A 92,740-nucleotide genomic window follows, 5' to 3' on the forward strand; every position below is an offset into this window, starting at 1 on the left:
GACAAAGGCAGGCACAGCGAGGCGAGGCTGCAATCCTTGCAATGGGCCTGGGCGGTGCGCAGCTTGAGGGGCTCGGTCATGGCAGAGGGTCGCTTCTCTTCTGGTTCCAAAAGTCTAACTTTAGCAGTCGTGGCAGGCATGGGTCATATCACCCGGGAAAAGCGCTGGGGGTCGCCGTCCGGTCGGTAGCGGTCGAACAGCATGCACAGGGCGCGGATCAGCAGGCGTCCCGACGGCAGCACCTGGAGGCCACGTTCGTCGAGACGGATCAGGCCGTCGGCGGCCATGGCGCTGAGTTGCGGCCAGGCGTCGGCGAAGTACTGGCGGAAATCCAGCGCGCAGCTGCGCTCGATGGCGGCGAAATCCAGCTGGAAATGGCAGATCAGCTGGGCGATCACCGCGCCGCGGATGCGGTCGTCCCGCGAGCGGCGCAGGCCGCGGGCGGTGGCCAGTTCGCCGTGGGCCAGGCGCTCCTGGTAGTGGGCAAGGTCCGGGTTGTTCTGGCAAAGCACCTCGCCGACCTGGCTGATGGCGGAAACGCCCAGGCCGAGCAGGTCGCAGTGGCCGTGGGTGGTGTAGCCCTGGAAATTACGCTGCAAGGTACCGTCTTCCTGGGCGATGGCCAGGTCGTCGTCGGGCAGGGCGAAGTGGTCCATGCCAATGTAGCGATAGCCGGCCGCACGCAGTTGCTCCACGGTGCGCTGTAGCATTTCCAGCTTGGCCGCGGGTGTCGGTAGTTCGCTGGCCTCGATGCGCCGCTGCGGCGGGAAGCGCTGCGGCAGGTGGGCGTAGTTGAACACCGACAGTCGATGCGGCTGGAGCTCCAGTACCCGCGCCACGGTCTGGGCGAAGCCGGCCGGGGTCTGCCGCGGCAGGCCATAGATGAGATCCAGGTTGATGGAGCGATAGTCGAGGGCGCGGGCGGCCTCGACCAGGGTGCGGGTATCGTCGAAGGGTTGTAGGCGATTGACCGCCAGTTGCACTTGCAGATCGAGATCCTGGACGCCGAAGCTGACCCGGTTGAAGCCCAGCTCGCGGAGCAACCCCATGGTGCTCCAGTCGGCCTCGCGCGGATCGATCTCGATGGAGTAGTCGCCGCGGTCGTCGTCGGCCAGGGTGAAGTGGCGGCGCAGGTCGGCCATTAATTCGCGCAGTTGCAGCGGATTGAGAAAGGTTGGGGTGCCGCCACCCAGGTGCAGTTGTTCCACCCGCTGCCCACCATCCAGGTGCCGGCTGATGAGGGCCATTTCCTGGCGCAGGGCCGCAAGGTAGGCGACGCTGCGGCTGCGGTCCTTGGTGATGACCTTGTTGCAGGCGCAGTAGTAGCAGATGTTGGCGCAGAAGGGCACATGCAGGTAGAGCGACAGCGGGCGTCCGGCCTGACGGCTCAGGCGCAAGGCGCCGAGCAGGTCGAAGGGGCCGATGCCGTCGTGGAATTGCACGGCGGTGGGGTAGGAGGTGTAGCGGGGGCCGGCGCGATCGTAGCGGGCGATGAGGTCGGCGTCCCAGACGAGGGCGGCTGTCATGCCGGGCTCCAGTAGGGTCGAGGTGACCAGTGTGAGGGGCACGGTCCGAGCTTTATTGATCCAGATCAATGAACGCCGGGTTAAGCTCCGAGGTTTTGACGAGGAGTAGCCCATGGCAGACGAGTTGTACCTCGGGACCTTTCGCGAATGCCGGCCTGCGAGCGTGCCTCTGGCGACCCTGTTGCTGGCCCATGGCGCCGGGGCGGGAATGGACAGCCCCTTCCTGCAGCAGCTGGCCGAAGAACTGGCGCGGCGTGAGATCCGCACCCTGAGATTCGAATTCCCCTACATGGCCCGGGCCCGTGCCGAGGGCAAGCGGCGTCCGCCGAATCCGGCGTCGGTGCTGCTGGAGCATTGGCGGGCCGTGGTGGCCGCGTGGCGCGCGCTGGAAAGCGGGCCGCTGTGGCTGGCGGGCAAGTCCATGGGCGGGCGGATGGCGAGTCTGCTGGCTGACGAGTTGGGAGCGGCGGGGCTGATCTGCCTGGGCTATCCCTTCCATCCGGCCGGCAAGCCCGAGCGGCTGCGAACCGAGCACCTGGCGACCCTGGCCACGCCGACGCTGATCGTCCAGGGCGAGCGTGATGCCTTGGGCAGTCGCGAGGAGGTGGAGGCCTATAAGTTGGCGCCGACCATCGAGGTGCAATGGATCGCCACCGCGGACCATGATCTCAAGCCGCTCAAGAGCAGCGGCCTGAGCCAGACCCAGGTGCTGGCGGACACGGCGGCGCGGGTGGCCGCCTTCGTGCGCACGGCCGCGACGAGCTAGGGCATCGGAAGCTGCTGCGGACGGATAGGGCGTTGTGTTGGGCTTCGCTGCGCTCAGCGTCAACCTGCGGGTCGACCGGGCGCCCCTCGCCCTTGGGGAGAGGGTTGGGGGAGGGTGGATTCCCACCGATGCCCGACCTATCCATATAACTCCTCATTATTTCAAAAATGTACAACGCCCTGAGTAGGCTATAAGTCCAATGCTTGGATGCGCGCTACGATGTCTCTAGATCATCCCGTTACCTCTCGGCCCCTGCCGCCGGGGCTTGCCGCCAGCCTGCTCGCCGGGCTGGCGGTCGCAGCTACCGAGATCGATGGCCACCCCACCACCTACCGGGTTGTCCACGAGGCGTCGATCGAGGCCGGGCAGATCATTCAGTTCCCTTACCGCAGCGGTGCCAGCCGCCACCAGCCCAGCGCCTGGCAGGACTATTTCTTCGTCGACGCGCCCGGCCAGCAGGGCAGCTGATTCTTTCCCTACGGGTTCCACCGGACCACCGGACGAGCCCTCGACATCTCGAGGTCTCCCATGGCTATTCCTTCGATTCTCCAACGCCTCGGGCTGCTCCTGGCGAGCAGTGCCCTGGCGCTGTCGGCCCAGGCTGCCGACCCCCAGAAGATCCGTCTCGGTATCAACGACAGTCCGCAGAACGCGGCCCTGGAGCGCGCCGTCGAGGTGGCGCGGGAAAAGGGTGTGGAGGTGGAAATCGTCTCCTTCAGTGACTGGAACACGCCGAACCTGGCACTCGCCCACGGCGATATCGACGTCAACTACTTCCAGCACCAACCGTTCCTGGAGAACGCCAACGCCCAGAATGGCTATGGCCTGGTGCCCATCGCCTACGGCGTGGAGAACAAGGTCGGGCTCTATTCCAAGCGGGTGAAGAGCTTCGCCGAGGTGCCGGACGGTGCCACCGTGGCGGTGGCCGACGATCCGGTCAACCAGGGGCGCGGACTGCAGCTCTATGCCCGCGCCGGCTTGATCCAGCTCAAGCCCGATGCCGGGCCCAAGGCCAGCCTGCAGGACATCGTCGCCAATCCCAAACACCTCAAGTTCATCGAGTTGCCCGGTCCGCAGCTGGCCCGGGTACTGGACGACGTGACCCTGGCGCAGAGCTATCCCTCGCATATCCTCGCCGCCGGCACCGCAGATCCGGGCAGCGCCCTGCTGTTCAGCGACGACGAGGCCAACGGTCACCTCTATGCGCTGAGGTTCGTGACTCGCCCGGAAAAAGCCAAGGACCCGGCGATCCTGACCTTCATCCAGGTGTTCCAGAGCGATCCGCGGGTGCGTGAGGTCATCGCCAAGGCCTATGGCAATCCGCAGCTCTACAGCCTGGCCTGGTTGAACCGGCAGGAGGCCGCACGATGAGCAACGCCTTGCTGAAAACGTTGGAGCCGCAAACGCCGGCCGAACCCCAGGCCGTCGCAGCTCGCGAGCACCTGCGCCTGAGCGGGGTGCAGAAGGTCTATACCGGCGGCGCGGTGCCCGTCACCGCCCTGGCGGACATCGACCTGTCCATCGCCCGCGGCGAGATCTTCGGCATCATCGGTCGCAGCGGCGCCGGCAAGTCCAGCCTGATCCGCACCCTCAATCGCCTGGAGGACGTCAGCGCCGGCCAGGTGCTGGTGGATGGCGTCGACATCGGCACCCTGGGCGGCAGCCAGTTGGTGGCGTTGCGCCGCCGTATCGGCATGATCTTCCAGCACTTCAACCTGCTGGCCTCGCAAACCGTGCTGGAGAACCTCGCCCTGCCACTCAAGGCGGCCGGCTTCCGCCGTGACGAGATCGAGACGCGCGCCCGGGAATTGCTGGAGCTGGTGGGTCTGCAGGGCAAGGAGCAGGTCTATCCCTCGCGACTCTCTGGCGGTCAGAAGCAGCGGGTGGGTATCGCCCGCGCCCTGATGCTCAAACCCGAGATCCTGCTGTGCGACGAGGCCACCTCGGCGCTCGATCCTGAGACCACCCAATCGATCCTGGCGCTGTTGCAAGACATCAATCGTCGCCTGGGCCTGACCATCGTCCTCATCACCCACGAGATGGCGGTGATCCGCCAGATCTGCGACCGGGTGGTGGTGCTGGAGCACGGCCGCATCGTCGAGCAGGGGCCGGTGTGGCAGCTGTTCGGTGCGCCCCAGGCCGAAGCCACCCAGGCGCTGCTGGCCCCGCTGGCCGCCCAGTTGCCGGCGGATCTCGCCAGGCAGCTCACCGCCACCCGCCAGCCCGGCGCCCGTGCGGTGCTGGAGCTGGCCTACGACGGCCAGGGCGGGGAGCCCGACTTCCAGGCCCTGGGCCAGGCGCTCGGCGCACCGGTGGAGCTCCTGCATGGCGGCATCGACCGGATTCAAGGCCATGCCCTGGGCCGCTTGCTGGTAGCCACCCGTGCGCCCGACCGCCGTCTGGCCGCCTTCCTGGGGCAGGACGGGCTGTTCGCCCGGGCGGAGGTGCTGGGCTATGTCTGAGTTCATGCTCAAGGCGCTGTGGAAGGCCTTTCTCGATACCCTGACCATGGTCAGCATCTCCGCGGCCATCGTCTGGTTCGCCGGTATCGCCCTGGCGGTGATACTGGTCACCACCGGGCGCGGCGCCATCTTCGCCGCGCCCACGCTCAACCGGGTGCTGGGCACGGTGATCAATGCCTTTCGCGCCACGCCTTTCATCATCCTGCTGGTGGCCCTGATCCCGCTGACGCGGCTGATCACCGGCACCACCATCGGCGTCTGGGCAGCGGTGGTGCCCATTACCCTCAGCGCCACGCCGTTCTTCGCCCGCATCGCCGAGGTGAGCCTGCGCGAAGTCGGCGGCGGGGTGATAGAAGCAGCCCAGGCGCTGGGGTGCGAGCGGCGCCACATCGTCTTCAACGTGCTGCTGCCCGAGGCGCTGCCGGGGATCATCGGTGGCTTCACCGTGACCCTGGTGGCCATGATCGGCGCCTCGGCCATGGCTGGAGCCATAGGCGCCGGGGGCCTGGGCGACCTGGCGATCCGCTACGGTTACCAGCGCTACGACACCCAGGTGATGGCCGTGGTGATCGCCATCCTGGTGGTGCTGGTGTGCGGTATCCAGTTCATCGGCGACCGCTACGTGCGGCATCTGCGGGCGCGCTAGCGCCGATTCCCTAGCTCTCTCCCTGCGACGCCCGGAGCGGCCCTAGCCCTCCGGGCGTCGTCGTTTTCGCCCGCCGCCAGCGTATCCGTGAAAGACCCGGGCCAGCGCCTGGGAGGCACTGTTGCTGGGCAGACAGCGAGACAACAGCTGCCTGGGTCCGAACAGCTCTTAGCTACCGAAAATTTTTAACAAGCCATTGATAAATAAGGATTTATAGAGTTGGCCTGGTTCTTGATGATGTTCCGTTGACATCATCTCGACCGCCCCAGAGGCGGCGTCATCTGGAGGAAGCAACCTTGTCCCACGCACCCGTCAAATTCGCCTATTGGGTCCCCAACGTCAGCGGTGGCCTGGTCGTCAGCAACATCGAGCAGCGCACCCACTGGGGGATCGACTACAACCGTAAGCTGGCCCAGCTCGCCGAGCAGGCCGGTTTCGACTACGCCCTGACGCAGATCCGCTTCACCGCTGGCTACGGCGCCGAGTACCAGCATGAGTCTGTAGCCTTCAGCCATGCGCTGCTGGCGGCCACCGAGCGACTCAAGGTGATCGCCGCCATCCTGCCCGGCCCCTGGAATCCGGCGCTGGCCGCCAAGCAGCTGGCGACCATCGATCAGCTCACCAATGGCCGCATCGCCATCAACCTGGTGTCCGGCTGGTTCAAGGGCGAATTCCACGGCATCGGCGAGCCCTGGCTGGAGCACGACGAGCGCTATCGTCGTTCCGAGGAATTCATCCGCGCGCTCAAGGGCATCTGGACCCAGGACAACTTCACCTTCGCCGGCGACTTCTACCGCTTCCGCGACTACACCCTGAAGCCCAAGCCGCTGCAGCAGCCGCACCCGGAGATCTTCCAGGGCGGCAGTTCGCGGGCGGCGCGGGACATGGCGGCGCGGGTCTCGGACTGGTACTTCACCAACGGCGGCACCCGCGAGGACATCCGCGCCCAGGTGCAAGACCTGCGCGCCAAGGCAACGGCGGAGGGGCGCGAGGTGAAGATCGGCGTCAACGCCTTCATCATCGCCCGCGACACCGAGGCCGAGGCGCGCGAGGTGCTGCAGGACATCGTCGCCCAGGCCAACCCCGAGGCGGTCAAGGCCTTTGGCGATGCCGCGCGCCAGGCCGGCGCTTCCAGCCCGGAAGGCAAGGGCAACTGGGCCAATTCCAGTTTCGAGGACCTGGTGCAGTACAACGATGGCTTCAAACCCAACCTGATCGGCACCCCCGAGCAGATCGCCGAGCGCATCGTGACGCTCAAGGCGGAGGGCGTGGACCTGGTGCTGGCCGGCTTCCTGCACTTCCAGGAGGAGGTGGAGTACTTCGGCAAGCGGGTACTGCCGCTGGTGCGCGAGCTGGAAGCCCGGGCCGCGGCCCAGGCGGCGGCCTGACAGATGGGGGCGAGCCTGGCCAAGGCGACCTCGGCGGCGCCGGTATTGCTGGAGGTCAGCGACCTGACGCTGGCCTTCGGTGGGGTGACGGCCTTCACCGGGGTCAGCTTCCAGGTCCGCGAGGGCGAGATCTGCGCCCTCATCGGGCCCAATGGCGCCGGCAAGAGTTCGCTGCTCAACGTGATCAACGGACTCTACCGGCCGCAGCAGGGCAGGGTGCTGCTGGCCGGTAGTGCCAAGGCCTTGCGGCGGCCCCAGGCTGCCGCTCACGCCGGGGTCGCCCGCACCTTCCAGAACCTGGCACTGTTCAAGGGCATGAGCGTGCTGGACAACGTGCTCACCGGGCGCGGCCGCCATCGGCGGGCCTCCTGGCCGGAACAGGTCTTCGCCCTGGGCCGGGCGCCAGCGGAAGAGCGGGCGCAGCGGGCGGTGGCCGAATGGGCGCTGGACTTCCTGCACCTCGGCCCCTGGCGCGAAACCCCCGTGGGCAGCTTGCCCTATGGCCTGCAGAAGCGGGTGGAACTGGCCCGGGCGCTGGCCGCCGAGCCACGGCTGCTGCTGCTCGACGAGCCCATGGCCGGGATGAACGCCGGCGAGAAGCAGGAACTGAGCGGCTATATCCAGGCCATCAACCGCGAGCAGGGCGTCACCGTGGTGCTGATCGAGCACGACATCCAGGTGGTGATGCAGCTGGCGGATCACGTGGTGGTCCTGGACTACGGTCGCCTCATCGCCCACGGCCCACCCGCCGCGGTGCGCCAGGACCCGGCGGTGATAGCCGCCTACCTGGGCACTCGTCACTAGGGAATACCTACGCCACAGGGAGAAGACCATGGCGTTTTTCTTGGAAGTCTTGCTCGGCGGCCTGCTCGCCGGGGTGATGTATGCCCTGGTGGCGCTGGGCTTCGTGCTCATCTACCGGGCGTCAGGCGTGTTCAACTTCGCCCAGGGCGCCATGCTGCTGTTCGCCGCCCTGACCTACGTCAGCCTGGTGGAGCGCGGCCTGCCCGGTTGGTTGGCACTGCTGTTCACGCTGGGCGTCATGATCCTGCTGGCCGTGGCGGTGGAGCGCACGGTGCTGCGACCGCTGGTGAATCGCTCGCCGCTGGTGCTGTTCATGGCCACCCTGGGGCTGGCCTATTTCATCGAGGGCGCGGCCCAGGCGCTGTGGGGCGCCCAGGTGCATGGCCTGGACCTCGGCATCGAAGACAGTCCGTTGGAAGTGGGCGACCTGCTGCTGTCGTCCTTCGATCTCTTCGCCGCGGCGGTGGCGGCGCTGCTGGTGTTGGGCCTGTCGCTGCTGTTCGAACGGACGCGGCTGGGCATCTCGCTGCGTGCCGTGGCCGACGATCCCTTGGCGGCCCAGGCGGTGGGTATCCGCCTGCCGCGCATCTGGGCGCTGGTGTGGGCGGTGGCGGGCTGCGTCGGCCTGGTGGCCGGGCTGCTCTGGGGCGCGCGGCTGGGGGTGCAGTTCTCGCTGTCGCTGATCGTGCTCAAGGCGCTGCCGGTGCTGATCATCGGCGGCTTCTCCTCGATCACCGGCGCCATCGTCGGCGGCCTGCTGATCGGGGCCAGTGAAAAGCTCGCCGAGGTCTATCTCGGCCCCCTGATCGGCGGCGGCATCGAGAACTGGTTTCCCTATGCCTTCGCCCTGGTCTTCCTGCTGATTCGACCCGTCGGCCTGTTCGGCGAACCCACGGTCGAGCGCGTCTAGAGGATTCACTATGACTACCACCGTCGACGCGCTGGCTGCGCGTCCGCTGTCTGCCCGTGCGCTCGCGATTCGGCCGGCGCGCCTGGTATGGGTTGCCATTCTGGCCTTGGCCTTTGGCGTGCTGCCCTGGGTCGGCAACGACTACTTGTTCAACGCCCTACTGATTCCCTTCCTGGTGCTGGCCCTGGCCGGATTGGGGCTGAATCTGCTCACCGGCTATGCCGGGCAGTTGTCGCTGGGCTCGGCCGCCTTCATGGCGGTGGGCGCCTTCACCACCTACAACCTGCAGGTACGCCTGGGACTGCCGCTACCGCTGTGCCTGTTCGCCGGCGGCCTGCTGGCAGCCCTGGTCTCCCTGCTGTTCGGCCTGCCCAGCCTGAGGATTCGCGGCTTCTACCTGATCGTCTCCAGCCTGGCGGCGCAATTCTTCATTCTGTGGGCCTTGACCCGCTTCGACTGGTTCTCCCATGGCAACGCCTCGGGGGTGATCAGCGCACCGCCACTGCTGCTGTTGGGCCAGGATTTCGGCGGGCCGCTGGGTCGCTATCTGGCCACCTTGGTGGTGGTGCTGGGGTCGTTCGCCTCGGCCGCGCGCCTGGTGCACGGCGAATTGGGCCGTACCTGGATGGCGGTGCGCGATCGCGAGACGGCCGCGGCGGTGATGGGCCTGTCGGTGGTGCGGGCCAAGCTGCTGGCCTTCGCCTTCAGCGGCTTCTACCTGGGCATCGCCGGCGCGCTCTGGGCCTTCACCTACCTGGGCACCGTGGAGCCCAACGGCTTCGACCTGAGTCGCTCCTTCCAGATCCTCTTCATCGTCATCCTCGGCGGCCTGGGCAGCCTGGCCGGCAGCCTCTATGGCGCGGCCTTCATCGTGCTGTTTCCACTGCTGCTCTCCAACCTGGCCGGCTGGCTGCCGGGCGACCTCATCGCCGCGGGTCAGCTGGAGAACCTGCAGAAGATGGTCTTCGGCGCCCTGATCATCCTGGTGCTGATCAAGGAACCCGAGGGCCTGGCCCGCCTCGCCACGCGCGGCTGGCAACGCCTGCAGCGCCGCTGACTTCATTCCCTGCCGGCGGGAAGGCCCGTCGGCTTTAGCCCTACAAGGAAAGTCTCCCATGTGCAAACGTCATCTGCTCGGCAGTCTCGTCCTGGCCCTGGGCCTCAGCAGCTTCGGCCCGGCCCAGGCCGCGGGCGAGCAGTACTTCCCGCTGCAGAGCTATCGCGTCGGCCCCTATGCCGCCGGCGGCACCGGCTTCTTCGGCGGCTTCATCGACTACATGAAATACGTCAACGCCAACGGCGGCGTGAACGGCGTCAAGCTGGTGTGGAGCGAATGCGAAACCGAATACATTGTCGAGAAGGGCGTGGAATGCTACGAGCGTCTGAAGAACGGCCATGACGGCGCGCCCGCGGCGGCCACCAATCCGTTGTCGGTGGGCATCGCCTACGCCACCCTGGAGCGCTCCACCGCCGACCACCTGCCGCTGATCACCATCAACCACGGCCGTACCGATTCCACCGACGGCAGCGTCTTCCCCTATGTCTTCCCGCTGCAGCTCAATCCCTATTCGGAGGTGTCGGCCATCCTCAACTGGATAGGCCAGCAGGGCGGTGGGGTCGACAGCCTCAAGGGCAAGAAGATCGTCACCCTCTACCACGGCTCGCCCTACGGCAAGGAGACCAACGAGGTCTTGCAGAAGCTGGCGGATCGTTACGGCTTCCAGCTGACCCTGCTGGAGGTGCCGCACCCGGGTAACGAGCAGCAATCCCAGTGGCTCAACATCCGCCGCATCAAGCCCGACTGGGTGATCCTGCGTGGCTGGGGCGTGATGAACCCGGTGGCGATCAAGACCGCGCAGAAGGTCGGCTACCCGGTCGACCACATCATCGGCAACATCTGGAGCAACTCCGAGGAAGACGTCCGCCCGGCCGGCGCGGCGGCCAAGGGGTTCCTGGCCGTCACCACCCACCCCTCGGGCACCGACTTCCCGGTGCTCCAGGGCATCGAGCGCGAGGTGGTGGCCAAGGGGCAGAGCGACCTGGCCGATCCCCAGCGTTTCGGTACCGTCTACTACAACCTCGGGGTGGTCAACGGCATCCTCAACGTCGAGGCGCTGCGGGTAGCCCAGGCCAAGTACGGGGACAAACCCCTCACCGGCGAGCAGGTGCGCTGGGGCTTCGAGCACCTGAATCTGGACGACGTCCGCCTGCAAGCCCTGGGCGCCAAGGGCCTGGTGCAGCCGCTCAGGCTCTCCTGCGCCGACCACGAAGGCGGTGGTGCCATCCGCATGCAGCAATGGGATGGCGAAAAGTGGAAGTTGGTGAGCGGCTGGGTGCAGGCCGACCGCGCCTTCCTGCGGCCAATCATCGAGGCCTCGGCGCAGCAGTATGCCAAGGAAAAGGGCATCACGCCGCGTGACTGCAGCAAGGAGAGTTGAGCATGACCGCCACCCCCTTGCTGGCGGTCGACGCCATCGAAGTCCGCTACGACGGTGCCATCCTCGCCGTCAGCGGGGTCAGCCTCGAAGTCCGGCAGGGGCAATTGGTGGCCCTATTGGGCGCCAACGGCGCCGGCAAGAGCACCACGCTCAAGGCCATCTCCGGCCTGCTCGGCGCCGGGCGCGGCGAGTTGGTCCGCGGCGCCATCCGCTACGACGGCCAGGACCTGGCCGGCCAATCACCCGATGCTCGGGTGCGCGCCGGGTTGATCCAGGTGCTAGAGGGCCGCCATTGCTTCGGCCGGCTCAGCGTGGAGGAAAACCTGCTCAGCGGCGGCTTCGTCCGGCGCCTGGGGCGGGCCGCGCAGCGGGCCGAGCTGGAACGCATCTACGCCTGGTTTCCGCGGCTGGCGGCCAAGCGCAAGCAACTGGCGGGCCTTACCTCCGGTGGCGAGCAGCAGATGATCGCCCTCGGTCGCGCCCTCATGGCACGACCGCGGTTGCTGCTGCTGGACGAGCCCTCCATGGGCCTGGCACCGCTGGTGGTGGAGGAGATCTTCGCCAGCGTCGCCCGCTTGAATCGCGACGAGGGCCTGAGCGTGCTGATGGCCGAGCAGAACAGCGCCATTGCCCTGGACTATGCGCACCAGGCCTATGTGTTGGAGAACGGGCAGGTAGTACAGGCGGGCGTACCGGGCGAGAGTCTGTCGCGGGAGGCGGTGCAGGCGGCTTATCTAGGGGTGGGTTGAAGACGGGGCGGTCGCTTAGGCCCCGAGGATCGGCCTTGCGGTCGATAACCGCCCGGAATGCGCGGGCTTGAGCCCTTGCGAACTCAAGTTCGCTCTACTTGGGCCGAAACGCCATAGATAACCTTTAATCCGTCGCCGAGGGCCGCCATGAATCTGAACAACTACAGCATAGGAACACGAGCGGGGCTGAGCTTCGCGGTCATCGCCGCGCTGGTACTGGTCCTGGGGCTGTTCGGGATCTACAACGCCCAGTCGCTGCGTGGTGCGCTGGTCCACACCGAGTCGGTCTCCCTGGCGGGCAGTCGCGCCTTGGCGCAGATCAGGGACAACCAGCTGGGCATCCGGGTCATCACCTTGCGCATGATGCTCAACCGCGAGCCGGCGGTGCTTACCCCCACCGTGGCGCGGCTCGAGGTACTGATCGGCCTGCTGGACAAGGCCATGCAGGATTACCGCCAGGTGGTCACCGACGCGGGCCGCGCGAGTTTCGAACAACTGGACGCCACCATCGCCAACTACCGGACCCTGCTCGGCCAGTATCGCAAGCTGTCCGACCAGGGCGATGTGGAGGCCATGCGGACGCTGCTCAACACCGGTATCCAGGACGCCTCCAACAAGACCGGCGATCTGTTCAACGCCCTGCTCAAGGTCAACCTCGAAGAAAGCAACGCCTACACGGCGGAGGCGACTGCTCGTTACCAGACCATCTGGGTCGGCTCTCTGATGCTGCTCGGCGTAGCCTTGCTGCTGACGATCCTGCTGGCCTGGAGCCTGACCCGCAGCATCGTCCAGCCCCTGCGTTCCGCCATAGGCGCGGCGCGGGCGATGGCTGACGGCGATCTGCGCCAGACCCTACAGGCGCGCGGTCGCGACGAGCCCTCGCAGTTGCTCGAAGCCCTGGCCGGGATGCAAGCCAGCCTGCGCCAGGCGCTGGGCTTGATCAACGATACCGCCGATCAGCTCGGCGGTGCCTGTGGCGAGGTGAGTCGCATCACCCAGCGCAACCTGGGCGAGGTCGCCCAGCAGCACGATGAAATCCAGCAGGCGGCCACTGCGGTCAACGAGATGACCGCCGCCGTGGAAGAGGTGGCCGGTAATGCCGTCTCCACCTCGCAGGCGTCCGATCAATCCCAGTTGATGGTCCAGCGCGGTACCCAGCAGGTGCAGCACACCCTCTCCACCATTCGGGTACTGGGGCAGGGGATGGATCGGGCGTCGGCCGACGTCGGGCAACTGGCCGAAGAGTCGCAGAAGATCGGTACGGTGCTGGACGTGATCCGGGCCATCGCCGAGCAGACCAACCTGCTGGCGCTCAACGCCGCCATCGAGGCCGCGCGCGCCGGCGAGGCTGGCCGCGGCTTCGCCGTGGTCGCCGACGAGGTGCGCGCCCTGGCCGGCCGTACCCAGAGTTCCACCGCCGAGATCGAGCAGATGGTCTCGCGTATCCAGAGCGGCACGCGGCAAGCGGTGGAGGCCATGCAGAGCGGGACGCGGCAGGTGGGCGACAGCCTCACCAGCGCCGAGGCCAGCGGCCAGGTACTGGAAGAAATCAATCAGGCGATCCTTGGCATCCACGAGCGCAACCTGGTGATCGCCAGCGCCGCCGAGGAACAGGCCCAGGTCGCCCGGGAGATTGATCGCAACCTGGTCAACATCCGCGACCTGTCGGTGCGCAACTCCGAAGCCTCGTCCCAGGTGGGCAGCGCCATCGACCAACTGAGCGGTACCTCGGGCGAGTTGCAGCGGATGCTGCATCGCTTTCACTTCTGAGGGGTGACCGGCGTCGGGTCACTTTGAGGTGTGGGTCGCCGTTCCCTCCGCTGTCCTGGGCTAAGCTGCCGGGGCAGCAGCCAGGGAATTACCGTGAACAAGACCTCCTATAACGCCATCGCCGACCTCTTTCGCCAGGCCCGAGTGAGCCTTGGCGACAACGAGCGCCGCTATCTGGACGTGCTCCTGGAAAATGTCGAGCCCGGCGCCACCTTGCTCGACCTGGGCTGCGGCACCGGCACACCGGTCGCCGCCGCCATCCTCGCCCAGGGCTATCGTGTGCTCGGTGTCGATCAGGCGGCCGCCATGCTGGCCCATGCCCGGCGGGAGTTTCCCAAGCAGCGCTGGATCGAGGCGCGGCTAGAAAGCTATGCCTGCGCCGAGCCCTACCAGGGTGCGTTGCTCTGGGATTCGCTGTTTCATCTGGAGCGCCGCTGGCATGAGGTCATCCTGGCGCGAGTGATCGCCGGGCTGCCACGGGGCGGACGGCTGATGCTGACCTCGGGCGGTTCGGCAAACGAGGCTTTCGTCGACCGGATGTTCGACCAGCCGTTCTTCTATGACTCGCACCCGCCGGAGGTGCTGCGCGCCCTGCTGCGGGAGCAGGGCGTACGCATCCTCGTCGATGACGTCCTGGACCTGCCCGATGGCAGCGGGAACAGGGGGCGCTGCGCCTTCGTCGTCGAGAAAGTTTGATCCAACGGCATTCACCCGCGAGCGCTAGTCCTTCCACCCCGGCAAATACAACTTGCCGTAGCTCTTGTCCAAGGCAGCCTTCACCTGAGGCGAATGCTGGTAGATATCGATCACCTTGGCCAGGCGCGGATCGTCCTTGTTGTCCGGACGGGCGACGAACTGGATGACGTACTCGGGGTGGTCCAGGCCATCGAACAGCAGTGCCTTACTGGGATCGACGGTGTTGGCCAGGCGCAGGTAGTGCGGATAGCCCTGGGCGACGTCGACGTCGTCCAGCGTGCGCGCCAGGTTCACCGCCTCCACCTCGATGATCTGGATGTCCCGGGGGTTGCTGGTGATGTCGGCGACGGTGGCGTGATAGCCGACGCCCGGCTTGAGGGTGATGAAACCGGCCTTCTGCAGCAACAACAGACCGCGCCCGCCGTTGATGGCATCGTTGGCGATGGCCACCCGCGCGCCCTTGGGCACCTCGGCGAGGGTCTTGTACTTCTTCGAATAGAGCCCGACGTTGGTCAGGATACCCGGCGCCACGGGGACCAGGTCGTAGCCGGCGTTGCGCTTGGCGTTCTCCAGGAAGGGGATGTGCTGGTAGTAGTTGGCGTCGATGTCGTGGTTGGCGAGGCTGGTGTTGGGCGCGATCCAGTCGTTGAATTCGACGATCTCCACGTCCACCCCGGCGGCCTTGGCCTCCTGCACCGCGACTTCCAGCGGCGGGGCGAAGGCGGCGGTGGTGCCGATCTTGAGAGGCGCGGCCAGGGCTGCGGTGCTGAACAGGCCGAGGGCGAGGAGCAGGGGTTTGAGGCAGGTCATGGGGCGTCCTTGAGGGGTCAGTCCTGGCGGAAACGGGTGCCGAAGTGGCGGGTGTCGAGGTGGTCGCCACGGCCGAACAGCTTGTGTCTGAAGCTGCCCTCGGCGTAGGCGGTCTTGTAGCGACCCCGGCTCTGCAACTCCGGGATCACCAAGTCGATGAAGTCGCTGTAGCACTCGGGTGTGACGGTGCGGGCCAGGTTGAAGCCGTCCAGCCCGGTCTCGTCGATCCAGCCGAGCAGGGCATCGGCCACCTGCTGGGGATCGCCGACGATGGCGGTGTAGCGCCCACCCAGCGCGTGCTGCTCCAGCAGCTTGCGCCGAGTCCAGCCGGCGTCCTTGGCCACCAGGCGCTTGAGCGCCGATTCGATGGCCTCGGTCTTTTGCGGGCGAATGGGTTCATCCAGGCCGTAGGCAGCGAGATCTATGCCCACCGAGGCGGCGTGGTGGGCGACGCCAGCCTCGGGGCTGGCATAGCTCAGGTATTCGGCGTGCTTGTCGCGTGCCTCGGCGGCGGTGGGGGCGACGATCACCGTCAGGCCCATGAATAGCTTCACGTCGTCCGCGTCCCGCCCGGCGGCCACCGCCGCCCCGCGCACCCGCTCGACCTGGGCGCGGGTGGCGGCCTGGTCCTGCCCGGAGATGAACACGCACTCGGCATGGCGTCCGGCGAAGGCCAGGCCACGGTCCGAGGAGCCGGCCTGGAACAGCATCGGGGTACGCTGGCGCGAGGGTTCGCAGAGGTGGTAGCCCTCGACATCGAAGAATTCGCCGTGATGCGCGACCTTGCGTACCCGCTCGGGACGGGCATAGACGCGGCCCGCGCGGTCGTTGACCACGGCATCGTCGGCCCAACTGCCTTCGAGCAGTTTGTAGAGCACTTCCAGGTATTCGTCGGCCTGGTCGTAGCGGCGGTCGTGGGCGATCTGCCGGTCCAGGCCCATGGCCCGGGCGGCGCTGTCGAGATAACCGGTGACGATGTTCCAGCCGACGCGGCCCTCGCTCAGGTGGTCCAGGGTGGATAGGCGGCGGGCGAAGGGGTAGGGCGGCTCGTAGGTGAGGTTGGCGGTCAGGCCGAAACCGAGGTGCCGGGTGGCGCCGGCCATGGCCGAGACCAGCAGGAAGGGATCGTTGACCGGCAGCTGGATGGATTCGCGCAGGGTCAGGTCGACGTTACCGCCATAGACATCGTAGACGCCGAGGATATCGGCGATGAACAGGCCGTCGAACAGACCACGCTCCAGCAACTGGGCCAGTTCGGTCCAGTAACCCAGGGTGTGGTAGCTGCTGGAGGTGTCGCGCGGATGGGTCCAGAGGCCATGGTTGATATGGCCCACGGTGTTCATGTTGAAGGCGTTGAGCAACACCTGTTTGGCGGGCGCGTTCATGGGGCGGGCGCCCGCAGGGGGGTAAGCGTTCGGAGCACGGCCATGGAATCCTCAGGCAAAGGCGAAGGGAGAGGTCCGGTGGTCCGGTCGTTATACGTTAACCTCGATGTTTTTCCGTCCTTAAATAGCTTTTGGAAATAACGTTAGGACGGGACCCGCCCGGCCCGCAGCGAGCAGCGCTTGGACCTCTAGGCTCCTGCCACCCCGTGGTCCTGTGACCTGGCGCCGAAAGGGCCGAACAGAGGCGTGCGCAATTCCGCTGGAGAGGGCAGTATCAACTGGCTGCGGTGCGCCAAGGCCGCCCCTATCCCGTCGACAGTCCGAGGAGCTCCTATGACCCCATCCGCAGCGGTAATGGCCGAGCTGGCCCCCCAGGGCAGCCTGCGTGCGGCCATCAACTACGGCAATCCGGTCCTCGCCCAACGGGGCGCCGATGGCGAACCGACCGGCGTCTCGGTGGCGCTGGCCCGCGCCTTGGCGGAGCTACTTGGCGTACCCCTGCAACTCATCACCTACGATGCCGCCGGCAAGGTGTTCGCCGCTCTGGAGCAGGGCGCCTGGGACCTGGCGTTCCTCGCCATCGAGCCGGTGCGGGCCGCGCAGATCGACTTCAGCGAACCCTATGTCATCATCGAGGGCACCTATCTGCTGCGTGAGAACGATCCAGCCCGCCAAGTCGCCGAGTTGGATCAAGCCGGGCGTCGCATCGCCGTGGGGCAGGGCGCAGCCTACGATCTCTACCTCAGCCGTACCCTGACCCAGGCCGAGTTGGTGCGGGCGCCCACCTCGGTAGCGGCCATCGCTTGCTTCGTCGACCAGGGATTGGATGCCGCGGCGGGGGTCCGTCAGCCCTTGGAAGCCTATGCCGCGGCCCATTCGGGTTACCGGGTATTGGCCGACAGCTTCACCGAGATCCGCCAGGCCATGGCCGTGCCCAAGGGCCACGCGGCGGCAGCGGCCTTCGTGCAGGCCTTTCTCGACGAGCAGCTGCGCAATGGCTTCGTCGCCCGCGAGCTGGCCGCCAGTGGTCAGGGCGACGTCCGCATCGGCACCCCTGCGACCGCTACCTGAGACGAGGACACGGACGGCTGCCGAGGATAACCGTTAGGCTCGCGAAGGCCTCCAGATGAAATCATCTGGAGGCCACGCTGCCAAAGGTCTATCTCCCGTATCGCTTCGAGGCCGTCCTTGCTCGCTACCCTGACCGATCCCGCCTTTCTCACCGGCCTGCTGCAGGTCGTGCTCATCGATATCCTGCTGGGTGGCGATAATGCCGTGGTCATCGCCCTGGCCTGCCGCCGCCTACCCGAGGCGCAACGGCGCAAGGCCATCCTCGGTGGGGTGGCCGGTGCGGTGCTGCTGCGCATCCTGTTGCTGCTGATCGCCAGCTACGTCCTGGAATTGCCGCTGCTCAAGGTGGTGGGAGGCGTGCTGCTGGTATGGATCGGCATCAAGCTGCTGCTGCCGGAAGAGGAAGAGACCGACGTCAAGGCCGGCACCACCCTGGGCCAGGCCATCGGGATCATCGTAGTGGCCGATCTGGTCATGAGCCTGGACAACGTCATCGCCGTGGCCGGCGCCGCCCAGGGGCATCTGGGGCTGGCCATCACCGGGGTACTGATCAGCATTCCCATCATCATCTGGGGTAGCCAGATCGTCCTGCGGTTAATGGAGCGCTTCCGCTGGCTGGTCATGGCCGGCGCCGCCCTGCTGGGCTGGATCGCCGGCAAGCTGATCGCCAGCGATGCCTGGGTGCAGGCCTGGCTCGGCATCGGCGAAGTGCCTTGGGCGTCCTATGCGACCGGTGCCCTGGGGGCCCTACTGGTGTTGGGCATCGGCCAACTGCTGGCCCGGCGTGCCGTGACCGCTTGATATACGGAGGGGCGGTCCCAGGGGCGTACCCGAATTACGCCAGTTGCCAAGATCGATGGACTTGCCTCGCACTGCCGCGAGCGGGGAAAGGGTTCACACGGCTCTTCCGGGCTGACAGCAAAACGCCCGGCAGTCTGGCTACCGGGCGTTTGTCGAGCCTGCTTAGGCAGCCGGCTTGGCCAGGAACTCCCGCAGCACGTAGTGCAGGATGCCGCCGGCCTTGAAGTAGCTCACTTCATTGACCGTATCGATGCGGCAGAGCACCTCGACGCTTTCCAGGCTGCCGTCCTCGCGGGTGATCTCCAGGGTTAGGGGCATACGTGGGCGCAGCTCCACGCCATCGATGCCCAGCACGGCGATCTTCTCCTTGCCGGTAAGCCCCAGGGACTTGCGATCCACGCCGTCCTTGAACTGCAGCGGCAGCACGCCCATACCCACCAGGTTGGATCTGTGGATACGCTCGAAGCTCTCGGCCACCACGGCTTTCACGCCGAGCAGGTTGGTGCCCTTGGCAGCCCAGTCGCGGGAGGAGCCGGTGCCGTATTCCTTGCCGGCGATGATCACCAGCGGGGTGTTCTCCAGCTCGTACTTCATGGCCGCGTCATAGATCGACAGCTTCTCGCCGCTGGGGACATGGATCGTATTGCCACCTTCTTCGCCACCGAGCATCTCGTTCTTGATGCGGATGTTGGCGAAGGTGCCCCTCATCATCACCTCGTGGTTGCCGCGGCGCGAACCGTAGGAGTTGAAATCGGCATAGGCCACGCCATGCTCGGCCAGATAGCGGCCGGCGGGGCTGTCCTTCTTGATGTTGCCGGCGGGGGAGATGTGGTCGGTGGTCACCGAGTCGCCCAGCAGCGCCAGGATGCGCGCGTCGTGGATGTCGGCGATGCGCGGCGGATCGCCGGCGATGCCTTCGAAGAACGGCGGATTTTGGATATAGGTGGAGTCGGCGTCCCAGACATAGGTCTCGGCGTCCGGCACCTGGATGGCCTGCCACTTCTCGTCGCCGTCGAACACGGCGCCGTATTGCTTGTGGAACATGGCGGTGTCGAGCTTCTGTACGGCGTCGGCCACCTCCTGCTGGCTGGGCCAGACGTCCCTCAGATAGACCGGCTGGCCGTCGTTGCCGGTGCCCAGCGGCTCCTGGGTCAGGTCGACCTTCACGCTGCCGGCCAGGGCATAGGCCACCACCAGCGGCGGCGAGGCCAGCCAGTTGGTCTTGACCAGCGGATGCACGCGACCCTCGAAGTTGCGGTTGCCGGAGAGCACTGAGGCCACGGTGAGGTCGGCGTCCTGGATGGCCTTCTCGATGGGGTCGAGCAGTGGGCCGGAGTTACCGATGCAGGTGGTGCAGCCGTAGCCCACCAGGTCGAAGCCGAGGTCGTTGAGATAGGGGGTGAGGCCAGCCGCGTTGTAGTAGTCGGTCACCACCTTGGAGCCGGGCGCGAGGGACGACTTGACCCAGGGCTTGCGCATCAGTCCTTTCTCGGCGGCCTTCTTCGCCAGGAGGCCGGCGGCCATCATGACGCTGGGGTTGGAGGTGTTGGTGCAGGAGGTGATGGCGGCGATGACCACGGCGCCGTCCTCCAGCTGGAAGGTCTGGCCATCGAGCTGGACTTCGACGCCACTGCCCGCCTTGGGAGCTTCGGCCTTCTTCGGCGCCAGGGCGGTGAAGTCGCCAAAGGCCTTGGCCACCTCGCCTAGCAGCACGCGGTCCTGGGGCCGCTTGGGACCGGCCAGGCTGGACTGGACTTCGCCCATGTCCAGTTCCAGGACATCGGTGAACACCGGCTCGTCACCGGGGTTGCGCCACAGGCCCTGGGCTTGGGTGTAGGCCTCCACCAGTTGCACGGTCTCCTCGGGGCGACCGGACAGGCGCAGGTAGTCCAGGGTGATCTGGTCCACCGGGAAGAAGCCGCAGGTGGCGCCGTATTCCGGGGCCATGTTGCCGATGGTGGCGCGGTCGGCCAGGGGCAGGGTGGCCAGGCCGTCGCCGAAGAATTCGACGAACTTGCCCACCACCCCCTTCTTGCGCAGCATCTGGGTCACGGTCAGCACCAGGTCGGTGGCGGTGATGCCCTCGCGCAGCTTGCCGGTGAGCTTGAAGCCCACCACCTCGGGAATCAGCATGGACACCGGCTGGCCGAGCATGGCCGCCTCAGCCTCGATGCCGCCCACGCCCCAGCCCAGTACGCCCAGGCCGTTGATCATGGTGGTGTGGGAGTCGGTGCCCACCAGGGTGTCGGGGAAGGCGTAGGTCTTGCCGTCTTCTTCCTTGGTCCAGACACTGCGACCCAGGTATTCCAGGTTGACCTGGTGACAGATGCCGGTGCCCGGCGGTACCACGCGGAAGTTGTCGAAGGCGTTCTGGCCCCAGCGCAGGAAGGCGTAGCGTTCGCCGTTGCGCTCCATCTCGATCTCGACGTTCTCGTGGTAGGCGTTCTCGCTGGCGTAGCGGTCCACCATCACCGAGTGGTCGATCACCAGATCGACAGGGGAGAGCGGATTGATCCGTTGCGGATCGCCACCGGCCTTGGCCACGGCTTCGCGCATGGCGGCCAGGTCGACCACCGCCGGTACCCCGGTGAAGTCCTGCATCAGCACCCGCGCCGGGCGGTATTGGATCTCGCGATCGGCGGAGCGGGTCTTGGTCCAGTCGGCCAGGGCCTGGAGGTCCTCGCCGGTCACGGTCTCGTTGTCTTCCCAGCGCAGCAGATTTTCCAGCAGCACCTTGAGCGACTTGGGCAACTGGTCGAGATTGCCGAGGGTCTTGGCCGCGTCGGGCAGGCTGTAATAGTGGTAGGTACGGTCGCCTACTTGCAGGGTCTTGAGGCTGTTGAGGCTGTCCAGGGCTGGCATCAGGGGTCTCCTTGATCGACGGTTGCCCGCTGGCCGTTCGAGCCTCGAAAGGTGAAGGAGACCCGTGCCAGCGCTGGGCGTACTGATTTTTCTAGGTGTAGTACTGGACCGGTAAGCGCCGTCTACGTTCCCTGTCTGGCGCGCTGGGGTATAGTGCGCGCCCTGCGTGACCGCTCGAGGAAGCCCCGTCGTGAATACCCTGTTGCTGCTGTGCCGTACCGGTTTCGAAGGCGAGGTCTGCGCCGAGCTCGGTGAGCGGGCGGCGCTGCTCGGCGTGCCCGGCTATGCCCGCGGCAAGCCCGGCGAGGCCTATGCCGAATTCGTCTGCGGCGATGCGGCAGGTGCTGCCCGGTTGATGCAGAACCTGAGATTCGCTGAGCTAATCTTTCCGCGCCAGTGGTCGCGCGGCGCCTTTCTCGACCTGCCCGAGCAGGATCGCATCGGTCCGCTGCTGGAGTGCTTGGCCTACTACCCGGTTTGCGGCAGCCTGGCCCTGGAAATGCCGGACACCAATGACGGCAAGGCCCTCTCCACCTTTTGCAAGAAATTCGAACGACCCCTGACCCTCGCCCTGCGCAAGGCCGGTCGCCTGGTGGACGACCCCCGGGCGCCGCGCCTGCAACTGACCTTCCTCAGCGGTCGCCAGGTCTTCGCCGGCCTGGTCGAGCCGGGCAACGCCGCCCTTTGGCCCATGGGCATCCCACGGCTGAAGTTTCCCCGCGAGGCGCCCAGTCGCTCGACGCTCAAGCTGGAAGAGGCCTGGCACCAGTTCATCCCGCGCGCCGAGTGGGAGACTCGCCTGGCGCCGGAGATGCGTGCCGTGGACCTGGGCGCCGCGCCCGGTGGCTGGACCTGGCAGTTGGTGGCCCGCGAGATGCTGGTGACGGCGGTGGACAACGGCCCCATGAACGAGGCGCTGATGGACACCGGCCTGGTGGAGCATCTGCAGGTCGACGGCTACGCCTTCGCGCCCAAGCGGCCGGTGGACTGGATGGTCTGCGACATCGTCGAGAAGCCCGCACGCACCGCCGCGCTGATCGAACGCTGGATCGGCGAGGGCCATTGCCGCGAGGCGGTGGTCAATCTCAAGCTGCCGATGAAGCAGCGCTATCGCGAAGTGGCCGGTATCCTCGAACGCCTGCACGACCACTTCGAAGGTCGCGGCCAGCGTGTGACCATCGGCTGCAAGCAGCTCTACCACGACCGCGAGGAAGTGACCTGTCATCTACGCCGGCTGGACAAGAAACCCTAGGTCGCTGCCAAGTTCTGAATGCAGATCGCCGCAACCGTTTTACTCTTGGAGACCCCATGACCCTCGAAGCCGATGCCACCCTCGACGCCAGCGGGCTGAACTGCCCGGAGCCGGTGATGATGCTGCACAACAAGGTGCGCGACATCGCCCCCGGCGCCTTGCTCAAGGTCATCGCCACCGATCCCTCCACCCAGCGCGACATCCCCAAATTCTGCGTCTTCCTCGGCCACGAGCTGGTGGAGAAGAGCGAGGGGGAGGGGCGTTATCTGTATTGGATTCGCAAGAAGGTGGAGTGAGCGTCCGTCGCTGTAGGTTGGGTTGAGACGGCTTCATCGTCGAAGCCCAACGGTGCAATGCCGGGCTAGGTCTGTTGGGCTTCGCTGCGCTCAACCCAACCTACGTTGTGCGCATTCCGTAGCGTGGAAAACCGCGCAGCGTTTTCCACTGTATGCCCCGAACCCGTGGACAGGGCTGCGCCGTTGTCCACCCTACGCTCCACGATCAGGCAACACCCAGGCCTCTGACCACGCCCACCAGATGCTCGCCCAACAGCCGATGCTGGTCCGCCTCGAAATGCACGCCGTCCACCGGGCTCACGCGGATGACAGCGCCAGCGTCGACAAAGGTCGCGCCCTGGGCTTCGGCCACCTGGCGATAGCGCTCGGTCAATTGGCGTGACTTGGCGGCGCCGCCGACGAAGATCTCGCCGAGAAAGCCCACTTCCTCGATGGGCACGGGCGCCATCACGATGAGCTTGGGCTGCCCACCGTCCGGGCCGGCGTTGCAGCGCCTGATTTCTTCCAGCAGCACCGGCAGGGCGCTGGCGATATCCGCTGGCGTCAGCGAAAGGCGGGCCTTCAGATCGTTGGTGCCCAGCATCAGGATGAGCGCATCCACCGGTAGCTGGCTTTCCAGGCAAGGCCGCAGATAGCTCAGGCCGTTCTTGTGATGGCCGTCGATGGGATCGTCGTGCACCGTAGTGCGGGCCGGCAGGCCTTCCTCGATCACCCGCCAGCCGTCGCCCAGGCCGCGGGCCAGCACGCCGGTCCAGCGCTCATCCCAGCCGAAGCGTTCGAGTACGTCCGGCTGGGTCAGGGGGCGAGTACCGTGGGTGTTGGAATCGCCATAGCAGAGCAGGGTACGCAGCGGCATGTCGGGACCTCGTAGGGGGAAGGTGATCTCTACCCTAGAAGCTTTTCCGCCCTGCCGCGAGGACCGGCAGTCGCGCTGGCGACGCCCTAACCCTCGCTCGGCGCTTCCCCTCGCGGCATCTGGTCCGGCCGCGGGCCACCCGCCTCGTAGCGCACGTTCATGCGCGGCGAGGCCAGTTCGATGCCGGCGTCGTCCAGGTGCCGCTTGAGCCTGAGGTTGAAGGCCCGCGAGACCTCCCACTGTTTGATCGGCGCGGTCTTGAAGCGGAATCTCAGGATCGCCATGCCCGACTCGAAGCTCTCCACCCCCTGGAGTTCCAGCGGTGACCAGATGTCCCGGCCCATCAGCGGGTCCTGGCGCAGTGAACGCCCCACCTCCTGCACCAGCTCGATGGCCTGGTCCACCGACAGCGCCTGGGGGATCGGCAGGCGGAAGATGGCGTAGCCGAACTGCCGCGAGTAGTTCTGGATGCTCTTGATCTCGCTGAAGGGGATGGTGTGGACGATGCCGTCGATGTCCCGCAGCCGCACGGTACGGATGGTCAGGCCTTCGACGGTGCCCAGGTGGTTGCCCACATCGACGTAGTCGCCGATGGCCAGCGAGTCCTCGATGATGATGAACAGCCCGGTGATGAGGTCGGCCACCAGGCTCTGGGCACCGAAACCCACCGCCAGGCCGATGACGCCGGCACCGGCCAGCAGCGGGGTGACGTTCACGCCCATGTTGGCCAGGGCGACGATCAGGGCGATGACGAAGATGGTCAGGAACAACACGTTGCGGATCAGCGGCAACATGGTCTGGGCGCGGGCGTTGTTCGGGCTGACGCGATGCAGGTTGAGGCCGCGGTGGATGGCGGTATCGGCGAGGATCCACACCAGCCAGGCCAGCAGCAGGGTGCCGCCCAGGCCGAAGAACTTGCTGGCGATCTCGTGGCCGTCACCCTGGCTGAATCTCAGCAGCGAAACGTCCCAGGCGCGCAACGACAGCTCGATGGCGACCAGCCAGATGACGATCCCCAGGACCACCGCGAAGAAGGCGCGCAGGCGCTCGGCATAGGCTTCCTGCAGGCGACTACTGTGGCGCTGCCGCAGCAGCCGCGCCCGTACCAGGGCATTGAGCCCCAAGGCGGCGCCCATCAGCACGGCACAGAGCAGGGCCCGGCGCAGGGCGTCGCTGGTGTCGCCGGCGGAGACGAAGGTCGCCACCAGGGAGACCGCCACCAGGATCAGCACCGGCAGGTGCCAGAGCCGGGCGACCAGCTGGCGTACGCCCTGTAGCCCGCGCAGGGCCTGGCGTTTGGCCAGTGGCTGGTTGCGGATCAGGTGGGCGACGGGCCGGCGGAATCTCAGCACGAATTGGGCGGTGAGCAGCGCGGCGCAGATGTTGGCGGCGATGGCGATGATCGCCGCCAGGTGCGGACCCAGCTTCTCGGCCAGGTGTGGATCGCTGGTGGCACCGCCGAGCGCGGCCAGGCTGCCGATGATCCACAGCGGGCGGAAGGCGCGGCGGCGCAGGATCAATAGGGCGCGATTTCGGTGGGCACCGCTGGGTAGCGAGCAGATCACCACCACGGTGGCGGCGAACAGCGGGCCGGTCACCGCCGCATAGGCCAGGGTGACGGCGACGGTCTTGCCCAGGGAGTCCGGCAGCCACAGCGAGACCACCAGGGTGATGACGAAGGCCAGCAGCCAGGGCGCCAGCTTGCGCAGGGCGAAGCGCACCAGGTCCAGGGTCCGCGGCCGCAGGGGGAGTTCCTCGGACAGCCCAAAACTCACCCGCAGCCGATGACTGAGGTGCTTCAGGCCCAGGGCGCAGCCGGCCCAGAAGGCCAGGGTGATGACGAAACCGGAGAGCAGGTTGAGGCGCTGATCGGGCGCGGGCACCAGGGCCGCCAGTTCGTCGCCGGCCTGCTCCAACTGGGATTGCCAACGTTCGCGCAGGTTGTCGTGCTGCAACTGCTGCTCGACCGCCGTCAGGGTATCGGTGATCAGGCCGATCACCCCCTGGGAGGCACTCGGTTCGGCCTTGGCCTGGGCGGCCTGCAGCTGCTTGAGTTCCTTCAGCAGGCGATTGCGTTGCTGGTCGCTTTCCAGGGTCTTGATGACCTGATCCAGGGACTGGCCGAATTGGGGATCGACCTGGTCCTTCTGGGTACTCGTCAGGCTTGGCAGGCTGGGCAGGGCCGCTTGAACCGGGCCGCTGAGCAGGAAGCAGAGGCAGAATAGCTGTAGCAGGCGAAAGATCATCGCAGCCGCACTCTCGCGAAATGAGGGAAGCACCGTCGGTGGCGGCGCCAGGCGCCGTCCGACGAGGCGGGCATTGTAGTAAGGGGGCGCGCTAGGCGCTACGGATGCGCCGCCGCGCGCTGCGCACCAGGCGCACCGACAGCAGCAGGGCGGCACAGGTCAGGCCCAGCACCAGGCCTTGCCAGAGTCCGGCCGGTCCGCGCGGCGCGCCGAACCAATCGCTGAGCCCCAGTGCCCAGCCCACCGGCAGGCCCACGCCCCAGTAGGCCAGCAGGGTGATGACCATGGTCGCCCGGGTGTCCTGGTAGCCGCGCAGGGCGCCAGCGGCGGTGACCTGGATGGCGTCGGAAAACTGGAAGATACCGGCGAACACCAGCAGCGACGCGGCCAGCTGGATCACCGCCAGGTCCTGGGAATAGAGCCCGGCGATGAAGGTGCGCGTGGTCAGCATCAGGGTGCAGGAAACGCAGGCACAGAGCAGCCCGGCGGCCATGCCGACGCCAGCGGCGAAGCGCGCCTCCCGCGGCTCGCCACGGCCCAGGGCCTGGCCGACCCGTACCGTCACCGCCATGCCCAGCGCCAGGGGCACCATGAACACCAGCCCGGAGAAGTTGAGCGCCACCTGGTGCCCGGCCACCACGGTCGGGCCCAGCTCGCCGATCAACAGCGCCACCACGGAAAAGATGCTCGACTCGGCGAACACCGCGATGCCGATGGGCACACCGATGGCGAGCAGGGCGCGCAGCGTCGGGCCGTGCGGCCGCTCGAAGCGGGCGAAGATCGCGCAGGGGCGATAGCGCTCGGTGCGGATGATCGCCAGCATGGCCAGCAGCATCGCCCACATCACCGTGCCGGAGGCGAAGCCGCAGCCGGCGCCGCCCAAGGCCGGCAGGCCCAGGTGGCCGTAAATGAAGATCCAGTTCAGCGGCACGTTCAGCGCCAGGCCGGCGAGCCCTACCAGCATGGCCGGGCGGGTGCGCCCCAGGCCGTCGCTGAAGCAGCGCAGCACATAGTAGAAGGCGGTGGCGGGCAGGCCCAGGGCGATGCCCTTGAGATAGAGCAGGGTCGGGCCGATCAGTTGCGCATCGACGTGCATGACCACCAGCAGCGGTCGGGCATTGAGCAGCAGCAGGCTGGCGACGAGGCCGCACCCCAGGGCCAGCCACAGTGCCTGGCGTACCAGCGGGCCGATCTCGTCGCTGCGGCCGCCACCGTGACGCTCGGCAACCTTGGGCGTGGTCGCCAGCAGGATGCCGGTCATCAGCAGGAACACCGGAATCCATACCGAGTTGCCTAGGGCGACGGCGGCGAGATCCAGCGGTCCGACGCGCCCGGCCATCACGGCGTCGACGAAGCCCATGGCCGAATGGGAGAGTTGGGCGATGACGATGGGCGCGGCCAGGGAGAGCAGGGCGCCGAATTCACGTCTGATGCGGGGCAGGGAGGAGGTCACTTGATCGTTCGGTCAGCTTCGGGGCGAATAGTCTAGTCTTCATGGCGAGCCTGGCAAGCGTCGTGGCTCCCGTTGTCTGGCGTGAGCAGCCTGCTAAAGTGCCGTCCCCGATCCTACGAGTGCCCAGGCATGCACATTCTTGCCGACGAAAACATTCCGCTGCTGGACGCCTTCTTCGGTCCCCATGCGACCCTCGAACGCCTACCGGGTCGCGCCTTCGACCGCGCGGCGGTGAGCCGCGCCGATGCCTTGCTGGTGCGCTCCATCACCCGTGTCGACGAGGCGCTGCTGGCGGATGCGCGGGTCGGCTTCGTCGGCACCTGCACCATAGGCACCGATCATCTCGACCTCGGCCATTTCGCCCGGGCCGGCATCCGCTGGAGCAATGCGCCCGGCTGTAATGCCCGTGGCGTGGTGGACTGGGTACTCGGGGCCCTGCTGGCGCTGGCCGACGGTGCGGGTGCGGACCTCGCTCAGCGCACCTATGGCATCGTCGGCGCCGGCCAGGTCGGCGGTCGGCTGGCTGCGGTGCTGCAGGGGCTGGGTTGGCGGGTACTGGTCTGTGATCCGCCGCGCCAGGCCACGGAACAGGGCGACTTCCATACGCTCGATGAGTTGATCGAGCGCTGCGATGTGCTCTGTCTGCATACCCCGCTGATCCGCGAGGGCGAGCACCGTACCCTGCAGCTGTTCGACGCGGCGCGGCTGGCCCGGCTGCGCCCGGGCACCTGGCTGCTCAATGCCTGTCGCGGCGAGGTGATCGACAATAGCGCCCTGCGTACCCATCTCGCCGGCGGCGCCGAGCTGGCGGTGGCGCTGGATGTCTGGGAAGGCGAGCCGGCTATCGATGCCGAGCTGGCGCGACTGTGCCAGGTGGCGACGCCGCACATTGCTGGGCACAGCCTGGAAGGCAAATGGCGCGGCACGGCGCAGATCTACGAGGCCTTCTGTGCCTGGGCCGGCATTACCCCGCGGCTGACGCTGGCCGAGCTGTTGCCAGCGCAGCAACTGGAGCGGCTGGTGTTCGGTCGGGAAACGCCGGAAGCCCTGGCCTTCAAGCGCGCCTGTCGCGCGGTCTACGATCCACGCGACGATGACGCGGCGCTACGCGCGACCCTCGCTTTGCCGCCCCTGGCGCGGGCCCAGGCGTTCGACGCCCTGCGCAAGGGCTATCCCATGCGTCGGGAGATTCCGGGGCTGGTGCTCGAAGGGGCGGGCATGGCTCGGCTGGCGAGTGCCCTGGGGTGCGCTTGGCGACATGGCGACGGCTCTTGAAGGGCTGCGTCGCTTAGGACCGGAGGCTAGGTGAAGCGTTCAGGTCGGCTGGCCGACTCCCGCCAGGCGGCCAGCAGGCCGAACGGCGGGACGAGGATGGAGCCAGGCGGCTCCACCCGGACTCAGTGGTATTCGCAGAGGTAGGCGGTGTCTTCGGCTACCTGGAGTTGGAACTTGCTGTTGGCGGGCACGGTGAACTGGCTGCCCGCGGCGAAGGTTTCCCAGCTCTCGCTGCCGGGCAGTTTGACGGTCAGGGCGCCGGCCACCACGTGCATGACCTCCAATTGGCTGGTGCCGAATTCGTATTCGCCCGGTGCCATCACGCCCAGGGTGGCGGGCTTGGACTTGAGATTGAAGGCGATGGATTTGACGGTGCCGTCGAAATATTCGTTGACCTTGAACATGCGGATTTCCTTGTGCGAGAGCGGTTAGAACCGTCCGCGAGTATGCCCAAGGCCGTCCCCGGCTGTCACCGGTCAGCGGGCGAAAGCCGGCAGACTGGTCGGCAGCAGCTTGGCGGTATTGCGCGCATCGGTCTCGGCGCGGTGCAGCACGCCGGTGAAGGCCAGGCCCGCCGATTCCAGGGCAGCGGTGAGGCCCAGGGGGCGTGCCAGGCCGCGCGCCTTGGCGAAGGCTTGCTTGAGATTGCGGTGCGGGACGCGGGCCAGGTGGGTGTGCAGATCGTGCTCGCGCCAGGCGCGTTCGAGCAGGCGGCGGTCGAAGTCGCCCCAGCTGCACCAGCCGGCCAGGGTCGTCTCGTAGGCGCTCAACCAGGCTTCGAAGGCGGGCCAGGTTGCCTCCAGTGGCTCGGCAGCGTCGACATCGGCCTGGCTGATGTGGGTCAGGTCACGACAGAAGGGGGTCAGCAAGGGCAGGCGCAGCGGCTGGACGAACGTCTGGTAGCGATCCAGCTCCTGACCTTCGCCATCGACCATCACCGCGCCGATCTCGATGATCTCCATCAGTTCTATGGGCCAGCCGCCGTCGTCGGTGGTCGCCTCCAGGTCCAGCACCAGCCAATGCTTCATCGTCGCGCCCTCGGGCCAGCCGCCTCGATCTCGGAGATAAGACGGTGGAAAAGCGGTGGGGTTGCGTGGAGCCTTGCGAATGAATGTTACATTCATGACTCGATAGCAGCATCTGGTCACGATTCGCTTGTTGTGCCCCGGCGTTGCTCTTAAGCTTCAAGCGTCTTCCTCGCGAGTTTCACCCATGGAGTGCCGTCCGGGTTGTGGCGCCTGCTGTATCGCGCCGTCGATCTCCTCACCGCTGCCGCGCATGCCCCAGGGCAAGCCATCCGGCGTGCGCTGCGCCCACCTGGACAGCACCAACCGCTGCGATCTGTTCGGCTCGCCGCTGCGGCCCGCCGTGTGCGGTGGCTTCCAGGCCGAGCCGGCCTTCTGCGGCAGCAGCAGCGCCGAAGCCATGGCCATCCTGCTGCGGCTCGAGGGTGAAACCGCCGCCTGATACTTTCTACCCAAGGCTCCGACAACCACAACAACAAGGGACGTCCCATGCACAAGCCGCTTCGCTCCATCCTCGCCCTGACCCTGCTCGCAGCCACTGGCCTGGCCCAGGCCGATGACTGGCAACTCGCCAAGCAGGAAGATGGCATCCAGGTCTATACCCGCGCCGTGCCCGGTTCCAAGTACAAAGCCTACAAGGGCGTCGTCCAGATCAAGGCCGATCCGGCCGCCATAGCCAAATTGCAGGACGATCCGGTGGGCTCCTGCAAGTGGATCTACCGTTGCCAGTCGCTACAGGTGCTCAAGCGTGAGGGCAACCAGGCCTGGACCTACATGCGCATCGACATGCCCTGGCCGGTCACCGCCCGGGACGTGGTGCTCCACGTGACCGAGCAAAAGACCCCCGATGGCGGGTTCACCCGCATCCTGGAAGGCGTGCCGGACTACCGCCCTCCGGTCGATGGCTACGTGCGGGTGGCGAGCTTCCAGGGGCAGTGGCGCGTGGTGCCGAAGAACGGTGGCTCGGAAGTGACCTACGAGGCCCAGAGCGAGCCGGGTGGCAGCGTGCCGTCCTGGCTGGCCAACAGCTTCGTGGTGGATGCTCCGCTCAACACCCTGAAGGGCCTGCGCCAGGCCGCGCAACGCTGATCGAGGGGTATGGCTCCGGCGGTCGAACCCGCTGGAGCCTGAACGTTCGAGCAATACCACCCCTTTAGTTGACGGCGCCCCCGGTATGGCACACGCTCGCCACTGCCGTTGATTAATACCACCCCTATATGTAGGCGGTGGAAGGGTTGTCCTCCCTGCCTCGCCCGCCCGTGATCAACGGGTGGGGGCGGTCGCCGGCTGGCGGCGGCGCCGACGGCGCCAGCCGTCCACCAGGCGGAAGGTCAACAAGGCTGCGCCTATGACGGCATAGATCGTCCATTCCTCGATGTTCGAGCGCACGATCCAGAGGTAGTGCAGCAGTCCCAGGCCGAGCACCAGGTAGGCGAGCCGATGCAGCGCCTTCCAGCGTTTGCCCAGCTTGCGCATGGCCAGGCGATTCGAGGTCACGGCAAGGGCCAGCAGGATCAGCAGCGCGGCGAAACCGACGATGATGTAGGGCCGGCGCTGTAATTCCGTGCCCAATTGCGAGAGGTCGAAGCCCAGCACGAAGGTCAGGTAGCCGAGAAAGTGCAGCAGGGCGTAGGTGAAGGTCCAGAGGCCCAGCTGGCGGCGAATCACCGGCCAGAGCTTCCAGCGGGTCAGGCGCGACAGCGGCGTCAGGCTCAGCGTCAGCAGCAGCAACACCAGGGCGCCGGTGCCGAGGTTGTCCAGCAGCACCTTGCCCGGATCGGGGCCGAGCGCGAAGGTCCAGGCCTGGTACAGCCACCACAGCGGCGGGCAGAGCGCGGCGACGAATACGGCAAGGCGCCAGAGCAGCAACCCCATCAGTAGTTTCTCCGCAGATCCATGCCGGTATAGAGCGAGGCCACTTCCTCGCCATAGCCGTTGAACATCAGCGTCGGCCGGATATTCGGGCTGAACAGCCCGCTGGGCAGGCGGCGTTCGCGGGCCTGGCTCCAGCGCGGATGGTCCACTTCCGGATTGACGTTGGCATAGAAGCCGTATTCGTTGGGCGCCATGCTCTGCCAGGTGGTACGCGGCTGCTCTGCCACCAGGCTGATGCGGACGATGGACTTGATGCCCTTGAAGCCGTATTTCCAGGGCACGATCAGTCGTAGCGGGGCGCCGTTCTGGTTGGGCAGCACCCGGCCATACATGCCCACCGTCATCAGCGTCAGCGGATGCATGGCTTCATCCAAGCGCAGGCCTTCCACATAGGGCCAGTCCAGCAGGGCGAAGCTGGAGTTCATGCCGGGCATGTGCTTGGGGTCCTTGAGCGTTTCGAAGCGCACGTAGCGGGCCTTGCCGGTCGGTTCGACGCGCTTGAGCAGGCTGGCCAGCGGAAAGCCCAGCCAGGGGATGACCATCGACCAGGCCTCCACGCACCTCATGCGGTAGATGCGTTCTTCCAGGGTATCGGGGCCGAACAGGTCTTCCAGGCCGTAGGTGCCGGGCTTGCCCACCTCGCCGTCGACCACCACGCTCCAGGGCTGGGTCGGCAATTGACCGGCATGGGCGGCGGGGTCGCTCTTGTCCGGGCCGAATTCATAGTAGTTGTTGTAGTGGGTAGCGTCCTTGAAGGGGGTGATGGCCTCGTCCTTGACGGTCGCCGCCTGCCAGCGGGTGTCGGGCAGCTTGCGCTGGAACCAGTCCGGACCCTTCGCCGGGTCGACGTCGGCGTAGCTGGAGGGGTCCGCCAGGGCCCAGCGGGGCAGGGCGGCGCCCGCCACCAGGGCCGCACCGGCGCCGAGCAACTGGCGGCGGGACAGGTAGACGGCTTCGGGAGTGATCTCCGACGCACGACAGGCGGAGCGCGGAACGATCTTGATCGGCATGACGAACCTCGACGGGGAGCGCTCGAAAGAGAGCGGCTGGCAATCAGCATGAGACATCCCGGTCGTGAAAAACTTCCCAGCCCAGACGATAGCCTGCCGCCCCGGTCCGGCGGAAGGCCGCTGCGCTACAGTTTGCCTTTGGTTCAGGTAGGGCAGTGACCGGGCAGGGTCGAGACCCCGTGCCATACTCCAGCCACCCTCACCCTTGGGAGTGCCAAATGAAGAAGTTGATCAATAGCCCCACCGCAGTGGTTCGCGAATTGCTCGAAGGACTCGTGAGTCTCGATCCCAACCTGGCCTTGCTGGCTGACGAACAGGTCGTGCTACGCCAGCCGCTGGCGGATCGCCAGGCACGTCCCGTGGCAGTGATCTCCGGTGGCGGCAGCGGTCATGAACCGGCCCATGCCGGCTACGTGGGTGAGGGGATGCTGACCGCGGCCGTGGCCGGTGACGTCTTCACCTCGCCCAGCGTGGATGCGGTGCTGGCGGCCATCCGCGCGGCGGCGGGTCCGGCCGGCGCGCTGCTGGTGGTGAAGAACTACACCGGCGACCGCCTTAACTTCGGCCTCGCCGCCGAACTGGCTCGTAGCGAGGGCATCCCCGTCGAGACGGTGCTGGTGGCGGACGACGCCGCCCTGCGCCATACCGTGGCGCCGGAGAAGCGTCGGGGCATCGCCGGCACCGTGCTGATCCACAAGCTCGCCGGCGCGGCGGCCGCGGCCGGACGGCCGCTGGCCGAGGTGGCCAGCCTGGCCCGCGCGGCGGCTGCGGAATTGCGCAGCATGAGCGTTGCCCTGGGCGCCTGCACGGTACCGGCGGTGGGGCACCCGGGCTTCGAGCTGGCCGACGATGAGGTGGAATGGGGCCTGGGCATCCACGGCGAGCAGGGCGTCGAACGCGGCCCCTGGCTGGGCGCCGATGCCACCGTGGCGCGGCTGCTGGATACCCTGGTCGAAGACGGTGGCTATCCCGCCGGGACGCGCCTGGCGTTGCTGGTCAATGGGTTGGGCGCGACGCCGCCGCTGGAGCTCGCCCTGGTGGCGCGGGCCGCCCTGCTCGACCTGCGTCGGCGCGGCTTCGAGGTGGCGCGGGCCTGGACCGGCACCTTCCTCAGTGCGCTGGACATGCCGGGCTGTTCGCTGTCGCTGCTGCCGGTGGACGAGGCGCGCCTGGCCCTGCTGGATGCGCCAACGCAAGCCCGCGCCTGGGCCGGCGACGGTCGGGTGCCGTCGGCGCCCCAGCGAGTGTCCGCGCCCCCGGCTGCGGCCGCGGTTGTCGCCAGCACAGCCGGTCCCCTGGCCGAGCGCCTGCGCGCGGCGGCGGACGCCGTGATCGCCACCTTGCTCACCAACGAAGCCCGCCTCACCGAACTGGACAGCCGCGCCGGCGACGGCGACCTCGGCACCAGCCTCGCCCGCGGTGCCGAAGCCATGCGCGCGCTACCGGCCAGTGCCTGGTACAGCCCTGCCAGTGCGCTGGCCGCCACGGGGCAGGCGCTGCGCCGGGCCATCGGCGGCAGTTCCGGACCCTTCTATGCCTGCGCCCTGGTTCGCGCGGCCCAGGTGCTGGACGGCGTGGAGCGACCGACGTTGGCCCAGTGGGCCCAGGCCTTCGAGCAGGCGGTGCAGGCCCTGGCCGAATTGGGTGGTGCCCAGCCAGGGCAACGCACCATGCTCGATGCCTTGCGACCGGCGGCGGACGAGCTGCTGGCGGCTGCGCAAGCCGGAGCGAGTCCCGCGGAGGCCTTCAAGGCGGCGCTCGCCAAGGCCCGGGCCGGCGCCGATGCCACCGCCGAGATGGTGCCGGGCCAGGGGCGCGCCAGCTACCTGGGCTCGCGCACCCTGGGCATTCCCGATGGCGGCGCCGTGGCGGTGGTGTGCTGGTTGGAGGCGCTGGAGCCAGTGGTCGCGTCTTAATCCCGCTGCCAGGACCAGACCGCAGTACCCCTTAGCTCGACAGTGCCCGCGCCGGTCAGCAGCTTGACCGGCGCAGCCGCGGGGTCCGCCAGGCGTAAGCTCAGGCGCGGTGGTTCCCAACCGACCTGGAGCAGGCGACCTCGGTAGAGCAGTTGCAGGCGGGTAGCCGGCAAGGCCGCAGGCGGCGCCGGCTGCACCTGCAAGCCGTCGGGCGTCGGCCAGAGTCCCAGGTAGTGACGCTGCAGCACGTCCAAGGTCCCGGCCATGGCCGCCAGGTGGATGCCTTCCCGAGCGCCGCTGTCCGCGGCGGCGCCCAGGTCGGTATCCAGGCTGTCGCTGAAGAAGGTCCAGGAGGCTTGGCTATCGTAGGCGGCCAGGGCGCCGGCGCAGACGGCCTTCGACAGACTGGATTCATGACTCAGGCGGGCCAGGTGATAGTCCAGTGTCTTGCGTTCGCCAGCGTCGTCCCATCGATAGCCCAGGCGGCCGAGCAGGCGTTGCAGTTCCGCCTGCGGCAGCAGATGCAGGGCCATCAGGGTATCGGCCTGCTTGCTGAGCTGGTAGCGGTTGCAACTGTCGCCACGCGCTTCCAGCCACCAGTCCAGGCGCGGTCCCTCGTGGTCTGCCAGCCATTCCGGCGGTGCCGGCAGCAGGTCGCCGAAGCCGCTGAATTGATCGAGCACGCCGTCTTCCCGGAACGGCAGGTGGAGGGCGGCGGAGATGGCCGCCCAGTCTGCCGGTTCCCCTGGCTCCAGACCCAGCCGCTCGCACAGCGCCCGGTTCTGGGCTGCGGGTAACAGATCGAGCACCCGACCGGCGCACTCCAGGGTCCAGGCGGCCAGCAGGTTGGTGTAGGCGTTGTCGTCCAGCCCCGGCGCGGCGGCGTCCGGATAGGCGTCGTGGTATTCGTCCGGGCCGACGACGCCGCGGATGCGATAGCGCTGCAGGCGGTCGTCGAAGCTGGCCTGGCTGGCGCAGCAGCGAGCCACCTCCAGGATCAGCTCGCCACCCACGCCGCCGAGAAAGTCCAGATCGCCGGTGGCCAGATAGAACTGCCAGGCGTTGTGGGCCACCGCCAGGCCCAGGTGATACTGCAGAAACGTCTGGTCCCGCACCCAGTGGCCGGACAGCGGAAAGTACTGGTAGGGCGGGGTTTCTTCCGCGCCGTCCACCCCGCTGCGCCAGGGAAACAGCGCGCCACGCCAGCCCCGGCGGCGTGCCCGTTCGCGGGCCTGGTCCAGGCGGCGGTGGCGGTAGTCCAGCAGGCCGCGGGCCGCCTGGGGAAAGTGGCTGGCGAGCCAGGGCAGGGCGAAGATCTCGTCCCAGAAGATCTGGCCGAAGTAGCCCTCCTGCCAGCCTCGCGGTGGCAGCCCCTGGTCGCGGCTCCCCTGGTGATCCACGGTCTGCAGTAGGTGGAAGGCAGCGAAATTCAGCTTGCGCTGCAAGCTGGGCGCGGTTTCCAGTTGCAGCCCCGACCAGCGTTCGGCCCAGACGGCAGCGTGGCCGCGCTCCAGCTCGTCGAAGTGGGTTTCCGCCCCGGCAGCGAGCTGGTCCAGGGCGGCCTCGCAGGTCATGGCTTCTTCCTCGACCGCTACCACAATACGTTTTTCCAGGATCAGGCGCTGTCCGGACGCCAAGACGATGCGGCTGTCGTGCTGCAGTCTTGGTCCCTGTTCACTGGCCTCCCAGTCCAACGAGAGATTGCTCAGCAGCAGGGTCGCTATGCAGGCTTCACCGCGACCGGCCGGGGGGCGACCCGGACGGCGGCGCCCGTGGTGCGGGTCAGCTGTTGCCGAAGGATCAGGCGGCGACCCTCGTAAGCCGCATTGCGCTCGATCAGGGCATTTTCCACCCCGGCATCCAGGGTGGCGCGCTGGCGCAAGTCCGCGGCAGGTCCGAGATTGCACAGTGTCCAGCGCAGCACGATCAACCGAGGATCGGCCGCGCTGACGAAGCGTCTTTCGTTGACGGCAAGCGCCAGGCCGTCCAGCCTCACCTCGAAGTCACGGATCAGGCAGGCCGTCTGCAGGTCCAGCGCGTAGTGGTAGTTCAGCGGTGGTTGGCGTCGGGGATCGTACCAATGCTGAGCACTGCCCAGATTCAGTCCCAAGGGGTCCGGCAAGCGGATCAGGGCGGACAGCCGCGCCTCGGATAGCCGCACCTCGGATAGCCGCACCTCGGTATCGGCGACCTGGCGCGGGGAGCGATCGTACCAGCCAGCATGGTAGAGACCGGGGTAATTGGTGCCGTCAGGCGCCAGGGTCGACAGTTCCGGCAGCGCGCCGCGCAGGGAGAGCCTGCCGTTGGCCAGGGTGAAGAGCGCCTCGCGGCGGCGTTCGTCCCGGGGGTCGAAACGGTCGAAGCTCAGCTGGCCGGCAGGGCTCATTCGGGGATCTCCAGGGCCTGCCAGCGTTCGGCGAGGCGCTCGGCCAGGGCCAGCACCTCGGTGCGCCCGGCATAGGCTTCCTGGGAGCCGGCACCGGTCACCGCCAGGCTGGCCGCCGCGGTGGCCCAGGCGGCGGCTTCTCGCGGCGGGCGTCCTTCCAATAGGCCGATGGCGAACACCCCGGTGAAGGCATCGCCAGCACCGGTCGAATCCACGGGGTCCACCGGCTCGGGCGGCAGGTGCCAGAGTCGTTCGCCCTCGGCCAACACGCAGCCGCCGTCGGCCAGCTTGATGCAGACCAGCGGGGTACCTCTTTGCTGAAGGCAGCGGGCGGCGCGGCCCAGGCTGGGTAGATCGTCGAGTCGTTCGTCGAGCAGCCCGGCGGCTTCTTCTTCGTTGGGCGTCAGCGCCGTGATCCGGTCCGCCAGGTCCGCGGGCAGGCGACCGGGGAAGGAGGGATCGACCACCACGGCGAGTCCGCGGGCGGCGGCGGTTTCGATGGCCTGCCGGACGATCGCGCGGGGAATCTCGCAGTCCAGCACTAGCATGGCGTCGGCGGGTGCGGTCGTCAGTCGCTGCTGCAACGCCTGGCGCGAGGCGTCGTCCCAGCGGTCGTTGGCGTTGTTGGCGAGCACGATGCGTTTCTTGCCGCTGGGCGGCACCAGGATCATCGAGACGGCGGTGGCGGAACCGGCAGCGCGGGTCACCCCGGCCAGCGCCACCCCGGCGCGCCGCAGCGGCTCCAGGGCCTGCGCGGCCAGCTCATCGTCGCCCACCCGCCCCAGCAGCAGACTCCGATGGCCGAAGCGCGCGGCGAGATAGGCGGTGTTGGCCGCCTTGCCGCCGGGGCGACGCTGGAAGTCGTCGGCCAACAGGGTCTCGGCGCTATCCAGATTCCGGGTGGTGCGGACCTGGAAATCGGCATTGATGCTGCCTAGGGAAATCAGAAAAGCCACGCTGATGACCTCGCGTATAGCGGTATCCTTCGGCTTCGCCGCCGACGGTCGCGCGGACCGCCCGCGACGCCCGGTTAGCGACCTCGGGAGGCGTGCGGGCCCGACGCCGCACCGTGCCTGCCTGCCATCAGCGCCAGCAGCGCCCCCAAGGCGGCCAGCGCCATGTCCTTTTGCGCATCCCAGAAGTCGTCCTGCGCACCGACGATGTCGGCGCCGTGGAAATAGTCCCCGCCCACCCATTCCATGAGTTCGTAAGTGGCCGACGAGGCCAGGATGAATTCCAAGGCCAGGTAGGAGGCGCGCCAGCCGTGCAGGCCGGTCAGCGCGACGATTACCTCCCGCCAGGGCCGGGCGAGCAGCAGCCCATAGGCGAAGTGGACCAGGCGGTCGAATTGGTTGCGCTCGAAACCCAGCGTCAGGTCCAGGCTGCGACCGGTCAGGCGCCGCCAGCCCGCGTCGTAAGGGACCTGGGCGTAACCGTAGTGAGCGCCGATTTCGTGCAGCGTGAGAAAGGCGCAAAGCGCCACGGCGGCGCCCGCGGAGAGCCGGAATCGGCGGTAGCCGGCCAGCAAGGCGGCCAACAGCGCCGCCACCAACAGGTTTTCCATGATCCAGGCCGTGCGATCCAGCGGCTGCCAACCCAGTGCCAGGGTGATCAGCAGGAACAGCCCTAGTAGCGCAAAATGCAGAAGACCGTTGGGCTTGCCATGGCCGGTGGCGGAATACGACGGGGTATCTGGCGGCAAACGAAGCCCTCGGTTGGAAATGGCAGGGCCGCGGAGGCGCGCCCCGGCGTGCCTCCGGTTGACCGGGGGAGTCGTGTGGACGTTCGAGCGCAGCGGTCGTTGCTTTTTTCGCCGGCCGCCTCGACCGGCGCCGCCCCTGGTTTTCCAAGCGCGACGGAGGCACTGGCGCCGCTTGCCGCGGGTCCCAAGCCCAAGACCTCACCCAGGCTCTGGAGCACCCTTATGTCTTTCGTTCCTCGCTGTGGACCTCTCGATTCGAGCTTGGCGCTGCTGCGCGAAGGCTATGCCTTCATCAGTAATCGCTGCGACCGCCTGGATAGCGATGTCTTCGCCACGCGCCTGCTCTTGCAGTCCACCCTGTGCCTGCGCGGCCCGGCGGCGGTGGAACTCTTCTATCGTGAAGACCGCTTCACGCGGGCGGATGCCGCGCCGCGGCAATTGCGCAGGACGCTGTTCGGCGAGGGCGGCGTTCAGGGTCTGGACGGCGCGGCCCATCGCCAGCGCAAGGCGGTATTCGTCGAGATCACCCGGCCGGCGCGGGTGGAAGCGCTGGTGGGCCGCGTGGAGCAGGAGTGGCGCGCCAGGCTGCCCGCCTGGCAGACCCAAGGTGAGATCGTGCTGCTGGACGAATTGCACCGGCTCTACACGCGGGCGGTCTGCGACTGGGCCGGAGTCCTTCTGGCCGCGGAAGAAGAAGGACGACGTTGCGCCGAACTGGTCGCCCTGATCGAAGGGGCGGGCAGTGCCGGCCTGGCCAACCTGGAGGCGCGCCGGGCGCGGTGGCGACTGGAGCTATGGCTTGCGGATCAGATCGAGCAGGCCCGCACCCAGCCGGCACCGGCCGGCAGCGCCCTGGAGTTGATCGCGAGTCACCGGGATGCCGATGGCCGGCACTTGCCGCCCCGGGTGGCGGCGGTGGAATTGCTCAATGTGCTGCGGCCGACGGTCGCGGTGGCGCGCTTTTCCACCTTTGCCGCCCTGGCCCTGTACAAGCAGCCGGCCTGGCGTGAACGGCTGCGGGCCGACCCCGCTGCCCGAGTACCTTTCGCTCAGGAAGTACGGCGTTTCTATGCCTTCTTTCCCTTCACCGTGGCGCGGGTGCGCGAGACCTTCGTCTGGCACGGTATCCGTTTTCCCCAGGGCGCCCGGGTGCTGCTGGATCTCTATGGCACCAATCGCGATCCGCGCAGTTGGGAGCGTCCCGAGGTGTTCGACCCCATGCGCTTTCTGAGCGGCGCGTCCACGGCCGCAGCCTTCGTCCCCCAGGGTGGGGGCGACGTGGCCCAGCAGCACCGCTGTCCGGGCGAGGGCATCGCGTTGGAGCTCATGACCTCCGCCCTGCGCCTGCTGCTGCACGACATGACCTACCAGGTACCGACCCAGGACCTGCGCATCGACCTGGCACGGATACCGATGCGTCCGGCCAGCGGCCTGATCCTGAGCGAGGTCCAGGCCGTGCAGCGAACCCGCAGCTCGGTCAGCTAGCCACCGCGGCAGGCCGGGGCGAAGGGCGGCTCTTCGCGCAGTTCGATCAGCAGCGGCAGATCGTTCGGCGCCTCGGCGAGCAGCGCCTGTAGATGATCCAGGTCCCGGGCGCGCTCGGCCGCGCAACCGAAGGCCCGCGCCAGGGCGATGAAGTCCGGGGTGACCAGGTCGACGCCCAGCGGCGTGATGTCCCGGCGCTCCATGTAGCGGCGGATCTCGCCGTAGCCGTGGTTGTTCCACAGCAGGATGACGATGCCGATCCGCGCCTCCACGGCGCTGGCCAGTTCGCTGAGGGTGAATAGCAGACCGCCGTCGCCGACCAGGCAGACCACCGGGCGCGCGGGATCGGCCAGCCGGGCACCCAAGGCCGCCGGCAGGCCATAGCCCAGGGTGCCGTAGCCGGTGGAGGCATTGAACCAGCGGCGCGGGCCGTCCAGCTCCACCAGGTGATTGCCGGCGTAGACGGTCTGGGTGGAATCGCCGACGTAGCGGGCGTCCGGCATGGCCGCCTGCAGCCGCTCGAACAGGGCGCGGAAGTGCGCCCAGCCGGCGAATTCCTCTATGAGTGCCGCCTGGACTGCGGCGGTGCGCTGGGCGCCTGGCCCGCTCGGGTCCAGTTCCCGCGCCGGCAGGCGTGCGAGCAGGCCGCGCAGCGCTGCCTGGGCATCGCCCACCAGGCCCAGCCAGGGCTGGTGGTTGGCTACCAGCATCCGTGGGTCGAGGTCGATGCGGATCAGGTCGCCGGTCAGCCGGAAGCCGCCGTCGAAGACCACGTCGTAGTCGGTCTCGCCCAGCTCGGTGCCGACCGCGAGGATGACGTCCGCCGCCTGTGCCAGCTCGCGCACCGGCGGCAGCGCCTGGTTGCTGCCCAGGGCCAGGGGATGGCCAGGCGGAAGCAGGCCCTTGGCATTGATGGTGGTGGCGGTGGGGGCATCCAGCGCCGCGGCCAGGGCGCGGACCTCGGCGGCTGCGCCTTGGCAGCCACCGCCGATCAGCAGCAGCGGCCGCTGTGCTTCCCGCAAGCGGGCCGCCGCGCGGTCGAGCAGGGCGGCTGCCGGTTCCGGGCGCGCCAGGCTAGGCCGCGGCGCCAGGGCCAGGTGGTCGGCCGGCGCGGTGATGACATCCAGCGGCAATTCCAGATGGATCGGTCGGGGCCGCTCGCCTTCGAACACGGCGAAGGCCCGGGCCAGCACCGCCGGCAGGCCATCCACGTCGAGCAGGGTATGGCTGAAGGCGGTCACCCCGGCGGTCAGGCTGCGCTGGTTGGGCAACTCGTGCAGATAGCCGGCGCCATGGCCGAGACGGGCGCGTTCGTTGACGCTGGAGATCACCAGCATGGGCACCGAATCGGCATAGGCCTGGGCCATGGCGGTGAGGATGTTGGTGAGCCCCGGTCCGCTGATGACGAAGCACACGCCGGGCCGGCCGCTGGCGCGGGCATAGCCGTCGGCCATGAAGCCGGCGCCTTGCTCATGGCGCGGGGTGATGTGGCGGATGCCGCTGTCCGGCAGGCCGCGGTAGAGCTCCACGGTATGCACGCCGGGAATGCCGAACACGGTGTCCACGCCCCAGGCGGCCAGTTGGCGGACCAGGAATTCACCACAGGTGGTCATGCAGGTCTTCTCCTCGCAGGATGGTCAGGCAGCGGAGGCACGTTCCAGGGAGACGTCAGCCAGGCGCCGCGGCCGCCGTGCCCCGGCCGGACCATAGACGGCGGCGGGCTCGGGAAACAGTTGGAGCAGTGCCAGATAGAGCAGGGCGGCGCTGCCGAGACTGAGCGGCAGGCTTAGGTCGATGCCGCCGACCAGTTCACCCAGGGGCCCGACGAACTGGCCGGGCAGATTGACGAAGGCCAGGCCGAGCAGGGCGCTGGGAATCCAGGCGCCCATGCCACGCCAATTCCAGCCACGGTGGAACCAGTAGCGCCCACCGCGCTCGCCGCGGGTGAATACCTGCAGATCGTCCGGGCAATAGAAGCCGCGACGCACCAGCAAGCCGAGGATCATGATCACCATCCAGGGGCTGGTGCAGGTCACGATCAGCACGGCGAAGGTGGAGACGCTCTGCACCAGGTTGAAGCTGAAGCGTCCGATGAAGATGAAGGCGATGGCCGCCAGGCCGATCAGCAGGGTCGCCCGCACCCGGGTCAGCAGGCGCGGCAGCACGCTGGAGAGATCCAGCCCGGTGCCATAGAGCGCCGTGGTGCCGGTGGAGAGGCCACCGATCACCGCCAGCAGGCACACGGGCAGGAAGTACCAGGTCGGGGCGATGGCCAGCAGCCCACCGACGTAGTTGTTCTGGGCGATGTAGTCGGGGGCGCGTACCGCCACCAGTGAGGCGGTGGCCAGGCCGAACAGGAAGGGGATGAGGGTGGCGGCCTGGGCCGCGATCACCGCCAGCAGAATGCGTAGGCGGGGCGTCTGCCTGGGGATGTAGCGCGACCAGTCGCCCAGAAAGGCGCCGAAGGACACCGGATTGCTCATGGCCACCAGGGCGGCGCCGACGAAGGCCGCCCAGAAGCCCGGCTGGCCCAGTTGCAGGGTGCCGGCATAGCCCGCATCGAAGCTGCCCATGAAGGCCGGGATGCCCAGCAGGAACAGCAGGCTGGCGCTGACCACGGCGATCTTGTTGACCCAGAGCATGAAGCGGAAGCCATAGAGGCACACCGTCAGCACCAGCACGGCGAACAGGCCATAGGCCAGGCCCAGGCTCAGGGCGTTTTCCGGTAGGCCAATCAGGCGCTGGGCCCCGCCCACCAAGGCATCGCCGGAGCTCCACACGGAGAGCGAAAAGAAGGCGATGGCGGTGAGCAAGGAGAGAAAGGAGCCGACGATGCGGCCATGGACGCCGAAGTGAGCGCCGGAGGAAACGGCATTGTTGGTGCCGTTGAGGGCACCGAACAAGCCCATGGGCGCCAGGATCAGCGCACCGCAAAGGACCCCGGCGACGATGGCCAGCACCCCGGCCTGGAACGACAAGCCGAACAGGATCGGAAAGCTGCCCAGCACGGCGGTGGCGAAGGTGTTGGCGCCGCCGAAGATCAGCCGAAAGAGGTCGAAGGGGGTGGCATGGCGTTCGTGATCGGGAATCTGCTCGACCCCGAAGGTCTCGACCCGGGTGATGCCGTCTTGCTGGTCCATGGATGACGCCTCGACACGGTTATACGCAGGTCAGACCCGCGCTCTTGTTGTCGGCGGACCAGAGGGTCCGCCGGGGTGTTCGGCAGTGAAACGAGTAGCGGGTGGGCGGCCATCATGGCGGGTCGCCGCACCTCGGAGGAATAGGCTCCTTGGCCTCAGCGGTAAGCCACCCCCGGCAGCACGCAGAGCATCTCGTAGAGCAGGTTGGCACCGAGCAGGGCGGTGTTGCCGGTGGTGTCGTAGGGCGGCGAGACCTCCACCAGGTCGCAACCCACCAGGTCGAGGCCACGACAACCGCGGATGATTTCCAAGGCCTGGATGGTGGTCAGGCCACCGATCTCCGGGGTACCGGTCCCCGGGGCCCAGGCCGGGTCGATGCTATCGATATCGTAAGACAGATACACCGGCCCGCCGCCGACCCGCTCGCGAACCTCGGCCATTAGCGGCGCCAGCGACTTATGCCAGCATTCCTCAGCTTGCACCACGCGGAAGCCCTGCTGGCGGCACCAGTCGAAGTCGTCGGCGGCGTAGCCCTGGGCACGCAGGCCGAGCTGCACCACCCGGTCGCAGTCCAGCAGATCTTCCTCCACGGCCCGGCGGAAGGTGGTGCCATGGGCGATCTTCTCGCCGAACATGTGCTCGTTGACATCCGCGTGGGCATCCACGTGCACCAGTCCGACCTTGCCGTACTTTTTCTTCACGGCGCGCAGGATGGGTAGCGTAAGGGTATGGTCGCCGCCGAGGGTTAGGGGGATGACGTCGTGCTCCAGCACCCGGTCGTAGTGCTCCTCGATCAACCGCACCGTATCCAGCAGGTTGAAGGTATTGATGGCCACGTCGCCCAGGTCGGCCACGCTCAGCGAATCGAAGGGGGCCGCGCCGGTGGCCATGTTGTAGGGGCGGATCATCACCGACTCGCTGCGGATCTGCCGTGGACCGAAACGGGTGCCCGAGCGCAGCGAGGTGCCGATGTCCAGCGGAATGCCGATGAAGGCGGCGTCCAGGCCGGCGGCGGAGGCGAGGTGGGGCAGCCGCAGCATGCTGGCGATGCCACCGAAGCGCGGCATCTCGTTGCCGCCCAGCGGCTGGTGCAGGATCTTTTCCACGGGACATCCTCATCGTTCTGATGCCCCGATTGTGCAAAGCCCACCTTAGTCGAAGAATCGGCCTCGACAAAAAATCACTTCAGAGATTTCTGAACTAATGGCTAGACTGCCCGGCCGTCCTTTCGGGAATCCGTCATGGCCAATGCCCTCCACGATATCCGCTTGCTCAAGCTGTTCGCCTGCGTGGTGCGCCACCAGGGCTTCGCCGCCGCCCAGCAGGAGCTGAATCTTTCCACCTCGGCCATCAGCACCTACATGAGCCAGCTGGAAGGCCAGCTCGGCGTCACTCTCTGCCATCGCGGCCGTGGTGGCTTCGCCCTCACCAGCAAGGGCGAACTCTTTCACCAGGAGACCCTGCGCATCCTCGGCGAGATCGAAGGTTTCGAGCGCTACGCCACCACCCTGAAGGGCGAGCTCAGCGGCACCTTGAACCTGGGCGTGCTCGACTCGGTTTCCAGCGAGCCGGCGCTGCCGCTCGCCGACGTGATCGGCAGCTACAGCCACGACTACCCCGGTGTGCACCTGCACCTGGCCGTCACCAGTCCCTACGAATTGCAGCTCGGGGTATTGGAAGGGCGCCTGGACCTCGCCGTCGGCGCCTTCTCCGCACGCATGAACGGGATCGTCTACCAGCCGCTGTATCGCGAGCAGCACTGGCTCTACTGCAGCGATCGCCACCCGCTGTTCCAGGAGCGGCGCGTGCCCGCCGAGGTCATCACCCGCCAGCGCATGGTGCGGCGGGGCTACTGGAGTCAGGCCGAGCTTGCCCGGCATGGCTTCAAGGAAAGCGCCGCCACCGTGGAAAGCATGGAAGCCCAGCTCATGCTCATTCTCTCCGGCGCCTACATCGGCTATCTGCCGGAGCACTATGTCCACGCCTGGGTCGACCAGGGGCGGCTCAAGGCCCTGCAGCCGGCGACCTTCGGCTACCAGGCGCCGTTTTCGCTGATCACCCGTCGGGGACGCGGAAAGGAGCCGCTCATCCAGAGTTTTCAGCGAATTCTTAAAGCCCAGATGCAGGACGCCGATAGTTAGTCTGACGATAGCCAAAGGGCGAACGTCATCACCTATGCAGGCATTTAGCCGCCATTAAGCCGGCTGAATCTGCATTGAGTAGATAACCAGACAAATAAGGCACCCGCGATGCGCAAGAATTTGCCGGTCACTCAGCAAGGCCGTACCTTCAAGGAAGAAGAGCGACTCATCTCCACCACCGATCTGCAGGGGAATATCACCTACTGCAACGAGGCCTTCATCGCCATCAGTGGTTACACCCGAGAGGAGTTGATCGGCAGTCCGCACAACCTGGTGCGCCATCCCGACATGCCGCCACCGGTGTTCGGCCACATGTGGGCGACCCTCAAGGAGGGCAAGCCGTGGATGGGCATCGTCAAGAATCGCTGCAAGAACGGCGACTTCTACTGGGTCAGCGCCTATGTCACCCCCATCCTGGAACAGGGCCGGGTAATCGGCTACGAATCCGTCCGCTCGCTGCCCAGTGCCGCCGAGATCCGTCGCGCCACCGAACTCTATGCCCGCCTCAACGCCGGCAAGGCGCCCGTGGCCCTGGGGCGCCGGCTGAGCGGCGCCGTGACGGCCTGCTGGTCTTCGCTGCTGGCCGGTGGCGTGGTCCTGGGTGGGCATTTCTTGCTGGACGATTCCATCCAGGCGGTCCTCATCGTGGCCGCCCTGGTGGGCGTCAGCACGCACCAGTTGCTGCGCCAGCGCAGCCATATCGAACGTATCCTCAGCGACCATCCCAAGCTGTTCTCCAGCGCCATCGTCGCGCCCACCTACAGTGACCAGGTCGGCGCGCCGGCCCGCCTGGACCTGGCCCTGCACAGCGAATCGGCACGCCTGCAGACCGCCCTGACGCGCCTGGCCGATGCCGGCGAGAGCGTGCGCCAGAAGGCACGCGAATCCTCCCAACTGGCCAAGTCCGAAGCCGAGTTGCTGGAGCAGCAGCGCCACGAGACCGACCAGTCCGCCGCCGCCATCACCCAGATGACCTCCACCATCCAGGAGGTGTCGCAGAACGTCCAGGAGACCGCCCAGGCGGCGGCCAACGCCGAAAGCCTGGTGCACTCCGGACGCGACAAGGCCGAAGAAAGCCTGACCTCCATGCGCGAACTCGGCGCGGCGGTCAGCGATATCGGCCAGGCCGTGGGTGAACTGGCCAATTCGACGCAGAGCATCGGCAGCGTCGCCGACGTCATCACCGCCATCGCCGAGCAGACCAACCTGCTGGCGCTCAACGCCGCCATCGAAGCGGCGCGGGCCGGGGAAGCCGGTCGCGGCTTCGCCGTGGTGGCCGACGAAGTCCGCTCCCTGGCCTCGCGGACCCGCGAATCCACCGAGCAGATCCACCAGATCATCGCCAACCTGCAGGCCAATGCCGACCGCGCCGTGGCCACCGCCAGCCGTGGCGAAGAGACCTCGCGGCAGAGCGAGCGGCATTCGGCGGCCGTGCGGGAATCCCTGCAGGGCATCAGCGAATCGGTCAGCCTCATCACCGCCATGAGCCAGCAGATGGCTACCGCCGTGGAAGAGCAGAGCCACGTCTCCGAAGACATCAATCGGCAGATCAGCCGTATCGCGGAGCTGTCCGACCATAGTTCGGCCCAGGCCCTGCGCGGTTCGGAACTCAGCCGCGAACTGGAAGGCATGGCCGACTATCTGCACGATCTCACCGCTCGCTTCAATCGCTGATTCGCCGGCTACCCGGCGGCGATCCGGTATGATCGCCGCCGTCATCCGCCGCGGAAGTCCCGATGTCCCGTCCCGCCTGTGCCCGTTGCCAGCGCCCCCTGTCGCTGTGCCTGTGCGCCCTGATTCCTCGCCTGGATAGCCGTACCCGGGTGCTGTTGCTGCAGCATCCCAGCGAGCGGCGCCATCCGCTCAATACCGCGCGGCTGGCCGCCCTGGGACTGATCAATGCCCAGTTGGAGATCGGTGAGGAATTTCCGGATCTCCCGCTCTGGCTCGACGGCCATCAACCCTGGCTGCTGTTCCCCGGCCCTGAGGCGATCACCGTGGATCAACTGCCACCTGCGCCGACTGCCGAGGCGAAACGGCTACTGGTGATCCCCGACGGCACCTGGCGCAAGGCCCGCCTGCTGCTGCACGCCAACCCGGTGCTGGCGGCCTTGCCCAGGGTCACCCTGCCACCTGGGCCGCCGTCGCGTTATCGGGTGCGCAAGGCGCCGGCGCCGGAGGCCCTGTCCACGGTGGAGGCGGTGGTCGCCGCATTGAACGTCCTCGAAGCCCCGGCCCGCTTCGAGGCCCTGCTAGCGCCCTTCGAGGCGCTCATCGACGGCCAGATCGCCGCCATGGGCGCGGAAACCTTTGCACGCAATCATGGCGGAGCAGCGCCGCAGGAGCAGGGAATTACCCGGCTCGTAGATGACTCTATCTAGGGAGTCAGCAGAGGAGTCTCGCCATGCCCAGCTACCACGTCCGCCAGGACGACGAATTCGAAAGCCTCCAGGTCTTCGCCACGCCCCGCGCCGGTGGCGAACCCGACCAGCCCGATCCAGCGCCCATCCAGCCCGGTGAGCCAGGCGAACCCACCATCCCCGACCAGCCGCCACCCACCCCCATGGCGGAAGCCGCCTGAGGCGAACCACGCAGGCAATGAAAAGGGGCGATCATCACTGATCGCCCCTTTTCATTGCCTGCGAAATTAACGCCGCGTCTTCTGCTTGAGCAGATAGATGGTCACCGCGCCGCAACTGACGAAGGCAGCCACCCGCGCCCAGACGTAGGGCACCAGCCAGCAGGAAAAGCCCACGCTGATCCACATGGCGACGATGGCGTAGACCTTGCCCTTGAGTGGAATGCCGTCGCCTTCCAGATAGGGTTTCACCCAGGGGCCGAGCCATCTGTGGTTGATCAACCACAGATAGAAACGCTCCGAACTGCGCATGAAGCAGGCGGCGGCCAGCAGCAGGAAGGGCGTGGTGGGCAGCAACGGCAGGAAGGCGCCGATGATGCCCAGGGCCACGCTGAGCCAGCCGAGGCCCAGCAACAGGTAGCGGACCCAGCCCTTCTTCTGGCGGGGTCTGGGGGCGGCTCCGTCCATCGCTCAGTGACGCGGCTTGAGCAGCGCCGGCTTTTCTTCCGGGGAGTGGCAGAGCAGGAACAACTGGGTCAGCAGCTCCGGGATCTGCACCATCATGTCGGCGACCAGACGGCGGTCCTGGGCGATTTCGGCGAATTCGGGTTGCTCGTCGAACAGGCCCGAACCGACCATGATCGGCAGCAGCAGCTCGCTGACTTCGTCTTCCGCATCCTCGAACCACACGGACTCGCGCAGGAACACGCCTTCCATGAAGCCAATGCACCAGCCGCGCAACTCGGAGTCGTCCGGCTCGGGGCCGAGGTCCAGCTCGCAGGGCAGGTCCAGCTCTTCATCGCTACCGAGGATGCGCAGGATATGGGCCTTGAGCTGCACCAGGGAGCGCTCGATGTCTTCCTGCTGGGCGGCATCGCGATACTGCGGCGGCTCGGCGAAGAGGGCATCGATCCATTCGCGTTCGGGCACCTCTTCCGGGCAGATGGACAGGGCGGTCAGGTAGCCATGGGCGGCTACGTAGTCGAGCGCTTCTTCGTGCAGATCGTCTGCATCGAGAAAATCGCGCAGACGGGTCAATTGTTCGGCGAAGGACATCGGCTACTACCTCGGAAAGGATTCGAAAGGGTGGAACGGCCGGAATTGTAGACGAGCGCCGGGATCACGTCGAACGCGCCGGCAAGTGGCCGGCCGGCGGAAAAGCACCGCCGCAGCGAGCTCCGCATCCGTATAATGCGCCTTCCATTCGAGGAGGCTTCATGTCAGAACCCGCGCTGCGCATCCTAAAAGACGTCTTCGGCTACGATGCTTTCCGGGGCAATCAGGCCCGGATCATCGAGCGCGTGGCGAACGGTGGCGATGCGCTGGTGCTGATGCCCACGGGTGGTGGTAAGTCGCTCTGCTACCAAGTGCCGGCCCTGTTGCGCCCCGGCGTGGCCGTGGTGGTCTCGCCCTTGATCGCCCTGATGGACGACCAGGTCGCCACTCTCGAAGAGCTCGGCGTGGCAGCCACCGCCCTCAATTCGACCATGACCGGCGAGCAGCAGCGTTCCGTTGCGGCGCGCCTGGAGCGCGGCGAGATCAAGTTGCTGTATCTCGCGCCGGAGCGCTTGGTGCAGCCGCGCATGCTGGATTTCCTCAAGCGCCTGCCGATCGCCCTGTTCGCCATCGACGAAGCCCACTGCGTCTCCCAGTGGGGGCACGATTTCCGCCCGGAATACATGCAGCTCGGCCAGTTGGCCGAACACTTCCCCGGCGTGCCGCGTCTGGCGCTCACCGCCACCGCGGATTCCCGTACCCGCGAAGAGATGGCGACCCGGCTGCACCTGGAGCAGGCCGAGCGCTTCCTTTCCAGTTTCGACCGGCCCAACATCTTCTACCGCATCGTGCCCAAGGAGGCGCCACGCAAGCAGCTGCTGGCCTTTCTCGCCGAGCGTCGCGGCGACGCCGGCATCGTCTACTGCATGTCGCGCAAGAAGGTGGAAGAGGTCGCCGAACAGCTCAGTAACCAGGGGTTCCCGGCCTTGCCCTATCACGCCGGCCTGCCCAACGACGTCCGCGCCGCCAACCAGAAGCGCTTCCTCAACGAGGAAGGGCTGATCATGGTCGCCACCATCGCCTTCGGCATGGGCATCGACAAGCCCAACGTGCGCTTCGTCGCCCACCTCGACCTGCCCAAGAGCCTCGAGGCCTACTACCAGGAAACCGGTCGCGCCGGCCGCGACGGCCTGCCCGCCGATGCCTGGATGGCCTATGGCCTGCAGGACGTACTGCTGCTGCGCCAGATGATGCAGAGCTCCGAGGGCGACGAGCGCCACAAGCGCATCGAAAGACACAAGCTGGAAGCCATGCTGGCCCTGTGCGAGGAAACCCGCTGCCGGCGCCAGGTCCTGCTGGCCTATTTCGACGAACACCTGCCGCAGCCCTGCGGCCATTGCGACAACTGCATAGACACCGTCGAGACCTGGGACGCCACCGAGCCGGCGCGCCAGGCGCTGTCGGCCATCTACCGCAGTGGCCAGCGCTATGGGGTAGGGCACCTGGTCGACATCCTGCTCGGTCGTGAGACCGAGAAGATCGCGAGCCTCGGCCACCAGCGCCTGGCCGTCTTTGGCCTGGGCAAGGCGCGCGGTGAGGACGAGTGGCGCACCCTGTTCCGCCAACTGGTCGCCCGCGGCCTGGCCGAAGTGGACGTCGACGGGTACGGCGGCCTGCGGTTGACCGAAAGCTGCCGACCGCTGCTGCGCGGCGAAGTCAGCATCCAATTGCGCCGCGATCCCAAGCCCCAGCGCGGCCGGGGCACCAGCAGCGGCTCTTCCGGCAGCGCCGCCAGCCAACTGGTGCGCGCCGACGAGCGCGAGCTCTGGGAGGTCTTGCGCAGCCTGAGACGCAAGCTCGCCGAAGAGCATTCGGTACCGCCCTACGTCATCTTCCCCGATGCCACCCTGCTGGAGATGCTGCGCAGCCAGCCGCGTTCGCTGGACGAGATGAGCCGGGTCAGCGGCGTAGGTGCCCGCAAGCTGGAGCGCTATGGTCAGGCCTTTCTCGATGCCCTGACCGACGGCAGCGCGGCGCCAGCCCCGGCGGTCGATGTGCGGCACGAGGTGCTGACCCTGGTGCGAGCCGGCATGACGCCCGAGCAAGCCGCGCGTCAACTCAATTGCTCGGAAAAGAATGTCTATGCACTATTGGCCGAAGCCATCGCCCAGCAGCAGATCGCTCTGGAACAGGCCCTGGACCTGCCCGAAGAGCTGCTCGCGGAAATCCAGGATGCCTTCCTCGAAGACGAGGGCGAATTGCCGCCCGTAGCCCAGGTCGCCACCCGCTTCCAGGGACGGGTAGCGGTGGGGGCGCTCTACTGCGTGCGGGCTGCGCTGCAGGCGGAATTGGCCGACTAGCGAGGCGCGCCGGTTGCCCCGGCGTGCCTACAACCAGAATAATGAGAAAATCCAAGTACAAGGTTTAGCCTGAATGACTACCGATCCACACCTGTTCGGCCGCCAGATTTTTCATGTCTCCCGTGCTTGGCGGGCAGAGCTCGACCGTCGCCTGAGTCATCTGGGGCTGTCCCAGGCCCGTTGGCAGGTATTGCTGAACCTGGCCCGAATGAAGGGCGTGCAGCCAACCCAGCGTGAGCTGGCCCAGAGCATCAGCATCGAGGGGCCGACCCTGGCGCGCCTGCTGGACGGTCTGGAGAAGCAAGGGCTGGTAAAGCGGCTGGCGGTCACCGAAGATCGCCGCGCCAAGCGCATCATGCTGACCCAGGAAGCCGGTCCGCTGATCGAGAAGATCGAAACCATCGCCGAAGCCTTGCGCAAGGAGTTGTTGAGCGGGCTGGACGACGAGGAAATCGCCATCTGCCAACAGGTGCATCAGCGCGTGCTAGCAAACCTCGAACGAGGCTGAGTGCCGTTTGGCGGCTCGACTTCCTTCAGGTGGTCGGGCTGATCGCCCTGCGAAGCGAATCGAAGCGTCTGGCATCGAGCCCGGCGTCCAAGACTAGCCCAGAGCACCGTTTTTCGATGACGACCACCGGTTTGCCGTCTGTCGGTATCGATGCTACGTTCCAGCGTAGCGGGGGCGCTTTTTGTGCGCTACCACGCTAAAAGACTGGTTTCTTCGAATACCTGACGCAGCGGTATCCATGGTCGCGAAACGCCGTCCCCTTGCCTTTCTCCTGCTGTCGGCCGCAACGCTGACCACTACCCCTCAAGCGGCACTGGCGCTCGGCCTTGGTGGTATCACCCTGCAGTCTGCGCTCAACGAGCCGCTGCGCGCCCGCATCGAACTGGTCAACATCGGTGATGCCGAGGCCGGCGATTTCCGTATTTACCTGGCGTCGAACGAAGCCTTCGCCCGCGCTGGCGTCGATCGTACCCAATTCGTGAATGACCTGGTGTTCACGCCGCATCTGCGCACGGCCGCCGGCAGCTACATCGAGGTCACCTCCCGACGTTCGCTGATCGAGCCCTACCTGGACTTCATCGTCCAGCTGGAGCAGCCAGGTGGCAAACAGCTGCGGGAATTTACCTTGCTGGTCGATCCGCCTCGCAATGGCGGTACACCTGCCAGCCTGGCCAGTAGCGCACCGGCCAGCCCCGCGGTCGCCCCAGCGGCCAGGCCAGCCGCACCTGCTGCCAGGCCGGTGGAGCGGTCCAGCGCACCGGCGCCGCGGCCGCCCGAGCTCGCACCTTCCCCGGGCCTGACCGCCGGTACGGGAACCTACCAGACGCGGCCCAAGGACACCCTCTGGAACATCGCCAAGCGGCTGGGGCCGATGGCCAATCGGTCGGCGGAGCAGTTGATGGCCGATCTGTTCGCCCTCAATCCCGCATCTTTCGCCAACAACGATCCGCGTCGGCTCAAGGCCGGTCAGACGTTACGCCTGCCGGCGGGCGTCAATGAACCCGTCGCCAAGCAGCCGACGCCAACGAAACCTGCGCCTGCACCGGCTCCGGCACCCATACCGTCGATAGCCGCCACGCCCAGTACACCTGCACCGGCTCCCGCACCTACGCCTGCTGCGCCCACCAGGGCAGCTCCTGTCGCCGAATCGAATGCGCCAACGGCCGCCGCCTCGGCACCGCCAGCCGGCAACACCGAAGACACCAAGCCTTTGCTGGTAACCCAGGATCTGGGGCGGCAAGTCGGAGACCTGGAAGGCCAGCTCACCCAGCTGCAGGAGCGCTACGACTCCGTACTGGCCCAGCGTGAAGCCCAGATCACCGAACTGCAGCAGGAGCGAGATGCCCTGCAGCAGCAATTGAAGCAGGCGCGAGCAGTGGCCCTGACGACTCCGGCGCCTGCAGCCCCTTCCTCGACCGCTCCGGCTACCCAGGCGACGCCTGCTGCCCCAGGCTCGGCGTCCACTGAGGATGCCGATGCCGGACTGTTTTCCTTGCGCTCTCTGTCCCTTGCCGGCGCCGCTGCGCTGTTGGCGCTGGCCGGCCTGCTGTGGTGGCGGCGGCGTCGTGCCGCCGAAGCCTTGCCTGTCGCGGAGGAAGAGGAGGTTGACCAGGTGGAGCCGCTACCCGAGCCGGTACTGATGGCGACGCAGCCGGTGGCACCTCGGGCCAAGCCCGCTGCCGCGGCGGCCTCGGGGCCAGCCGACGATCATGCCGGGCGCGCGGAGATCTACCTCGCCTATGGTCGCTATGGCCAGGCGCGCGAGGTGCTGGAAAATGGTCTCGCCGAAGATGACAGGCGCCAGGATCTGCGTCTGCTGCTGCTTCGCGTGCTGGCGACCCTTGGTGAAGCCAAGGCCTTCAGTCAGCACGAGCAGCGCTTTCTCGCCTTGGGTGGCGCCGCCGCCAGCCTGGCCGTCTTGCACGCCCAGTTTCCCGGAATGTCTTCCGCACCGGTGGAGGAGATCGCGGAAGAAGAGCTGGATCTCGATCTCGACCTGCCGGACTTCGATGCGCCCGCCAGCGAATGGTCGGCGGAGCTGCAATTCCAGGAGCCGGCCGAACCGGCACCGGTGACCGAGGAGCACTACGATCTGGATCTGGCCGACCTGAGTCTCGACGAGGCCATCGCCCTGACCGAGGAGCTGGATGCGGATTCCGGTTGGAAAGCGGCCGGCGCCACCGAGGTCGTGCTGGAAGAAGAGGATTTCCCTGATGGTCTGGGCGAGCTACCCGCCGTGCACGAGCTGGACCTGAGCCTCGACGAACACTTCATGGCCGATGACATCGCCCAGCGCTTCGCCCAGGCCGAGGCCTATCTCGACCAGGGGGATGTCCGTCAGGCGACCTCGCTGCTGCAAGAGATCGTCAGCGAGGGGAGCGATAGCCAGAGAGAGCGGGCCGAGGTACTGCTGTCCCGGCTCGCTTGATCAGAAGCTGTTGCCCAGATTGATATAGAAGGCGTGCTCGCCCTGGTCGCTCAGGCCGTAGATGAATCTGAGCGGCCCTAGTGGCGTGTCCAGTCCGAGGAACAGGCTGGCGGCACTGATATCGCCGCTGTCGTAGTCGTCGTCCCGGTTCCAGATCCGCCCCTGTTCCAGGCTGCCGCCCAGGTAGACCGGGGTATCCAGCGGGAACAGCGATCTCTGGGTGAGCTGGTGATAGTAGATCAGCCGCGCCAGGCCGTAGTTCTGCCCGGACAGGGCATCCTGCCGATAGCCTGAAAGCTGCCAGGCGCCACCCAGCAGGAAGCTGCTGGTCACCACGTTGGTGTCACTGTCGGTGGACAGGGTGCGGCCCAGGCCGCCACCGATGATGAAGGTGTCGTAGCCGTAGCTGAACGCTCTATTCAGATGCAAATCGATCTGGCGATAGCGCGAGTCCGAACCCAGGCTCGGATCGAATTGCTTGACCGTGAGCGCCAGGTCGCGGCCCTCACGGGGGAAATTCACGTCGTCCAGATCGTCGAAGGAATACCGCAACTGGTAGAAGCCCTCGGTGAAGGTTTCTTCCGGTGTCTCCCGTGGCCCGATGTGAACCTTGGTGCTGCCCCAGTCGTGGCCGATGCCGAAGCGGATCTCGGCCTTGTTGCCGATCTGCCGGCCCAGATTCAAGCCGAAGCCGTAACGCTCGCGGCGGTATTCCGCGATGGGATGGTTGCCTTCCAGTTGCTCGATGTTGCGTGCCTCGCCACCGAGGTAGGGGGCGATGAAATAGCGCGAGCCCACATCGAGTGGCTGATAGAACTCGCTGTAGAGCTCCTGATGGTCGCCGATCTGCACCCGGCTCAGCCACTCGCCGCCTAGGCGATTGAGGCCGTTGATCCGATAGCTGGCACCGAAGTTGAAGGCGCTGTCCCCCCGTAGATCGTCCGACAGATTCAGGCCAAGCCGCAGGAAGTCCGTACCGCTACGCTTGCCGCGGGCATAGATCACCAGCACGTTGTCACCGGGGCCGTCACGTTGGATGCGGTACTCCACCTGATCGAAGTAGTCCAGGCCGTAAAGGGTGCTCATGTCGTCCTGCAGGCGGGCGACATTCAAGGGTTCATCCAGGCGCTGCCGGATGTAGTGGCGGATGACCTCGTCCTCCACCTTGGAGTCGTTCTCGATGCGAATGGCATTGATCACCGGCGTGCGACTCGAGGGTGCACGGGCGGCTGCCACCGCGGTGGATCTTTCGTTGCGCGAATCCTTGCGCAACACCGCCAGCTCGCTGGCCATCGCCATGGTCGCCCGGTAACCGGCGTCGATCAGCGCCTGGACCTCGGTGAAGTCGGCGCTGGTATAGCTGGCCAACGGCGGCTCGATGAGCAGGTCGTTCTTGCCCAGGGTCGCGAGTTGCGCCTGGGAGTTGTTGCGAGTCATTAGGGTGGTGGACTGGTTGAGGACATCCAGCACCGTCGTCAGGTCCTTGCGCTTGAGCAGGGGCGTCCCGATGTCGACCACCACCAGGCGCTGGGCACCCATCTTGCGGGCGACGTCGATGGGGATGTTGTCGACCATGCCGCCGTCTACCAGCAGGCGCCCATCGATCTCCACCGGGGCGAACACCGCCGGGATCGACATGCTGGCACGGATCGCCCGGGGCAGGTGGCCGTGATCGAAGACCACCTTCTCGCCGGTGGTGATATCCGTCGCCACGGCGCGGAAGGGAATGGCAAGGCGGTCGAAGTCGCGAATGTCGCTGGTATGGACGAACAGCTTTTCCAGCATCATGCCGAGGTTCTGGCCCTGGATCACGCCGATGGGCAGGCCCAGGGTGCCATCGTCACGAAAGCTCAGCTTCTGCTTCACCAGGAAATCCCGGTCATCCTGCTTGCGCCGGAAGGGGACGTCCTTGCGGGGTGGCTGATCGGACAGCACCTGGCCCCAGTCCATTTCCAGGGCGATGCGCTCCAGCTCTTCGGCGCTGTAGCCGGCCGCGTAGAGGCCACCAATCACCGCGCCCATGCTGGTGCCGGCGATGGCATCCACCTGGATACCTTGTTGCTCCAGCGCCTTCAGCACCCCGATATGCGCCAGGCCGCGCGCCGCCCCGCCCGACAGCACCAAGCCCACCTTGGGTGGCTCGGCAGCCCAGGACAGTGTGGGCAGAAGAAGGCAGGCTACCAATAGCAACAGGCGCATAGGTCGGACCGCATGGCGAAGGGGATCGAGGGCTGCGTATTATAGGGAGCCCAGGCTTTCGAGGTGCGCCGTGGCTGACTCCAAACCCATTATCACCATCCAATATTGCACTCAATGCCAATGGCTGCTGCGCTCCGGCTGGCTCGCCCAGGAGTTGCTCAGCACCTTCGGCACCGAGCTGGGCGGCGTCACGCTGCTACCGGGCACTGGTGGCGTGTTCGAGATTGGCTGTGGCGGTGAATTGCTCTGGGAGCGCAAGCGAGACGGCAGTTTCCCGGACGCGCGAACGCTGAAGAATCTGGTGAGAGACCGGCTGTTCCCGGAGCGGGACCTGGGACACAGCGAGGGAAAGCGGAGCGAAGCAGGGGATGGCGCCCCCGAAGGGGCGTGAGATCAGGCTTCCGTACTGATCGTTTCCCGTGCACCTGCAGTTTCTACGGCGGTAGTGGTCGGGGCAACGCTCGCCTCGGCGGGGCGGATTTCCACGGCGTGCAGGCCCTTGGGACCCTGGACGATACTAAAGTTGACCGCCTGACCCGCTTTCAGGGTTCGATAACCGTCCATCTGAATGGCCGAGTAATGAGCGAATAGGTCTTCATCACTGTTATCTGCAACGATGAAGCCATATCCTTTGGCGTTGTTAAACCATTTGACCTTGCCACTGAGCATACCGGCTCCCTCTGCAAAGGACTCCAAGCCTGGAGTATCATTCGACTACAGTTCCAGTGAATCCACACAGGCGCCACTACGACGGAACCCTCTGGTACCCCGTCGGGTACAGGATGTTTGTAACACCCTTTCAGTCTTAGTCAAGGCAAGGCAATGGGTGGCTGAGACGTGGATCAAGCTCTTTTTTCCTGCTATTCATCCCGTAATTCGGAATCGATCAGAATGCGTGCAATCGACCCCATCCGACTGGCGGCGGACGAAAACGATCATCAGGACGGCGACAACGGTGGCCTGGCGGTGCAGGAGGCAAAACCTGCACTAAAACGGCCAGCCAGATATCGCGTTCTGATGTATAACGATGACTACACCCCGATGGAATTCGTCGTCGAGGTGTTGGAACGCTACTTCAGCATGAACCGCGAAGCGGCTACCCAGGTGATGCTCACCGTGCATACTCAGGGAAAGGCGGTCTGTGGAACATTTACTCGTGATGTAGCTGAAACCAAGGCCATGCAAGTCAATCAATATGCGAGGGAGTGCAACCACCCGCTGCTGTGTGAAATTGAAATCGAAAGTTGATCTGTGCTGCTTGGGCTACTGTGCTGCTTGGGCTATGAGGTGAAGCTATGTTGAATCGTGAGCTCGAAGTCACCCTGAATCTCGCCTTCAAGGAGGCGAGGACGAAGCGTCATGAATTCATGACCGTTGAGCACCTCCTGCTGGCGCTGCTGGATAACGAAGCCGCCGCCACCGTCTTGAGAGCTTGCGGTGCCAACATCGACCGGCTGCGCCGTGATCTGTTGGAATTCATAGACTCCACCACGCCACTCATCCCACAGCAGGACGACGAGCGTGAAACCCAGCCGACCCTGGGCTTCCAGCGGGTTCTGCAGCGTGCGGTGTTCCATGTGCAGAGCTCCGGCAAGCGCGAGGTCACCGGCGCCAACGTGCTGGTCGCCATCTTCAGCGAACAGGAAAGCCAAGCGGTATTCCTGCTCAAGCAGCAGAGCGTAGCCCGGATCGACGTCGTCAACTTCATCGCCCATGGCATCTCCAAGGTGCCCGGTGCGGCACCCGAGGCCGAGCAGGATCAGGATGCCGCCGAGGAAGAGGGTGCCGAACCCAGCTCTTCCAACAATCCGCTCGAAGCCTACGCCAGCAATCTCAACGAGCAGGCCCGCCAAGGGCGCATCGATCCGCTGGTCGGGCGTGAGAACGAAGTCGAGCGTGTCGCCCAGATCCTGGCGCGTCGCCGCAAGAACAACCCGCTGCTGGTGGGCGAGGCCGGGGTGGGCAAGACGGCCATCGCCGAAGGCCTGGCCAAGCGCATCGTCGACGGCCAGGTGCCCGATCTGCTGGCCGACAGCGTGGTCTACTCGCTGGACCTGGGCGCGTTGCTGGCTGGTACCAAGTATCGTGGTGACTTCGAGAAGAGATTCAAGGCGCTGCTGGCCGAGCTGAAGAAGCGGCCCCATGCGGTGCTCTTCATCGATGAAATCCATACCATCATCGGTGCCGGCGCGGCTTCAGGTGGTGTCATGGACGCCTCCAATCTGCTCAAGCCGCTGTTGTCCTCCGGCGAGATCCGTTGCATAGGCTCGACCACCTTCCAGGAATTCCGTGGCATCTTCGAGAAGGATCGGGCCCTGGCCCGGCGTTTCCAAAAGGTCGATGTCGTCGAGCCCTCGGTGGACGACACCTACGGCATCCTGCGCGGCCTCAAGGGGCGTTTCGAGCAGCATCACCACATCGAGTACACCGATGAGGCCTTGCGCGCGGCTGCGGAGCTGGCTGCTCGCTACATCAATGATCGTCATATGCCCGACAAGGCCATCGATGTCATCGACGAGGCGGGTGCCTTCCAGCGCCTGCAGCCCGAAGATCGGCGTGCCGAGCGCATCGACGTGCAGCAGGTCGAGGACATCGTCGCCAAGATCGCCCGTATTCCCCCGAAGACCGTCAACAGCTCCGACAAGGAACTGCTGCGCAACCTGGAGCGGGATCTCAAGCTGACCGTCTTCGGTCAGGACCTGGCCATTGAGTCCCTGTCCACTGCCATCAAGCTCTCCCGTGCCGGTCTGAAATCGCCGGACAAGCCGGTCGGTTCCTTCCTCTTCGCCGGTCCCACCGGCGTGGGCAAGACCGAAGTAGCGCGGCAGTTGGCCAAGGCGATGGGTGTGGAACTGGTGCGCTTCGACATGTCCGAGTACATGGAGCGGCATACCGTATCGCGGTTGATCGGTGCGCCTCCCGGCTATGTGGGCTTCGACCAGGGCGGTCTGCTGACCGAGGCGATCACCAAGACGCCGCACTGCGTACTGCTGCTCGATGAAATCGAGAAGGCGCACCCCGAGGTGTTCAACCTGCTGCTGCAGGTCATGGACCATGGCACCCTGACGGACAACAACGGCCGTAAAGCCGACTTCCGTAACGTCATCCTGATCCTGACCACCAACGCCGGTGCCGAAACGGCCTCCCGGGCTTCCATTGGTTTCACCCTGCAGGACCATACGTCCGATGCCATGGAAGTCATCAAGAAGAGCTTCACGCCGGAATTCCGCAATCGTCTGGATACCATCATCCAGTTCGGCCGCCTGAGCACCGAAGTCATCAAGAGTATCGTCGACAAGTTCCTCACCGAACTACAGGCGCAACTCGAAGACAAGCGGGTTCAGCTCGAAGTCAGCGATGCGGCTCGTGGCTGGCTGGCGGAGCGTGGCTACGACGTGCAGATGGGGGCTCGTCCCATGGCGCGACTCATCCAGGACAAGATCAAGCGGCCGTTGGCCGAGCAGATCCTGTTCGGCGAGTTGGCCGATCATGGCGGCATCGTGCATATCGATGCGGTGGATGACGAACTGGAGTTCGAGTTCGAGACCACGGCCGAACCTGCCTAAGGGCAGGTTGAGGCTCACACCCGCTCATGAAAAAGCCCGGCATTGCCGGGCTTTTTCATGCAAGGATTCGCTTGGCGAGCGTTAGCGAGCGCGGTAAGTGATCCGGCCCTTGCTGAGATCGTAAGGCGTCAGCTCCACGCGAACCTTGTCGCCGGTCAGGATGCGGATGTAGTTCTTACGCATCTTTCCGGAGATGTGCGCGGTGACGACGTGCCCATTTTCCAACTCCACGCGAAACATGGTGTTGGGCAGGGTGTCGACGACAGTACCTTCCATTTCGAAGCTGTCTTCTTTCGACATATATAGAAAAGCCCTCGGTGACAAGATAGGCCCAGAGCAGTCCGGGCGAAAAAGGCCCATATTCTGACAGAAATTCAGAAAAAGCGCTATTTCGTCAGGTCAGGGCTACCCAGCGCTGATTGACGAAGAGCTCGATGGGGCGATACTCGGTCTTATAGGACATCTTGCGACATCCTTTGATCCAGTAGCCGAGATAAACCGCATCCAGGCCGAGGCGACGGGTTTCGGCGATCTGCCAGAGAATGCCGAACACGCCCAGGCTGCGCTTTTCCTCGCTGGGATCGTAAAAGGTATAGACCGCGGACATGCCATTGGGCAGCACGTCGGTGACGGCGATACCGATCAGGCGGTCATCGACCCGCATCTCGTAGAAGAAGGCGTAGGGCAGGTTGCTGACGAGGAAGGTGGAAAACTGGCCACGGCTCGGTGGAAACATGTCGCCATCGGCGTGGCGTTCGCTGATATAGCGGGCGTACAGCTGATAGCGTTCTTCGGTGAAGCCGGGATCGCAGCGGGTGACCTTGATATCGGCATTGCGCTTGAGTACACGACTCTGCTTGCGACTCGGGCGGAAGCGGGCGGCGGGGATGCGGGCAGGAACGCAGGCTTTGCAGAGCTGGCAATGCGGGCGGTAGAGGTGATCACCACTGCGCCGAAAGCCGAGTTCGGAAAGTTCGGCATAGATCTGGCCGTTCATGGGCTGCGAGGGGTCGAGAAACAGCGTGGTCGCCTGCTCGTTGGGCAGGTAACTGCATGCGTGGGGCTGGGTTGCGTAAAACTTGAGTCTCGCCAGCTCGGTCATGTCGAACCTCTACATAAGCCTAGCCTGAGTGTAAGTCACCCGTGGAAGCTAGGCCAGGTGGCCATACTGGCCTGATCCAGGTATTTGGCCAGGTATTCGGCAAAGCGTTCCCGCGACAGGCTGCTGGCGCCCAGGCTGGCCAGATGTGCGGTTGGCATCTGGCAGTCGACCATGACGAAGCCCCAGGCCGCCAGATCCCGCATCAGGGTCACGAAGCCGATCTTGGAAGCATTGTCCACCTGGCTGAACATGGATTCGCCGAAGAATAGCTTCCCCATGGCGATGCCATAGAGGCCGCCGACCAGTTGCTCGCCGTCCCAGACTTCCACGGAGTGCGCCCAGCCTTGGGCATGCAGTTCCTGGTAGGCCAGGCGCATCTCCCGGGTGATCCAGGTGCCGTCGGCATCACGGCGAGGCCCGGCGCAGGCCTGGATGACCTGATCGAAGGCCTGGTCATAGGTGACCCGTAGCGGCGTCTTGCGCAGGGTCTTCGCCAGGCTGCGGGAAACGTGCAGGTCGGGTGGGAAGATGACGGTGCGCGGGTCCGGTGACCACCAGAGGATGGGTTGGCCGGCCTGGTACCAGGGAAAGCAGCCATGACGATAGGCCTTGATCAGACGCGCGGCGCTGAGGTCGCCGCCGATGGCCAGCAGCCCGTTGGGCTCGCGCAGCGCTTGCCGCAAGGGCGGAAAGTCAGGGCTTTCGCGGGTCAGCCATTTCACCATGGTAGGGGAGGGCGCCTTCTGATGGGTGGAGCTCAAGGGGTGCTAAGTGTGCGTAACCAGCTCAAGAATTCGTCATAACTCTTTGTCAGGACAACGAAAGAATGCTCCAATGTTGTGCCTGAAGGCGGTTCCGGTACTGCCGTCCGCTATCGTGCCATGTTTCGTCTCGGGACTGTAGAACCTCGGCCCGGGCGATCTAGAATGGCGCACTGTTTTTGATTCACGGTCACACGTTCCGTGTGCGGGAAAAGCGCGCTTGAAGCAATCCAGTTCTGCCAGCCACGTCAATCATTGGCGTGAGCATCTGCATTATCGTCTCAAGGAGGTGGTGCTCATCGCACTGGCCGCCTTGTGCCTGTATCTGCTCATGGCTCTGTTGAGCTACGACCCTTCCGACCCGGGCTGGACCCATACCAGCCGTATCGATCAAGTCCATAACACTGCCGGGCGTGCCGGTGCCTGGTTGGCGGATGTGCTGTTCATGGCGCTCGGCTACTTCGCCTTCGTGTTTCCGGTGTTGCTGGCGGTCAAGACCTGGCAGGTCTTCCGCAAGCGGCATCTGCCGTGGGAGTGGAGTGGCTGGCTATTTTCCTGGCGGCTGATCGGCCTGGTGCTCCTGGTGATCTCGGGTTCGGTGCTGGCCTACATCCATTTCCATGCCGCCTCCGGTCTGCCGGCTTCCGCTGGCGGCGCCCTGGGTGAGAGCCTTGGGCAGCTGTCGGTCACCGCGCTCAATGTCCAGGGCAGCACCCTGTTGTTCCTGGCCCTGTTCCTGCTCGGCTTGACGGTCTTCACCGATCTGTCCTGGTTCAAGGTGATGGATTTCACCGGCAAGGTCGTCTTGGATCTGCTGGATCTGGTACAGGGCGGCTTCAGTCGCCTGGCGGGTGGTCGTCGGCAGGCGCCGGAGCTCGATTTCTACGATGAGCAGGAGCCGATTTCGCCGCCGGTGGCGCGCAAGCCTAAGGCGCGCGAAGTGCCCGTCGCCGACGAGGAGCTGGACGACCTGCTCGATATCGCCCCGCCGCCGCGAATGGAACGCGCTGCGCCGCGCATCGAGATGCCGACGCCCAGCCGCGTCGTCGCCGAGGCGGTCGAGCCCGCACCGCAGGCCGCCGCTCCCATCGCTGCGGCCAGTGTGGCCATGCCCGCACCTCCGCCACGCAAGAGCGCACCCATGCCCGCCGCGCCCACCCCTGCCGTGATTCGGGTGGATGCGGATCTGGAAGGGACCTTGCCGCCGCTGTCGATCCTGGATCGCGCCGAGAAAAAGCAGCAGAGCTACTCGCCGGAATTCCTCGAGAACATGTCGCGGTTGCTGGAAGTCAAGCTCAAGGAGTTCGGCGTCGAGGTGACCGTGGAGAGCGTGCATCCCGGCCCGGTGATCACCCGCTTCGAGATCCAGCCGGCGCCTGGGGTCAAGGTCAGCCGTATCTCCAACCTGGCCAAGGACCTGGCGCGCTCGCTTGCCGTGTTCAGCGTGCGGGTGGTGGAAGTCATTCCCGGCAAGACCACCGTGGGTATCGAGATTCCCAACGAAGACCGCCAGATCGTGCGGTTCTCCGAGGTGCTGGAGTCTCCCGAGTACGCCGCGGCCAAGTCGCCGGTTACCCTGGCCCTGGGCCATGACATCGGCGGCAAACCGGTCATTACCGACCTGGCCAAGATGCCGCATCTGCTGGTGGCCGGTACCACAGGTTCCGGTAAGTCGGTGGGCGTGAACGCCATGCTGCTGTCGATCCTGTTCAAGTCGAGCCCGGACGAGGCGCGGCTGATCATGATCGACCCGAAGATGCTGGAACTGTCGATCTACGAAGGCATTCCGCACCTGCTCTGTCCGGTGGTCACCGACATGAAGGAAGCCGCCAACGCCCTGCGCTGGAGCGTGGCGGAGATGGAGCGGCGCTACAAGCTGATGGCGGCCATGGGTGTACGGAACCTGGCCGGCTTCAACCGCAAGGTGAAGGACGCCGAAGAGGCGGGCACGCCGCTGACCGATCCGCTCTATCGCCGCGAAAGCATGGACGACGAGGCGCCGCTGCTGAAGACGCTGCCGACCATCGTCGTGGTGGTGGACGAATTCGCCGACATGATGATGATCGTCGGCAAGAAGGTCGAGGAGCTGATCGCCCGGATCGCCCAGAAGGCGCGGGCGGCGGGTATCCACCTGATCCTGGCGACCCAGCGGCCTTCGGTGGACGTCATCACCGGTCTGATCAAGGCCAACATTCCTACCCGGATGGCCTTCCAGGTGTCGAGCAAGATCGACTCCCGGACCATTCTCGACCAGGGCGGCGCCGAACAGTTGCTCGGCCACGGTGACATGCTCTATCTACCGCCCGGCACCGGTCTGCCGATCCGGGTCCACGGCGCCTTCGTCTCCGACGACGAGGTTCACCGCGTCGTCGAGGCCTGGAAGGAGCGCGGCGCGCCCGACTACATCGAAGACATCCTCAGCGGCCCGGACGAGGGCGGTGGCGCTGGCTTCGAGGGCGGCGGCGGCGAGGGTGGCGACAGCGACGAGGACGATCCGCTCTACGACGAAGCCGTGCGTTTCGTTACCGAGAGCCGGCGCGCCTCCATCTCCGCGGTGCAGCGCAAGCTCAAGATCGGTTACAACCGGGCGGCACGCATGATCGAAACCATGGAAATGGCCGGTGTCGTATCGCCCATGAATACCAATGGCTCGCGCGAAGTCATAGCGCCCGCGCCGGTGAGAGACTGACATCCATGAGGACCTCGATGCACAAGTTGCGTTGCTTTGCCCTGGCGGCCTTGGCTGCCCTGAGCTTTTCCGCCCATGCCGACCAGGCGTCGGTGACTCGCCTGTCGCAGTTGCTGGACAAGGCCCAGACTCTGACCGCGCGTTTCTCCCAACTGACCCTGGATGGTTCCGGGACGCGCCTGCAGGAAACCGCGGGCAACATGAGCCTCAAGCGCCCGGGGCTGTTCCGCTGGCATACCGATCCGCCCCAGGAGCAACTGTTGGTATCCGATGGCAAGCAGGTCTGGCTGTACGATCCGGACCTGGAGCAGGTCACCATCCGCAAGCTGGACATGCGCCTGACCCAGACCCCGGCACTCCTGCTGTCGGGTGATATCTCGAAGATCGAAAGTAGCTTCGATGTCACCAGCAAGGACGCCGGCAACGTCGTCGACTTCGTGCTCAAGCCCAAGACCAAGGACAGCCTGTTCGACAGCTTGCGCCTGTCCTTCCGCAATGGCGTGATCAACGACATGCAACTGATCGACGGCGCCGGTCAAAGAACCAACATCCTCTTCTTCAACGTCAAGCTCAACGAACCGGTAGACGCCTCCCAGTTCACCTTCCAGGTGCCCAAGGGAGCTGACGTCATCCAGGAGTGATCGCGCCCCATGGATCTCTTCAGCGCCGCACCCGTCGGGCAGCCCTTGGCTGCCCGCATGCGTCCCGAGACCCTCGATGAATATGCGGGCCAGCAGCATCTGCTGGCCCGTGGCAAGCCCCTGCGCGAGGCGCTGGAGCAGGGCGCGCTGCATTCGATGATCTTCTGGGGGCCGCCGGGGGTGGGCAAGACCACCCTGGCGCGGCTGCTGGCCCAGGTGTCCGACGCTCATTTCGAGACCCTCTCGGCGGTCCTCTCCGGCGTGAAGGAAATCCGTCACGCGGTGGAGGTGGCCAAGCAGCAGGCCGCCCAGTACCGCCGGCGCACCATCCTCTTCGTCGACGAGGTACACCGCTTCAACAAGTCCCAGCAGGATGCCTTCCTGCCCTATGTCGAGGATGGCACCCTGATCTTCATCGGGGCGACCACCGAGAATCCTTCCTTCGAGCTGAACAACGCCTTGTTGTCGCGAGCGCGGGTCTATGTGCTCAAGAGCCTGGACGACGAGGCCCTCGGCGGTCTGGCGCGGCGCGCGCTGACCAGTGCCAAGGGCTTGGGTGAGCGCCACCTGAGCCTGCCCGACGATGCCCTGGCGCTGCTGCTGGCCGCCGCCGATGGCGATGGCCGGCGCCTGCTCAACCTGCTGGAGAACGCCGCTGATCTGGCTGAGGACGGCGGGGTGCTGGATGCCGAACTGTTCCAAAGCCTACTAGGTGATCAGCGCCGTCGCTTCGACAAGGGCGGCGAGGCCTTCTACGACCAGATCTCCGCCTTGCACAAGTCGGTACGGGGCTCCAGTCCGGATGGCGCGCTCTATTGGTTCGCGCGGATGATCGATGGTGGCTGCGATCCGCTGTATATCGCCCGGCGCGTGGTGCGCATGGCCAGCGAAGACATCGGCAACGCCGACCCTCGCGCCCTGAGCCTGTGCCTGGATGCCTGGGATGTACAGGAGCGCCTGGGCAGCCCCGAAGGCGAGTTGGCCATCGCCCAGGCGCTCGTCTACCTGGCCTGCGCGCCCAAGAGCAAGGCGGTGTACATGGGCTACAAGGCAGCGCTGGCCGACGTGCGCCAGAACGGCTCGCGCGAGGTGCCGCTGCACCTGCGCAACGCGCCCACCAAGTTGATGAAGAATCTTGGCTACGGCGATGAATACCGCTACGCCCACGACGAGCCGGAAGCCTATGCCGCAGGGGAAGACTACTTTCCCGAAGAACTCGAGCCGCGGCGCTACTATGAGCCGGTTCCCCGTGGGCTGGAGCTGAAGATCCGCGATAAACTGCAGCACCTGGCGGACCTCGACCGGTCCAGCCCGCGCCAGCGTCGGCGGCGTTCCTGACGTTCCGCCCACGCCGCCGCCCCCATTCCTAAGCAAGAGACACGGACATGCTTGATTCGAAACTGGTTCGCACCCAAACCCAGGAGGTGGCCGCACGCCTGGCGACCCGTGGCTACGTCCTCGACGTCAGCCTGGTGGAGTCGCTGGAAGCTCGTCGCAAGGAGGTGCAGACCCGCACCGAGACCCTGCAAGCCGAGCGTAACGCCCGCTCCAAGGGGATCGGCCAGGCCAAGGCGCGTGGCGAGGACATCGCGCCGCTGCTGGCCGAGGTCGACCGCATGGGTAGCGAACTGGAAGAAGCCAAGCGCGAGCTGGACAGTGTCCAGGGCGAACTGGACGCCCTGTTGCTGGGCCTGCCCAACCTGCCCGATGCCTCGGTACCGGTCGGCAAGGACGAAGACGACAACGTCGAAGTGCGTCGCTGGGGTACGCCGCGCGACTTCGATTTCGAGATCAAGGATCACGTCGCCCTGGGCGAGACCCACGGCTGGTTGGACTTCGAGACCGCGGCACGTTTCTCCGGCGCGCGCTTCGCCGTGATGCGCGGCCCCATCGCCCGCCTGCATCGCGCCCTGGCGCAGTTCATGCTGAACCTGCACACCGGCGAGCACGGTTACGAAGAGGCCTACACTCCCTATCTGGTACAGGCCGAGACCCTGCAGGGCACGGGTCAGTTGCCCAAGTTCGAGGAAGACCTGTTCAAGATCGGTCGCGATGGCGAGAGCGATCTGTATCTGATCCCCACCGCCGAAGTCACCCTGACCAACCTGGTCGCCGGCCAGATCCTCGATGCCAAGCGCCTGCCGCTGAAGTTCACCGCTCACACCCCGTGCTTCCGCAGTGAGGCCGGTGCCTCGGGGCGTGACACCCGCGGCATGATCCGCCAGCACCAGTTCGACAAGGTGGAGATGGTCCAGATCGTCGAGCCGAGCACCTCGTTCGCGGCGCTGGAAGAACTGACCCGCCACGCCGAGACCGTGCTGCAGCGCCTGGAGCTGCCTTATCGCGTGCTGTCGCTGTGCACCGGCGACATGGGCTTCGGTGCCACCAAGACCTACGACCTGGAAGTCTGGGTGCCGAGCCAGGGCAAGTACCGCGAGATCTCGTCCTGCTCCAACTGCGGTGACTTCCAGGCGCGCCGGATGCAGGCCCGTTTCCGCAACGCCGAGGGCAAGCCCGAGCTGGTGCACACCCTCAACGGCTCGGGTTTGGCCGTGGGCCGCACCCTGGTCGCCATACTGGAAAACTACCAGCAGGCCGACGGCAGCATCCGCGTGCCCGAGGTGCTCAAGCCTTACATGGGCGGTATCGAGGTCATCGGCTGATGGACTACCTGCCGCTCTTCCACAAGCTCGACGGCCGTCCGGTGCTGGTGATCGGCGGGGGCGATATCGCCTTGCGCAAGAGCGTGCTCCTGGCCGAGGCCGGCGCCCGCATCACCCTGGTCGCACCGGAGATCGAGCCGGAGGTCCGTGCCTTCGTCGAGGCAAAGGGCGGCAGGTGCCTGGTACAACGCTATGCGGCGGACTTGCTCGCCGGGCACTGCCTGGTGATCGCCGCCACCGACGATGACGTGGTCAACGAGACGGTGTCCCACGATGCCCAGGCCCTGGGTCTGCCGGTCAATGCCGTGGACGCGCCGAAGCTGTGCACTGTGATCTTCCCAGCCATCGTCGACCGATCGCCGCTGGTGATCGCCATTTCCAGTGGCGGCGATGCTCCGGTCCTGGCGCGCCTGGTGCGCGCCAAGCTGGAAAGTTGGATTCCGGCCACCTATGGTCAACTGGCGCAATTGGCCCAGCGTTTTCGTGCCCGGGTCAAGGCGCGCTTCGCCGACATCCAGGCGCGGCGTATCTTTTGGGAAGAGGTGTTCCAGGGGGAGGTCGCCGAGAAGGTGTTCTCCGGCCAGCCCCAGGCTGCCGAGCAATTGCTGGAAGCCAAGTTGACGGGCGAAGGAGAAACCTTCCGCGGCGAGGTCTACCTGGTCGGTGCCGGTCCGGGCGATCCGGATCTGCTGACCTTTCGCGCGCTGCGCCTGATGCAGCAGGCTGACGTAGTGCTCTATGACCGGCTGGTCGCCCCGACCATCCTCGACATGTGCCGGCGCGATGCCGATCGCATCTATGTAGGTAAGCGGCGCGCCGAGCACGCCGTACCCCAGGAAGACCTCAATCGCCTGCTGGTCAAGCTGGCCCAGGAGGGCAAGCGGGTCCTGCGCCTCAAGGGCGGCGATCCCTTCATCTTCGGCCGGGGTGGCGAAGAGATCGAAGAGTTGGCAGCCGAAGGCATTCCCTTCCAGGTGGTGCCGGGCATCACGGCGGCCAGTGGCTGTGCGGCCTATGCCGGCATTCCCCTGACCCACAGGGATCACGCTCAGTCGGTACGCTTCGTCACCGGCCATCTCAAGGATGGCTCGGCCGATCTGCCATGGACCGATCTGGTCGCGCCGGGTCAGACGCTGGTGTTCTACATGGGGCTGGTGGGGCTGCCGACCATCTGCGAGCAGCTCATCGCCCATGGCAAGAATCCGGCAACGCCAGCGGCCCTGGTGCAGCAGGGCACTACCGCCAACCAGCGGGTGTTCACCGGCACCCTGCAGGATCTGCCGCAGCTGGTCGCCCAGCACGAAGTCCATGCGCCGACTTTGGTGATCGTCGGCGAGGTGGTCGCGTTACGGGAGAAGCTGGCCTGGTTCGAGGGCGCTCAGTCGGCCTAAGCTCAGGCCGCGCCCTGGATGCCGGCTCCACTCAAGGCCTCGCGGCCAGGGGGCAGGTCCAGCTCCAGAGCCGGTCCCTTGGGCACGATGCCAGTCGGATTGATCTGGACGTGGCTGCCGTAGTAATGGTGCTTGATGTGCTGGAAGTCGACGGTCGCGGCGATGCCTGGCCACTGGTACAACTCGCGCAGCCAGCCCTGTAGCGCCGGATAGTCGCGGATGCGCCTCAGGTTGCACTTGAAGTGACCATGGTAGACGGCATCGAAGCGGATCAGGGTGGTGAACAGGCGCCAGTCGGCTTCGGTCAGCCATTCGCCGGTGAGATAGCGCTGCTGCTGCAGTAGCTGTTCGAGATCGTCGAGGGTGGCGAAGACCTCGTCGAAAGCCTCTTCATAGGCGTCCTGGGTCGTCGCGAAGCCGGCCCGGTAGACGCCGTTGTTGACCGTCGGATAGATCCGCTCGTTGAGTGCGTTGATGCGCCCGCGCAAGGCTTCCGGATAGAGGTCCAGGCGATTACCGGTGAGGTCGTCGAAGGCGCCATTGAACATGCGGATGATCTCGGCGGATTCGTTGCTGACGATGCGCTCCTGCTGGCGATCCCAGAGCACCGGCACCGTCACGCGACCGGTGTAGTCGGCCTGATCGCGTTGATAGAGCTGGTAGAGGCGCTCGAGGTGATAGAGGTCGTCGCCCGTCGAGCCCTGTGCCGGATCGAAGGTCCAACCCTGTTCACGCATCAGCCAACTGACCACCGAGACGCCGATCAGCGACTCCAGCCCCTTGAGCTTGCGATAGATCAGGGTGCGATGGGCCCAGGGGCAGGCCAGGGATACGTAGAGGTGGTAGCGGCCGGCTTCCGGCGCGAAGCGCTTGGCACCATCAGGGATTGGCTGCTCAGGCCGGGCGATCCAGTCGCGGCGCTGCGCCTCTTCGCGTTTGAAATGACCATCTTTACCGTTGTCGTACCAACGGTCCTGCCACTGTCCATCAACCAGCAAACCCATCTCGTCATCCTCGTTGCAATGCGGTTAGGAACCCTGTTTCTGGTTTGGGGTTCCTGGCATCTGTTCAGAGCGCACGATCACGTGCCTCCCAGCGCCGCTCGGCCTCAGCCTGGGCGTTGGCTTGATCGTAGCCGAGGCCGCGCAGTGCCACCGCCAGGGTAGCGAGTACCGCCAGGCGCCCGTACGGATCTTCCGCCTCGCCACGCCAGGTGGCGGCCAGCAGGGCTGGATCCAGGCGCTCAGGTTTGACTTGGCGGCGCTCGGTCAGGGCTGGCCAGCTTTCGTCCCAGGCCTCGCCGCCACGGGTCCCGTAGAGGTGAGCGATGACATCGGGATTGCGCTCGACCTCGCCGCCTTCGCCCTTGATGACGATGCTGTCGTCCCCCAGTAAGCGACTGGCCTCGCGATGCACTTCCTGGTACCCCGGGTGGAAGATGCTCTGCAGGATGCAGCGGGCGCCGCTGGGATTGAGCAGCCGTACCAGGGAATGGATCGGCGAGCGCAGGCCGAATTGGGCCTTGAGGTCGATCATCCGCTGCAACTCGGGCATCCAGGCTGCCAGCGGCAGGAAGGCTGGTTGACCGCGGTCGAGCAGGGTGCCCACGGCGTTCCAGTCCTCAGCGGTGTGCAGGCCCAAATCCGTCAGGCATTGCTCGGTGTAGAGCCGGCCTGACGTGTGAGTGCCACCGCCGTGCATCACGACGCGTACGCCACTGCCGGCCAGGCACTTCACCGCCAACAGATACCAGGGTAGATGGCGTTTCTTGCCGGCGTAGGAGGGCCAGTCGAGGTCCACGGCGAAGCCCGGCGGCTGTAGGCGCTCCCTGATCGCTCGGGTGAAGCCGGCCAGTTCCTCGGCGCTTTCCTCCTTGTGCCGGAGCAGCATGAGGAAGGCACCCAGTTGGACGTCGGCTACCTGGCCATCGAGGATCAAGCCCATGGCCGCCTCGGCCTCGGCCTCGGTCAGGCTGCGGGCGCCGCGCTTGCCCTTGCCCAAGGCCCGGACATAGACGGCGAAGGGATGTTCTTCGGGCGTGGTGAGGGTCATAGGCAATTATCCGGTTTCGGTAGGCCGGCGAGCTTGGCGCCGAGCTTGGCCGGCGCCCCCTTGAATAGCAGATTGAGTTGCAGGCTGTTGCCCAGTTCCGGGCCCAGGGTCTGGGCAATGTACTTGATCAGTGGCCGGTTCGCTGGCGAGAGCTGAAATTGCTGATAGAAGTCACGTAGCGCCTGGAGCACCTGCCAATGGCGCTCGGTCAGCTCGATGCCTTCCTTGAGCGCCAGTTGCCGGGCTACCTCGGGACTCCACTGGGAGAGATCACGCAGATAGCCTTCGGGGTCGAGGTCGAGAGAAGCCATGCTCAGGTCCAACTGATGACCTTGGCGCAGGTCACGCTCAGGTCGACGAAAGAGGGGTAGTCGATCAGGGCCACCGCGCGCTCGGGTTGCAGGCGACGCCCCTGGACGTCTTCCGCCAGGGCATAGAGTGCCGCTCCGGCGGGAAGTTGTTCCAGCAGGCGGGCGGCAGCGCTGCCTGGGCGCAAGGCCTCGACGGCGCCACCGCTGAGCAGCACGGCGTCTTCGCCACGAACCCAGGCCAGACCCTCCAGGGCATCGGCTTCCGTGAGCGGCGAGCGGGAAAACAGGTGCAGGGTAGTCAAAGCGAAATTACCTGGTCGTGGTCATGGATCAGCGTGGCCAGGGCGGCAGGTTCGAGTGGGGTAACCCAGGCAGGCAATTGTTCGGATGTGATGCCCAGCCGCTGCAGCGCGGCGGCCTCCGCATAGATGGCCTCGACCCCGAACAACGGCAGAGCTGAGAGATTGGCGCTCAGATCCTTCTGCTCGAGCGCGGCGCTATCGGTGGCCAGCAATTGGGTCACCCCGGGACCGGCGAACAGCAATGCTAGGGGCAGCTCGAAGGCGCCACCCGCCAGGACGATGTCCAGGGCCTCGCGTGGGGCAAGGCCGCTCAAGGCCGGCTGACGAGTGATGACGAGGGTACTCTTGGCCATCTCAGTCGCCTCCGAAGCAGAGCAGGCGGTCAGCGTCTTGCAACGCCTCGTGCAGTTGGCCGAGGCCGGAGAGCTGCCAGGGCGCGCGCACAGTCACCGCGCCTTCGCGTTCGTAGCGGCGCGCCTCGTGCTCGTCCAGCAAGCCGCGCTTGAGGGCGGCGGCGATGCAGACCACGGCATCGATCTGGTGCCGTTCGACCAGCTCCCGCCAGCGCGCGGGCAGGTCCGTTTCGTCCTGGCCACTGACCGTGGCATGGGAGGCGTTGTACACGCCGTCGCGATAGAGAAACAGCCGCGAGAGCTGGTGGCCGCCGGCCAGCAGGGCTTCACAGAAGCGCAGGGCCCGGCGCGCCGAGGGTGCTTGGGGAGGGGAAAGGACAACGATGGCAAATTTCATGGATGCAAAAAGGCCCGCCGAAGCGGGCCTTTTGGGCTACCGCTGATGATCAATCGTTGCTGCTGGCGAATCCGAAGATCTGCAGCAAGCTGATGAACATATTGTAGATCGAGACGTACAGGGTAATGGTAGCCATGATGTAGTTGTCTTCACCACCATGCACGATGGCACTGGTCTGGAGCAGGATGGCGGCGGCGGCGAAGAGCACGAAGCCCGCGCTGATGGCCAGCTGTAGACCACTGATGTGGACGAAGAACGACAGCACCACGGCACCCAGTAGGATCCAGAACCCCGCCATCAGGAAGCCACTCAGGAAGCTCATGTCCTTGCGGCTGATCAGGGCATAGGCCGACAGACCGAAGAACGCAAGTGCGGTCATGCCCGCTGCGGAGGCGATCACGCTGCCACCGTTGGGCAGGCCCAGGTACATGTTCAGGATCGGACCCAGGGTGTAGCCCATGAAGCCGGTCAACGCGAAGGTGCTGACCAGGCCCCAGCCGCTGTCACGGGTCTTCACGGTCAGGAAGAACAGGCCATAGAAGCCGATCAGGACCACGAAGATGTTGGGGTAGGGCAAATGCATCTGCTGCGAGACGAAGGCGACCAAGCCGCTGAACGCCAGGGTCATGGCCAGCAGGGCATAGGTGTTGCGCAATACACGGCTGACGTCCCGCGATTGCGTAACAGCAGGGTTGTAGGCGTATTGACGCTCGTTCATGGCGGTTCTCCAAAACTAAATAGACGGTGTGATGTACCGTACGACTCCGAAGATAGCAAATGTTGCTTAAGGAACGCTTGCGAGTGTTTGACAGTGTGTTGCCATCAGGTACTATGCGCCGCTCCTACGGAAGTGTGGCCGAGTGGTTTAAGGCAGCGGTCTTGAAAACCGCCGACTCGCAAGGGTCCCAGAGTTCGAATCTCTGCGCTTCCGCCACCTGCAACACCCTGAAAGCCCCGCGTGCCGGGGCTTTTTGCTATCTGCCCCATGGTGGCAGGTCGACCGCCTAGATTGAATCGTTTCCGTATCATTTTTGATCGTTTCCGTTTGCCGGCGCTATCGGGTGGGGTCAACGACTTCGCCGACGTGCCGGTAAACGGTCTCGGTGATGCGTTTGTCGGTGTGACCCAGTAGCTTGGAAGCGCGGCCCAGGTCCTCGATCTCGGAGGCCGCTTTCGGCCTAATGTCGCGGAATTGGAACTGGCGAATAGCCGCGGCCAGGGTCTCGTCGAGGCTTTCCAGCGCAGCCGCTGCGGCAACAACCCGCGCCTCGTCGAAGCGGATTCTCAGCATGCTCGAGGTCACCCGGCGGCCATCCGGCGTGGTGATCAGATAGGGCCCAATCACTCGCCGCTCTTTGCGCTGCTCTAGTAGCTTCTCGACCAGAACACCCAGGGCGGTTGGCGCTTTGCCTGCCGACAGTCTGATGCGCAGCTTCTTGGACGTCTTGCCTTGTGCGATCAGGAGGAACCCATCCTGGATTTCTGCCGCCCTCGCAATCAGGACGTCGCTCGGTCGCTGAGCCGTCAGATATGCCAGGTCCATGGCATCGCGCAGCTCAACGCACGCCTGGGCGTAGACCGCATCCCATACCTCGTCACGGGCGTAGTAGTCCCGCGGCGTCTCCTTGTTCTTGCGCACGCCCTTGCACGGATTCTCGATGTTGGTGATTCCCCATTCCCGGGCGATGTTGTAGATGTGGGATAGCAGGGAAATCTCGCGATTCGCCCTCACCTTGGCCGTCCGCTTATCCCGGTACTGGGCGATGACATGGGGTGTGACTGCGTCAATAGGCGCATCCGCGAAGGCGGCGCGCAGCTGCTTCAACGACAGCAGGTTGTCCCGCTGCGTCCTTGGCGCCTTGGTAGGGATGATTTCACGCTCGTACCTATCGAACACTGCGCCGAGTAGGCGGATGATCTTGGGCGCTGCCGTGCGCTCCAGGCGCGCCCATTCGGCACGTGCTTCATCCAAGTCAGTGCCAAGGGGAATCTCCCGCTGTTTTCCGCCCCCTAGCGATTGGGTGTAGTAGTAGGCGACCCAGACGCGCCCGCCTTTGAATTTGCGGATACGCCGGATCATCCGGGGCGGTAGATCCCTATTCCCTGGTTCCCTGTGGCGCATCTCAACTTACCTTCGATAGATCCAGCGACCAGGACTCGGCCGTCGCATTGGTGGCGTTCGGCTTCACGCTGGCCAGCTTCAGCCGGGCATAGACGCGACCAACGACGGGCCGGCCGGCGGCATTGATCTCGTAGCGCCAGCCGTGTGCATCGAGCCAGGCACGCTGGGCAGCTTTCGATTTGCGGCCGATCAGGGCGGCTAGCTCCTCGCCGTCGAGGAGCTCTGATATTTCGGGCATAGGGAGTCCTTCGCCGGCCGGCGGCCAGCGCTTCTAATACATAAAAAAAACGATTATGTTTTCTGCGAGTGACGTGATCGGAATGGTGTAATTCGTCTTAAATTTAGCGGTCCCTTGGTTTGGTCAGTATTAAATTCGGGGTTCTATTAACTTTATTTTCATAGTTTTGCGTGGTAGGAATTTTTGGAAAGAATATTCGATTTTCTCAAAGATCAGCTTTTTACTAGTGCAGATAGTCTTCGTGATTTCCCTAACGCATATGCTGAATTGTATGAGGCATTGCAAGATATTGAAGGAATTTTTTTAAGAAATTTTCTCAATTCATCCGCTGCGCAGGAAAAGGTTAATCCAATATCATTCCGGTTGTTCTGGAGAGCGCTAAGCTTATGGCAAGCTAGTATAAAGGTTGCTATCACTGGTCAGCCTTATGCCTTTCAGCCTCTTATTAGAGTAGTGATTGAGTACGCTTGCTATGCGTTGTTCATGGACGGCAAACGGGATGTTATTCCTGTTTGGCTACACCGCGAAGATAATAAAGAAGGAAGAAACAGGTTCAACAAAATATTCGGCGGAGTGGTTGCCAGTACCTGCAAGTCATTAGAGAAGCGTATACCTGGCTTAGGCGATCCGATTTACAAAACGTACCTAAAATCCATATCTGATGGTGCGCATCCAAATCCAGACGCCTTTTTGAGTAGGTCGATGATTGCAGTGCAGGGAGGGGAGGTTACGATCTTCAATAGAGAAATGGAGAGCTTTTCACTTCATGCTATAGAAACAAAAAAGGCCCTTCATCGTGCGCTCGATGTCGGGCTTTTTCTTGTTGCCTTGGCAAATAGCGCACATAGCCCCGTTTCTATTTTTCCACTCGATGAACTTGTACGTATCAGGAACTATGCTGTTAGCTTCGGTAAAGCAATCAATGATCAGATACAGGCAGAAATTGATGCCTATCCAATGCTTTTGAATGCGCTAAGCAGCTCCACAGACGGCAGTGTCACTTAGCAATTAGCTGTAGCTAGGGGCGCCGGGCGAGCTCGCAAGGCGCATATTGCTCAGTTCCATGGTGTGCCTATTGATCGCTGTCATCCGTCAACTAAACGTCCAAGCCGGTACTGGTCCGCGCTGCCACTACAAAAGAAGTCCATGATGATTTCTTCGTCCTGGCTGCTGAATTCCAGGTCGCACTGCGTTTTGAAGTCGATGATTTGGATTTCCTGGCGCGCGGGCATGTAAAGTCCTTGCCGGTGTAAACCGGAGAATCTAGGGGTGTGAGATGGAATGTTTCGTGTGCGGCGGCGTGGCTGAAGGTGCGCCTACACCTGGTGACTACGTAGCGATCTCGTGCAGCAACGGTTGCGGCCGCTATCGCATCTCTAGGTCTACACAGCAGCTGTTGGAAGGCCCCGGGCCGCGTTTGCGGAAGGACGCCATGCAGGCTTGGCTCGATGAGCAAAGGAGTATCGGTGATGCAAATCCGATGATTTCGACCGATACGGCGATCTGGGCCTAGCTGCCGCAGACATCGCGCATTAGGTCCATCTGAGCAGCGCCATCGAGCCAGGCGGCATCGAGCCGAGCCTGTGCCAGTGCCGCGTATTCCGGATTGAGCTCGCACAGCACTGAGCGCCGTCCTTCTTGCATTGCCACCAGCGCGGTGGTGCCGGCTCCGCCGAACGGGTCCAGCACCAGACCGCCGCGGGGAGCGCCGGCGAGGATGCATGGGCGTATCAGGTCGGGCGGGAAGGTGGCGAAGTGGGCCCCCTCGAAGCCGTGGGTGGCCACTGTCCAGACGCTGCGCTTGTTCCGGGTCAGCAGATCATGGGTGCTTTCGATCCGGTCAAGCCGATGCGTACCCTTGTTCTGCCCAAAGATCGCCTGCTCTCGCTTCGACCCCTCTCGCTTGAAGCTATCCCATACTGCTCGAGCGGCACCGTCCTTGTGATAGCTGCCATGTCCGCCTTCGCCGGTGGTGGTGTCCCAGCCCTTCGGTACCGAGACCCGGCCGCGATCGCGCGCGTCGGCGTCCGTGCCGTGCCCGAACCCGACGCCAGTTGGCGTTGGCCCGTAGCTCGCCGGCTCCCTGATCGCGTCGCCGTCGTAGTAGTAGCGCCGGCTCTTGCTCAGTAGGAACAGGTACTCGTGCGCCTTGGTGCAGCGGTCCCTGGTGCTCTCCGGCATTGGGTTCGGTTTGTGCCAGATGATGTCCTGACGCAGGTACCAGCTGTCATCCTGCAGGGCGAAGGCCAGGCGCCAGGGGATGCCCATCAGATCCTTAGGTTTTAGCCCATCCGGAGGGCCGCGGCGGCGGCCACGCAGCACCGCCCCTCTGGTCGCCTTCGAAACGATTTCGTGCTTACCGGCCGAGCCGTCCGGCGCGTAACCGCCCGAAACAGAGGCGTAGCTATCACCCATGTTCACCCAGAGCGTGCCATCGTCGCGCAGCACCCGGCGGACCTCGCGGAAGACCAGCACTAGGCGGTCGATAAAGTCCCGAGGTGAGGCCTCCAGTCCGATTTGGCCGTCTACACCGTAGTCCCGGAGACCGTAGTAGGGCGGCGAGGTCACGCAGATGTGCACGCTCTGGTCCGGCAGCGTTCGCATCATCTCGATGCTGTCGCCGACCAGGATCTGGTGGAGCTGGCTCATGGGAATTCCTTTCGTTTAATTGGAGCAAAAGCCAGGCGATCACCTACGCTGAAAGGGCGTCAGTACCCATCAGCACAGGAGGCCGTCATGGCTAAAGGTGGAAGTGGTAAAGGCTCGAGTGGATCAGGCAAAGGCAGCGGGTCTGGAGGACGGGGACCCTCTAGTCATCCAGGGCCAGGCGGGAATTGGCCAAGCACTACTGGAGGACCGTCTGGCGGCAACCGCGGGAACGCTCCTGCTGGCAAGAAGTGATGATGCGATTGGCTCTGGGCTGGCTCTGTAGCCAGCTCAGGTCAGCCAGAAAATATGCTTAAATGAGACCGATGTAGCGCTAGACGGGGTTGTCTAGCGGTTTAGTCAAGGAGCGACGGTTGAGCTATCACCTCTTCAACATTGGCGGTAAGGGAACGGATCCTCAGTGGCAGTGGATGCTGGAAGAGGGCGTCATCACCGCCGGCTTCAAAAACCAGCCAGGTGACAAAGGAGAAACTATTCTCCGTGGATTGCCCGAGGGCGATCTGGTCGTCGCCTACGCCAATCGCAGGGGATACGTTGGGATCGGTCGTATTCAGCATGAAGACTCCTATCGCCTGATCCCTGAGTCGGAGTTGCCTGCCTGGAAAGGTGCAAGGCACCGTCACTATCGCTCAGTCGAATGGCTCCTAGTGGTTCCTTCCCTAAAGGATGCCGTGCCCATCTCGGCAGCAGAAAAACGCTTCCCCAGGCATACCCGAGAAACTCTGGATGCGACTCTCGGGGAGCACATTGAGGAGCTGCTGCGAGCCGCAAATGCGGCTGCGGTAGATGAAGTGCTCGCCGAGGCGACCGTCGCCAAAGTAACAGCAAACGCCGGTTCTCCTTCCGACGCTTCTAAGTCCACTGCCGGCCGTCTACCAGCTGAGCAACTTCGCAAGGTTACCCCCGACTTCATTTGGCAGGCGCTGCAAGAGCTACTGCAGGGCGCCACCGTTGAAGAGTTCGCGGAGTCGACTGACTACGACCTCCTCGCTGATGGCATCAGGTTGGCGCCGAAGCAGGTGTTTGGCCTCGCCGGTACTGCCGCGCTCGGCTTCCAGCTCAAGCCCTCCCACTTCACTGCCGGGAAGGGCAGTCTTTGCTTTGAGCTCCTCCAGGCCGATGGCTTCCAGATCGTGCCGAAGGGAGAGGCGCCACCCGCCCTAGACCTACCGATCGAGCCCGAGGAAAAGGAGTGGGCGGAGGGGCAGGTCAAGCTGGTCCAGCACCTGAAGAAGGAGCGATCGGCAGGCCTCTCACAGGCGAAGAAGGAAGCGTTCAGGAAGGAGCATGGTCGTCTCTTCTGTGAAGAGTGCCTGCTGGATCCTGTCCAAGTGTGGGGATCCGCCGGTGAGGCATGCATCGAGGTGCACCATGACGAGGTGCACGTGGCGGACATGGCGCCAGGGCACAAAACGTCACTCGATCAGCTCAGGTGCCTGTGTGCGAACTGCCATCGAGTTGTTCACAGAAAAATCAAAGATGAGATGGCGATCGCTGCGCCTCCGTAGATATCTGTGACGGCTAAAACTTTAGTCCCACAGGTGCCTCTCTTGTACGGTTGCACGTGCACCATCTCGATGCAGATTCAAACAAGGATGCTATCGCACTTTTTCATACATCTATCTAGTGGCATTAGGTTTATCTACTGCCGAAATAAACTGTGCCAGCAAAGGGAGTTTTAAATTGACCAATTCGTTTGATAAGACTAGGTCTTCAATTTTGATGGAATTTGATAGTCAGCAATCTTCTTATAATTATTTGTGCGAGGTGGTGTCTGCTCTTATCTCCCGCTTGCTGGATGCTAGTGATATAGAGGTTCATTCAATATCTAGCCGCTGTAAGAGTCGTGTAAGTCTTGAAAATAAGATTGCCAAAAAAAGTAAATACAATAGTCTTTCGGATATAACGGATCTTGCGGGGATTAGAGTAATAACGCACTATGGCGATGATGTGGATAAAGTCGCACGCATTGTTGGTAGAGAATTCAAGGTCGATAAAGGAAATACTTTAGATAAAAGAATTGCAACAGATCCAGATCGATTTGGATACGTTTCTTTGCATTATGTTGTTTCGTTATCGCAAGCTCGCTCAAAGCTGTTAGAAAATATTTCGATTGCTGATTTGAAGGTCGAGATACAGATTCGCTCTATTTTACAGCATGCTTGGGCTGAAATTGAACATGACACCGGTTACAAAAGTGAAGTTGAAGTTCCATCCCCTATACGAAGAAAATTTTCGCGTTTAGCAGGGCTTTTAGAACTGGCTGATCAAGAGTTTATTTCTATCAGAAATGAACTGATAAAATATTCCAAGCGGGTGGCGGCAGAGGTCAACCAAAAGGCTGTGAACGTTGGCATTGACCTGGTTTCGTTCGATGCATTTGTCAAAAATAACGAGCTCTCTAGGGAGATTGACGGCGAGCTTGCTGCCGCCACTCAACGTGGGCTGAAAGAAAGCTCGAAAGGTAATTATTCACCTCAGATCAATCGACTGAAGTCAGTTGGTATCGAAAGTATCGGGGATTTAATATCTAGTTTGAAGGAAAACAGGTCCGATGTTATAAGCTTGGCTGCTGATGTTTTTAGGCTGCCAGTTAATCGCGATGAAAAGCTTGTAAATAAGCCATTCAATTATGGTATATCTTCTTTCTACTTAGGTCATTTGCTTGCTGCAAGAAAATCTGAAAAATTTCTAGACAGTTACTTGGAAGGCAATGGGTGGCGTGTGGACGATGATGATGAGCTTTTTAGAGACCTTCTATTGCGTTACTCTAAATAATATACTGCGGTGGAAGTTAGGCGGCTATGCCGCCGCCTGCTCCTAGTTGATGATGACGCCACTCTCGATCCACACCTGCTGTATACCCGCCGGCACCTTGGCCATCGGCTCCTTCATCGTCCCAGCCATGAGCGCGCTATCCAGGTCGCCAGAGCGGGTCAGGGAGAGCAGCAGCTTCAGCGCCTGGGGGCGCGGGCGGTGGGCTGCAGTACGTCGAAGCGATCCAGCAGCACCAGGCGGATGCCGGACAGCCGCGCGATGGCGATGGCCAGCAAAGCTCAGATTAAATTGGCTGACGATGCTCTTAAGCCTTAGATGCCAATTGCTAATGCTTCCACTTTTCGGTCTGGACTTTATAATGAAAAATTTACATAGAAGACTCGGTTTCAACTTTGAATATTCCTTGCTGATAGCAATTTTTGCTGGCTTGCTGGTATTCTGCATAGGTGCTTTAAGTAAGCCTACTATAAAAGATGGGGCTGCGTGGGTTCAGGCTATATGCGGAATATGTACCTTGATTGCCGTATTGGCAATTGCGGCTATTCAGCGAAAACATGCCTACCTGCAAAGCATGGAAGACTTCGAAATCTATACGTTGAAAGCCTATCAGGTCGCATTGCAAGCAGTTAGTGGGATCTCCGAGATAATTAATAGTGATAAGTTGATGGTGTCTGATCAGGTTGAGCGACAATTGATAAAAAATGGGTTGGCGGTTCTGTATGAGGCTGTAAACGGTTTCGAAGTTAGCAATATTTCCTCTGCGGTTGCTGCAATAGCGCTGCTGCGTATTAAGCAGCAGGTAAAAGATGTAGAGACCGTCTATTCGAATGCATGCCTTGAAGACTCAGATAAGCTATCGGCCTTGGCTCGGCTCAGGGTTATATCTGACAACGCTTCCAAGGAGTTGGATGTGCTGAAGTCAGAGGTCTCGCTATTGGAGAGGGAAGATAAAACAACGTGGAGAAAAAAGCTGCGGACCTGGATGCAGAAGAATAAATAACTTCAATTATCCAAACGGGGAGACGTACTCAGTGCGCTTAATGATGCACCTGGTTGTATTTGGTATCCGCTGCTATTGGTGCCGTCTTTTGACCTGTGGACGGTATCTCTGTAAATAGGCATTTTATCTGTATGGTTTTGAATCGGGGTAATGCATGTGTTGAAATCTATAATGAAGAATGTATTGAGACTGTTTAAATGGATTTCAAGACTTTCTCCCTTGGAACGAGAGGGCATAAGGTTTTCTCTTTGCTGTATACTTGCTGTGGTATTAAATTTACTGCTTTTTTACGGGGTTGAAGATGGAGGTCATATAAAATCTTGGGCAGAGCGGCCGCTTAGTTTTTTGACTTCAGTAAAGCTTATTAATTTTATGGCTTATATTATTGTTGTGCTTTTTTATTTGATATTTAAGGCAGCTATTTTGGGAGTGCTTAAGGAGTTTTCTGGTCTTTTAAACTTTATTGCCACTCAGATAACTGGTGCTTTTTATTGTGGGGCAGTTGTCTGTTCATCATTGGCTTATAAGTCTTACATCATGCATAATATTTTGTACAAAAGCTTGGCCTGGGGAGGGGTGACTTTTTTTGTTCTTGGAATGATGTATTTCTATATTTTCCAGATTTTTATTCAAAAGAAAATTCCGCCAAGGCTGTATTGATTTTAAAATTTTTGGAGCGGGCTTTATGGGCCTATTGTCGGGGCTGGATATACGAGAAAGGATACGAAAATGCTGAAGAAGATTTTGTTTTTTGCTTTTGTTTTCAACTCTCTTCAAGCATCTGCAGAGCTGAAGTTTACAGGCCCATCCGACGTTTGCAATCTGCTGGCTAATTCAGCCCTAAAAGGACGAAAGTGGGTCGATTATGGTGATGGTACGTCCGGATGCGCCAGTAATTATAAAGACATTGGTTCTGGTCGGCCTCTTGCCAATAACCTTGCATTCTACGCTACTGGTGTAGGGCAAGCAGTCAAGCAAGTAAAGTTGGTAATGAACGTAAATAATCCGGCTTCTGCCTCATCTGCGATAAAGCAACTGAGTCAGGCTTCCGCAATTCTTTCGACTAAGCTTCTTGGTGCTCCCCTGCCAGACGATGTAAGAGCAGCAATAAGTAAAGGAGCTACTAAGACTGCAGTACTTGGCTCTGGATCTGTTGAGGTTTTAAAAGACGTCTGGCCAACCGGTCGCGGTTATGAGATTCAGGTAATAATAAAATAGGCCTGACTGGCTATAAGCCTTCAGGTTCTGTGCGATTTTCTCAGCCATGTTCTGTGCGGTAGCAATCTGCCTTGCGGTACCGATGTACCCAGGGGCCATTGGGCTTGCGCTCTGCGCGGAAGGGCCAGCACTCGAAGCCCAGCTCGCGGGCACGACGAATCACCTCAGTCGGGCTGGGCCCGATGATGGAAAGGGTTTTCATGGGGTAGAACCTCGGTGCGGGCCAGAAGGTGCTGAGTCATGTCTTAGAGCGGTGATCGATCTATGCCTGGGCGCATGGACCAGGCGCGCCGGGTGTTCGCCTTCCTGCTCATTGACACTCTCATTCAGCTGCTGCTCGATGCGATCAAGTTGGCGATGAAGGACGGCAGCCACAGCCCGGATGTCGCGAAGCTCTGCGCGCACGTCTTGATGCTCGCTGACAGACTCGCCGGCCGGTGCGGTCGCCGGCTGGGGAGCTGGACTGGCTTCCGTCACGGCTGGGGAAGCAAACGAAGGATGGCATAGGTCAGTGACTGTCCCTCCTTTGGCCAGGAACTGTTCCACCGCATCGTTCAGGTGCTGCCGATTGGCGTTCTTGGTCAAGATGTCGCTATAGGCATTCGGGATCATGCTTGATGCTCCTGGGCCAAGGGGAGGGGAACGGAAGGCACGGTCGCGCCGCCGAGGGGGGAAGGAGTGCTTTCAGAAGGCCTTTCCAGTTGCCGTTGGTGATCAGGGGAGTCCGGTCACTCAGCCGCGGCGTACTGGTCGACTAGCTTCTCGATGTCCTCAGCCATGCGCTGGTAGATAGCGCGGTCGCTGGCTGACTCGGCTGCTGCCATCTCCTGCCGGCAGCTCGCGGCCAGGCTCCTGGCGTGGGGTATCAGTTCGCTGTGCAGAACGAAGGGGCAGGTGCAGGCCTGGAAGCGATCGCGCAGCCAGGCGGCATAGGGCTGGATCATGGCTTGTTCCTACAAGGGGCGAATGCTCGGGCGTGTAGGCGTCACTCGCTTGGCCATGGCCAGCGGTAGGCGTCACGCAATGCACAGCGATTTCTCTGAGCGCGTTTGGCGGCAGGGGCACGGGTCGTGCTGCTGTACCGTGTCGGCGACGACGCTCTGCGGCCCGCGTGCGGGCTAGCCGGTGTGCCTAGTTGTAGAAGAAGAAAACGACACGAATGTCTTCGGGGCTGATGCCCTCTTCCTCTACGCTGGCGATGAGGGCATTGAGCCCTTCCAGGGCCCACGCATGTTCCTCGTCAGAGGTCTCCGCCTGTAGGCGAGCCGCCAGCGCCTGCAGCTCGAGCAGCGTGAGATGGCTGTGGCTATGGCCGTCACAGTCCATCCGCTCTACTTCCCGAAGAACCTCGGGGCTCACGTCTTCGGGAATGCCCCGAGGCTCCAGCGCATAAGGCGTGTCCCTACGGACGTTGGCCATCACACCAAATTGGAAGTAGTTGCGATCCCGGTAGGGGATGGGACCCACCCGCTCATAGAGGGTGGGGGAGTCATCGAATTGCACTTTGGCCTCCTGCCAACGCTCGGGGGAGACCCATTTACCATTTTCCCCTTGGATGGCCGAGCGCGTAGCCCCTTGCCGTCGACCGTCACGACTAGGTACTTGCCGCCGCCACGGTCTGGGCTCAGTTCCTGCTTGCCGACATAGTTGCCGTGCCTCTCCCAATCGTGGAGTTGATCAGGATGACCGCCACCGGCGGCTGGTCATGGTGGCGCTGGGGCACCTAGTTATGCTGGATGACGAGGATCATAGGTAGGGTCGTAGGTGTGCACTAGGCGGCGCAGAGTCAAGTTCTAGAGCGGGTGGCCGATAGATGCGTCATCGCAAGTCAAAGGAGAAGGCGATGAAGCTAGGAAGGGTGGTTGCCGGTTTTGTAACGTGCGTGATCTCCGTCTCTGCGAGCTTTGCGGCTGAACAACCGCAATGGACGCGGGAAATGGTTATAGCAAGCATCGCGGCACAGCGGGTATGCAGTAAAAAATTCCCTTCTGAAAACTACACAATGGATCGGGTCTACCAAATTGCGAAGAAAGAGCAGCCGGATATAGATCTGAGCCTGTTTGAGACTCTGGATGCCGATCCCAAGGCGAATCGAGAGATTGCTTCTTACGCGCTGCCGTTAGAGGCAGAGCAATGCAAACATATATTCTCGTCAGAATAGAATGATACAGTGTCAGCCCCTATCAACTTACGGCTGGCGTGACTCTTTCTCCTGCATTGGGATGGGATCTGACTTACTGAGGCGTGCTTTCCTCGGTGCTTTTGCCTACCTTCGGCGCAGATCACACCCCGATGCAACCTGGTGGCCCAGGCGGTCGGGGCTGCGTGTCTGGCACTCTATCAAGAGCCAGACGGTGAGAACGACTGCCGCGCGCGCCTGAGGTCCCCGGAGCGGCTACGGGCGGGCTGCATGCGCTCGCATCATGACCGGGTGCGCTATTAATAGATGATTCGCTGCCACTGGTCGGAGCGAAGCGGTTCGGCGAAAAGAAACTGGATTTCAGCGCGTTACCCTCGCACTTTCATTTGAGAAGGATCTCAACCGTGTCGACCGTTGGCTTTATCCTGTTTCTCGTTGCCTACGTTTGGTCAGTTGCAAGAGGCATACAGGTCTCTTTGCTCTGCTGCGTACTCAACTTCATCTTTCCCCCCGTATCTCAAGGCATCTACGCTGTCTATGAAGAGGAGATACGTGCTCCTTTAGTGCTGATGGGTATAGCGCTCGTGCTTCTCTACTTTGGAGGCGGCCTGAGCTGGGGGAGAGGTGGCTTGACCATCAATTAGGTGGCGGTCCTCATCTGACGTACCGAGTCCGTGGGCTAAAGCAAAGCAGCTATACCGCTGTCTGTTTCTAGTTGGCAAGGACACCCCCCCTGAATCCATACCTGCTAGATGTCCGACGACACCTTGGCCCCTAGAATCTGGATCGGTTACCTGCGCTCTGTTCGCTGGAGATCAAGCCGTTTGATCCCTCATCCTGACGCATAGCTGCAGAATCGACTCTCCGGGCTGGTGCTGTCGCTCCAGTACCTGACTCCAGGTCTGCTGATCGATACCCAGGCGATCAGCCGCTCCGGCTACCGCATGATGGTGGCAGAGATCGCCAGCTTCTTCCCATTCGAGGATGGTGCTGTCGAGAGCCTGAACACCGGCCCATAACTCTCTAGCCAAGAGGCAGGCTTCGCACAGTCGCTGTCTATCCAGTTCGCTCATGGGCTTCGACCTGCAGCTACCTGATCGGCAGACTTCCAGCTGGGTAAGGGTATTGTCTATCGGCAACCAGCGTCTTGCCGGTATCGATGATCGTGTACGCCGTGCCCGAGAGACGGGTCCGCGCATAGACGAGGGTGTCGCTGCAGACTGCGATCGAGGGCGCAAGCGTTGGATCAAGCGCGGTCAGTAAGGGAAGCAGGGATTTCATAGGCCGATCCTGAAGCTAGTGTTCTTCCGATTCTCCAACCTATGGTTGGTTCGATAATGAATTTGCGTGAGCGATAGACGACCAGGCGCTTGAGGGGAATACGGTTTCCTGGCCATAAGGGGATTTGCCTGCAGGTCCCCTTGCGTCCCGCCGCCGTGCGGGCGAGTTAACCGACGCCTGGCCCGAGGCTGAGTCAGCGGAGGTATCAGACTTCCAAAATCCACGATGCTGATTTGTCACCCGTCAAACGCCGGCTAGGGGCGATGGAACGACGGGGTATCCCAACCGCTGGATCGCGAATGCCAGGGTGCCCAGCATCTCGCCCGATCAATGGTTTACGGACGCGTTGTCGGTATGCGGCGCTCTTGATTGGAGTCGCCTGGTAGAGACCTCGCCGTAGTGTGCCCGGTAGCTTGTTATGCCGCAGCTGTAGTGGCACATTGAAATCGCGTCATCGAGTTGGCTGGTCACCGCGGGTGTAGCCGTCTGGGAAGTAGGCGGAGATCGTCTCTAGTTCATGGATATGACGTCCAACGTTTTGAATCGACGTCGCAAAGGCGTCCTGCTGATGGTGGCGCTGCTGGCAGCGCTACTCTTCGGCGTGTCGGGGATGTTCGTGCTCAATCACTTCTCCGCCGCCGCCAAGCAGATGAAGCAACTGCGTGTCGAGGCGGTAGCCGAAAGCTATTCCCTCGCCATCGAGAAAGCGCTGGACAATGCGCTGATGGCCACCCGGTCGCTGGCCGTGATGGTCTATCAGGGGAACGGCCAGGTGCCGGATTTCAAACGACTGGCGAATTTCCTCATACCCCTCTACGAGGGTGTCTATGCCCTTTCTCTAGCGCCGGGCGGTGTCATCAAGTACATCGAGCCGCTCGATAAGAATCTGGTGATGCGCGATCACCACCTGGCGATGGGGACGAGTGCCGAGGACTTGCGTACTTACCTCGACGCCAAGCTGCCACAGGTGAAGTTCCGGGGGCCGTTCAAGCTGGTACAGGGGCCCATCGGGGCGATAGGCATCCTGCCCGTATTTTTGAATCCGCAAGAAGGGGTAGGAACGTTCTGGGGCTTTACCGTGGTGACCCTGGTACTGCCCGATGCCTTGCGGGCAGCGAATCTGGATGCGATGACCGCGCAGGGTTACGAGTTCGAACTCGGAGCGCCTGACGCCGAGACCGGGGAGCCACGCATCATCGATCGCTCAGCGGGCTTCGGTGGAGGGGAGGCGCGTTGTCGGGCGGTACAGATCAGTTCCACCCAATGGCAGCTGTGCATTTCACCCGGAGTGGATGAGCGCCTACCCGTTGCCCGTTACTTCCAGATCCTGTTGGTCGTCCTGAGCAGTCTGGGCGTGGGTTGCCTGGTGTATTCGCTCATGGCCCTGCGTTTCCAGCGTGCTGAACTACAGCGACAGGCGTTGTTCGATCCGCTCACGGCGTTGCCAAACCGGCGACTGCTTTTCGATCGAATCCAGCAGGCGCGGGCACGGGCGGTACGCCAGGGTACGTCTTTCGCCGTGGCCGTCATCGACCTCGATGGCTTCAAGCGGGTGAACGATGAGCAGGGACATGCGAGTGGCGATGCGGTGCTGATTACCACGGCCAGGCGACTGTCGGGGCTGGTGCGCCAGATGGATACGGCCGGCCGGCTGGGTGGAGACGAATTCGTCGTCTTGCTCGCGGAGGTCGCAGGACGCGAGGAGTGCGAGGCGGCTTTCCTGCGCATCGTCACAGCGCTGCGTGAGCCGATCGAATTGGCGACGGGCACAGCGCAGGTACGTGCCAGTATCGGAGTGGTGATCAGCGAGGCTGACCGCGATGACGACGGTGACAGCCTGATACAGCGAGCGGATGCCGCCATGTATCTGGCCAAGCAGAAGGGCAAGGATAGAGTCCAGTTCGCGGACGAGGCTTGAACGGGGGCGCCCGGTACTATCTGAGTGGCCCCGCCGCGGTGGCCGTCACGGGGTGGCAACGGGCATGAAGCTGTCGCCCGTTGTCGCAACCCATCGATCCCGGGTGCTTACAGTGCTTTCTTGTATTCCTTATCGAGCTTCTTGTCCTCCCGGTGTCTTTCCTTGTCCAGATGCTTGCCGGTGCGGTCGGCTTCCTTCCTGGCGTGGGTCGCGCCCTTGTGGATTTCCTTGGCATCGTGCTTGAGGTCCTTGCGGACATCGCGGCCGTCCTGGCGCAGGCTTTTTTCCGTGGGACTTTCCGCCAGCGCCACACCGGCACCGAGGGTGCTGACCAGGACCGCCAGAACTGCAGCAGTGAGGGGCAACTTCATCGAGAGGATCTCCTTGGATGACTGGGGATAGCGCGGTTGGTTAAGGCAGCCGCTACGCCTTGAGTAAAGCCGGTAAAGCTGTCTGGGCTAAACCGGCGCTGACAGACGGTCGCATGGAGGACTCGGCCCGTCGCGACGCGTGCCCTCAGTGGTTCAGCCGATGGCTTGGCGCCGTTTCTCAATGCTTCCTATCGATCTACCGGTCACTAGCGGATCGCAAGACCTTACTGGTCGGCACCGAAGTAGTGGGCGCGCAACTTGCCCGCCGTCTGGTTCTCTTCCAGGGACAGCAGGGCCACGGTCACGTCGTGGGTGAGGGGGCTGTTCAGCGGCAGGGCGAAGGCGTACTTGCGTGGCTCGAAGATTTTGCCGACCACCTGGATGGGCAGGGTCGGATGCTGTTTGTCGAAGTATTCCAGGGTGGCGGCGTCGTCGACCACGGCGTCGATTTCCTTGGCGGTCAGGGCGGTCACCGCCTGGTCCAGGTCGGTGAAGGCGCGATAGTCGAGGCCGAGGCGGGCGATGTGGTCTTCGGAAAGACTGCCGGCCTCGACGCCGATGCGCTTGCCCGGCAGATCGCCGAGGCCGTTGATGCGGCTGGTGATGCTGTTGACGGTCATGACGCTGGTGACGGTGGAGGTCACGTACGCCATTACGGCCACGCTGCAGGCCATCCAAAGTGCGGCGAGTACGGTGCCCAGGCTGCCGAAGAGGTTCTTGTGCGAGGTCTTGCCGGTCGTGGTCACCGCCATGACGTGGTAGAAACTGATCGCCAGGCCCGGCCACCACTGGGGTGGAAATTCCTTGTCGAGCCGGCGCTCCACCAGGGTGAGTAACAGGGTGATGAGCAGCAGCCCGGCACCGAGCCACGCATAGCTCATCAAGTAGCCGAGCTTGTGCAGGTCGTGCAGCAGGCTCAGCGGACCGATCTGGCGCTCTTCGTTGACCAGGATGCGCAGACCGCCATTGAACCAGGGTTGCGTGAAGCTCAGTTGCTGGGCGCGTTCCGCGGTGACGAAGACGTTGGCAACGGCGATGTCGATGCGACCGCTGCGAGCTGCACCCAGCAGCTCGGGGAGGGAGGCGGCGCGGACGAATTCGGTCTTGCGGCCGAGCTTGGCGGCGACGGCGTTCCACAGGTCCACGGCCAGGCCGTTGTAGCCGTAGGGGCCGGCCATGACGAAGGGCGCGGTGACGTAGACGCCGACCCGCAGCGGCGGGGTGGCGGCCGGCTCTGCGGCGCGGGCCGCATTCAAGGCGACCAGCAGTGCGACTACTCCCAGCCAAAGAACTCGACGGTAAAACCTGAATTTCTCGAAGGTGAACACGTGCGCTCCGCCAAGGCCTTGTCGATACGAGTGGCTGCCGTTGACGCCCGTTCCGGTGCTGGCGAACAGGCGTTACAGCCCTAGCTATCGGCTGGGTGTTATCGGGCTTGAGGTGCCGCTAGGGCTTTCTTGGCCGTGTCGTGGGGAGCATCACGGCTGATCGAGGCGCATCCTTGCCAACGCGAACTCATCGGTATTGGTTCCTACGGAGGAAGGTGCGCCAGGCAGAGGGTCGTTTCGTCGCTGGTAAGGCAGAAAAGCTGAACGAATAGCGACCTAGGGCAAAGTCGAGCTCCTGGTCGTGATCAGCCCTGCGTCTTTCTAGCCCAGGCCGAGGCATCGTGGGGATGCAGGCTTTCCAGATGGCGGACGTGGATGTCTACCGTGGAATAGCTGTCGCGTAGGGCCACCAGCAGCCGGCGCGCTGCATCTTCCACGAACATCAGGTTGCTGCCGTTGAGGGCAGCGAAAGCCTGCTCGTCGGCGCGTTTCACTGCCGTTTGCACCGGAGTGCCCAAGGCGGTTTCGCAGCGGTCGATCAGCGGCAGCAGGCCGAGGTTGGGCGACGTCCCCGGTAGGCCGATACGGATGCGCGCCAGGCTGCGCTGGCTGTGCGGGGTGGCCAGCGAGGCATTCCGTTTCAGCCAGGCGGCTACCGTTGCAGGACTCAAGGCGGCCTCATCGCCAAAGTCGTCCAGGAAGGCGCGTTCGATCAGTTGACGCGACAGGGAGGCCGAGCAAGGGCAGGTGGACGAGTAGGCCACCTCGATTCGCACCGCGAGCTGGAAGGCGCCAGCGACCCAGCTGGCTTCGAGCCGGATCGGATAGCGCTTCCAGCCGCTGAGCCCTGGAGTCACCAGGGCGGGCCGCCGAACCAGCAGGGCGAAGTCGAGGCGTAGCCGTGCCGCGCGGGACTCGCAACTGCGGTGGCTGGTGACCATGTCGGCCAGTAGCAGGCGCAGGCGTTCGGGGGTCAGGGGGGCGTCCGTCCCCAGGCGATCCAGCAGCTGATACAGCCGGGACATATGGATGCCCTTGGCGGTGGCCGAGGGTAGGTCGACCTGGATGTCGGCACTGGCGGGCAGCAGGCCGTCGAGGCCGCTTTCGGCCAGGCGGAGGGGCAGGTCGATGCCCTGCATGCCGACCCAGTCGAGGGCGGCGGGCAGGGTGGCGGTCTCACTCAGGGATACATCGGGAAGGATGGCATTCATCGGTAGTGGTGCTCGGGTCAGGCGGAGTCGGAGGCCTGGGGCCAGTCGCTGAAGGGGTTGTGCAGCTTTACCCAGGCCTTGGGGCCGGCGGCGAGTTCGATGTCGGTCAGCAGGCAGGCATCCAGGCGGGCACGCAGTACGGCTTCGTCCATGTCCATGCCGATGAGCACCAGTTCCTGGCGCGCATCGCCGACGCCGTCGTGCCATTTCTCCTTGATGAAGGCGACGGTTTCTTCATCGTCCGGCCAGCGCTCGGGCGGTACCGCTGCCCACCAGCGACCGGCCACGCCATGGCGAGCGACGGCGCCGGCCTGGGACCAGGTGCCGGCATGAGCCGGATGACTGGCCAGCCAGAAATAGCCCTTGGAGCGCACCACGCCGGGCCATTCCTGCTCGACCAGGGCGAAGAAGCGTTCGGGATGGAAGGGGCGGCGTGCCTGGTAGACGAAGCTGGTGATGCCGTATGCCTCGGTTTCCGGGGTGTGCTCGCCGCGCAGCTCCTGCAGCCAGCCTGGCGCCTTGGCGGCTTCGTCGAAATCGAATAGGCCGGTCTGCAGTACACGCTCCAGGGGGACGGCACCGAAGCTCGCCAGCTCCAGCCGGGCACGGGGATTGAGGCTGCGCAGGATGGCCAGCAGGCGATCGCGGTCGTCGGGACCGATCAGATCCAGCTTATTCACCACGATGACATCGCAGAATTCAATCTGCTCGATCAAGAGGTCGACCACGGTGCGTTCGTCTTCTTCGCCCAGAGATTCGCCACGGGATTGCAGGGAATCGCTGGAGCCGTAGTCGCGCAGGAAGTTGAAGGCGTCCACCACGGTGACCAGGGTATCGAGCTGGGCGACGTCACCGAGGCAGCGGCCGTCTTCGCCGGCGAAGGTGAAGGTCTCGGCTACCGGGAGCGGCTCGGAGATGCCGGTGGATTCGATGACCAGTTGATCGAAGCGGCCGTCCCGGGCGAGGCGTTCCACTTCCAGCAGCAGGTCTTCGCGCAGGGTGCAGCAGATGCAGCCGTTGCTCATCTCCACCAGCTTTTCCTCGGTGCGCGACAGCTCGGCGCCCCCGTCGCGGACCAGGGCGGCGTCGATGTTGACCTCCGACATGTCGTTGACGATGACCGCCACCCGGCGACCTTCGCGGTTGTGGAGGATGTGGTTGAGCAGTGTGGTCTTGCCGGCGCCGAGAAAGCCGGAAAGCACGGTGACGGGGAGTTTCTTGCTGGGGAGGGCGGCTTGGGTGGTCATGGTCTTCACGGTTGCGGATCGAAGAGGAGGTGCATTCCTGTAGTAGGACGGAGGAGAATGCATGATTTGTTATAACATAACATTTTGGTTGTCTCATGGCCAATTCCAGGCGGCGGTCACGACAAGCTGCTGACGCTTCCTAGAGGCAAGGTGAGCATCTTCCAGATCGACAGCACGGGATCCCCAGGAGGGCGATGGCTGCAATGAGCTCGCGAGAGCTGTCTTCGAGCTGAACTTCGACGCCTTCGAGGCTAATTCTTCGGGCTGAGAGTCGTGTCGAGGCCCCCATTTCGCCCTATTTGAATCGCCTGACCATGAACCGTGGTGGCACTGTCGATGTGACCAACGTCTATCAGCTACGCTTTATCGTCGACTACGGCTAGCGCGCTCGGTCGTCGATGTCAGTCGGTCAATTCGTGACGACGAGAACTAATGGTTGGTCGAGAACGGTAGAGAAAATATCTGCCATAGGCGGCTCAGCTGATGCCGGATCAACGCGACAGTCGTCGACCACAGTCCGGACCAGCAGAAAACAATGCTCCACGTACCAGAGCACCGGTTGCTGGCATAGATTTCGCAAAACTGCTAGCGGAGGCTGATCTTGGTGGTGCGCTATGAGGGTAAAGCGTAGCGCTAGTGTGGTGTTTCATAAATAAGGCTCATATATTGATGGTCTAAGCTTGTGGAGATTCAGTGTTCCGACACAGGAGTCAGCTATGAGAACAGGTCGTCCTGCCGCCCCCATCGTGCTCGATGAAGCAGAACAAAGAGAGCTGCTACGC

Annotated in this window: 90 protein-coding genes, 1 tRNA gene and 3 pseudogenes (1 of these 94 running past the window's edge); 48 read left to right on the forward strand and 46 right to left on the reverse strand. The window is 64.2% G+C overall.

The window, feature by feature from the left end:
* On the reverse strand, nt 1–80 hold the start of the coding sequence (fnr, locus tag FAZ11_RS08180) for a fumarate/nitrate reduction transcriptional regulator Fnr (RefSeq protein ID WP_058762858.1). 652 nt of this gene lie to the left of the window's left edge; the window shows 80 of its 732 coding nt (coding positions 1–80); it begins with the start codon at nt 78–80; the stop codon falls past the left edge of the window.
* 63 nt (nt 81–143) lie between these two features.
* Nucleotides 144–1,526, reverse strand: a complete 1,383-nt coding sequence (gene hemN, locus FAZ11_RS08185) for an oxygen-independent coproporphyrinogen III oxidase (RefSeq protein ID WP_058771801.1) — start codon at nt 1,524–1,526, stop codon at nt 144–146.
* Nucleotides 1,527–1,638: 112 nt separating this feature from the next.
* On the opposite strand from hemN, the gene FAZ11_RS08190 reads away from it, so the two are divergent.
* From FAZ11_RS08190 to FAZ11_RS08250, 14 genes and pseudogenes are all read left to right on the forward strand, one after another.
* Complete coding sequence (locus tag FAZ11_RS08190) at nt 1,639–2,292, forward strand: alpha/beta family hydrolase (RefSeq protein ID WP_058771802.1); 654 nt, start codon at nt 1,639–1,641, stop codon at nt 2,290–2,292.
* A 219-nt stretch (nt 2,293–2,511) separates the two neighbouring features.
* Nucleotides 2,512–2,760, forward strand: a complete 249-nt coding sequence (locus FAZ11_RS08195; protein WP_058771803.1) for a hypothetical protein — start codon at nt 2,512–2,514, stop codon at nt 2,758–2,760.
* 60 nt (nt 2,761–2,820) lie between these two features.
* Nucleotides 2,821–3,663 carry a MetQ/NlpA family ABC transporter substrate-binding protein gene (locus FAZ11_RS08200; protein ID WP_058771804.1) on the forward strand — a complete coding sequence of 281 codons (843 nt, stop codon included), beginning with the start codon at nt 2,821–2,823 and terminating at the stop codon, nt 3,661–3,663.
* Nucleotides 3,660–4,754 (forward strand): methionine ABC transporter ATP-binding protein, encoded by a 1,095-nt coding sequence (locus FAZ11_RS08205; RefSeq protein WP_058771805.1) that lies wholly within the window; start codon nt 3,660–3,662, stop codon nt 4,752–4,754. Before FAZ11_RS08200 ends, FAZ11_RS08205 begins: the two co-directional genes overlap by 4 nt.
* A complete protein-coding gene (locus tag FAZ11_RS08210; protein ID WP_058762864.1) occupies nt 4,747–5,400 on the forward strand; it encodes a methionine ABC transporter permease in 654 nt (217 codons plus the stop codon). Before FAZ11_RS08205 ends, FAZ11_RS08210 begins: the two co-directional genes overlap by 8 nt.
* A gap of 296 nt (nt 5,401–5,696) precedes the next feature.
* A complete protein-coding gene (gene sfnG, locus FAZ11_RS08215; protein WP_058771806.1) occupies nt 5,697–6,788 on the forward strand; it encodes a dimethylsulfone monooxygenase SfnG in 1,092 nt (363 codons plus the stop codon).
* Nucleotides 6,789–6,791: 3 nt separating this feature from the next.
* A complete protein-coding gene (locus tag FAZ11_RS08220; RefSeq protein ID WP_058771807.1) occupies nt 6,792–7,592 on the forward strand; it encodes an ABC transporter ATP-binding protein in 801 nt (266 codons plus the stop codon).
* Between the two features lie 28 nt (nt 7,593–7,620).
* The gene (locus FAZ11_RS08225) at nt 7,621–8,502 is read left to right on the forward strand and encodes a branched-chain amino acid ABC transporter permease (RefSeq protein ID WP_058771808.1); all 882 of its coding nucleotides are present in this window, start codon (nt 7,621–7,623) and stop codon (nt 8,500–8,502) included.
* Between the two features lie 10 nt (nt 8,503–8,512).
* A complete protein-coding gene (locus FAZ11_RS08230; protein WP_058771809.1) occupies nt 8,513–9,559 on the forward strand; it encodes a branched-chain amino acid ABC transporter permease in 1,047 nt (348 codons plus the stop codon).
* A gap of 58 nt (nt 9,560–9,617) precedes the next feature.
* Nucleotides 9,618–10,940: an ABC transporter substrate-binding protein gene (locus FAZ11_RS08235; protein WP_058771810.1), complete on the forward strand. Its 1,323-nt coding sequence runs from the start codon at nt 9,618–9,620 to the stop codon at nt 10,938–10,940.
* A 2-nt stretch (nt 10,941–10,942) separates the two neighbouring features.
* Nucleotides 10,943–11,689: an ABC transporter ATP-binding protein gene (locus tag FAZ11_RS08240; protein WP_058771811.1), complete on the forward strand. Its 747-nt coding sequence runs from the start codon at nt 10,943–10,945 to the stop codon at nt 11,687–11,689.
* A 147-nt stretch (nt 11,690–11,836) separates the two neighbouring features.
* Nucleotides 11,837–12,604 (forward strand): annotated as a pseudogene (locus FAZ11_RS25410) (MCP four helix bundle domain-containing protein); the annotation flags it as partial.
* The gene (locus FAZ11_RS25415; protein WP_420849721.1) at nt 12,596–13,459 is read left to right on the forward strand and encodes a methyl-accepting chemotaxis protein; all 864 of its coding nucleotides are present in this window, start codon (nt 12,596–12,598) and stop codon (nt 13,457–13,459) included. The pseudogene FAZ11_RS25410 and the gene FAZ11_RS25415, both read left to right, overlap by 9 nt.
* 93 nt (nt 13,460–13,552) lie before the next feature.
* Nucleotides 13,553–14,155 (forward strand): class I SAM-dependent methyltransferase, encoded by a 603-nt coding sequence (locus tag FAZ11_RS08250; protein ID WP_058762880.1) that lies wholly within the window; start codon nt 13,553–13,555, stop codon nt 14,153–14,155.
* A gap of 24 nt (nt 14,156–14,179) precedes the next feature.
* On the opposite strand, the gene FAZ11_RS08255 is transcribed toward FAZ11_RS08250, so the two are convergent.
* Together FAZ11_RS08255 and FAZ11_RS08260 are read right to left on the reverse strand one after the other, a co-directional pair.
* The gene (locus FAZ11_RS08255; protein ID WP_058768342.1) at nt 14,180–14,965 is read right to left on the reverse strand and encodes a MetQ/NlpA family ABC transporter substrate-binding protein; all 786 of its coding nucleotides are present in this window, start codon (nt 14,963–14,965) and stop codon (nt 14,180–14,182) included.
* 17 nt (nt 14,966–14,982) lie between these two features.
* The gene (locus FAZ11_RS08260) at nt 14,983–16,350 is read right to left on the reverse strand and encodes an LLM class flavin-dependent oxidoreductase (protein ID WP_058771812.1); all 1,368 of its coding nucleotides are present in this window, start codon (nt 16,348–16,350) and stop codon (nt 14,983–14,985) included.
* A 333-nt stretch (nt 16,351–16,683) separates the two neighbouring features.
* Here FAZ11_RS08260 and FAZ11_RS08265 point away from each other — a divergent pair, with 333 nt between their 5' ends.
* Together FAZ11_RS08265 and FAZ11_RS08270 are read left to right on the forward strand one after the other, a co-directional pair.
* Nucleotides 16,684–17,421 (forward strand): transporter substrate-binding domain-containing protein, encoded by a 738-nt coding sequence (locus tag FAZ11_RS08265; protein ID WP_058771813.1) that lies wholly within the window; start codon nt 16,684–16,686, stop codon nt 17,419–17,421.
* Between the two features lie 117 nt (nt 17,422–17,538).
* Nucleotides 17,539–18,222: a TerC family protein gene (locus tag FAZ11_RS08270; RefSeq protein ID WP_058771814.1), complete on the forward strand. Its 684-nt coding sequence runs from the start codon at nt 17,539–17,541 to the stop codon at nt 18,220–18,222.
* 162 nt (nt 18,223–18,384) lie between these two features.
* Here FAZ11_RS08270 and acnA read toward each other — a convergent pair whose 3' ends face one another.
* Nucleotides 18,385–21,084 carry an aconitate hydratase AcnA gene (acnA, locus tag FAZ11_RS08275; RefSeq protein ID WP_058779990.1) on the reverse strand — a complete coding sequence of 900 codons (2,700 nt, stop codon included), beginning with the start codon at nt 21,082–21,084 and terminating at the stop codon, nt 18,385–18,387.
* Nucleotides 21,085–21,274: 190 nt separating this feature from the next.
* Here acnA and rlmM point away from each other — a divergent pair, with 190 nt between their 5' ends.
* Complete coding sequence (gene rlmM / locus FAZ11_RS08280) at nt 21,275–22,336, forward strand: 23S rRNA (cytidine(2498)-2'-O)-methyltransferase RlmM (protein WP_058779991.1); 1,062 nt, start codon at nt 21,275–21,277, stop codon at nt 22,334–22,336.
* Nucleotides 22,337–22,392: 56 nt separating this feature from the next.
* Nucleotides 22,393–22,632, forward strand: a complete 240-nt coding sequence (gene tusA / locus FAZ11_RS08285) for a sulfurtransferase TusA (protein WP_027597771.1) — start codon at nt 22,393–22,395, stop codon at nt 22,630–22,632.
* A 205-nt stretch (nt 22,633–22,837) separates the two neighbouring features.
* On the opposite strand, the gene FAZ11_RS08290 is transcribed toward tusA, so the two are convergent.
* The 3 genes from FAZ11_RS08290 to FAZ11_RS08300 form a co-directional block, all read right to left on the reverse strand.
* On the reverse strand, nt 22,838–23,488 hold the full coding sequence (locus FAZ11_RS08290) for an SGNH/GDSL hydrolase family protein (RefSeq protein WP_058779992.1): 651 nt from the start codon (nt 23,486–23,488) through the stop codon (nt 22,838–22,840).
* A gap of 86 nt (nt 23,489–23,574) precedes the next feature.
* Entirely contained in the window at nt 23,575–25,734 is a 2,160-nt protein-coding gene (locus tag FAZ11_RS08295; RefSeq protein ID WP_058779993.1) for a mechanosensitive ion channel domain-containing protein, read from the reverse strand.
* A gap of 91 nt (nt 25,735–25,825) precedes the next feature.
* Nucleotides 25,826–27,187, reverse strand: coding sequence for an MATE family efflux transporter (locus tag FAZ11_RS08300; protein ID WP_058779994.1), 1,362 nt, complete (start codon nt 27,185–27,187; stop codon nt 25,826–25,828).
* Nucleotides 27,188–27,316: 129 nt separating this feature from the next.
* On the opposite strand from FAZ11_RS08300, the gene pdxB reads away from it, so the two are divergent.
* A complete protein-coding gene (pdxB, locus tag FAZ11_RS08305) occupies nt 27,317–28,462 on the forward strand; it encodes a 4-phosphoerythronate dehydrogenase PdxB (RefSeq protein WP_058782466.1) in 1,146 nt (381 codons plus the stop codon).
* Nucleotides 28,463–28,584: 122 nt separating this feature from the next.
* Here pdxB and ppnP read toward each other — a convergent pair whose 3' ends face one another.
* Both ppnP and FAZ11_RS08315 read right to left on the reverse strand, forming a co-directional pair.
* Nucleotides 28,585–28,866, reverse strand: coding sequence for a pyrimidine/purine nucleoside phosphorylase (gene ppnP, locus FAZ11_RS08310; RefSeq protein ID WP_058762899.1), 282 nt, complete (start codon nt 28,864–28,866; stop codon nt 28,585–28,587).
* Between the two features lie 72 nt (nt 28,867–28,938).
* Nucleotides 28,939–29,490, reverse strand: a complete 552-nt coding sequence (locus tag FAZ11_RS08315; protein WP_058768356.1) for a 3'-5' exonuclease — start codon at nt 29,488–29,490, stop codon at nt 28,939–28,941.
* Between the two features lie 184 nt (nt 29,491–29,674).
* Between FAZ11_RS08315 and FAZ11_RS08320 the strand changes: the two genes are divergently transcribed.
* Complete coding sequence (locus tag FAZ11_RS08320; RefSeq protein ID WP_058771820.1) at nt 29,675–29,929, forward strand: YkgJ family cysteine cluster protein; 255 nt, start codon at nt 29,675–29,677, stop codon at nt 29,927–29,929.
* A 47-nt stretch (nt 29,930–29,976) separates the two neighbouring features.
* Nucleotides 29,977–30,576 (forward strand): START domain-containing protein, encoded by a 600-nt coding sequence (locus FAZ11_RS08325; protein WP_058762902.1) that lies wholly within the window; start codon nt 29,977–29,979, stop codon nt 30,574–30,576.
* A 174-nt stretch (nt 30,577–30,750) separates the two neighbouring features.
* Here the strand turns inward: FAZ11_RS08325 and msrQ are convergent, their stop codons facing one another.
* Complete coding sequence (gene msrQ / locus FAZ11_RS08330; protein WP_058768357.1) at nt 30,751–31,362, reverse strand: protein-methionine-sulfoxide reductase heme-binding subunit MsrQ; 612 nt, start codon at nt 31,360–31,362, stop codon at nt 30,751–30,753.
* Nucleotides 31,362–32,372 carry a protein-methionine-sulfoxide reductase catalytic subunit MsrP gene (msrP, locus tag FAZ11_RS08335; protein ID WP_058768358.1) on the reverse strand — a complete coding sequence of 337 codons (1,011 nt, stop codon included), beginning with the start codon at nt 32,370–32,372 and terminating at the stop codon, nt 31,362–31,364. The genes msrQ and msrP overlap by 1 nt, the downstream gene beginning before the upstream one ends.
* Nucleotides 32,373–32,590: 218 nt before the next feature.
* On the opposite strand from msrP, the gene FAZ11_RS08340 reads away from it, so the two are divergent.
* Nucleotides 32,591–34,288, forward strand: a complete 1,698-nt coding sequence (locus FAZ11_RS08340) for a dihydroxyacetone kinase family protein (protein ID WP_137279556.1) — start codon at nt 32,591–32,593, stop codon at nt 34,286–34,288.
* On the opposite strand, the gene FAZ11_RS08345 is transcribed toward FAZ11_RS08340, so the two are convergent.
* The 4 genes from FAZ11_RS08345 to FAZ11_RS08360 all read right to left on the reverse strand — a co-directional run bounded on the left by FAZ11_RS08345 (nt 34,285) and on the right by FAZ11_RS08360 (nt 38,376).
* Nucleotides 34,285–35,862 carry a glycoside hydrolase family 65 protein gene (locus FAZ11_RS08345; protein WP_137279555.1) on the reverse strand — a complete coding sequence of 526 codons (1,578 nt, stop codon included), beginning with the start codon at nt 35,860–35,862 and terminating at the stop codon, nt 34,285–34,287. The two genes, FAZ11_RS08340 and FAZ11_RS08345, sit on opposite strands and share 4 nt — an antisense overlap.
* 146 nt (nt 35,863–36,008) lie before the next feature.
* The gene (locus tag FAZ11_RS08350) at nt 36,009–36,674 is read right to left on the reverse strand and encodes a glycoside hydrolase family 65 protein (protein ID WP_137279554.1); all 666 of its coding nucleotides are present in this window, start codon (nt 36,672–36,674) and stop codon (nt 36,009–36,011) included.
* The gene (locus tag FAZ11_RS08355) at nt 36,671–37,630 is read right to left on the reverse strand and encodes a PfkB family carbohydrate kinase (protein ID WP_058768361.1); all 960 of its coding nucleotides are present in this window, start codon (nt 37,628–37,630) and stop codon (nt 36,671–36,673) included. The genes FAZ11_RS08350 and FAZ11_RS08355 overlap by 4 nt, the downstream gene beginning before the upstream one ends.
* 74 nt (nt 37,631–37,704) lie before the next feature.
* Nucleotides 37,705–38,376: a DUF2238 domain-containing protein gene (locus FAZ11_RS08360; RefSeq protein WP_081319926.1), complete on the reverse strand. Its 672-nt coding sequence runs from the start codon at nt 38,374–38,376 to the stop codon at nt 37,705–37,707.
* A 222-nt stretch (nt 38,377–38,598) separates the two neighbouring features.
* Here FAZ11_RS08360 and FAZ11_RS08365 point away from each other — a divergent pair, with 222 nt between their 5' ends.
* Nucleotides 38,599–39,861 carry a cytochrome P450 gene (locus tag FAZ11_RS08365; protein WP_058768362.1) on the forward strand — a complete coding sequence of 421 codons (1,263 nt, stop codon included), beginning with the start codon at nt 38,599–38,601 and terminating at the stop codon, nt 39,859–39,861.
* Here the strand turns inward: FAZ11_RS08365 and FAZ11_RS08370 are convergent.
* From FAZ11_RS08370 to speB, 3 genes are all read right to left on the reverse strand, one after another.
* On the reverse strand, nt 39,858–41,474 hold the full coding sequence (locus tag FAZ11_RS08370) for a 5-guanidino-2-oxopentanoate decarboxylase (protein ID WP_058768363.1): 1,617 nt from the start codon (nt 41,472–41,474) through the stop codon (nt 39,858–39,860). The two genes, FAZ11_RS08365 and FAZ11_RS08370, sit on opposite strands and share 4 nt — an antisense overlap.
* Nucleotides 41,475–41,498: 24 nt before the next feature.
* Nucleotides 41,499–43,001, reverse strand: a complete 1,503-nt coding sequence (locus FAZ11_RS08375) for a purine-cytosine permease family protein (RefSeq protein WP_058768364.1) — start codon at nt 42,999–43,001, stop codon at nt 41,499–41,501.
* Nucleotides 43,002–43,156: 155 nt separating this feature from the next.
* Complete coding sequence (gene speB, locus FAZ11_RS08380; RefSeq protein ID WP_058768365.1) at nt 43,157–44,107, reverse strand: agmatinase; 951 nt, start codon at nt 44,105–44,107, stop codon at nt 43,157–43,159.
* Nucleotides 44,108–44,242: 135 nt separating this feature from the next.
* Between speB and FAZ11_RS08385 the strand changes: the two genes are divergently transcribed.
* The 5 genes and pseudogenes from FAZ11_RS08385 (at nt 44,243) to FAZ11_RS24760 (ending at nt 47,723) form a co-directional block, all read left to right on the forward strand.
* Nucleotides 44,243–45,142 (forward strand): LysR family transcriptional regulator, encoded by a 900-nt coding sequence (locus FAZ11_RS08385; RefSeq protein ID WP_058762912.1) that lies wholly within the window; start codon nt 44,243–44,245, stop codon nt 45,140–45,142.
* A gap of 108 nt (nt 45,143–45,250) precedes the next feature.
* Nucleotides 45,251–45,532 (forward strand): annotated as a pseudogene (locus tag FAZ11_RS25420) (PAS domain-containing protein); the annotation flags it as partial.
* 285 nt (nt 45,533–45,817) lie between these two features.
* A pseudogene (locus FAZ11_RS25425) lies at nt 45,818–46,816 on the forward strand (methyl-accepting chemotaxis protein); the annotation flags it as partial.
* Between the two features lie 62 nt (nt 46,817–46,878).
* Entirely contained in the window at nt 46,879–47,523 is a 645-nt protein-coding gene (locus FAZ11_RS08395; RefSeq protein WP_058768367.1) for a tRNA-uridine aminocarboxypropyltransferase, read from the forward strand.
* 23 nt (nt 47,524–47,546) lie between these two features.
* Nucleotides 47,547–47,723: a hypothetical protein gene (locus FAZ11_RS24760; RefSeq protein WP_167371439.1), complete on the forward strand. Its 177-nt coding sequence runs from the start codon at nt 47,547–47,549 to the stop codon at nt 47,721–47,723.
* Nucleotides 47,724–47,789: 66 nt separating this feature from the next.
* Here the strand turns inward: FAZ11_RS24760 and FAZ11_RS08400 are convergent, their stop codons facing one another.
* Together FAZ11_RS08400 and FAZ11_RS08405 are read right to left on the reverse strand one after the other, a co-directional pair.
* Nucleotides 47,790–48,188 carry a YbaN family protein gene (locus tag FAZ11_RS08400; protein WP_058767339.1) on the reverse strand — a complete coding sequence of 133 codons (399 nt, stop codon included), beginning with the start codon at nt 48,186–48,188 and terminating at the stop codon, nt 47,790–47,792.
* Between the two features lie 3 nt (nt 48,189–48,191).
* Nucleotides 48,192–48,776 (reverse strand): UPF0149 family protein, encoded by a 585-nt coding sequence (locus FAZ11_RS08405; protein WP_058762037.1) that lies wholly within the window; start codon nt 48,774–48,776, stop codon nt 48,192–48,194.
* Between the two features lie 161 nt (nt 48,777–48,937).
* Between FAZ11_RS08405 and recQ the strand changes: the two genes are divergently transcribed.
* The 3 genes from recQ to FAZ11_RS08420 all read left to right on the forward strand — a co-directional run bounded on the left by recQ (nt 48,938) and on the right by FAZ11_RS08420 (nt 54,012).
* Nucleotides 48,938–51,076: a DNA helicase RecQ gene (gene recQ / locus FAZ11_RS08410; protein WP_058767338.1), complete on the forward strand. Its 2,139-nt coding sequence runs from the start codon at nt 48,938–48,940 to the stop codon at nt 51,074–51,076.
* Nucleotides 51,077–51,149: 73 nt separating this feature from the next.
* Nucleotides 51,150–51,584 carry a MarR family transcriptional regulator gene (locus FAZ11_RS08415; protein WP_017641756.1) on the forward strand — a complete coding sequence of 145 codons (435 nt, stop codon included), beginning with the start codon at nt 51,150–51,152 and terminating at the stop codon, nt 51,582–51,584.
* A 238-nt stretch (nt 51,585–51,822) separates the two neighbouring features.
* Nucleotides 51,823–54,012, forward strand: coding sequence for a FimV/HubP family polar landmark protein (locus tag FAZ11_RS08420; RefSeq protein WP_058773138.1), 2,190 nt, complete (start codon nt 51,823–51,825; stop codon nt 54,010–54,012).
* Here the strand turns inward: FAZ11_RS08420 and FAZ11_RS08425 are convergent, their stop codons facing one another.
* Nucleotides 54,013–56,211: a patatin-like phospholipase family protein gene (locus FAZ11_RS08425; RefSeq protein WP_058773139.1), complete on the reverse strand. Its 2,199-nt coding sequence runs from the start codon at nt 56,209–56,211 to the stop codon at nt 54,013–54,015.
* Nucleotides 56,212–56,281: 70 nt separating this feature from the next.
* Here FAZ11_RS08425 and FAZ11_RS08430 point away from each other — a divergent pair, with 70 nt between their 5' ends.
* Nucleotides 56,282–56,602, forward strand: a complete 321-nt coding sequence (locus tag FAZ11_RS08430; protein WP_058783146.1) for an Rdx family protein — start codon at nt 56,282–56,284, stop codon at nt 56,600–56,602.
* Nucleotides 56,603–56,604: 2 nt separating this feature from the next.
* On the opposite strand, the gene cspD is transcribed toward FAZ11_RS08430, so the two are convergent.
* The gene (cspD, locus tag FAZ11_RS08435) at nt 56,605–56,880 is read right to left on the reverse strand and encodes a cold shock domain-containing protein CspD (RefSeq protein ID WP_058773141.1); all 276 of its coding nucleotides are present in this window, start codon (nt 56,878–56,880) and stop codon (nt 56,605–56,607) included.
* Nucleotides 56,881–57,102: 222 nt separating this feature from the next.
* On the opposite strand from cspD, the gene clpS reads away from it, so the two are divergent.
* The gene (gene clpS, locus FAZ11_RS08440; protein ID WP_058762043.1) at nt 57,103–57,459 is read left to right on the forward strand and encodes an ATP-dependent Clp protease adapter ClpS; all 357 of its coding nucleotides are present in this window, start codon (nt 57,103–57,105) and stop codon (nt 57,457–57,459) included.
* Between the two features lie 47 nt (nt 57,460–57,506).
* Nucleotides 57,507–59,777, forward strand: a complete 2,271-nt coding sequence (gene clpA, locus FAZ11_RS08445; RefSeq protein WP_058767334.1) for an ATP-dependent Clp protease ATP-binding subunit ClpA — start codon at nt 57,507–57,509, stop codon at nt 59,775–59,777.
* Nucleotides 59,778–59,858: 81 nt separating this feature from the next.
* Here clpA and infA read toward each other — a convergent pair whose 3' ends face one another.
* From infA to aat, 3 genes are all read right to left on the reverse strand, one after another.
* The gene (gene infA, locus FAZ11_RS08450) at nt 59,859–60,077 is read right to left on the reverse strand and encodes a translation initiation factor IF-1 (RefSeq protein ID WP_002553999.1); all 219 of its coding nucleotides are present in this window, start codon (nt 60,075–60,077) and stop codon (nt 59,859–59,861) included.
* A 94-nt stretch (nt 60,078–60,171) separates the two neighbouring features.
* Nucleotides 60,172–60,879 (reverse strand): arginyltransferase, encoded by a 708-nt coding sequence (locus tag FAZ11_RS08455; RefSeq protein WP_058762045.1) that lies wholly within the window; start codon nt 60,877–60,879, stop codon nt 60,172–60,174.
* Between the two features lie 35 nt (nt 60,880–60,914).
* Nucleotides 60,915–61,604 (reverse strand): leucyl/phenylalanyl-tRNA--protein transferase, encoded by a 690-nt coding sequence (gene aat / locus FAZ11_RS08460; protein WP_058762046.1) that lies wholly within the window; start codon nt 61,602–61,604, stop codon nt 60,915–60,917.
* A 256-nt stretch (nt 61,605–61,860) separates the two neighbouring features.
* Here aat and FAZ11_RS08465 point away from each other — a divergent pair, with 256 nt between their 5' ends.
* Genes FAZ11_RS08465 through cysG form a run of 5 tightly spaced genes read left to right on the forward strand, consistent with a single transcriptional unit; the run spans nt 61,861 to nt 69,024 of the window.
* Complete coding sequence (locus FAZ11_RS08465; protein ID WP_058773142.1) at nt 61,861–64,329, forward strand: DNA translocase FtsK; 2,469 nt, start codon at nt 61,861–61,863, stop codon at nt 64,327–64,329.
* A 17-nt stretch (nt 64,330–64,346) separates the two neighbouring features.
* Entirely contained in the window at nt 64,347–64,970 is a 624-nt protein-coding gene (lolA, locus tag FAZ11_RS08470; protein WP_058773143.1) for an outer membrane lipoprotein periplasmic chaperone LolA, read from the forward strand.
* A 9-nt stretch (nt 64,971–64,979) separates the two neighbouring features.
* On the forward strand, nt 64,980–66,308 hold the full coding sequence (locus tag FAZ11_RS08475) for a replication-associated recombination protein A (RefSeq protein WP_137279553.1): 1,329 nt from the start codon (nt 64,980–64,982) through the stop codon (nt 66,306–66,308).
* Nucleotides 66,309–66,355: 47 nt separating this feature from the next.
* On the forward strand, nt 66,356–67,633 hold the full coding sequence (gene serS, locus FAZ11_RS08480; RefSeq protein ID WP_058773145.1) for a serine--tRNA ligase: 1,278 nt from the start codon (nt 66,356–66,358) through the stop codon (nt 67,631–67,633).
* The gene (gene cysG, locus FAZ11_RS08485) at nt 67,633–69,024 is read left to right on the forward strand and encodes a siroheme synthase CysG (RefSeq protein WP_058773146.1); all 1,392 of its coding nucleotides are present in this window, start codon (nt 67,633–67,635) and stop codon (nt 69,022–69,024) included. Before serS ends, cysG begins: the two co-directional genes overlap by 1 nt.
* Nucleotides 69,025–69,026: 2 nt before the next feature.
* Here the strand turns inward: cysG and FAZ11_RS08490 are convergent, their stop codons facing one another.
* The 7 genes from FAZ11_RS08490 to FAZ11_RS08520 all read right to left on the reverse strand — a co-directional run bounded on the left by FAZ11_RS08490 (nt 69,027) and on the right by FAZ11_RS08520 (nt 73,157).
* Nucleotides 69,027–70,028, reverse strand: a complete 1,002-nt coding sequence (locus FAZ11_RS08490; RefSeq protein ID WP_058773147.1) for a glutathione S-transferase family protein — start codon at nt 70,026–70,028, stop codon at nt 69,027–69,029.
* A 64-nt stretch (nt 70,029–70,092) separates the two neighbouring features.
* On the reverse strand, nt 70,093–71,076 hold the full coding sequence (locus tag FAZ11_RS08495; protein ID WP_058773148.1) for a glycosyl transferase family protein: 984 nt from the start codon (nt 71,074–71,076) through the stop codon (nt 70,093–70,095).
* Complete coding sequence (locus tag FAZ11_RS08500; protein ID WP_058762054.1) at nt 71,073–71,387, reverse strand: TusE/DsrC/DsvC family sulfur relay protein; 315 nt, start codon at nt 71,385–71,387, stop codon at nt 71,073–71,075. The genes FAZ11_RS08495 and FAZ11_RS08500 overlap by 4 nt, the downstream gene beginning before the upstream one ends.
* A gap of 2 nt (nt 71,388–71,389) precedes the next feature.
* Nucleotides 71,390–71,689, reverse strand: a complete 300-nt coding sequence (tusB, locus tag FAZ11_RS08505) for a sulfurtransferase complex subunit TusB (protein WP_058773149.1) — start codon at nt 71,687–71,689, stop codon at nt 71,390–71,392.
* Nucleotides 71,686–72,042 (reverse strand): sulfurtransferase complex subunit TusC, encoded by a 357-nt coding sequence (gene tusC, locus FAZ11_RS08510; RefSeq protein WP_058773150.1) that lies wholly within the window; start codon nt 72,040–72,042, stop codon nt 71,686–71,688. The genes tusB and tusC overlap by 4 nt, the downstream gene beginning before the upstream one ends.
* 1 nt (nt 72,043) lies before the next feature.
* The gene (tusD, locus tag FAZ11_RS08515) at nt 72,044–72,439 is read right to left on the reverse strand and encodes a sulfurtransferase complex subunit TusD (RefSeq protein ID WP_058773151.1); all 396 of its coding nucleotides are present in this window, start codon (nt 72,437–72,439) and stop codon (nt 72,044–72,046) included.
* A gap of 49 nt (nt 72,440–72,488) precedes the next feature.
* Complete coding sequence (locus FAZ11_RS08520; RefSeq protein WP_058762058.1) at nt 72,489–73,157, reverse strand: Bax inhibitor-1/YccA family protein; 669 nt, start codon at nt 73,155–73,157, stop codon at nt 72,489–72,491.
* 128 nt (nt 73,158–73,285) lie between these two features.
* Here FAZ11_RS08520 and FAZ11_RS08525 point away from each other — a divergent pair.
* Nucleotides 73,286–73,373, forward strand: a tRNA-Ser gene (locus tag FAZ11_RS08525).
* 120 nt (nt 73,374–73,493) lie between these two features.
* Here FAZ11_RS08525 and FAZ11_RS08530 read toward each other — a convergent pair.
* Together FAZ11_RS08530 and FAZ11_RS08535 are read right to left on the reverse strand one after the other, a co-directional pair.
* On the reverse strand, nt 73,494–74,561 hold the full coding sequence (locus FAZ11_RS08530; RefSeq protein WP_137279552.1) for a tyrosine-type recombinase/integrase: 1,068 nt from the start codon (nt 74,559–74,561) through the stop codon (nt 73,494–73,496).
* Between the two features lies 1 nt (nt 74,562).
* Complete coding sequence (locus FAZ11_RS08535; protein ID WP_137279551.1) at nt 74,563–74,799, reverse strand: DUF4224 domain-containing protein; 237 nt, start codon at nt 74,797–74,799, stop codon at nt 74,563–74,565.
* A gap of 183 nt (nt 74,800–74,982) precedes the next feature.
* On the opposite strand from FAZ11_RS08535, the gene FAZ11_RS08540 reads away from it, so the two are divergent.
* Nucleotides 74,983–75,804 (forward strand): hypothetical protein, encoded by an 822-nt coding sequence (locus FAZ11_RS08540; protein WP_137279550.1) that lies wholly within the window; start codon nt 74,983–74,985, stop codon nt 75,802–75,804.
* Between the two features lie 80 nt (nt 75,805–75,884).
* On the opposite strand, the gene FAZ11_RS24670 is transcribed toward FAZ11_RS08540, so the two are convergent.
* Both FAZ11_RS24670 and FAZ11_RS08545 read right to left on the reverse strand, forming a co-directional pair.
* On the reverse strand, nt 75,885–76,031 hold the full coding sequence (locus tag FAZ11_RS24670; protein WP_158295289.1) for a hypothetical protein: 147 nt from the start codon (nt 76,029–76,031) through the stop codon (nt 75,885–75,887).
* Between the two features lie 277 nt (nt 76,032–76,308).
* On the reverse strand, nt 76,309–77,448 hold the full coding sequence (locus tag FAZ11_RS08545; protein ID WP_137279549.1) for a DNA-methyltransferase: 1,140 nt from the start codon (nt 77,446–77,448) through the stop codon (nt 76,309–76,311).
* 371 nt (nt 77,449–77,819) lie between these two features.
* Between FAZ11_RS08545 and FAZ11_RS08550 the strand changes: the two genes are divergently transcribed.
* The 5 genes from FAZ11_RS08550 (at nt 77,820) to FAZ11_RS08570 (ending at nt 82,462) form a co-directional block, all read left to right on the forward strand.
* Complete coding sequence (locus FAZ11_RS08550) at nt 77,820–78,974, forward strand: hypothetical protein (protein ID WP_137279548.1); 1,155 nt, start codon at nt 77,820–77,822, stop codon at nt 78,972–78,974.
* A 175-nt stretch (nt 78,975–79,149) separates the two neighbouring features.
* Nucleotides 79,150–80,244 (forward strand): GTP pyrophosphokinase, encoded by a 1,095-nt coding sequence (locus tag FAZ11_RS08555; RefSeq protein ID WP_204957132.1) that lies wholly within the window; start codon nt 79,150–79,152, stop codon nt 80,242–80,244.
* A 358-nt stretch (nt 80,245–80,602) separates the two neighbouring features.
* On the forward strand, nt 80,603–81,244 hold the full coding sequence (locus tag FAZ11_RS08560) for a hypothetical protein (protein ID WP_137279547.1): 642 nt from the start codon (nt 80,603–80,605) through the stop codon (nt 81,242–81,244).
* A 171-nt stretch (nt 81,245–81,415) separates the two neighbouring features.
* Nucleotides 81,416–81,904: a hypothetical protein gene (locus tag FAZ11_RS08565; protein ID WP_137279546.1), complete on the forward strand. Its 489-nt coding sequence runs from the start codon at nt 81,416–81,418 to the stop codon at nt 81,902–81,904.
* Between the two features lie 69 nt (nt 81,905–81,973).
* A complete protein-coding gene (locus tag FAZ11_RS08570) occupies nt 81,974–82,462 on the forward strand; it encodes a hypothetical protein (RefSeq protein ID WP_137279545.1) in 489 nt (162 codons plus the stop codon).
* 198 nt (nt 82,463–82,660) lie between these two features.
* Here FAZ11_RS08570 and FAZ11_RS08575 read toward each other — a convergent pair whose 3' ends face one another.
* The 3 genes from FAZ11_RS08575 to FAZ11_RS08585 all read right to left on the reverse strand — a co-directional run bounded on the left by FAZ11_RS08575 (nt 82,661) and on the right by FAZ11_RS08585 (nt 83,965).
* The gene (locus tag FAZ11_RS08575) at nt 82,661–83,074 is read right to left on the reverse strand and encodes a hypothetical protein (RefSeq protein ID WP_137279544.1); all 414 of its coding nucleotides are present in this window, start codon (nt 83,072–83,074) and stop codon (nt 82,661–82,663) included.
* 116 nt (nt 83,075–83,190) lie between these two features.
* Nucleotides 83,191–83,406 carry a hypothetical protein gene (locus FAZ11_RS08580; RefSeq protein WP_137279543.1) on the reverse strand — a complete coding sequence of 72 codons (216 nt, stop codon included), beginning with the start codon at nt 83,404–83,406 and terminating at the stop codon, nt 83,191–83,193.
* Nucleotides 83,407–83,593: 187 nt separating this feature from the next.
* Nucleotides 83,594–83,965: a hypothetical protein gene (locus FAZ11_RS08585; protein WP_137279542.1), complete on the reverse strand. Its 372-nt coding sequence runs from the start codon at nt 83,963–83,965 to the stop codon at nt 83,594–83,596.
* Nucleotides 83,966–84,275: 310 nt separating this feature from the next.
* Between FAZ11_RS08585 and FAZ11_RS08590 the strand changes: the two genes are divergently transcribed.
* A complete protein-coding gene (locus FAZ11_RS08590; protein WP_137279541.1) occupies nt 84,276–84,623 on the forward strand; it encodes a hypothetical protein in 348 nt (115 codons plus the stop codon).
* Between the two features lie 794 nt (nt 84,624–85,417).
* On the opposite strand, the gene FAZ11_RS08600 is transcribed toward FAZ11_RS08590, so the two are convergent.
* Both FAZ11_RS08600 and FAZ11_RS08605 read right to left on the reverse strand, forming a co-directional pair.
* Nucleotides 85,418–85,675 (reverse strand): hypothetical protein, encoded by a 258-nt coding sequence (locus tag FAZ11_RS08600; RefSeq protein WP_137279539.1) that lies wholly within the window; start codon nt 85,673–85,675, stop codon nt 85,418–85,420.
* Between the two features lie 16 nt (nt 85,676–85,691).
* Nucleotides 85,692–85,883 carry a hypothetical protein gene (locus FAZ11_RS08605; protein ID WP_058767325.1) on the reverse strand — a complete coding sequence of 64 codons (192 nt, stop codon included), beginning with the start codon at nt 85,881–85,883 and terminating at the stop codon, nt 85,692–85,694.
* Between the two features lie 517 nt (nt 85,884–86,400).
* Here FAZ11_RS08605 and FAZ11_RS08610 point away from each other — a divergent pair.
* Nucleotides 86,401–87,801 (forward strand): sensor domain-containing diguanylate cyclase, encoded by a 1,401-nt coding sequence (locus FAZ11_RS08610; RefSeq protein WP_137279538.1) that lies wholly within the window; start codon nt 86,401–86,403, stop codon nt 87,799–87,801.
* A 107-nt stretch (nt 87,802–87,908) separates the two neighbouring features.
* On the opposite strand, the gene FAZ11_RS08615 is transcribed toward FAZ11_RS08610, so the two are convergent.
* From FAZ11_RS08615 to zigA, 4 genes are all read right to left on the reverse strand, one after another.
* Entirely contained in the window at nt 87,909–88,172 is a 264-nt protein-coding gene (locus FAZ11_RS08615) for a hypothetical protein (protein WP_058773217.1), read from the reverse strand.
* Nucleotides 88,173–88,396: 224 nt separating this feature from the next.
* Nucleotides 88,397–89,428: a transporter substrate-binding domain-containing protein gene (locus FAZ11_RS08620; protein ID WP_137279537.1), complete on the reverse strand. Its 1,032-nt coding sequence runs from the start codon at nt 89,426–89,428 to the stop codon at nt 88,397–88,399.
* A gap of 377 nt (nt 89,429–89,805) precedes the next feature.
* A complete protein-coding gene (folE2, locus tag FAZ11_RS08625; RefSeq protein ID WP_058773219.1) occupies nt 89,806–90,711 on the reverse strand; it encodes a GTP cyclohydrolase FolE2 in 906 nt (301 codons plus the stop codon).
* A 17-nt stretch (nt 90,712–90,728) separates the two neighbouring features.
* Nucleotides 90,729–91,958, reverse strand: a complete 1,230-nt coding sequence (zigA, locus tag FAZ11_RS08630; protein ID WP_058773220.1) for a zinc metallochaperone GTPase ZigA — start codon at nt 91,956–91,958, stop codon at nt 90,729–90,731.
* Nucleotides 91,959–92,740: the final 782 nt, after the last annotated feature.

The organism is Pseudomonas rhizoryzae (genome assembly GCF_005250615.1).
GTDB lineage: Bacteria > Pseudomonadota > Gammaproteobacteria > Pseudomonadales > Pseudomonadaceae > Chryseomonas > Chryseomonas rhizoryzae.

Excerpts from the sequence above, each read along its gene's own strand:
- hemN (WP_058771801.1), bottom strand. The coding sequence starts at position 1,526 with ATGACAGCCGCCCTCGTCTGGGACGCCGACCTCATCGCCCGCTACGAT.
- FAZ11_RS08190 (WP_058771802.1), top strand. The coding sequence starts at position 1,639 with ATGGCAGACGAGTTGTACCTCGGGACCTTTCGCGAATGCCGGCCTGCG.
- FAZ11_RS08195 (WP_058771803.1), top strand. The coding sequence starts at position 2,512 with ATGTCTCTAGATCATCCCGTTACCTCTCGGCCCCTGCCGCCGGGGCTT.
- FAZ11_RS08200 (WP_058771804.1), top strand. The coding sequence starts at position 2,821 with ATGGCTATTCCTTCGATTCTCCAACGCCTCGGGCTGCTCCTGGCGAGC.
- FAZ11_RS08205 (WP_058771805.1), top strand. The coding sequence starts at position 3,660 with ATGAGCAACGCCTTGCTGAAAACGTTGGAGCCGCAAACGCCGGCCGAA.
- FAZ11_RS08210 (WP_058762864.1), top strand. The coding sequence starts at position 4,747 with ATGTCTGAGTTCATGCTCAAGGCGCTGTGGAAGGCCTTTCTCGATACC.
- FAZ11_RS08220 (WP_058771807.1), top strand. The coding sequence starts at position 6,792 with ATGGGGGCGAGCCTGGCCAAGGCGACCTCGGCGGCGCCGGTATTGCTG.
- FAZ11_RS08225 (WP_058771808.1), top strand. The coding sequence starts at position 7,621 with ATGGCGTTTTTCTTGGAAGTCTTGCTCGGCGGCCTGCTCGCCGGGGTG.
- FAZ11_RS08230 (WP_058771809.1), top strand. The coding sequence starts at position 8,513 with ATGACTACCACCGTCGACGCGCTGGCTGCGCGTCCGCTGTCTGCCCGT.
- FAZ11_RS08235 (WP_058771810.1), top strand. The coding sequence starts at position 9,618 with ATGTGCAAACGTCATCTGCTCGGCAGTCTCGTCCTGGCCCTGGGCCTC.
- FAZ11_RS08240 (WP_058771811.1), top strand. The coding sequence starts at position 10,943 with ATGACCGCCACCCCCTTGCTGGCGGTCGACGCCATCGAAGTCCGCTAC.
- FAZ11_RS25415 (WP_420849721.1), top strand. The coding sequence starts at position 12,596 with ATGCAAGCCAGCCTGCGCCAGGCGCTGGGCTTGATCAACGATACCGCC.
- FAZ11_RS08255 (WP_058768342.1), bottom strand. The coding sequence starts at position 14,965 with ATGACCTGCCTCAAACCCCTGCTCCTCGCCCTCGGCCTGTTCAGCACC.
- FAZ11_RS08260 (WP_058771812.1), bottom strand. The coding sequence starts at position 16,350 with ATGAACGCGCCCGCCAAACAGGTGTTGCTCAACGCCTTCAACATGAAC.
- FAZ11_RS08265 (WP_058771813.1), top strand. The coding sequence starts at position 16,684 with ATGACCCCATCCGCAGCGGTAATGGCCGAGCTGGCCCCCCAGGGCAGC.
- acnA (WP_058779990.1), bottom strand. The coding sequence starts at position 21,084 with ATGCCAGCCCTGGACAGCCTCAACAGCCTCAAGACCCTGCAAGTAGGC.
- tusA (WP_027597771.1), top strand. The coding sequence starts at position 22,393 with ATGACCCTCGAAGCCGATGCCACCCTCGACGCCAGCGGGCTGAACTGC.
- FAZ11_RS08290 (WP_058779992.1), bottom strand. The coding sequence starts at position 23,488 with ATGCCGCTGCGTACCCTGCTCTGCTATGGCGATTCCAACACCCACGGT.
- FAZ11_RS08295 (WP_058779993.1), bottom strand. The coding sequence starts at position 25,734 with ATGATCTTTCGCCTGCTACAGCTATTCTGCCTCTGCTTCCTGCTCAGC.
- pdxB (WP_058782466.1), top strand. The coding sequence starts at position 27,317 with ATGCACATTCTTGCCGACGAAAACATTCCGCTGCTGGACGCCTTCTTC.
- ppnP (WP_058762899.1), bottom strand. The coding sequence starts at position 28,866 with ATGTTCAAGGTCAACGAATATTTCGACGGCACCGTCAAATCCATCGCC.
- FAZ11_RS08315 (WP_058768356.1), bottom strand. The coding sequence starts at position 29,490 with ATGAAGCATTGGCTGGTGCTGGACCTGGAGGCGACCACCGACGACGGC.
- FAZ11_RS08320 (WP_058771820.1), top strand. The coding sequence starts at position 29,675 with ATGGAGTGCCGTCCGGGTTGTGGCGCCTGCTGTATCGCGCCGTCGATC.
- FAZ11_RS08325 (WP_058762902.1), top strand. The coding sequence starts at position 29,977 with ATGCACAAGCCGCTTCGCTCCATCCTCGCCCTGACCCTGCTCGCAGCC.
- msrQ (WP_058768357.1), bottom strand. The coding sequence starts at position 31,362 with ATGGGGTTGCTGCTCTGGCGCCTTGCCGTATTCGTCGCCGCGCTCTGC.
- msrP (WP_058768358.1), bottom strand. The coding sequence starts at position 32,372 with ATGCCGATCAAGATCGTTCCGCGCTCCGCCTGTCGTGCGTCGGAGATC.
- FAZ11_RS08340 (WP_137279556.1), top strand. The coding sequence starts at position 32,591 with ATGAAGAAGTTGATCAATAGCCCCACCGCAGTGGTTCGCGAATTGCTC.
- FAZ11_RS08345 (WP_137279555.1), bottom strand. The coding sequence starts at position 35,862 with ATGACCTGCGAGGCCGCCCTGGACCAGCTCGCTGCCGGGGCGGAAACC.
- FAZ11_RS08350 (WP_137279554.1), bottom strand. The coding sequence starts at position 36,674 with ATGAGCCCTGCCGGCCAGCTGAGCTTCGACCGTTTCGACCCCCGGGAC.
- FAZ11_RS08365 (WP_058768362.1), top strand. The coding sequence starts at position 38,599 with ATGTCTTTCGTTCCTCGCTGTGGACCTCTCGATTCGAGCTTGGCGCTG.
- FAZ11_RS08370 (WP_058768363.1), bottom strand. The coding sequence starts at position 41,474 with ATGACCACCTGTGGTGAATTCCTGGTCCGCCAACTGGCCGCCTGGGGC.
- FAZ11_RS08375 (WP_058768364.1), bottom strand. The coding sequence starts at position 43,001 with ATGGACCAGCAAGACGGCATCACCCGGGTCGAGACCTTCGGGGTCGAG.
- FAZ11_RS08385 (WP_058762912.1), top strand. The coding sequence starts at position 44,243 with ATGGCCAATGCCCTCCACGATATCCGCTTGCTCAAGCTGTTCGCCTGC.
- FAZ11_RS08395 (WP_058768367.1), top strand. The coding sequence starts at position 46,879 with ATGTCCCGTCCCGCCTGTGCCCGTTGCCAGCGCCCCCTGTCGCTGTGC.
- FAZ11_RS24760 (WP_167371439.1), top strand. The coding sequence starts at position 47,547 with ATGCCCAGCTACCACGTCCGCCAGGACGACGAATTCGAAAGCCTCCAG.
- FAZ11_RS08400 (WP_058767339.1), bottom strand. The coding sequence starts at position 48,188 with ATGGACGGAGCCGCCCCCAGACCCCGCCAGAAGAAGGGCTGGGTCCGC.
- FAZ11_RS08405 (WP_058762037.1), bottom strand. The coding sequence starts at position 48,776 with ATGTCCTTCGCCGAACAATTGACCCGTCTGCGCGATTTTCTCGATGCA.
- recQ (WP_058767338.1), top strand. The coding sequence starts at position 48,938 with ATGTCAGAACCCGCGCTGCGCATCCTAAAAGACGTCTTCGGCTACGAT.
- FAZ11_RS08415 (WP_017641756.1), top strand. The coding sequence starts at position 51,150 with ATGACTACCGATCCACACCTGTTCGGCCGCCAGATTTTTCATGTCTCC.
- FAZ11_RS08420 (WP_058773138.1), top strand. The coding sequence starts at position 51,823 with ATGGTCGCGAAACGCCGTCCCCTTGCCTTTCTCCTGCTGTCGGCCGCA.
- FAZ11_RS08425 (WP_058773139.1), bottom strand. The coding sequence starts at position 56,211 with ATGCGCCTGTTGCTATTGGTAGCCTGCCTTCTTCTGCCCACACTGTCC.
- cspD (WP_058773141.1), bottom strand. The coding sequence starts at position 56,880 with ATGCTCAGTGGCAAGGTCAAATGGTTTAACAACGCCAAAGGATATGGC.
- clpS (WP_058762043.1), top strand. The coding sequence starts at position 57,103 with ATGCGTGCAATCGACCCCATCCGACTGGCGGCGGACGAAAACGATCAT.
- clpA (WP_058767334.1), top strand. The coding sequence starts at position 57,507 with ATGTTGAATCGTGAGCTCGAAGTCACCCTGAATCTCGCCTTCAAGGAG.
- infA (WP_002553999.1), bottom strand. The coding sequence starts at position 60,077 with ATGTCGAAAGAAGACAGCTTCGAAATGGAAGGTACTGTCGTCGACACC.
- FAZ11_RS08455 (WP_058762045.1), bottom strand. The coding sequence starts at position 60,879 with ATGACCGAGCTGGCGAGACTCAAGTTTTACGCAACCCAGCCCCACGCA.
- aat (WP_058762046.1), bottom strand. The coding sequence starts at position 61,604 with ATGGTGAAATGGCTGACCCGCGAAAGCCCTGACTTTCCGCCCTTGCGG.
- lolA (WP_058773143.1), top strand. The coding sequence starts at position 64,347 with ATGCACAAGTTGCGTTGCTTTGCCCTGGCGGCCTTGGCTGCCCTGAGC.
- FAZ11_RS08475 (WP_137279553.1), top strand. The coding sequence starts at position 64,980 with ATGGATCTCTTCAGCGCCGCACCCGTCGGGCAGCCCTTGGCTGCCCGC.
- serS (WP_058773145.1), top strand. The coding sequence starts at position 66,356 with ATGCTTGATTCGAAACTGGTTCGCACCCAAACCCAGGAGGTGGCCGCA.
- cysG (WP_058773146.1), top strand. The coding sequence starts at position 67,633 with ATGGACTACCTGCCGCTCTTCCACAAGCTCGACGGCCGTCCGGTGCTG.
- FAZ11_RS08490 (WP_058773147.1), bottom strand. The coding sequence starts at position 70,028 with ATGGGTTTGCTGGTTGATGGACAGTGGCAGGACCGTTGGTACGACAAC.
- FAZ11_RS08495 (WP_058773148.1), bottom strand. The coding sequence starts at position 71,076 with ATGACCCTCACCACGCCCGAAGAACATCCCTTCGCCGTCTATGTCCGG.
- FAZ11_RS08500 (WP_058762054.1), bottom strand. The coding sequence starts at position 71,387 with ATGGCTTCTCTCGACCTCGACCCCGAAGGCTATCTGCGTGATCTCTCC.
- tusC (WP_058773150.1), bottom strand. The coding sequence starts at position 72,042 with ATGGCCAAGAGTACCCTCGTCATCACTCGTCAGCCGGCCTTGAGCGGC.
- tusD (WP_058773151.1), bottom strand. The coding sequence starts at position 72,439 with ATGAAATTTGCCATCGTTGTCCTTTCCCCTCCCCAAGCACCCTCGGCG.
- FAZ11_RS08520 (WP_058762058.1), bottom strand. The coding sequence starts at position 73,157 with ATGAACGAGCGTCAATACGCCTACAACCCTGCTGTTACGCAATCGCGG.
- FAZ11_RS08530 (WP_137279552.1), bottom strand. The coding sequence starts at position 74,561 with ATGCGCCACAGGGAACCAGGGAATAGGGATCTACCGCCCCGGATGATC.
- FAZ11_RS08535 (WP_137279551.1), bottom strand. The coding sequence starts at position 74,799 with ATGCCCGAAATATCAGAGCTCCTCGACGGCGAGGAGCTAGCCGCCCTG.
- FAZ11_RS24670 (WP_158295289.1), bottom strand. The coding sequence starts at position 76,031 with ATGCCCGCGCGCCAGGAAATCCAAATCATCGACTTCAAAACGCAGTGC.
- FAZ11_RS08545 (WP_137279549.1), bottom strand. The coding sequence starts at position 77,448 with ATGAGCCAGCTCCACCAGATCCTGGTCGGCGACAGCATCGAGATGATG.
- FAZ11_RS08560 (WP_137279547.1), top strand. The coding sequence starts at position 80,603 with ATGAAAAATTTACATAGAAGACTCGGTTTCAACTTTGAATATTCCTTG.
- FAZ11_RS08565 (WP_137279546.1), top strand. The coding sequence starts at position 81,416 with ATGAAGAATGTATTGAGACTGTTTAAATGGATTTCAAGACTTTCTCCC.
- FAZ11_RS08570 (WP_137279545.1), top strand. The coding sequence starts at position 81,974 with ATGCTGAAGAAGATTTTGTTTTTTGCTTTTGTTTTCAACTCTCTTCAA.
- FAZ11_RS08575 (WP_137279544.1), bottom strand. The coding sequence starts at position 83,074 with ATGATCCCGAATGCCTATAGCGACATCTTGACCAAGAACGCCAATCGG.
- FAZ11_RS08580 (WP_137279543.1), bottom strand. The coding sequence starts at position 83,406 with ATGATCCAGCCCTATGCCGCCTGGCTGCGCGATCGCTTCCAGGCCTGC.
- FAZ11_RS08590 (WP_137279541.1), top strand. The coding sequence starts at position 84,276 with ATGCGTCATCGCAAGTCAAAGGAGAAGGCGATGAAGCTAGGAAGGGTG.
- FAZ11_RS08600 (WP_137279539.1), bottom strand. The coding sequence starts at position 85,675 with ATGAGCGAACTGGATAGACAGCGACTGTGCGAAGCCTGCCTCTTGGCT.
- FAZ11_RS08605 (WP_058767325.1), bottom strand. The coding sequence starts at position 85,883 with ATGAAATCCCTGCTTCCCTTACTGACCGCGCTTGATCCAACGCTTGCG.
- FAZ11_RS08610 (WP_137279538.1), top strand. The coding sequence starts at position 86,401 with ATGGATATGACGTCCAACGTTTTGAATCGACGTCGCAAAGGCGTCCTG.
- FAZ11_RS08615 (WP_058773217.1), bottom strand. The coding sequence starts at position 88,172 with ATGAAGTTGCCCCTCACTGCTGCAGTTCTGGCGGTCCTGGTCAGCACC.
- folE2 (WP_058773219.1), bottom strand. The coding sequence starts at position 90,711 with ATGAATGCCATCCTTCCCGATGTATCCCTGAGTGAGACCGCCACCCTG.
- zigA (WP_058773220.1), bottom strand. The coding sequence starts at position 91,958 with ATGACCACCCAAGCCGCCCTCCCCAGCAAGAAACTCCCCGTCACCGTG.